Source organism: Solemya pervernicosa gill symbiont (assembly GCF_002020875.1).
GTDB lineage: Bacteria > Pseudomonadota > Gammaproteobacteria.
The window spans coordinates 1-115,343 of the sequence record NZ_MPRL01000001.1; the positions used below are offsets into that span (position 1 = coordinate 1).

Here is a 115,343-nt window from a genome sequence, read left to right on the forward strand (position 1 = left end):
AGAGATGGCCGCACCGAAATCGTTGGCTTCAAAAGCGGCCTTGGGCCATGCAGCCATGACGGCACGGGGGGCGAGCAGGCCAGCGCCTACAGCGACACCAACGGTGCCAGCGGCCAGGCTGCCCTTAAGGAAAGTTCTACGCTTGTTGTCGGTCATAATAGTTCTGCTCCGAGAATGCTGTATTTAGAGTGAGTAGATGAATTCAACAATCTGACTAATCTCCTTGTCGCTCAGGATCTTATGAGCGCCAAAGGGAGGCATCATGGTGTTGGGATTCATCTGGGTGGCATCTTCGATCTGTGCACGAAGTACCGCCTTGTCTGGGAAACGCATCTTCATCTGCATTAGCGGTGGTCCAATGGTACCCGCCGCGGCACCGCCCTCAATGGCGTGACACGCCAGGCAGTTACCTTTTTTACGGTTGAAGGAAACGCTCTTGCCGGCCTTGATGTCCGCAGCGAGTTGAGTCTCGACCGGAACCTCCTGACCACTGATGCTGGTGAATGTCTCGGCAGCCATTACGCTACTACCCAACAGGGTCAGGCAGCTGGCTGCGAGGATCTGTTTCATCGATTTACGCATGTCGATCTCCTCTACTGATCACTGTTGAAGGTATGATGGGGTGGTGATGTTGGTCTGGGTGGTAGCCTGGATATAACCGAGCTCACCCTGCAACTGTGCCTTGTGCGCCAGCTTGATAGCCTTTGCCTCGTCTCCGGCTTCAGCTGCCTTTACAGCACCCTTGATGATCTTGCCGGTATCACGCCACTCACCTTTCACTGAAGCCGCCTTTTTAGCAGCAGCCTTGGCAGCCTCGATAGCCTCAGCAGCGGTAGCACCGATTGGTGCAGCTGGTGATGGCTTCATGGCGACCGGAGCGGGTGCTGGAGCGGGTTCTACCTTGGCGACCTCTGCGGCCGGCTTGGCAGGTGATGTGGTTTGAACGGGTTCTTTTTGCTGAGTAGCAAAGATCGCAATCAGGATAATGATCGCGAGCACTGTGCCTATCAGAGCAACCTTCTGCATGGTACGTACCTCCTATGAGCCTTTTTGGTGTTTAGCATCCGTGCATTTATTTAGTTATCTGGAGCAGTGCACGGGCAATTCTGTACATTGCTCCACGATGCAGAGTTTGGTCTGGAAGGGGGGGGATTGAAATTGGGGAATGCAGCGAGAGGGGTTAGGGGTTTCCCTAACCCATAGTTAATAGGTCAATTACTCGTTCTGGGGTAGTGCTGATTAGTCTACTGAAAGACGCATGCGTACCAGTTCGGAGAGAGAGCGCGCCTCCATCTTCTCCATCACCTTGGCGCGGTGCGCCTCGACGGTCTTTTGCGTGACACCCAGCTCAATGGCGATCACCTTATTGGCGCTGCCGTGGACAACCATCTCCATCACCTCACGTTCACGTGGCGTGAGCAGTTTGAGGCGTGCTGAGATGTCAGCCTGCAGCCCCGTTTCGTGGCGCTGCTCCTCATCGAGTGCGATGGCGCGCTGCACACTATCGAGCAGTGCCTGATCCTTAAATGGCTTTTCGATGAAATCGACGGCACCCGCCTTGAGTGCGCGTACCGCAATCGGCACATCGCCATGTCCTGTTATAAAGATGACCGGTAGCCTGACCTGTTCAGCTGCGAGTTGTTCCTGCAGATCGAGACCACCCATACCGGGCATGCGGATGTCGAGTACCAGGCAGCCGGAGCGCTCGCGCTCGTAACCCTCAAGAAAGTCGTTGGCGGAGGGGAAGGTCTCTACCGCCAGCCCCACCGAACGCATCAGCCACTGCAGCGAGTCGCGTACTGCCTCATCGTCATCGACAATAAATACTGTCGCTTCATTACTCATAGTGTTTCCTCACTCTCAGCAGTGGGCAGGATAAAGGAGAAGGTGGTACCGGCCGCAACATTGGTCTCGACCCAGAGCCGACCCTCATGTGCTTCGATAATGCCACGACTGATCGAGAGACCCAGCCCCATACCGCGTGGTTTAGTGGTGAAGAACTGATCGAATAGCTGCTCCTGCGCCTCGGCGGTAATGCCAGGGCCAGTATCTGAAACCTTCACCGAGAGTGTCTTGTCATCACCGGGTGCGGTGGTGATGGTGAGCTGGCGGGTGGATGCATCACTCTCTGCCATCGCCTCAATCGCATTGCGTGCCAGATTGAGTGCCACCTGTTCGACCTGGATTGCGTGGGCATGCACGGGGGGTAACTCGGACTGTAGGTTGAGGTCGATGGTGACACGGCTTTTGTTCGCTTCTGGACCGATCAATACCGCTACTTCGCGCACCAGGTTATTGATATCGACACGGCTACGCTCCGGCGTCTCCTTGCGAATGAAGTTGCGAAGTTGGCGAATGATTTCGCCGGCACGATCGGCCTGATTGGCAGCCCGAGTCATGATCTCGGTGATCTGCTCGATATCGCCCTTGCCCGATTCGAGCATGCGAATCGAGGCGCGGGTGTAGTTGGCGATGGCTGCCAGTGGCTGGTTGATCTCGTGGGCAATACCCGAGGCCATCTCACCCATGGTGCTGACACGTGCGATATGGGCGAACTCCGCCTGGTGCTGGCGCAGCTCCTCGGCGGCCTCTTTGCGCTCGGTAATATCACGAAATACCACTACTGCGCCGACCGTGGCACCGTGCGTGTCCTTGATCGGGGTGCTGCTGTACTCGACCGGCAGGCTTTGGCCATCCTTACACCAGAAGATATCCTCGGCGACAAAACGCGGCATGTCGTCACGGAAGGTGTGGTAGACGGGGCACTCTATACCGGGGAATGCTGAGCCATCGGCGCGGGTGTGGTGTAGCAGTTCGTGCTGATTGTGGCCGATCAGATCCTCGGCGCTCCAGCCGGTAATACGCTCCATCGCACGGTTAACAAAGGTGGAGTTGCCCTCCAGATTGACCCCGTAGATGCCATCGCCGACCGAGTTGAGAATCAGGTCGTGTTTGTGCTCGAGAAAACGCTGTGCCTTTTTCAGTTCACGGTTGAGCTGCCAGACCCAGCTACTCATAAAGAGCAGTGCCAGCGCAACGATTGTGCCGACCACGACCCACTTCCAGTAGTAGCGCAGTACATCGAGCAGGGTGAAACGGCTCGTTTCATCGTAGGGTGCGAGCTTTAACTCCTTAAACAGGTCATGCACCGGCTGGTAGTCGAGTGGGATGGTCCAGCCGGAGTAGTCGCCCTTGTCGGCAGCCGGGTGATCGGCAGGCATTTTAAGCAGCGCCACGGCGACCTGTTGTGCCAGCTGGTTTGAGATGTGGCGTACTTTACTAAAGGGCCACTCCGGGTAGAGGCGGGTGCTGTGGATGAAGGGGAAGTCGGCATCCTGTTTAGGGTTGAGGACGCGAAACTCATTCAGGTTAATCGTCCCCTGACGTGCCATACGCTCCAGAATGTCGGTACGCACGGTACCGGCGTCGGCCTCACCATTGCGCACCGCCATCACCACCTTATCGTGGGTGCCAGCGAAAGAGAGATCTTCGAAGTCGATTTGGGGTTCGATGGCCTGTCCACGCAGTTCGCGCCACGCCATCTGATAGCCACCCAGCGAGGTGCGATCGACCGCCATAAATCGCTTACCGACCAGATCGGAGAGCCATTCGATATCGTCTCGTTCGCTACGGGTGAAGATGACACCGCCGAAGAGATTGTAGGGGACACCATTACGACGGTTGTTGAGGGTGGCGATACGGGTGACGCGGTGACGTACCTCGAGGTTGACGTAGATGCCGGGATTGACCAGTACAAAGTCGACCTCGCCGCTATCGACTGCCGGTTCAACCTGGTCGAAGTTGAGCGGTACGATCTCAAAGAAGTAGTCGGTCAGAGTGGCGTTGAGATAGTCAGCGGTGGGCGACCAGGTCTGCAGTGTGGCAGCATCACCGCGATGGCTGAGTACGCCGATGCGAATCCAGTCCGCTGCCGAGCTGATGGTCGGCAGGAGCGCAGTTGCGAGCAGGAGTAGCCATGTTGTTAATCTTGTTGGCATTGCGGTCTATTGTAGCGGAGTTGTGCCGATCAGTTGCTGATGCGCATCGGCACGGTGTTGATCTTGTTTTCCCACAGCTTGGCACGCACCTTGTTGAGCTCTTTACGACCGGTGTAGGGGCCAAGGTGGACGCGGTGCCAGGTTGAATTATTGTTCACCGTAACGGTCTGGATCGTCGCTTGGTAGCCAAGAAACGCCAGTTTTGCCTTCAGGCTGTCGGCCTGTTTCAGGGTGCGGAAGGAGCCGACCTGCAGCACGTAGCGGGCAGTAGGTTGGTCCGATTTGGTGCTGCTGGTCGCTGGCGCCTCACGTGGCACCTCAACCTCCATCTCCGGCAGCATGTCGTAGAAGTCGAAGCGGGGTGACTCATCAACCGGTTTCGGTGCAGCCTTCTTAACCGGCTTTTTAACTGCAGCGGGCTTGTTTGTTGAGCTGGCGACGGGTTTGTTATCGGTTGGATTCTGCTTCAGATAGACCAGACCGGCGACCAACAGTCCTATCAGCAGGCCAGCAACCAACCACAGCCAGCCAGGTGCAGAACGGCCTGCCGGTTTACCGGAGGCAGCGCTTTTTTTCGGTGCGGCGCGTTTGCGTGGCTTCGGTTTGTTTGCGCCGCTGCCGGCGTTTTTGAAGTCGCGCTGGGTACTCACATGCTCTCCGGCGCAGAGATGCCGAGCAGATTGAGACCATTGGCCAGCACCTGGCGGGTGGCGCTGATCAGATTGAGGCGCGCATCGCGTAGCTCAGGCTGATCCTCAATCAGAAACGGGTGGGCGTTGTAGTAGGTGTGGAACTCATTGGCCAGCTCACGCAGATAGTGGGCGAGTTGATGTGGCTCGTGGCTGAGTGCCGCGCCCTCGACCAACTCGGGGTAGCGTGACAGGGCGACCATCAGGCTCTCCTCGTGTGGCTCGTGCAGCAGGTGCAGATTGGATGCACCGCGTGCTTCATCGCGTTCCAGTTTTTTCTCTGTTAGCTGACGCTGCACGCTGCAGACGCGGGCGTGGGCGTACTGGATGTAGTACATCGGGTTGTCGTTGCTCTGCGACTTGGCCAGATCGAGGTCGAAGTCCATGTGCTGCTCGCATTTGCGCATCACGTAGAAGAAGCGTGCCGCATCGGAGCCGACCTCCTGGCGCAGTTCGCGCAGGGTGACGAAGGAGCCGGAGCGAGTCGACATCTGTACCTTCTCTCCGCCGCGGAAGAGGCTGGCGAACTGCACCAGCAGCACATCGAGTTTGTCGGCATCCTCCTTGTCGCCCATTGCGGTCAGTGCTGCCTTTACCCGTGGTACATAGCCGTGGTGATCGGCACCCCAGATATCGATGACGCGGTCGAAGCCGCGGTCGAGTTTGTGCCAGTGGTAGGCGATATCGGAGGCGAAGTAGGTCTTAATGCCATTGTCGCGGACCACGACACGATCCTTCTCATCACCGAACTCGGTGGAGCGGAACCAGAGTGCCCCCTTCTTTTCGTAGACATGACCCGATTTTTTCAGCTGTTCGATCGCCTCGTCGACCTTGCCCGATTCGACCAGTGAGCGTTCCGAGAACCACTCCTCATATTTAACGCCAAACCCCTTAAGGTCGGCACGAATGTCATCGAGGATGGTGCTGAGGCCGAGGTCGAACACCTCGCGGTAGCGCGCCTTGCCCAGCAGCGTTTTGGCGCGGGCGATCAAGCCGTCGATGTGGGTCTCTTTGTCGCCACCGGCGGGTTCGTCAGCAGGGACGCCATCAAACACCGTCTCGGCAGGATGGGCCAGCCTGTTATCGTGGTTGCGGTGCAAGGTGGCGGCGATATCCCAGACATACTCACCCTTGTAGCCGTTGGCGGGGAATTCGAACTCGACTCCAGCCAATGACAGGTAGCGTAGCCAGACGCTGGTGGCGAGGATGTCCATCTGTCGTCCGGCATCGTTAACGTAGTATTCGCGGTGAACCGAAAAACCGACCGCTTCGAGCAGATCGGCGACAGTGGCGCCGTAGGCGGCGCCTCGACCGTGACCGACGTGCAGCGGGCCGGTGGGGTTAGCAGAGACATATTCGACCTGTACCGATTTTCCTTCACCGATGGTGCTGCGACCGTACTGCTCGCTCTGCTGCATGATCTCACCAACCACGGTGTGGTAGGCATCGGCGGCGAGGGTGAAGTTAATAAAACCGGGACCAGCAATATCGACCCTCTTCACACCGGCGGATTCAGGCAGACGCTCGACCAGCAGCTCGGCAATCTCACGAGGTTTGCGACGCGCCGCCTTGGCCAGGGTCATTGCTACATTGCTGGCAAAGTCTCCGTGGCTGCGGTCACGGGTGCGCTCGATGTGGAGTTGGGGCTGGGTGTCGGCAGGGAGCAGGTCGTCGGCCTTCATCTGCGCCAGTGCCTGTTCTACGAGTTGTTTGATCTGCTGTTTCAAGTCGAATATCCGCTGGTTCTGAGTGGTGCGTGAAAAAGTTGCGCCATTCTACCGTGCAGGTCGAGGCTTTGAAATCGGTTTGCAGCACTCAATGCCGCTTCTAGAAGATCTCCATCGGGTCGATATCGATCGACCAGCGTACCTTGCGGGCGCTCTTCTCACTCTCCAGCTGTGGAATCAGGCCGGTGAGTAACTGCTGTAGCGGAGCGCGATCGGAGGCCTGCAGCAGCAGCTGGGCTCGATAACGTCCGGCGCGGCGTGGCATCGGAGCCGGAATCGGGCCGAGTAGCATGACCTCGTTAATACCGTAGGCACTGCCAAGCTCACGTGCGCGCTCGAGGAAGGTGAAGGGGGCCTGACTATCGGTTGCGTCGGCGCGTAGCAGCGCATAACGGCAGTTGGGAGGCAGGTCGGCGAGATTGCGTTCAGCGAGTGCTGCCTCAGCGAAACGTGCGTAGCCGTCGGTTAGCAGTGAGTTGAGCAGTGGATTCTCGGGGTGGTGGGTTTGGATCACTACCTCGCCGGGACGTTCGGCACGACCGGCACGCCCCGCGACCTGAACCACCAGCTGCGCCATCCGTTCGGTGGCACGGAAATCGGCACCGTAGAGCGCCTGGTCGATATCGAGAATCGCCACCAGGGTGACGTCGGGCAGGTGGTGTCCCTTGGCGAGCATCTGGGTGCCGATCAGGATGCGCGCCTCACCGCTATGTGCCAGCGCCAGTTTCTCCTCCATAGCCCCCTTATTGCGGGTGGTGTCGCGGTCGATACGTACATGGCCGACCTCGGGGAAGTGACTGCTGAGTGCGGTCTCGATCCGTTCGGTACCGAGCCCCAGTGGTCGCAGATCGGGGCTACCGCAGTCGGGACACTGTTCGGGTAGCGGGCGGTGGGTGTCGCAGTGGTGGCAGCGCAGCGCTACGGCGCGCTGGTGCAGGGTGTAGTGATGGTCACAACGCGGACAGTCAGCGATCCAGCCGCAGTCGTGGCAGAAGAGGGTGGGGGCGAAGCCACGGCGATTGAGAAACAGCAGTACCTGACCACCCTTGTCGAGGTGGTGGCGTATCGACTCGAGCAGCGGTGGTGAGAGGCCATCCTCCATCGGCAGGCTGCGAACATCGAGCAGACGTAGCTTGGGATGGATGGCGTTACCGACACGCTCTGGAAGATGCAGTCGTTTGTAGCGTTGCTGGTTGAGGTTATGCAGGCTCTCCAGGGATGGGGTGGCGGTGCCGAGTACGATCGGAATCTTGTGATGGCGGGCGCGCAGTACTGCCAGGTCGCGGGCGTGGTAGCGGAAACCGTCCTGCTGTTTGTAGGAGAGGTCGTGCTCCTCATCGACCACAATGAGCCCCGGCCTCGCCAGTGGTGTGAATAGCGCCGATCGCGTGCCGATCACCACCGGTGCAGTGCCGCTGCTGGCGGCCAGCCAGGCGCAGAGGCGTTCGCGGTTACTCAGACCGGAGTGGAGCACCGCAAGCGCTACACCGAGACGGCGAAAACGTTCGACCAGCTGGGGCGTAAGGCCAATCTCTGGGATCAGTACCAGAACCTGCTCACCACGATCGATAACGGCACGGATCATATGCAGGTAGACCTCAGTCTTGCCGCTACCGGTCACCCCCTCCAGGAGCCAGGCGTTAAAGCCGCTACCGGCATCGAGTACCGCATCGACCGCCTGCTGTTGCAGCGAATTAAGATCGATCAAAGCCGTGGCGGAGCTATCGGCTGCCTCAAGGCAGGGGCGCTCGTTGACCTCGACCAGCCCTTTATTGATCAGGGCACGCAGTGCACCGCGCCAGTCACCCTCCAGGTCGGAGAGCGCCTCACTGGTCACACCTTCAGGATGGGCCTTGAGGCGATTAAGCAGCGTGGCTTGCCGTGGGGCACGTTTCAGTTCCAGCGGATCCTTGTTGAGGCCGGCATCGGTTATCTGCCACTGCTGTTCACCGCGCACCTCAGCGGCATGACCCTGGCGCAGCAGCACTGGCAGGGCGGTAGCGAGTGCCTCACCAATTGGGTGGTGATAGTAGTGGGCGCTCCAGACCAGCAGTTTGAGCAGCGTGGTATCAAAGAGCGGTTCCTGGTCGAGCAGATGATAGGCGCGTCGCAACCGCTTGAGTTCGAATTCACTCTCATCGGAAACCTCGACCAGCAGGCCGACCACCTTGGTCCGACCGAAGGGGATCTGTAGCCTGAGACCGGGTTGAAGCTGCGTGGTATCGCAATCCTTGGGTGGCAGATAGTCGAAGAGACGATAGAGGGGGGTGGGGACGGCGATTCGAAGGATCACGGCGGGGTCGGACATGGGCGCTACTCTACACCATTTTTTTGCGCCGATGGGTGCGCGAATCTGTCTCCAGTTAGGGGGCAAACCTCATGTGAATTATTAACAAAGATCACCTAACTGTTTAACCCATATAGAAAACGCAGTTTAGTCCACAAAAGCTGTGGATAACTTTGTGGATGAAATGGGGCAAAGGGGGTGTAGGCAGCGCTATTGTTGCATATTTGTTAAATTGGTTATTTTTTAATCAATTCTTCATATGTTAATAATATCAATATGTTATAGCGTGTTATTAAGTCGTTGGTTGAGGCTAGGGGCGTTTGTCAGTATTTTTACAGCGTCTTCCTCCTATTTGTGCATAAAGTCATATTTCAGGCTTGTGTTTTATTGGTCACTATGGCTGGGATCGGCCCTGCGCGGGCAGGTTATCGATACTGACGGCATTCTTTTTCTGCCAATATTCACGGATGCCGCTCTCTCCCTTCTTTTCAGCCCACTCAAGCAGCTTTTTTCGCTCCCCAACCGGCTCCATCAGCGGTACGCCGAAGCCGCAGGAGGTCTTTACCATGTCGACGCTGATACGGACGATTTGGCGTACCCCCGGAAGATCTTCATCAAACAGTCCGCGAAGAGTGTCCCATTCGCCGCTATCGGGTAGTAGCACCTCACCGCGGCCGTAGAGGCGAAGTATCTTGGGATCGCCGCTAAAGGCGCAGAGCATCACGGTAATGCGCCCATTCTCGGCCAGTTGGGCCGCCGTTTCGTTACCGCTACCGGTCAAGTCGAGAAAAACCAGCTCGAGTGGGCCGGTAATGCGCAGTGTGTCGTAACCGCGCGGTGAGAGATTGATATGACCATCCTCGGTCAGGGGTGCCGAGGCGACAAAATAGAGGGATTGAGCTTCAATCCACTGTTGTAGTTCGGGTGAGATCTCATGATGCATTCCCATTGATCGATTCCTTATATTAGGTTATTGACGATTTTCAGATGCTAACACCAATAAAAGTCGATAGGTGTGTCAGCCGATCTCAATCAGCTGCGCTAAAGGGGGTGAAGTAACCAAATAAAAGGATCGTAAATATAAAACAGATTAAGCGTGTTGTGGCGGTGGTATTGGGTCTTACGGTGATCGGTCCGATGAGTGTGTCGGCAGATGATCTGACCCAGGGTCAGTGGATTGAGTTACGTGGTAAGTGAGTCGATAAGCACCTAGATCGTAAAGGGGAATGTATTGATGCCCGTCTTGACCGTCGCGCCGTACATGCAGAGGCAGTGGGGAAGATTTGACTGCTGAGGATTGGTTGGAGCTGCAGCCCGACCCGAGCACCCCGAGCCGTCACGGGAGCTGGAGCGTGAGGCAACAATACGTGAGCGTATGCAGCGTTTCCGTAACCTGACCTCAGAAGAGCTTACTGCACTTCGTTATGGCTAGAACCGCTAAACAAGGCTCCCACAGGTGCGTTGTGATGCGTTGCGTAAGGCGTTGGCAGGGAATGAGTGCCGATGAGCGTGCGGCGCTTCGTGAAAAGTGGAGTGAGCGTCGAGAGCAGCGGATGTTTCAGAAGACGGTTTGGGCGGCGGTGCTGGGCGAGGTTAACAGGAAGATTGCAGGCAATAAAAAAGGCCCCTTTCGGGGCCTTTTTTGTCGTGCGGGTAGCGCTTACTCGCCCATGCCCATCTCGATGTAGCCGGTGGGGCAGACGTCGGCACAGATGTGGCAACCGATACAGCGTGAGTAGTCGGTGTAGACGTAACGACCCAGGGTGGAGTCCTGCTTGGGGGTCTTCTTCACAGCTTCCTGTGGGCAGAAGACGACGCAGTTGTCACACTCGAAGCACATGCCGCAGCTCATGCAGCGATCGGCCTCAGCACGAACATCCTCTTCGCTCAGTGGCTGCAGACGCTCCTCGAAGTGTCCCAGAACCTCCTCAGCGTTCACATCGAGCTCATTGCGAATGTGGCGCGGTGTCTCTTCATAGTGACCAAGGAAGAGGTCATTTGAAGGGATGATCTCAAAGCGTGAGCGATCTTCGAAGTTGTGAACCGCCCAATCGTTCTCTGAGGTGCCACGTAGGCCGAGATCGATCTCCTTGGCAAAGCCCTCCTCCTTGGAGACCTCTTCGCGGCCAGCAGCCTCAAAATTAGCGGGTGTATGGTCAGTCTCTTCGAGTTTCATCATCAGATCGAAGTGGTGTACATCAACCTTGGGACGTTTAACCATCTCCTGCTTGTTCAGGTAGTGGTCGATACTATCGACGGCGACTGACGCCTGGCCGATCGCAGTGGTCAACAGGTGAGGACGGATGATGTCGCCTGCGACAAACAGCCCCTCCTTGCCCTTAACCTGGAAGTTGCTGTCGGAGTCGATCAGGCCACGACCATTATTGAAATCTTCCATGCCGGATAGATCACCGGTCTGGCCGATCGCGCCAACGATCAGGTCGGCCTCGATATCCATTTCGGAACCCTCAACGATGCTGGATTCGTTGCCGTTCCACTCAACACGTACAACGCGTAGTGCCTTGGCGCGACCATCCGCGTCGAGTACGACCTCGACGGGGTTGAGGCTGCCGGTGATGGTGACACCTTCGTTCTCAGCCGCCACAACCTCGTGCTTGGCTGCAGGCATCTTGTCGACCGGGCGACGGTAGACCAGCTGCACCTCGGCGCCCTCTTTGGTGGCGACGGTAGCAACATCGTGTGCGGTCTGACCGAGGATGACATTCTCAGGGCGGTCGTTCTCGTGGACGTTGGTGATGTTGCCGAGACGGCGGGCAACGGAGACAACGTCCATGGCGGTATCACCACCACCGACAACCACAACCTTCTTGCCGACGTGCTGCAAGCGGCCGTGGTTGAATGCGGAGAGGAAGGAGACGCCGGATACGCAGTTGGAGGCGTCACCGCCAGGGACTGGCAGGCCGCGGCCTGACTGAGCGCCGATGGTGATCAGGATGGCGTCGAACTCTTTCTCGATCTCTTCCATGGTGACGTCACGACCGATGCGAGTCTCCATACGGGTCTCAACACCCATGTCGATGATGCGTTTGATCTCGCCATCAAGCACGTTACGCGGGGTACGGTAGCCCGGGATGCCGTAGCGCATCATGCCGCCCAGCTCGACGTGGTCGTCGAAGATGGTGGCGCCGTGGCCCTTGCGGCGCAGCTGGAAGGCTGCTGCCATACCGGCAGGTCCGCCACCGATGATCGCGACCTTCTTACCAGTCTCGCTATCGGGCTTGCTGAAGGTCAGGTTGTTCTCAAGTGCGTAGTTGCCGAGGTAGTGCTCAACCGAGTTGATGCCGACAAAGTCTTCGACCTCGTTGCGGTTACAGCCATCCTGACACGGTGCTGGGCAGACTCGACCCATGATGCCGGGGAAAGGGTTGGAGTCGGTGGCACGGCGGAAGGCGTACTCCTGCCAGCTCATATCACCCGCAGGCTTCTCGATACCACGAACGATACTCAGCCAACCACGGATGTCGTGGCCCGAGGGGCAGCTACCCTGACAGGGTGGGGTTTTGTGCACATAGGTCGGGCACTTGTGGCTCCAGCTCGCCTGGAAGATCTCTTCAGACCAGGTGCGTGGTGATTGATCGCCATCTTCGTAGCGGCGGAAGTTAAGAGTCTTGTCCGTCATAGCGCTGAAAACCTGTAGTTGTGTACGTTAATGGAGGCTAAGTATCGCCCAAATGGGTCGAATACTTTATATATCTTTTGGGCTAGGCGCAAATCGTTTAGATCTGCGAAATCCTTACCATTTTAGGATTTCTTGGCGATTCGTCTATGGCTGGATGAGTGTGGGTATTCAATGCTGAGTCGCTTGTCTCGAAAAAAGCTTCGGGGTAGGGTGCGCCGATGGCAAAATCCCAAGACAAGTGGCTCTTTCTGGTCGACGCCAGCGTCTACATCTTTCGTGCCTGGCACGCCTATCCCGATGACCTCTTCGACGAACAGGGGCACTCGGCCAATGCGGTACACGGTTTTGCGACCTTTTTATGCCAGTTGCTGGAGCGGGCGCGTCCCCGACATATCGGTGTCGCCTTCGATGAGAGTCTGCTGACCTCGTTCCGTAACCAGATCTATCCCGCCTACAAGGCCAATCGTGAGCCGCCACCGCCCGAGCTGGAGCGGCAGATGAAGGCGTGCCGCAAACTAGCTGAATTAATGGGGATGACAACCTACGCCAGCGATATCTACGAAGCGGATGATCTGATCGGCACTCTGGCGATCAAGATGCGCCCGCACGGATTTCGTACCGCAATTGTCAGTCGTGATAAGGATCTGAGTCAGCTGCTCGCTGAACGCGACGTGATGTGGGACTTCGCCAACGATAAGAAGATTCGCCACAGCGAGGTGAAGGCACAGTATGGTGCCGAGGCGCACCAGATCATTGATCTGCTGGCGCTGGCGGGTGATGCGGTCGATAACATTCCCGGTGTGCCGGGGGTGGGGCGCAAGACTGCAGAGGCGTTACTGGAGCGGCTCGGCTCGCTCGATGAGATCTATGAGCGGCTTGATGAGGTGGAGTTCTTCTCCATTCGTGGTGCTAAACGGGTGAAGCAGCTACTGCAGGAGCACCGGGAGATGGCGCTGATCTCACGCCAGCTCACCGCCATCGCCACCGATGCGCCGATCGAAGGAGCGCCTGAAAATCTGGAACGCAAGGAGCTCGATCAGGAGGCGCTTGAGACCTTCTGTGAGTTCCACAACTTTGATCGTTATCTGGGTGAGCGTTGTCTTGCCTCACGTCACCTATAGGGTTCTTCGATGTCGCTGTGGCAAAAGATTGCACTTCGCATTGCTGAGGAGAGCGGGGAGCCGTTCAAGCTACAGGGTGAACACGCCATCGGTGGTGGCTGTATCAATAGCGCCAGTCGTTTAAAGGGTGAAAGCAGCAGCTGGTTTGTCAAAACCAACAGTGCCGACCGGCTACCGATGTTCGAGGCAGAGGCGGCCGGGCTGGATGAACTGGTCGCTAGTAATACGGTGCACGTGCCTAAGCCGCTCTGCACCGGTATTGAGTCGGGTTCGGCCTATATCGTGATGGAGAACATCGAGATGGGGCGTGATGGGCGTGACAGTATGGCGCGCTTTGGACGTGAGCTGGCGGCGATGCACCACACCACACAGGATAGGTTTGGCTGGTATCGCGATAACACCATCGGTGCTACCCATCAGCCCAATAGTGAGATGGAGAGTTGGATTGAGTTCTACCGTGACCGGCGGTTGGGCTATCAGATTGATCTGGCCGCAAGGAAGGGTGCGCATGCACTCTCGGAAAAGGGTGAGAGGCTAATGGCGGGTCTTGATGCCTTTTTCAACGATTACACTCCACAGCCCTCGTTGCTGCACGGCGATCTCTGGTCGGGTAACTACGCGATCGATAGCCACGGTGTGCCGGTGATCTTCGATCCGGCGGTCTACTTCGGTGATCGTGAGGCGGATCTGGCGATGAGCGAGTTATTCGGCAGCTTTGGTCCCACCTTCTACGATGCCTATCACGAGGCGTGGCCGATCGACCCCGGCTATTCGGTGCGCAAAACCCTCTACAACCTCTACCACATCATCAATCACTTCAATATGTTCGGTAGCGGCTACCTGGGGCAGGCAGAATCGATGGTCGAGCAGTTGCTGTCGGAGTTGTGATGAGACGCGTGCGGGGCGAACGCTAATCAGATGTGCAGTTGATTATACCGTAGCGCTGTTCCGACTTTGCCCTCTGCAGGCAGCTGTTGGCGCCCGCGATAAAGTCGTCGAGGTTCTGGGAGTGGGTCACCTGTTTAAGGAGTGTGGCCGCACAGGTAATCGTGACCACCTTGGCGTGGGTGGCGCGACGATGGCGAATCTTCATCGCCTCGACCTCTTCACAGAGACTGGTTGCCAGATTGACCATCATGCGTTCACTGAGCCCGAGCTTGAGTATGGCAAAAGAGGTGACCCCGGTGTGTGCGCAGATGGCATGACTGCCATGGGCAAACCGCTCTACCTGTGAACCGACCTGCCGCAGACAGAGGTCGGCCTCAAGGTGACCATACTGCTCCAGATAACTCTGAAACTGGTCGATCTCGATGGCGAGATAGGCGATCGGCTGGTGTCTGGCCATGGCCTGTTTCCAGAGCGAAGGGGCGCTTTTTTTGAACTGCTCGAGTGTGGGCAGGCCGGAGATGTTGTCGAGTTGTACATTGCTGCTCTCTGGTAGCGCCATCGAGATCGGTGCGACTGCCTTTCTAGTGGTGCGGCGTGGTGATGGCGAGGTGATGGAAGCGTGTTTCCCGGCATGGGATCTAAGCAGTGGCGCACTCATTAGATAGCTGATGCTACCCCAGAGCAGGAGGTGGAACAGGATGATGATCGCAACAGTGTTGTATATGTTGTCGAAGATCTGACGAGCGTCGATGTTGATGCTGATGCCGCCCCGGATGTCATCGACTCGATAACCCTGATGAGCGTGGCACGCCAGGCATGATGGCTCCACCTTCAGGGGTGCCATGTAGCGGAACAGCTTTTTCTCTGGAGTCTCGATTAACGAGGTGCGTTCCGTTATGCCTTGCTCGAATGCGGTGAGTGATTCTCTCTCCCAACTATCGGGTTCGTTCTCCGGACGGAGCGGTTTGAGGCTGGTGAGATGGAAGTTGAAACCGTAGTTGTCGGCGAGCTCGGAGATCTGACGTGTCATGTAGGCGGGATTGATGCGCGTGTAGCTGTTGCCGCTACTGTCTGTCATCGACCTGAGGCCGGGGTAGAGATAGGGGTTGGGTGGATTGTTTTCAGTGGTTGGTGCAAAGACGCCGCCGTGCTTAGCGTTCCATTTGCGTGTGATTTCTATGCTTTGAAACAGCACACGGCCACGCTCAGCGGCCATCTCGAAGGCGTGGGAGCGATTGAGGTTGACGTTCCAGATCAGTGAGGCGACGACCAGCAGGGTCCATACGGCAATGGGTAGAAGCCAGTAAGCGCTTCGTGATCCCAGGTTGCTGTGGCGTGCAGTCTCCATGCCGATGGCTCCATGTCTCCATCTGGCCCATCAAGTGGGTGTTCCGTGTCTCGAATGCGCCGCTGTTATCGTTATTTTTCCTCATCATAGCTTGGCGGAGCAGGAGTGGCTATTGAGCAGGTAATGTTACTAATGCAGCGGATTAACTGACTTGTAGAGTGCCGAGTAGTCCTCTGCCTCGTTGCTACTGTTGAGCGCCTGCTCAATTAATGGCCGCACACCCTCAAGAATCGAAGTGTTAAGGCCAATCTGGTTGGCTTCGTCGAGAAACAGGTCGACATCTTTGAGCAGGTGCTGCACCGGAAAGTTGGGGTTGCTGAAGTTACGGCTGAGCATCTTGTCGAGCTTCTTGTCGAAGGTGGGCGCATAGAGGGCGCTCTCGCGCACGATCTCCATAAAGCTATCGATGTTTAACCCTTCGCGCTGAACAAAACCCAGGCTGAGGGAGAAGGCAGCGGTGAGCGAGGCGATGAGCTGATTCATCGCCAGCTTGATTGCGGCGGCATGACCGACAGGCCCGATCAGGCGCGGATTGCTCCCGAGTATGGTGAGTAGAGGCTGCCACTGTTTAAACTGCTCGGGGGTGGCACCGACCATCAGGATCAGCGTGCCGGCTTCGGCCTCGGGCAGACTACCGAGAACCGGAGATTCGAGATAGCGGCCGCCTGCGGCCTCAATGGCGGCTTGCAGGTCACGGCTCTGCTGCGGCGCGATGGTGGCCATCTGGATGATGGTCTTGCCACTGAGCGCGGTGTGTGTGTCCTGATTGAGTAGCATCGACTCGATCGCCTCGGCATCAGTCAGCATGGTTATGACGACCTCAGCGCTGCTTATCGCATCGGCAGCGGTGGCAGCAACCTCAGCGCCCGCCTCCTTGAGTGGGGTGGTGCGTTCCGCTGTACGGTTATAGGCGATCAGATGGTGGCCGCTCTCAATCAGTCGTTTGGCCATTCGGTTGCCCATCAGGCCTGTTCCGATAAATGCGATATGCACTGCGACTCTCCTCAATCTAAATATCTGAATGGAAGGGATGATACCCGATTAGCCGGCTGGGTAGCTTTGAGCTAGAGGCCTCGTAGTATCGATTCGTCAGGGCTCGGAAAGAGATAGTGCTGCTGCCGGATGTAGCCGTTGGGATGTTTACGGAAGTGGTGGCGAAGTAGGGTGAGCGGCGCAGCGCGGGTTGATTGGCCCTGACGAAATGCATCAATGAGCTCAAGTAGCTCTTGTTTGTCCTCGGCATCAATCGACTTTTTCAGGTAGCCCAGGATGTGCTGCATCACGTTGCAGTGTTTGGCTGGGGTGGCACGCTTGTTCAGCGCATCCATCAATCCGGTGGCATAGGTCTGTTTCAGGGTGGAAAGTGGTTGAGTGCTAGCGCTGGATATCAGTTGTCCAAGCTGGCGGTAGGCCTGTGGACTGTGCGCCATCAGGCAGAGTTTCTGTGCGGCATGAAATTCGCTCAGTCGCTTTGGCGTGAGGCGCCGACTATTGAGTTGCTGCCAGCGCTGATAGGCGAAGACCCGTTCAATGAAGTTGTCGCGCAGCTCGGGATCATTGAGGCGTCCCTCTTCCTCAATCGGTAGCAGAGCATTGCTCTCCATCAGTTTGGCGGCGAAACGCCCCACCCCCTTTTTTACTACGGGGCCTTTGGGCGGGTAGACCGATACGCGTTCCATGCCGCAGCTAGGTGATCGTGCCTTGAGAATGTAGCCGCTGATCGACTTCATTTCTCGAGCGGTGCGTCTGCCCAGTCGTTCGAGCTTGTTGGTGACGTTGAGGTTAGGATCGAGCGTGCCGACGGCCTGTGGTGTAGCAGGTTTTCCTACCAGGCGGATGGTGGGGCGAGGCACACCCAGGCCAGCAGCCACCTCGGGACAGAAGGGGGAGAGATCAAAGTGTGCGCCGAGTGTCTCGACAATGTAGCCGTTGTACTTGTGATGGCCGTCGTAGCGCACCTTCTCACCCAGCAAGCAGGCGCTGATGCCGAGTGTGATGCGAGTGTTCACGGTGTTATCGAGGTTGCTCGAGATTGTCATCAATCCAGCCGCCGCTGTGCTGCAGCACGATGTCGGTGAGCGCGTCGATGTGTGCCGGTTCAGCATTAAGGGCGGGAATGTAGCTGAACTGTTTGCCACCTGCGCCCAGGAAGTAGTCACGATTCTCCACCGCGATCTCCTCAACGGTCTCTAGGCAGTCGGCAGCAAAACCGGGGCAGATGGCGGTAACGCTGTCGATCTCGGAGGCTCCCCAGGCCTTGAGTGTCTCGTCGGTATAGGGCTGTAACCACGGCTCGTTGCCAAAGCGCGACTGGAAGCTCATCTGCCACTGTTCGCTATTGAGAGATAGAGCCTCTGCAAGTGCTGTGGCCGTGGCCTTGCACTGCTGATCATAGGGGTCACCCGCTTCGCAGTAACGCGCAGGTAGGCCGTGGAATGAGATCAAAAGTTTGTCGGATTGACCATGCTGCTCCAGATGTTTGTTAACGCTTGCTGCAAGTGCATTGATATAGCCGGGGTGAGTCGCATAACTATCGATAAAGCGGAGTGCAGGGATGTGACGCCACTGCTGCAGTTCACCGCTCACCGCATCAAAGGTACTGGCGGTGGTGGCGGCGGAGTATTGCGGGTAGAGCGGTAGTACGACGATGCGCTCAATACCGCTGCTGTGAAACTGTTGTAACGCCGAGGCGATCGAGGGGTTGCCGTAACGCATGCCGACGATGACCTCAAAGGTGTCGGGGTGGTGGTTATCGAGTTGCTGTTGGAGTGCCTTGGCCTGCAGGTTCGTGGTGTGCAGTAGCGGTGAACCGTTGTCGGTCCAGATGTCGGCATAGGCCTTAGCGACCTTTTGAGGCCGGACACGCAGAATGATTCCGTGCAGTATTGGCCACCATTTCCAGCGGGGCAGGTCGATAACGCGATGGTCAGAGAGGAACTCGGCAAGGTAGCGTCGAAGTGCATCAGGTGTGGGTGCATCGGGTGTGCCGAGGTTAGATAAAAGGATGCCAATGCGTTGCGCGTTGCGCTTCATGAGGTCACTCGTAACAGATGTTTGTCGAACAGTATAACGTTACTGCTAATTCATTTTGGATTGGTCATCTACGTGGTTTTCAGCGGGGTAGTAACTGATAGCCATCCACTCGTTGAGCGATTTAACATCCATAGGGCGGGCGATGTAGTAGCCCTGAGCGACATCGCAGCCGTGACTGGAGAGAGAGGTGAGCAGAGCGTGGTGTTCGACTCCTTCAGCGACCACCTTAAGCCCCAGATTGTGAGCCAGGTCGATGGTGGAGCGAACGATCGCAGCGTCATTCTCATCGCTCTCCATGTCGAGCACAAAAGACTTGTCGATCTTCAGCTCATCAACGGGCAGTCGCTTTAAGTAGGCGAGTGAAGAGAAGCCGGTACCGAAGTCATCGACCGAGAGACGAATGCCCATCTTATCAAGACGGGTGAGGTTACTGATGGCACTCTCAGGGTCGGCCATCATTGCACCCTCGGTGATTTCCAGAGATAGCTTGTCAGCGGCAAGTTTGTATTTTTCCAGAAAGCCGCCGACTTGCTGGGGTAGTTCCGGATCCTGAAGGTTGAGCACGGAGAGGTTAACGGCAACCTTGAGGTCGACGCCGTGCTTAACCCAATCGGCACACTGGCAGAGTGCTGCTTCGAGTACCCAGAGCGTAAGCTGTTTAATCAGGCCGGTACGCTCGGCAATCTTGACCATCTCTTCGGGAGGAATAAAGCCCCGATCAGGGTGGTTCCAGCGCAGCAGTGCTTCAACCCCCGTGATGGTCGCTGTATGGATGTTTAATTTGGGCTGGTAGTAGAGCTCAAGTTGATCGCTCTCGATGGCATGACGTAGATCACTCACAAGCGAGAGACTCTGTACGCTGTACTCATCATTATCTGAGTTGTGAAGGCGTAACCGCTATTCGATCGTTTGGCGAGATACATGGCCACATCTGCACGTTGTAGCAGTGATTCGCTATCGTTGGCGTGATCAGGGAAGAGCGCGATACCAAGGCTTCCGCCGACATAGAGCTTGTGCTCTTTTATCTGCAGGGGCTGCTCCATCATGGTGGTGATCTTGTCGGCAATGTGGGTTGCCTGTTCTCCGTCTGCGGTAGGTAGCAGGATGGCAAACTCATCACCGCCCAGGCGTGCCACGGTATCAGAATCTCGTAGGGTTTTATTGAGACGTTTGCTGATCTGGCAGAGGACTTCATCACCTGCCTGATGTCCCAGTGTGTCGTTGATCTCCTTGAAGCGATCAAGGTCCATCATAATCAGGGCAAAACTGCCGCCGCTGCGTCGGGTTGATTTAACTGCCTGCTCAAGGCGGTCGTTAATCAGGGCGCGGTTGGGGAGGCTGGTGAGTGAATCGTGTAGTGCCTGGTGTTCAAGCTCGGTCTGTCGCGAATTGACCTGGCGGCGCATTTCGGAGAAGGCGTCCACCAGGCTCTGGGTCTCTGTTGTGCAGAGTCTGGGAATCTGAATGTTGACCTTGTTTCGGCTCTCGTCGGTGAGCGCCTGTGCAACCAGAGCGATAGGTTGCAACACGATGCGATTAAAAAACAGGTAGACCACGGCGATAAAAATCAGGCCAATCATTGTCATCGCCCAGAGTGTGTTACCGATATTATCTGCGACATTGGAGAGTGCGCCGACATCGTAAGCCGCAGATGCGTCGATCTGGCGATCAAAGTCGTGGAGCTTTTTCACGATGTTGTTAAAGAGTGGACGGAAATGATTTTCAAGCAGAGGGATGTCGCTACGCCAGTAGTTGCCCGCATGGATATGTTTGATCTCCTCGAAGCTGCGGTACCAGTTCATGGCGGACTCTTCGATGTCGTCAAGGGTACTTGAATTGATGAGGTCGATTCTGTAGGTGCGATCAAATTCGCGAATCTGATAGAGCGTTCGCGATAACTGTTGATAGAGTTCATCAACGTCGGTTGCCTGACCGACAAGTCCCGGTTCGTTAAAGCCAGAGAGACGATTGGCCAGGTAGAGATGAAAGCTTGAGGTTAGTTGGGTCCAGTTGTGATTGAGTCGTAAAAACAGCTGATAGCCATCCTTATGTATGTAGCTAGCATTCAGCTCGTCGATGGTAGTGGAAAGTGTGGTTGTGAATTTGATGTTCTCGATGCGCAGCACATCTCGAATTAATTTAAAGCTCGGGTAGAGTGCTTCGCCATTGGTGCGAAGTGCAAGTAGCTGGTTGGCATGGTTCTGCAGTGATGAGAGTTCGCTGCTGATCGTTAGTGCGATAGCCGCTGGATTGAGTTCGTGTATCGGGGGAACTGTCGCCAGTAGGTCGGTGTGTTTCTTGGCGCTGGCAAGATTGTCGGTTACCTGTTGGTGAAACTGAGGTGTTGGTTTTAGAAGATAGGCATCAACACCCGCATATGCTTCCCACAGCGTCCGTTTGATCTGACGGCTATGCTGCAACAGCGCGTCACGGGTATTGATGTTGGCCGTGCTGCTCTCACCCGCATTAAGCACATAGATCTGAGCGCCCCATACCAGAACAACCACACCCAGGCCAATCAGTGCGGCAAAGCCCAGGTAAATCTGGCGCAGGCTGTAGAGCATTTTTTTATTGGGTGTGCTCAATGGACTCCATTCGAATGAATCTGAATTAAGAGATATAACATTGAAGGGCTGATCTGATAACCTTTTGAATATCTCGTTTATATAGATGTGGAGTGTAATATCCGTATCAAAAATATACTAATTCCATTAGTGATTCGGATGTTGAGTGTAGAGAAAGAAAAGGCCACCTGATGGGTGGCCTTTTCTCGTGTTTATTGAAAACAGTCGATTATGGGGTTGTTGAATCGACAGTGATAAGTGCGGAGATGTTGGTCCCTTTTGGAGAGGTGACTTTGACCTTGATTGTAGAAATTGCTGCGGCGTCACCATCAGGATCATTCTGAACTTCAAGATCGAAGGCGGTTGCACCAAAAGCGATTCCATCCGCTATGTTTAGATTCGAGTTGCCTACTGCGTAACTGGTGTCTGATAGAATCAGGATGCTGTCGTTGGAGGATGTAATCGTGATCGTCGAGCCTTCCGGCATGGGATTACCATTTTCATCTACGACGATGATAACAGCGTTGTCAGTATCTCCGGCCGCGAAGACATCCAGCGTTCCGGCGTCTGCAGCATCGTCGCCATCGGTATCAAAGCCGATCAATGCCACAGAACCTGACATGATCAAGACAATATCGGCTCTTACAAAGGTGGTTGTTGAAACACCGTCGCATTCTGTGGGTCCGTCGCAGAGGATGCCATTGTAGAGCCCGTCAGCAGCGTCGTACACGGTGTCTCCATCGAAGTCGCGTGCCTCTTCATCATCAGCAGCACCAGTGTTGTCGAAGACACCATCCTCATCATCGTCGCGCCATGCTTCCGGTAAATCTCCGAAGTATTCGCCGTCATCAAACGTACCAGTGCCATTCGAGTCGATAAATGACTCTTCGCCGACAGCGGTTGCGAGGATGGTGATACGGCCATCAGAGGGTTTTGGAGAGCTGGATTTCCATACAACAGAGCATCCGCCGTCACTGGTTGTGCAGGTAGGTTCGATCTGACCGCCTTCTGTCGTGAAGTAGATGCTAGTGCCGTCAGGGACCGGGTTGTTGAAGTGGTCGGAGGCAAGGATATTGATCGATGAGCACTCCTCCTCGGTATCGGGATCACAGGTAGGTGAGGCGTTGTATTGGAGCGTTTCAAGGTTGAGGCGCGATGCACTGATAGAGAAACTATTCTGGTCTGGAATACCCGTTGAGATTGTCAGTGAATCGGATACTGCAGTAATCGTCGGAATGGTATCGTGAGTTGCTGTTACACGTACGGTAGTTGCTACATTGCCTGAGTTGACCCAGGTTGAAACGTAACCGTCGGCATCGGTTGTTTCAGTCGCACTGGTTAAAGCGATGCCGCCCACTGCGGTGTTTAGCGAAAAGTTGATGTCCTGTCCGGAGAGGGGGTTGCCGGTAGTGTCCAGTAGTCGGAAGGTGACCTTCGAGGCGACTACGGAGCCGTAATCTCTAAGACCGATCAGTGTAGGATCGGAAGAGATGAATACAATCGAGTTGGCGGTGCCGGGTAGTACATTTACAGTGCCAGTGGCGGTGGTTGGTGTGCCGTCCACTGTAGCACTGGCTGTAATCGTGACATCACCATTGCAGCCACCTGACGTATATGTGGTGGATACGCTGCCACCAATCGTGGTGACTGGTGAATCGATGGTGCCGTTGTTGATGCCTCCGTCAGTTGTACAAACCGCCGTAAAGGTCACATCGGTGGCTGTTTGGTAGAGGCTACCCGTGGTGCTGTCAGCCAGAGTCGCATTGACGGCGGTAGAACTTCCCGCTGAGAGCGGGCTGATGGCGATATCGAGATTCCCCTGGTCGAATCCGGCGGGAGGAGTTCCGCTACCATTGCCGAGTGCAATTGTAGCGCCTGAAGTGGCGAGAACTTCAACATCACCCATGACGGTTAACGCTGAGCCATCGACAATTGTCGCGGCAGTTATCGTGTCGGTGCCCAGGCAGCCGTCTGGTGTGTATGTGACAGTAACCGTGCCATCGGATGTTGTGATCGGTGATGAACTAACGGATGCAGTGCCTGCCTGAATGCAGGCGCTGGTGAAGTAGATATCAGCGCTTCCCTCGTAGAGGTTGCCACTGGCATCAGCCAGTGAGACCTGAATATCTGTTGTGCCGTCGGAGGCGATCGGTGTGTTAGCTATATCCATAACACCAGCCGTAAAGGCGCTTGACGGTGGCTCACCACTTCCGATCACGATCGGTGCGATGGTTACGTCTCCCGTAGCGGTAAGGGTTTCGCTATTCACAACGGCTGATGCAGTTACGGTATCGGTGCCTGTACAACCGTTAGCTGTATAGGTGGTCCTTGCCTCACCGGTAGATGTCGTGACGCTTGGTATGGATGCGGTATCAACTCGCGCACAGTCACTGGTGAAGGAGATGGTGGTGGCTGTGGTGTAGGGATTATCATCTTCATCGACAAGGGTGGCGAAAATAAATGTGCTGCCGCCTGATGTGATCGTACTCGAAGTAATCTCGAGCACTGCGTCAGTAAATGTTCCTGAGGTGACGCCGCCGCTACCTAGAGATACGTCTGCTGCTGTAGTTGTGCCACCGTCAGTGCCCCCATCGGTGCCCGTTGTTCCTGTTCCCTCTTCACATGCAGCAAGTGCCAAGCATAGGAATGCCATCCCAAAACGCGCGAATACTGACATTTAGTTATCCTCTAAGGAGCGTATTTTCCGTTACTTTTACAGGTCGTTATTATGTCCGATAAGAGCTAAAGCTATGTGCTCTTCTGGATCTTGTCAAATGATCGGCGGATACTTTCTGGATCTTGTAGGCCCGACGAACCGCCATTCCGGATCGTAGATGGCTGAAATGGCAAAAAAACGTTGAAGAACAGGATATATAGAAAGGTTTGTTAACGCAACATCACTACTATGTTACGTAACATCAAAATGCGCCCCTCAACTCTCAGAATGAGGGACGCATTTTGTATCGAATTTAACGGTGGTAGGGGGCGCTGAGTTTATGCACTGCCTCGATAAAGGCACCTGCATGTTCAGGGTTGACGTGCTGGTGGATACCGTGACCAAGGTTGAAGACATGGCCTGAGCCCTTGCCGTAGCTCTCCATAATCGCAGCGACCTCTTTTTGAATGCGTTCTGGAGAGGCGTAGAGAACCGAGGGGTCCATGTTGCCCTGCAGTGCTACCTTGTCGCCAACGCGCTTGCGAGCCTCGCCAATATCGGTGGTCCAGTCGAGGCCAAGTCCGTCGCAACCGGTGGCTGCCATATCCTCCAGCCACTGTCCGCCGCCCTTGGTGAAGAGAATCACCGGCACCTTGCGGCCGTCGGCCTCACGAGTTAGTCCAGCAACTATCTGCTGCATGTAGCGCAGCGAGAACTCCTTGTAGTCACGTGGGGTGAGCGAGCCACCCCAGGTGTCGAAGATCATCAGGGCCTGGGCGCCAGCGGCGACCTGGGCATTCAGGTAGCTGATCACTGATTGGGCAGTGGTATCGAGTAGCTTGTGCATCAGATCGGGACGATCGAACATCATCCCCTTCACCTTGGCGAAGTCCTTGGAGGTGCCGCCCTCGACCATGTAGGTGGCGAGCGTCCAGGGGCTGCCGGAGAAGCCGATCAGCGGAACACGACCATCGAGTTCGCGACGAATAGTGCGCACTGCGTCCATCACATACTTGAGGCTATCTTCCGGGTCGGGAACGGGCAGGGCATCGACATCGGCGGCAGTGCGTACGGGTTTGTCGAAGATCGGACCTTCGCCCTCGGCAAAGCGCAGCTGCAGGCCCATCGCATCGGGGATGGTGAGGATGTCGGAGAAGAGGATTGCGGCATCGAGCGGGTAGCGCTCCAGTGGCTGGATGGTCACCTCACAGGCGAGCTCCGGGTTCATGCAGAGGTTCATGAAGCTGCCCGCCTTGGCGCGGGTCGCCTTGTACTCGGGCAGATAGCGCCCGGCCTGGCGCATCATCCAGACGGGGGTGACATCGACAGGCTCTTTAAGGAGGGCGCGAAGGAAGCGGTCGTTTTTCAGCTCTGACATCTCTGGGTTCCTGATTGGATTGGGCGTATGCCGGTTAGGCAGCCCGCTATTCTACTTATTTAGATAGATAGTAAAACGCCCGGTGTGAACCGGGCGTTTTAGGTGGATCAGATCTCGAGGTAGTCGAGGATGCCTTCAGCGGCCTGTCGGCCCTCGTAGATGGCAGTGACCACCAGATCGGAGCCGCGTACCATGTCGCCACCAGCGAAGACCTTCTTATTACTGGTCTGGAACTTGAACTCGCTCTCCTCGGGTGCAACCACACGACCGCGGTCGTCGAGGTTGATGCCGAAGTCGGCAAACCAGGGGGCTGGGCTGGGGCGGAAGCCGTAGGCGATGATGACATCATCGGCAGGGATTACCTCTTCGGAGCCGGCAACCGGCTCTGGGCGACGACGGCCGCGCTCATCGGGTTCGCCGAGGGCGGTGGTGATGACCTTGATGCCCTCGACCTTACCATTGCCGACGATCTCGACTGGCTGGCGATTAAAGGCGAACTGCACGCCCTCTTCCTTGGCGTTGGCGACCTCTTTCTTCGAGCCGGGCATATTCGCTTCATCACGGCGGTAGGCACAGGTGACGGCTTTAGCGCTTTGGCGAATTGAGGTGCGTGTGCAGTCCATTGCGGTATCACCACCACCCAACACAACCACATTCCGGCCTTCCATGCTGACAAAGCCGTTCTCGTCCTGCGGATAGTCGTAGCAGTTGTTGACGTTGGAGATGAGGAAGTCGAGCGCCACATGTACGCCCTCCATATCCTCGCCAGGGATACCGCCGGTCATCGAGTCGTAGGTGCCCATGCCGAGGAAGACCGCGTCATAGCCATCGACCATTTCCTGGAACTGAATGTCTTTACCGACTTCGGTATTGAGTTTGAACTCGATACCCATGCCTTCAAGGATCTCACGGCGACGCTTGACGATGCCCTTTTCGAGCTTGAATTCCGGAATGCCGAAGGTGAGCAGGCCACCGATCTCAGGGTGACGATCGTAGACTACTGCCTTCACGCCATGACGGGCGAGAATATCGGCACAGCCGAGTCCGGCAGGACCTGCACCGATGATGGCAACGCGTTTACCGCTATCTTCAACGTTAGAGAGATTCGGCTTCCAGCCCTTGGCAAAGGCGGTATCGGAGATATAACGCTCTACAGCGCCGATGGTGACCGCACCAAAGCCGGTGTTGAGTGTGCAGGCACCCTCGCATAGACGATCCTGCGGGCAGACGCGACCACAGATCTCGGGCAGTGAGTTGGTGCGGTGCGAAAGCTCGGCGGCCTCTTCGATATTGCCTTCGGCAACCAGCTTGAGCCAGTTGGGAATGTAGTTGTGTACCGGACAGCGCCACTCACAGTAGGGATTGCCGCAGCCGAGACAACGATCGGCCTGTTCTGCCGCATTCTCGGGACCAAAATGGCCGTAGATCTCGGCGTACTCCTGAACGCGCTCGTCGGCCGACTTCTTCTCGGGGTCGGTGCGCGGAACCTGCACAAATTGAAAGTTGTTACCCATATCTATTCAGTCACTGTATTTGGTTGTAACGACAGGTGGCCTATGCGGCCGCCCGGCGCAGATCCTCAAGCAGCGTCTCAAGATCAGCCGCCTTCGGTTTGACCAGCCAGAACTTGGCCGCCATATCGGTGAAGTTGTCGAGAATGTGCTGGCCCCACTCGCTGCCAGTTGCTTCAACAAACTCTTCAATCAGTCCGCGCAGGTAGTTGCGATGTGCCTCGGTGGTCTCGGTGCAGACGCGCTGGATGTCGATCAGCTCATGGTTGTAGTTGTCGACAAAGCAGTTCTTCTCATCGAGTACATAGGAAAAACCGCCGGTCATGCCGGCACCGAAGTTGAGTCCGGTCTCACCGAGTACGGTGACCACGCCGCCGGTCATATATTCACAGCAGTGATCGCCAACACCCTCAACCACGGTGACCGCACCGGAGTTACGCACGCCGAAGCGCTCGCCTGCGGTGCCTGCAGCAAACAGCTTGCCGCCGGTCGCACCATAGAGACAGGTGTTGCCGATGATGGTGGTCTCGTTGCTCTTGAAGTTGCTGCCAGCAGGGATGCTGATGGAGACCTTGCCGCCTGCCATACCCTTACCGACGTAGTCGTTGGCGTCACCTTCGAGTTCGAGGTTGAGACCACCAGCATTCCAGACGCCGAAGCTCTGTCCGGCGGTGCCGGTTAGCTTGATGGTGATTGGCGCATCATCCATGCCGAGGTTGCCGTGACGCTTGGCAATCTCACCGGAGAGGCGTGCACCGATCGAGCGGTGAATGTTCTGTACCTCGTAGCTGAACTCGCCGCCACTCTTGTTCTCTATCGCCAGCAGGGTGTCGTTGACCATCTGCTCAGCCAGTTCGCCCTTGTCGAATGGCTCGTTCTTCGGTGAGGTGCAGTACTGTGGCTTGTCTGCCGCAACGCCACCATCGGAGAGGATCGGGCTCAAGTCGAGTCGTGCCTGCTTGTCGGTAATTGCACCCGCTATCTCAAGCAGATCGGTGCGACCGATCAGCTCATTAATATTGCGCACACCGAGCTGTGCCATGATCTCGCGAGCCTCGTTGGCGATGAAACGGAAGTAGTTCATCACCATCTCTACCTTGCCGATGAAATGGTCGCGACGCAGCACGTTGTCTTGAGTGGCGATACCGGTAGCACAATTGTTGAGGTGGCAGATACGCAGGTATTTACAGCCCATCGCAACCATCGGGCCGGTACCGAAGCCGAAGCTCTCAGCGCCGAGGATGGCGGCCTTGATCACATCGAGGCCGGTCTTGAGACCACCATCGGTCTGTACGCGCACTTTGTCGCGGAGATCGTTGGCACGCAGGATCTGGTGGGTCTCGGTCAGACCAAGCTCCCAGGGTGAACCTGCATATTTAACAGAAGTCATCGGTGAGGCACCGGTACCACCGTCGTAACCGGAGATGGTGATCAGGTCGGCATAGGCCTTGGCTACGCCTGCGGCGATGGTGCCAACGCCAGCTTCGGCAACCAGTTTCACTGAAACCAGTGCGTCAGGATTGACCTGCTTCAGATCGTAGATCAGCTGTGCCAGATCCTCGATCGAGTAGATATCGTGGTGTGGCGGTGGTGAGATCAGACCAACGCCCGGCTTGCAGTAACGCAAGGTGGCGATCAGGTCGTTGACCTTATGACCTGGAAGCTGTCCACCCTCGCCGGGCTTGGCGCCCTGTGCCACCTTGATCTGCAGCACTTCGGCGCTGCTCAGGTAGTGCGGGGTTACACCAAAGCGTCCGGAAGCAATCTGTTTGATCTTGGAGCGCTTCTCGGTGCCGTAGCGGACCGGATCTTCACCGCCTTCGCCAGAGTTCGAGCGCGCACCAAGGCGGTTCATCGCCTCAGCGAGGGTTTCATGTGCCTCAGGTGAGAGTGCGCCGAGCGACATTGCGGCCGAATCGAAGCGCTTGTAGATCGAATCTACGGATTCAACCTCATCGATAGAGATGGCGTTGGTACCGCTGCGCAGTTTGAGCAGGTCGCGCAGGGAGATCGGCTTGGCGCGATCATTGACGCAGTTGGCGTAGGCTTCCCAGTCGCTATTATCACCGCTCTGTACGGCCTTTTGCATCAGCTGCACAACATCGGGGTTGTAGGCGTGCTCTTCACCGCCATGGATGTACTTGAGCAGGCCGCCCTGAACGCTCTGCTTGCGTGGGTTCCAGGCAAGTTTGGAGAGTTTACGCAGATCGACTTCCAGATCGGCGAAGTTACTGCCCTGAATTCGGTTGGTAGTGCCCTTGAAGCAGAGATCGACAACCTCGTTGTGGAGGCCGACCGATTCGAACAGCTGTGCACCACGGTAGCTAGAGATGGTGGAGATGCCCATCTTCGAGGTGATCTTGTAGAGCCCCTTGTTGATGCCGGCACGGTAGTTCTGCATCAGCTTGGCACCGTTGGTATCGGTGATCTCGCCAGTGCGCTGCATGTCGAGCAGGCACTCGTAGGCGAGGTAGGGGTAGATGGCAGTGGCGCCGAAGCCGATCAGGGTGGCGAAGTGGTGTGGGTCACGGGCGGTGCCACTCTCGACCACGATGTTGGCATCGCAGCGTAGCCCCTCTGCGATCAAGCGGTGGTGTACCGCACCGGTCGCGAGTAGGGCGTGGATTGGTAGTTTGCCAGCGGTCACGTCACGGTCTGAGAGGACTAGGATCACCTTGCCAGCCTTGATCGCTGCAACTGCAGCATCACAGAGTGACTCGATGGCATCCTGAAGATTGCCGTCGACAGAGTAGTTGAGATCAAGACGTTCATTGGCGTAGTTGTCGCCATCGAGAGCTAGCAGCTGACGGAACTTGCTGTGAGAGAGGACCGGGGAGTTCACCAACAGACGTGCGGCGTGCTCGGGGGTCTCTTCAAACATGTTCTGTTCACGACCGAACAGCGTCTCCAGTGACATCACCACCTTTTCACGGATCGAGTCGATCGGTGGGTTGGTGACCTGGGCAAACTGCTGGCGGAAGTAGTCGTAGGGCGAGCGGAGTTGCGTGGAGAGGACCGGCAGTGGGGTGTCGTCACCCATTGAGCCGGTCGCCTCCATGCCTGCCTCGGCAAGCACGCGCAGGATTTGATCGCGCTCTTCAAAGCTCACCTGGAAGAGCTTCTCATAGACAGCGAACTGATCCTGGGTGATCGACTGTGCACCATCCTCCTCTTCGGTGAGGCTCGACTCAAGGCGCTTGGTGAACTGCTGTAGCCACGCTTTATAAGGCTGTGCACCCTTGAGACGGCTGTCGATATCTTCAGGGCGCAGTAACTCGCCGGTTTCGGTATCGGCAGCAATCATCTGTCCCGGCTTGAGGCGGCCTTTTTCAACCACATCCTCGGGGTTGTAGTCGTATACACCGATCTCTGAGGCGAGGGTGATGTGACGATCCTTGGTGATCACGTAGCGCGCAGGGCGCAGGCCATTGCGATCGAGTGAGCAGGCCGCGTAACGACCATCGGTCAGTACCACACCTGCTGGACCGTCCCACGGCTCCATGTGCATCGAGTTGTACTCATAGAAAGCACGCAGATCGGCATCCATCGTCTCAATGTTCTGCCAGGCCGGTGGAATTAGCAGGCGCATGGCGCGGAACACTTCCATGCCACCCGCGAGCAGCGCTTCGAGCATGTTGTCGAGGCTATTAGAGTCGGAACCACTCATTGAAACCAGTGGACGGACGTCCTCCATCGGCAGTAGTGGTGTTTCAAACTTGTGACCACGTGCGACCGACCAGTTGCGGTTGCCCTGTACGGTGTTGATCTCACCGTTGTGCGCCAGATAGCGGAACGGCTGAGCCAGGCGCCACTGTGGCCAGGTGTTGGTTGAGAAACGCTGGTGAAAGACGCAGGTGGCCGATTCCAGGCGCTCATCGTTGAGATCCTGGTAGAAGATCGGTAGGTTGGCCGGCATCACCAGACCTTTATAAGAGATCACGCGGGAGGAGAGCGTAGGGAGGTAGAAGACCTCATCGTTCTCCTGAATCGTCTTTTCGCTACGGCGGCGGGCGATGTAGAGGTGACGTTCGAACTGCGTCTCATCCATCGAATCGGGCGCGTTGATGAAGATCTGCTCAATCACTGGCAGGCTCTTCAGTGCCTCTTCACCACAGGCGGAGCTGTCGGTGGGAACCATACGCCAACCGGCGACACTCAGTCCCTCGGCAGTCAGCTCAGTTTCGAGTTGCTGGCGCGCCTTGGTGGCGAGTGAGGCGTCGGTGCTGAGAAAGACCATGCCAGCGGCGTAGAGAGTGCTGAGGTTGATGTCGCTCTCGGCAGCCACGGCACGCAGGAAGCTGTCGGGTTTTTTCATCAACAGGCCGCAACCATCACCGCTCTTACCGTCAGCGGCAACAGCGCCACGGTGGGTGAGGCGGGCCAGCGCGCCGATGGCGGTCGTGACCAGTTTGTGGCTCGGTTTACCGTCCATATGGGCGATAAGGCCGAAGCCGCAGTTGTCTTTTTCGAAGCTGGGGCAGTAGAGCCCGGTCGATTTCTCGTCTAATTTATTCACGGTATATCGCCGCTATCTTAATGATTCTTAAGGTTCTGCCGGATGTTGTTGCGTACCACGCACACAGTAAAAAACTGGTCTGGCTAGCGCCGCACCCGGGACAAAAGGCAGAACAGTATACTCATGAGGGGCTTGTGGTTCAATTTTGGTGGCTAGAGCTGGCGCACCGATATGGCGCATGGGCTAGGGGTGTTTTCTGATCTCGGCATGTACTGAGGCGAGACTGCGTGGCCAGGGTGTATAGCGGTTGAGTGAAACGGGAAGGCGGGTTTTGGCTGCCTGTGCCGCTTCATAAGAGGGGTAGAGTCCATACAAAAGAGCAAACCACGGTTTGCCATTCTTGATGGTGGCGAAGTAGGCGGCCTGCTGCTCAATACGATGTTCTTGAATGTAGTCGATCACCGACTGCTCATTTTCAACCCCGAGTAGCTGTAGGGCGTAGGCTGTTGGACGCTGTGCCAAGAGCCACTCCTCAGTGTGGTAAGTGAGTGTGGCAGTGGTTGGTGTGGTAGCTGGCGGTGGTTTGTTCGTTACTGCAATGGGCGCAGGCGCCGTGTCGGTGATGGACGGTGCTGAGGGGAGGGGCTTGGCCGTGCTGGACTTGATGCTAGTAGGCGCTGGTGGCTCTACAGGCTCAGGTTCAGGCGCAGTGCGTAGAATCGGTTGAGGTGCTGGTGTGATGCTCGTGCTTTCGACTGGACGGGAGATTGACTGGCTTTGGGATGTGGTCGGGTCATTAGTTTGTGCACTACTCTGCTCGACATTGAAGAGCTGATTGATCTGTTTTTGAAAGATCAGAATGGTACCGACGGCAATAACAAGCGCACCGATAAGAAGATAACGGCCTATTGGACCGCTCTTCTTGTGGCGTGGAGTGTCGATTGTTTCCGTTGCTGGTGTCGAGGTGGGCGCCATCATCTCGATCATCTGTTGCGCCAGAGTGTTTAGCTTGCCAGGCAACCCCTCAGATTGCTGATGAAGCTGTTCGATCTGTGCGGCGCTGAAGGGTAGGTCGCCACTGCGCCCAGCGGCGCGCAGGTGGGCCTGCAGATAGTCACGTAGCTGTGCCGAGTCCATTGCTGGAAGTTCCACAACCTGTGGGCCTTCAGGTAATAGAGCTGCTACTACAGGTGTTGCGAGTGTCGTTTCGAGCGATGGTTCACCGCAAAGTATGAGAGTTGCCGTTTTGTCATCGCTTTCATGATGGCTGTCGGTGATCTGTAGTAGTGCAATGACCGAATCGACTGGCAATAGGTGTGCTTCATCAACCACGATGACTGGGCGCTCACCGTCACGAGAGATGTCGGTCAGTCGCTCATTGAGCTGCTCGAATGTGTTGTTCTCTTTCAGTCCAAAACAGCGATTCAGTTCACTGACGATCCCATCGGCGCTCGTCGAGAGTGTCGCTTCAATACGACACGTCTGCCAATTATCCTCAGCGCGTTTGATAAACTGTTTGAGCAGTGTGGATTTGCCGCTGCCATGTAAGCCTTTTAAGAACAGCTGACGCTGGCTGAATTGCGTGAGGTGCAATAGCAGGTCGAGTCGTTGTGTGGTTATGGCATGGCTGTGAAACTTCGGCTGGTTGAGATCGGTAAAAGGGGCATGGTTAAGGCCGAAATAGGCGAGGTAGGTAGATTGGTCACCTGAGTCTGGATTCATTTCGGTGCTACCTGTCCCTGGAGAAAGACGACGCTGAAACCACGTTTGATCTGTGCATCACGTGATTTTAATAGCGCCTCCTCAGCCTGTTCAATGGTGTCGTAGTGTTCTCGCTTAACGCGCCCAGATGAGCCCTGGTTACCCCATTCGCGGATCACGTTCCATCCCTCGATAAGATCCTGCTGCAAGATTAGGTGATAGAAGCGTGGTGGCGTGCTCTCGGCTGCCGGGGTCTGCATGTAGATACGCATGGCTCAGTTTTACTCAGCTTTGTGTATCGATATGTATGTTGGTAGCTGTTCTCATCGAGCTGATCGACCGTCTGTAAATAACCTGCCCATGATATGTGAAATATAGCTTGATCGCGACAGATTGAATCAGGTGAGATGCGAGGGATTGAAGATGCGTTCATATTCAACAATGGCGTAACGATCGGTCATGCCGGCGATATAGTCAGCCACGGCACGAGCGCGCCCGGCATCGCCCTCAGTCTGTAGTAGCTCGGCAGCATTTTGTTGCTGTTCATCGGGCAGCAGGCGTGTATCACTGAAGAAGGCTTCGAAGAGAGAGCTAATGATGGTGTGTGCCTTAGCGCTCATACGGTGTACACGGAAGTGGCGGTAGAGACCCTGGCGTAAAAAACGCTTAAGATCACGGTTCTTTTCCACCATCTCATCGCTGAATCTGATTGTGGCCTGCTTTTGGGAGCGCACATCATCGAGAGAGGCAGGGTTGCTCTGTTCGAGACTATCTTTGCCGGTTTGGATGAGGTCGAGAACCTGGCGATTAATTAAACGCCTGACAATCTCGTGGATGGTGCGCCGTTCAGAGAGCCCCGGATGCTGCTGCTTGACCTCATCGTATTGCTCACGAAACAGCTCAATTTCGCATAGTGACTCCATCGTGATCAGGCCGGAGCGGAGTCCATCATCGACATCATGACTGTTGTAGGCGATCTCATCGGCAAGGTTGGTCAGTTGAGCTTCGAGACTTGGTTGCTGTTTATTGATAAAGCGGACGGCAACATCGCCAAGTGTGCGTGCATTTTCAAGTGAGCAGTGTTTGAGAATGCCCTCTCTTGTTTCGAAACAGAGGTTGAGACCGCGGAAATCGGCATAACGATCCTCGAGTTGGTCAACAACACGAAGTGATTGCAGATTGTGCTCAAAGCCCCCGAAGTTCTGCATGCATTCGTTGAGCGCATCCTGGCCTGCATGACCAAAGGGCGTGTGGCCTAGATCGTGTGCCAGCGCAATAGCCTCGGCCAAATCCTCGTTGAGCTGCATGACGCGGGCGATCGAGCGTGAGATCTGAGCTACTTCGATTGAGTGGGTCAACCGAGTTCGATAGTGATCGCCCTCGTGGTTAACAAAAACCTGAGTCTTATACTCGAGACGACGGAATGCGGTGGAGTGAATAATGCGGTCGCGATCACGCTGGAACTCACCCCGGCACTGTGGGGCCTCCTCATAGTGGCGTCTACCGAGTGTGTTGCTATCGTTGGTAGCGTAGGCGGCGAGTTTTTGCATCGAGTTAGGGTGTATCTCTATCGGTACGATGCTGGTAGTTGGCAACAGTGTTCTCAATGGTGTCAATGCCAAAATCAGAGGTAATAACCGCCTCTCCAATCGATCGAAGTAGCACTAGCCGGATGGCTCCATCTAAGACCTTTTTGTCGACCGACATCAATTCTATAAAACGTTTGCCATCCAATGTGTGTGGAGAGTGGACAGGTAATCGTGCAGCTATAAGCAGTGCCTCGACGCGTTCAACATCGGCATTAGTCAGCCAACCGAGTTGGGATGAGAGGTGTGCCGCCATGAGCATACCGATACCGACTGCCTCGCCATGTAACCAGGCACCGTAACCCATGCCGGTTTCAATGGCGTGTCCAAACGTGTGTCCCAGGTTGAGAATGGCCCTTACCCCACCCTCACGCTCATCTGCGGCCACGACTTCGGCTTTGATCTGACAGGAGCGTTCTATTGCGTAGCTGAGCGCGTCTGGGTCACGCCGCAATAATGCGGGCATGTTCTCTTCGAGCCAAACGTAGAATTCGGTGTCTCTGATGAGCCCGTACTTAATGACCTCGGCAATGCCTGCGCTCAGCTGGCGGTCGTCGAGAGTATTCAATGTGTTGATATCGGCGAGTACACAGGCGGGTTGGTGAAATGCACCAATCATGTTTTTCCCGAGAGGGTGGTTGACGCCTGTTTTGCCTCCTACCGATGAGTCGACCTGAGCAAGGAGCGTAGTCGGTATCTGTATAAAGGCCACGCCGCGTTGATAACAAGCCGCAGCAAAACCTGTCATGTCACCAACAACACCGCCGCCGAGCGCGATAAGTGTCACGCCGCGATCAAAGTGTTTCTCAAGGAGACGATCAAAAATGGTGTTTAGAATGTCAAGATTCTTGTGTTCTTCACCGTCAGGGAGAATCACTGATTCGACGGTGAAATTGGTGAGAGCACTTTTGACTTTATCGAGATAGATTGGAGCAACAGTTACGTTGCTGACAATCAGTACCTGCTTGCCACGGATATGCGGAATGTAATGGTTGGGATCAGAGAGTAGGTCGCTACCAATATGTATCGGGTAGCTACGATCACCAAGGTCTACAGTTAAGGTCTTCATGTGGGTCGTTTAGTTAAATGGATGTCTAAGAGTAGTTGATATTGTCTGACCACTCAAAAAAAGCTTAACGCTGAAAGGCTTCAGGTAGCTCAGAAATGATCGCTTTGACGACATTTTTCACATGTTTACCATCAGTTTCGATGATGAGGTCGGCTACTTCTCGATAGAGTGGATCGCGAGTGGCCATTAGCTCTTCAAGTTTTTTACGAGGATCTTCAGTCTGTAGTAGGGGGCGGTTTTTGTCTCTCGATGTTCTTCTTAGCTGTTGGTTGACTGAGGTCTTTAGGTATATCACAAAGCCGGTGTTACGAAGGTTCTCGCGGTTTTCAGGGGAGAGCACCGCGCCACCACCAGTCGCCATCAGTATTGGGCATTTATCCGTGAGATCTGCGATAACGGCGGACTCACGTTTCCTGAAGCCAGCTTCGCCTTCAAGTTCAAATATGAGCGGAATATCGGCTCCCGTACGTTTGATAATCTCGTTATCACTATCAAGGAACTCAACATTGAGGCTTTTAGAGAGCTGTTTACCAATGGTGGATTTTCCAGCTCCCATTGGGCCAACCAGATATGTGTTGAATGTTATGCCCATGCCAGAAAATTCCATACCATGAAAAGCACGTGGCCGCTTCATCAGCGTTGTGCATATGGATCGGTCCCGTTTGTTTTAAAGGGTGTTCTTAAAAGTCAGATGATCGTTGCTTGAGTATTTTTGGCGTTACAAAAATCAGAAGTTCACGTTTGTCGTCTGTATTTTCGTTGCTCTTAAAAAGCACGCCAACAACTGGGAGATCACCAAAAAATGGAACCTTGCTTTCGGTTTTGGTTTTATCGTGCTCGTAGACACCGCCGAGTACTACTGTTTCTCCGTTGCCAACAAGAACGTTTGTGATTATCTCTCGGGTGTCGAGTGGAGGTACGCCAAGTACACTGCGAGCGAAGTCAGGACTGTCCTTGCTAACTTTTAGATCCATCATAATTCGGTCGTCTGGTGTGATGTGAGGTGTTACGTCAAGTTGTAGTACTGCTTCTTTGAAGGTAACGGAGGTGGCTCCACTGGAGGTGGCTTCCTGATAGGGGATTTCCACACCTTGTTTGATGCTGGCCTGTGTCTGGTCAGAAGTGACAACCCTTGGGTTAGAGACGACTTCGCCTTTACCCTCCGCCTGCATTGCTTGTAACTCAAGGTCTATAAGATAGTTTGACCCAAGTAGTGCAAAGGCTATGGTCCCAACTGCACCACCAATTGGTGTGTTACTAATAGATCGATTGTCCAATGTCGGTACAGACACGGGAAGTGAGACGCCATTGCCTGGGATTTGCTGGCCTGAGCCTACCATGGAGTCAGCGCCCGCTCCTGAGCCGGTAACAGCTAGTGTGTTATTGCCGCCGATGTCATCGCTTACGACGCCTGAGTAACCAAGTTTGGTGCCGAGGGCTTTTGAGAAGTCATTGCTTGCCACAACAATTCTTGATTCGATCATTACCTGTCTTACAGGAATGTCGAGCTTGGCAATAACGCCGCGTATTTCGGCTAGCTTATCTGACGTTTCTTGCACAAGAAGGATGTTGGTTCTGTCGTCAACGCTAACACTTCCTCTTCCAGAGAGAAGGTTCTTTGATTCTGACTTGAGTAAGCTGGAAATATCAGATGCCTTGGCGTAATTGATTTGAATGAATTCAGTACGCAATGGAGCAAGCTCAGTTATCTGTTGTGCAGCTTCGAGCTCTAGTTTTTCACGTGCGGCAATTTCAGCAGCTGGCGCGACCATAACGACATTGTTTGTCTGGCGCATGTCTAGGCCTTTGCTCTTAAGTATAATGTCTAATGCTTGGTCCCATGGGACATTCTGAAGGCGTAGCGTCAGGTTTCCACGTACGGAATCGCTAACGACGATGTTCAACCCAGTAAAGTCGGCTATTAGTTGCAAGATTGCACGTACTTCAATGTTTTGGAAGTTTAGTGAAAGCCGTTCGCCCTTGAACTCCTTTTCACGTTTTGTTGCGATCTCCTCTTCACTTAGAGGGCGGAATTCAACCGTATATGTGTTATCAGTTTGGTAGCCGGAATGTTCATAGTCACCTACGGTGGTGACGGAAAGGCGGGCGTTGTCGCGAAGATTGATTGTTTCTATGAACTTCACGGGGGTGGCAAAGTCCACCACATCAAGACGTTGTTGTAATTGTTCGGGTACGTTGTTTTCAATGAAGTCAACGACCACCTTTCCACCTTCAAGATGCATGTCGATGGGCGTGGATGGATTCGAAAGTTTAATTACTATTTTCCCTTCGCCGTTATCACCCCTCCGAAAATCAACGCTCTCTATTTCGTCGCGTTCATTATTAATGGCTGGATGGGCGGGAAGCTTGTCTGGTGTTGTGTGGGTAGTTTGTGTTGTTTGGTTTGATGCGCTGCTGGTGATAGTTAAGACTACTTTGTTGTCAGTTACATTTGTTTCGTACGGGGTAAGTTCGGTAAGGTTTAGCACGACACGTGTGCGCCCCTGTGCTTCTGCGATTCTGATGCTCTGCACTGTGCCGATTGCCACATCAAGGCTGTTTTTGTTGGTTGCATTCGATACGCCTGAAAAATCAAGTGCAATTCTAGCGGGGTGGTTTGTTGTGAAGCTACGAGGTGTAGTTGCTGCTTCTGAGAGCGTTAGGGTTAGCTGTATTCTGTCACCTGACAGCGCAGAATAATCTATACCAGTAAGCGTGTTCTGCGCAGATGCAGTAACGCTAGAGCTGATAAGCAACAAAAAGGCAACAATGGCTGAGGTTATATGCCCGAGTGAGGTTCTTAAATTCTTTTTTGTCATTTGGTTCACAGTCATGGATGGGTTGTTAGTAGCTTGATTGGCTGTCATCTCTATTCCCCGAAAACTATTCGCTTAGCGCCAGTGATGCTGGGCGTTCAACCCATGCGCCGAGTCCGTCAGGCGCAATTTCTGTTAGCTCGATAGAATCATCGTTAACACCGATAATTTTGCCGTGATTACGCCCTAAGTAGTTGCCTTTGTGTACGCGATGTATTGTGCCATCACTGGCCTTGATTAATGCCCATAGCTGACTTTGCTGTTGTAGTGTTCCAACCATTCTGAGTGTGTCGAGTGAGAATGCTTCCAAGGTCTCCCTTGGTCTGTTTGGATCGGGGCTAATTCCATTGTTAATGTTGGTTGAGATTTCGGGTTCCTTTTCCACTTCTGGTTGAAATGGACTTCTCATCTCAAACGCGTTGTACGAAAATGTTTCATAGGGTTTTGGCTGTGGGAGCGGTTCGATTGCGCCGCCAGGTCTTGCCTTAATATTTTCTGCGTAGTTGCGCAACTCAGGCATGTTGTTGTTGGTACAGCCCGAGAGTAAAAAGAAAGAAAGCAGCGCCATCATCCACAATGGTTTTATGTATGGGTATCTGGTGATCATCGCGTTTCCTCAAGATACCGGTAGGTCTTGGCTCGAGCTGTCATGACAAGCATGTCTTTTGACTTGTGAGGCGAAATTCCAATGTCGTGAAGAGTGACAATTCTAGGGAGTGCGGCAATCCCGCTGGCGAATTCACCAAAATCATGGTACTGACCAACGACTTTGATGCTAATTGGGTGCTCAACGTAGAACTCTCTATTAACCTCTTTCGTTGGTTTAAAAAGCTCGAACTCAAGGCCGCTAGCCAAACCTGTCTGAGAAATATCGATTAATAGATCTGCTATCTCTGCCTTGTTTGGTAGTTGACGAAGAAGCGCTCCGAATGTCAGTTGCATCTCTGCAAGTTGTTCCTTGTAAGCGTTTAAATTGGCAGCCTTTCTTTGCTTGAACTCAAATGCCTTCTTTAGGTCGATCTCCTTTTTTTGCACTTTTTCAAACTCAATAATTTGGTGTTGTGTGTCGAACCAATAGCCAGCAAACAGCAGTGCACCGCAAATGAGCATTATAACAATAGCTTTAATAGCAAAAGGCCATGCGCCAAAGTCATTGTCTAGATTTCGAATTTCTTCAAGCGTCATTGTTTGTTACCTGCTTGATTCTTTTTCTCTATTTGAGTGGCGCTTAATTTAAAGTTGTTTATGCGTCCAGGACCTGATTCTTGGCCAGTGATGATCGATAGTTTGGGAGATCCAATCCAGTCTGATGTGTCGATGTTTCTCATGTATGCTGATACACGAGCATTGGATTCTGCTGTTCCATTCATCGCCAAGCCTTTTCCCTTTTGCGATACGTTATTCAAATAGACGCCGTCTGGAAGTGTGCGAACTAGTTCGTCGAATAGGTGAACGACCTGTGGTCGACTATTTTGTAGTTGTTGGATGATCTCCATTTTTTGGATAAGGCGACTCTTAGTTTCTTCAAGCACCTTAATCTCAGCGATTTTTTTATCGAGCAGCTTTATTTCGGACGAAAGATAGTTGTTTCGTTCCTGTTGGCCCTCAATTAGGCTTTGAGCATAGGTGTGCATATAAAAGAAGGCGGCGCCCGTGATAAGAGCTGCGATAACGCCGGAAGCTATAAATCGCTGCTGTCGCTCTTTGCGTAGTTCTTCACGCCAGGGGAGTAGATTGATATGTGCCATCAGTCAAAGCTCCTCATAGCAAGGCCGCAGGCGATCATAAGTGCGGGGGCGTCGTTACCGAGAACCTGTGGTTTGACCTTGGAGGCCAGGGACATATTTGCAAACGGGTTTGCGATACTGGTTGGAGTGCCGATGCGTTCAGCGATCAACTCATCAATGCCAGGGATGGAGGCACTACCACCAGCGAGTACGATATTATCTACGCTGTTGTATTGGCTGGAGGAGAAGAAGAACTGTAAAGAGCGGCTGACCTGTTGGGTCATCGCTTCCTTGAACGGCTCTAGGGCCTCCATTGCGTAGTTGTCAGGAAGGCCACCCTGTCTTTTGGCCATGCCCGCCTCTTCATAGGAGAGACCGTAGCGGCGCATAATCTCTTCGGTTAGCTGCTTTCCACCAAAGACCTGCTCGCGGGTATAAATAGTCCTACGATTGTGCAGCACACTCAGTGTTGTCATGGTGGCGCCTACGTCGATAACGGCGACGGTACCCTGCCCTTCGTCGGGGAGTTGATCGGCGATCAGGCCGAAGGCGTTTTCCATGGCATAGGCTTCAACATCAATAATCTTGGCGTTAAGGCTGCCGGTTTCGATGGCTTCTACTCGGACATCGATATTCTCGCTGCGTGATGCAGCTAGGAGCACATCGACCATCTCTTCATCTTTCTCGGTACGACCCAGCACCTCAAAGTCGAGGTTGACCTCTTCGAGCGGGAATGGGATGTACTGATCGGCTTCCATTTCGATTTGACCGACCAGTTCGTCATCGCTGAGGTTCCCTGGCATGGTGATTACTTTGGTAATCACTGCGGAACCTGATACAGCGGCGGCGATGTTCTTCTGGCGCGTGCCTGAGCGTTTTACGGCCTTCTTGATTGCATCACCTACAGCGGACACATCGGTGATGTTTTTCTCAACAACGGAGTTGGCAGGAAGGGGTTCGACCGCATAGCTTTCAACGCGATAGCGTTTTCCGCTTTTGCTGAGCTCAAGGAGCTTTACAGCCGTGGAACTAATGTCCAGGCCGAGCAGTGGGGTCTTCTTTTTGCTAAAGGGCAGCGCGAGACTCACGTTTTTTCCTTATATTATGTGTGTTTGCATTATTCCCTTCTGGCAATTAAATACCATAGTTGAATATAAATCAACAACTAAGTTCGAATAGTGAATGCAGTTGTTTAAGTTTATTATGCAACTGCAAAGGGTGTGTAACTTAGCTAACGTAACACCGTATAATGCAAATTTGCTGGTAAGTCTAGTTTCTACGTGTACTCTCATAAATCACTACCTGTGGCCGATAAAAGATAGATGAAAACGTTATTAAAGCTATTGCGCGGTCTATTGCTCTTCATTATTGGTGCCTCAGTGATAGGAATGGCGGCTATTTTTGCGGGCTACTCCTACCTCTCTCCTAAGCTACCTTCTACCGATAGTCTCAAGGATGTGCAGTTGCAGGTCCCGATGCGCGTCTACTCTAAATCTGGCGCCTTGATTGCTGAATTTGGCGAGAAGCGACGGACGCCAGTCACTTTTGCAGAGCTCCCTGAGCAGATGGTCAATGCATTTCTCTCGGCTGAAGATGATCGTTTCTTCGAGCATCCTGGCGTTGACTACCAGGGACTGCTTCGCGCTGGTATCTACCTGATACGTACCGGTGAGAAGGGACAGGGCGGCAGTACCATCACCATGCAGGTGGCGCGTAACTTTTTCCTCAGTAGAGAGAAGACCTATCTTCGTAAAATCAATGAGATATTGTTGGCGCTAAAGATTGAGCGTGAGTTGAGTAAGACGGACATCCTGGAGCTCTATCTCAATAAGATCTATCTCGGAAATCGTGCCTATGGTGTGGAGGCAGCTGCACAGGTCTACTACGGCAAGCACATCGGTGAGCTATCGCTGGCACAGATCGCAATGATCGCCGGCCTACCTAAGGCACCCTCTCGTTACAATCCGATTGTTAATCCCAAACGCGCTCTGCAGCGAAGAGGTTATGTATTGGGAAGAATGCGCTCGCTTGGTTTCATTACTGAAGAGGCATTTAAGGAGGCCGTTGTTGAACCTGTTTCGTCATCGCTGCATGTCGTAAAACCTGAGATTGAAGCGCCTTACGTTGCAGAGATGGTTCGTGCTGAGATGTTCAGCCAGCATGGCAAAGGTATTTACACTAGCGGATTGAATGTTTTTACTACCCTCGACGATCGTCGTCAGCGTGCTGCCAACGTAGCATTTCGCAATGCGCTCATAGCCTACGATCAGCGCCACGGTTTCCGCGGTGCCGAACGTCATGTCATGCTCAGAGGGGATGAGTCGGAGAGTGATTGGCAGCGTATGTTGTCCCAGACTCCAACTGTTGGTGGGCTTGCACCAGTGCTCGTAACAGGTGTGCAGGAACAGCAGGTTACGCTCTACTCAGTCGTTGAGGGTGAGGTTGTGATTGACTGGAAGGGGCTTTCGTGGGCGCGCCCTTATATCGATGATAATCGTGTTGGCGCAGAACCAAAGCTTGCCGAGGATATTCTGAAGGTGGGTGATGTTGTCCGGATCGCTAAGGCCGAAGATGGCAGCTGGCAGATGCGACAGATACCCGATGTCTCAGGCGCGTTGGTGGCGTTATCGCCTGAGAATGGCTCACTGCAGGCGCTGGTTGGTGGCTTTGACTTCTATCAGAGCAAGTTTAATCGCGCTGTACAGGCGAAGCGCCAACCTGGCTCCAACTTCAAACCCTTTATCTACAGCGCAGCCCTTGGAAAGGGTTACACCGCGGCGAGTCTGATCAATGACGCCCCCGTTGTCTTTGAGGATGCGGCGCTGGAGAGCGCCTGGCGACCCGAAAATTATAGTGGCAAATTCTTCGGTCCAACCCGGCTCAGATTTGCGCTGACAAAATCTCGTAATCTGGTCTCCATACGCCTGCTGCGCGCAATTGGTGTCAACTACGCGATTGACTATGTGAGCAAGTTTGGTTTTGACGGTGATCGTCTGCCGCGTAATCTGTCGCTATCACTCGGTAGTGGCACTGTAACGCCTCTCGAGTTAGTGACGGCCTACGCGATCTTTGCCAATGGTGGATATCGCGTTGAGCCCTACTTCATCTCACGCATTGAAAAGTCGAATGGCGAAGTTGTCTTTAGTGCTAAGCCTGCGACGGTCTGCCGCTGGTGCGAAGGGCAGAGTGATGGTGGGGAGATGAAAGCGATTGAGGTGAGTGAAGTTGCTCCTCAGCCAGATGCTGTGCCTGTGGAAGAGCCACTGGTGAAGCCTGAGAATATTGCAGAGAGTGTTGTCTCCCCGCAGATTGTCTACCTAATGAATACCATTATGCGTGACGTCGTTCAGCGCGGAACAGGACGACGTGCACTCACCTTGGGACGTAAGGATCTTGCTGGAAAGACGGGTACGACAAATGACCAGCGTGACGCCTGGTTTAGTGGTTTTAATCACGCCGTCGTGGCTACCGCCTGGGTCGGTTTTGATCAAGTGCGCCCACTTGGAAATCGTGAGACCGGTGGGCGTGCCGCACTGCCGATGTGGATCGATTTTATGCGGGAGGCGCTAGATGGAGTGCCAGAGCAGCCTCTGGAGCAGCCCTCAGGTCTGGTCACGGTACGTATCGATCCAAAGACCGGTATGTTGGCAACCAGTGGTCAGCCTGGCGCAATGTTTGAGACCTTCCGTAGCGAATATGTGCCCAAGGCTGAAACGATTGGCGTTTCGGTGCAAAGTGGCAGCGAGACGACAACCGAAGAGGAGCCCCTGTTCTGATTCGTGTAACAGAGGGTGTTTCGCATCACTTCCCACCACTCCAATAAAGAGCTACGCATGCGCGCACAGATTGCGCAGGATGCGGCGCGCATTATGGCGGAAGAGGGGGTCAACGACTTTCATGCTGCAAAGCGCAAAGCCGCAGCGCGACTGGGAGCATCGGATACTCGTAATATGCCGCGAAATGTCGAAATTGAAGCCGCGCTACGTGACTATCAGCGCATCTTTCAAGGTGACAGTCATGCCGCATCCCTCGAACGGCTTAGAGAGAGTGCACAGCAAGCGATGCGCTACTTCGAGCAGTTCCAGCCACGCCTGTTCGGCTCGGTGTTGAAGGGTACAGCCGGTGGCCACTCTGATATCAATCTACAGCTATTTGCTGACACCCCCGAAGAGGTATTGCTCTTTCTGATGGAGCAGGAGGTTCCGTTTGAGTCGGGTGAGCGCATGCTGCGTTTCTCAGAAGAGCAGGAACAGCTCTTTCCTAGCTATCGAATCCTGGCCAATGAGGTCTCAATTGAGCTGGTAGTTCTACCGCTCAAGGCGATACGGCAACCACCTTTAAGTCCCGTTGATGGTCGCCCGATGGAGCGTGCCTCACTGAACCGGCTGACTGCTCTGATGGTACAGGAGGAGGCCGAGCTACCAGGCTAGACTGGGCAGGCCGGGTAGTTGTCGGGATAGGCCGACTGTGCCGCGCCACTCTCAACAGCCGCCTTGGCAACCGCAGGCGGAATCCATGCCATCAATCGTGGGTCGAGCGGCGTTGGGATAATGTAGTCAGGACCAAAAGTCATCTGTTCAACCTCGTATGCCTTCAATACCTCGTCGGGGATTGGCTCGTGTGCCAGAGCGCGTAATGCATGCACAGCGGCAATCTCCATTTCACGATTGATAGTCTGGGCGTGCACATCGAGTGCACCGCGGAAGATGAAGGGGAAGCCGAGGACATTATTAACCTGGTTGGGGTAGTCACTGCGCCCGGTGGCAATGATCAGATCATCGCGCACCGTTCGTGCCAGCTCGGGTGAGATTTCCGGATCAGGGTTGGAGAGTGCAAACAGCACCGGTCTTGGTGCCATTGCCAGCAGCATCTCTTCGCTGACCAGATTCGGCCCGGAGACGCCGATCAGTACATCGGCATCGGTCATCGCATCGAGCAGGGTTCTTTTCTCGGTATCGATGGCAAAGGGCTGTTTGTATTTATTCAGGTCATTGCGATCAGTGTGGATGACGCCATTGCGATCAACCATCAGCAGGTTCTCGCGCTGTGCGCCGAGCGATAGTAGTAGCTTCATAGAAGCGATCGCTGCAGCGCCAGCACCGAGGCAGGTGATGCGTGCGCTCTCCAGTGTCTTACCCTGCAGTTCTAGTGCATTGAGCAGACCTGCGGCGATGATGATTGCTGTGCCGTGTTGATCATCGTGGAAGACGGGAATGTTGAGTCGCTCGCGCAGCTGTTGTTCGATCTCAAAACAGCGGGGAGCAGCAATATCCTCAAGGTTAATACCGCCGAAGGTTGGTGAAATGCGCACGACTGTTTCGACAAACTCATCGCACTTCTCGGCATCGACCTCAATATCAAAAACATCGATATCGGCAAAGCGCTTGAACAACACTGCTTTACCCTCCATCACCGGTTTGCTGGCGAGAGCACCAGTGTTACCCAGACCAAGTACCGCAGTGCCGTCGGTAATCACGGCAACCAGATTACCCTTGGCGGTGTATTTGTAGGCGGCAGCTGGGTCGGTGGCGATGGCGCGTACAGGCTCGGCAACGCCGGGTGTGTAGGCGAGTGCCAGATCGTGCTGACTCAGGCAGGGCTTGGTCAGCTGAATGGCGATCTTACCCGCCGTGGGAGTGGCGTGGTATTCGAGCGCCGCCTCTTTATAGTCGTGTGGCATGGATGAATTCCAGTGTATTTATAGCTTAGCGGACCAGCTTGATCAGTGTGCCGGGTTTGGGTTCGCCGTCGGGGTAGAGGGCGTTGAGTAGTCTCAGCTGCTCCTCGGCGTGCTCGGGGATTGGACTCTTAGCTGCCAGTGAAGAGAAGCGATCCTTGCTGTTGGCTGTACGAATGTGAAGTTGCTGCGGTTGAGCGAGCTGGTGTTCACGGTTACTCAGGGTGTGGAACGAGCGGGCCGTGTTGAGAAATTGCTGATCATAACGATAGGGTTTTTTGCTGCCCTTGGCCGCTCCCTTGAAGATATAGGCGTTGCGATCATGGTAGAGCACGGTGATGCGTCCCTTGCGTTTGCCGTAGGGGGTGCTCAGTTGAGTAATGGCGGTGTAACCGCGCAATCCTTTATGGTCGATCTGCTCGCCGTGTTGCAGCTTCTTTAGGCCTAGTCGTTTTGTTATGAAGGCGCGTGGTTCGATGCGACGATTGATGTCCTGCATCTTGAGTGAGAACCAGCCATCATTGGCTGCCGATTTGGCCACCAGCTCATCGCTGCGATTCTCGACCTTCCAACCCTTCGGCAGGTCCAGACCGATATCGAGGTCAGTGTGGTAGAAGCGGTTATTACGCACCACCCCCTGATCGGCGCTGGGGCCAAAGACCAGCCCCTCGAGATGCTGCTTGAAGGTATTGCTGCCATTTACGTATCCCTTGGTCTGATACTTTTTGGCGGCCTGCACTACCTTCTTGAAACGGTGATCATTCTCGGGATGGGTGGAGAAGAGGCCGTGGTAGGCGCGTGGCTCGCGTTTCTCCTCTTTCGCGCGCAGTTTCTCAAACAGCTCCTGGTTTTTTAAGACGCTGACCACCCGAATCATCGCATTAGGGTCGTAGCCGCTTCGGGCCAGGTACTCAGCGCCGAGTCGATCCGACTCCAGCTCATGTTCACGTCCGTAACCTCGGACGACAGCGGTGCCGATCACATTGGCCAGGCTTTGGGCGCCGGACACGCCGACGCGTGAGGCGACAACAGAACCGAGTAGGCCGGTGGCGGTAGCAGTACTATGACGCCGAACAGAGTGGCGGGCGGTGACGTGCCCAATCTCGTGACCAAGGACGGCGGCCAGCTCGGCCTCGGAGTTGAGGTAGGCGAGCAGGCCGCGAGTGATGTAGATGTAACCACCCGGCAGGGCGAAGGCGTTGACGTCAGTGCTGTCGACGAGCGTGAAGCGGAATACCAGATTACTGCGATGGCTCGATTTGGCTAGCTTGTCGCCAATGCGCTGAATATAGCGCTGTAGCTCAGGGGCATCGTAGGGTTTGTACTGTTTCAGCACCGACTGGTGATACTGGCGCCCGAGTGCGATCTCCTGATCTTCACTCATCAATACAAAATCCTGCGCACCCGTCACCGGATTGGTTGAGCAGGCGCCCAGCAGAATGAGAGGCAGCAGCAGTGCGGCTAACAGGTAACGCTTGATGATGAGGTGTGAGGGTGTCTGTCTCATGTTTCTATGGACTGGTTGATGGCCTGCTCTCAAGAGGTGTCATGGGTGAAAGTGTAGGAACAGAAGCTGTGTAACCGCAAGCGTGGCGGCTGCCCATTTTCATGGAGGTGGGTGGTGCTAATCAACCACTGAGAGTGGGAGGGATTTATCGCGAGAGTTTTGAGCAACAAAAAAGGGCGCCGAGGCGCCCTTTTTCACGATGATTTTGTGCTTATCGACCGTACTTGTTACGGAACTTGTCGATACGACCGCCGGTGTCGAGGATCTTCTGCTTGCCAGTGTAGAAGGGGTGGCATTGTGAGCAGACTTCGATTTGCAGATCCTTACCAACAGTTGAGCGCGTGGTGAAGCTGCTACCACAACTGCAGGTTACGTTTACATCGTTGTAAGCGGGATGGATGTCCGATTTCATTTCTGTAGCCTCTGTCTGTTTCTATCCGCTTCCAACGCTTTGGAGGCGGCCCATCGGCCTGATGCCGATCGCAAGGCGGAGGATTGTACGTCAACAGAACCCGGACGACAAGGGCAGGGCCGATTAATGCTTTTTAGGCTCGCGAGGGTGGTAGCGAATGACCTTCGCCTTCGGTAGTTGTCGGTATTGGCCATCGGGTGGAGGGTTGCTAAGACTCGACATAGTTGCCAGCAGACCGCCTTCACCCAGCACGGTATTCATCATCATATCGTTGATCTTAACGCAGGCGCCTAGAGGTGATGAGGAGAGCCGTCGAATCTGATCAATACGCCACTGTAGGCGGCGCAGTCTGGTCTGGCTGCGACTGGCGCAACGGGAGATCTGTCCCTCGAGCAGTTCGCTTCGTCGCGCCTCAAAGGCGGCGGGATCGGCATTTGCCAGGTCTGACCACTCGTCGAAGTCTATGCGTGCTGACGCTGCTAAACCCATAGTAACTCTCCCGCACTAACGGACCGTCAAAGGGGTAAAAAATCCCCCTCCTTTGAAAATAACACATCACCGTGATGTTGCCAGTTATGCATGTAACCAATTGATTAAGCTGTGTTAATGGTCGCGTTTTGTGGGGTTTGTAGGGTGGGCAGTCCAGGTTTGGAAATTAGCTAACAAAGAGGCCGAGAAGCTCGTTGAGATGGAGTCTACCTGTCGCCGTAGGTTTGATCTGGTATTCATCCACTTCGATCAGGCCGCGATCTTGCGCGATCTGTAGTGGGGATGCGATAGAAGAGAGTTCAAGCCCAGTGCGCTGTTTAAATAGATCGAGTTCAAATCCCTGGTTGAGTCGGAGTGCATTCATCATGAATTCCAGTGCACGGTCTTCTAAGCTCAGGCGCGACTCACCGCTGATTACGCTGGAGCTGGTTGCCTGTTGTAGGTAGCTGCGAGGATGGCGTTGGCGCCAGCGCCGCAAAACAGTGTTAGCAGCGGTCAGCTTGGCGTGTGCGCCAGCACCAATACCAAGGTAGTCACCAAACTGCCAGTAGTTGAGGTTGTGGATACACTGCTGTGCTTCGCGGCTGTAAGCGGAGATTTCGTACTGCTGGTAACCGTGGGTATCGAGGAGTTCGATTCCAGACCGCTGTACGCGCCAGAGTGCATCGTCATCGGGCAGGGAGGGTGGAGGGGCGTGGTGGAAGGCGGTATTGGGCTCCAGGGTTAGCTGATACCAGGAGATGTGACCGGGATCGAGATCGATCGCCGTCTGTAGATCTCGCAGTGTCTGCGCCTGTGATGCACCAGGCAGACCAAACATCAGGTCGAGGTTAATACGCTCGAAACCTGCCCGCTGGGCGGACTCTACAGCGCGAACCGCCTCGTCCCTGTCGTGGATGCGACCGATACTCTTTAGTGCGTGGTCATCAAAGCTCTGTACCCCGATCGAGAGACGGTTAACACCGGCGCTGCGGTAGCCGCCGAAATGGTGCTGCTCAAGGGTTCCGGGATTGGCCTCCAGGGTAATCTCGATTTTATCGGCAAAGCGCAGTCGGTTCTCGAGCGCCTCGATGAGTCGGTCGATCTGCTCGGGAGCAAACAGCGAAGGGGTACCGCCGCCAAAGAAGATCGAGACGATCTCGCGTCCTGCCACCAGAGGTAGGTCGTGCTCAAGATCGGCCAGCAGCGCATCGATATATTCGTGCTGTGGGATCTTCTCCCCAGGCTCGTGCGAGTTGAAGTCGCAGTAGGGGCATTTACGCACGCACCACGGAAAGTGGACGTAGAGTGAGAGTGGCGGTAGCGCCAGCATGCTCATCAGAGATAGCGGGCGAGCATCCCCATCTCGCTGCCATCGGCAGGAAGCGGAATGCGCACCCGATAGTCGGAGCCGGGCGCCTCATCCATTGCGTTGCCCTTCATATCCTGCATCGACTCGAGCTTGAAACGGATGTTGCCGCTGGGGCGAATCAGCTCCAGCTCATCACCGACACCGAACTTGTTCTTAGCCAACACCTCAGTTAGGCCGCTCGCCTCGTCATGGCCAGTTATCTCGGCAACATACTGTTGGGTGGCGCTTTCGGAGCGGTTCTGGTGATAATTCTGTGTCTCAACGTGGGCGTGGCGATTGTAGAAACCGCTGGTGTAACCGCGACTGGCCAGGGCATCTAGATTTTCGACCAGATTGGGGTTGAAGGGACGACCCTCAACCGCATCGTCAATCGCCTGGCGGTAGATCTGCGCGGCACGCGCGGTGTAGTAGACCGACTTGGTGCGCCCCTCGATCTTCAGTGAGTCGACGCCGATCTCGACCAGTCGGTCGACATACTCCACTGCACGAAGATCCTTGGAATTCATGATATAGGTGCCGTGCTCATCCTCCATCACCGGCATCAACTCGCCCGGACGCTCCTTCTCCTCGATCAGATAGAGATCATCGGCCTGTGGATGACGCTCCTCTAGAGATTCGGGGGTATAGATCTGCACCGCATCGCCACTCTGATCCTCCTCGGCGGGTTTCACCTTGTAGTCCCAGCGGCAGGCGTTGGTGCAGCTCCCCTGGTTGGCATCGCGATGGTTGAAGTATCCGGAGAGCAGGCAACGGCCGGAGTAGGCGATGCAGAGCGCGCCGTGTACAAAGACCTCAAGCTCCATATCGGGGCAGCGCTGACGAATATCCTCAATCTCATCCAGCGAGAGCTCGCGCGAGAGGATAATTCGACTGACGCCGACCGACTTCCAGAAATTGACCGCCGCGTAGTTGACGGTGTTGGCCTGCACCGAGAGGTGGATCGGTATCTCTGGCCAACGCTCACGCACCAGCATGATCAGGCCGGGGTCGGCCATGATCAGCGCATCGGGTTTGAGCGCTGCCAGCGGCTCCATATCGGCCATGAAGGTGTCGACCTTGTTGTTGTGCGGCAGCAGATTACAGGCAACAAAGAGCTGCTTGCCGAGCATCCGCGCCTCATCCATGCCGATGGCCAGATTATCAAGGTCGAAGCTGTTGTTGCGCACCCGCAGGCTGTAGCGCGGCATTCCGGCGTAGACTGCATCGGCACCGAAGGCGTAGGCGTAGCGCAGGTGTTTGAGTGTGCCAGCGGGGGCGAGAAGTTCGGGGCGTCTATTCATGGCGAGAGGTCGTGTTTAACAGCGGCGTTGGCCGTAGGGCAGCGACTAGACGATTAGTCGTCCAGGCTGGTGTTGTTGGGAAGCAGGCTGTCAGGGATCATCTTGCCCTCTGCGGTCATGGTTTTTCGCACGCAGCGGTCCTGTTTAGTGCTCTTACAGTAGTTGTTTATCCAGATGTATTTAATATCGGAGTTGAAACGATCCCAAACGGGGCACTTGTCCAGATATTCGCAGTCACTCATCTCATTGGTACCTCGTCAGCTGACCCGCATCACAGATAGAAATTTCTGCAGCGCCTGTCCACGATGACTGAGTCGGTTTTTAATCTCTGCAGGCAGTTCCGCAGAGGAGCAATCCTGCTCGGGCACGTAGAAGACCGGGTCGTAACCGAAACCGTTCTCGCCATGAGATGTGTTCAGGATGCGGCCGTTCCATGTTCCCTGGCAGATGATCGGTGTAGGGTCCTCGGCGTGGCGCATGTAGACGATTACGCACTGGAAGCGAGCGCTGCGAAGATTCTGCGGAACATCCTGTAGGTCTGTCAGTAGCTTCTGCAGGTTCTGCTCATCGCTGGCACCGACGCCGGCAAAACGGGCCGAGTAGATACCGGGTGCGCCGTGCAGGGCATCGACCTCTAATCCCGAGTCATCAGCAAGCGCAGGCAGGCCGGTGTGCTGGGCGGCGTTGCGCGCCTTAAGAATGGCGTTCTCAACAAAGGTAAGGCCGGTCTCCTCGGCCTCGACCACTTCAAAATCGGATTGTGGTACTACCTCAAGGTCGATGTCGGCCAGTAGCTGATTGAACTCGCGTACCTTGCCGGCGTTTCCCGAGGCTAGAACGATCTTTTTCATAATGTTTCATCCAGTACCGCGCGCTGATGCGCAAGTAGCTCGCCAATGCCTTTCTCTGCCAGGGCCAACATCGCCTGTAGCTCACTCATGGAGTAGGGGTGACCTTCGGCGGTGCCCTGTACCTCGATGAAGTTGCCACTGTTCTCCATTACAACATTCATATCAGTCTCGGCGTTGCAGTCCTCATCGTAGTCGAGATCGAGTACTGGTGTACCTTCAAAGATACCGACCGAGACCGATGCGATCGCCGTGCGCATTGGATCTTTACTGATCTTCTTCTCGGCGATCAGGTGGCGTATGGCATCGACCAGGGCAACATAACCACCGGTGATTGAAGCGGTGCGGGTGCCGCCATCGGCCTGAATCACATCGCAGTCGATCATGATGCTGTGCTCACCAAGTGCCTTGAGATCAACGGCGGCACGTAGTGAGCGGCCGATCAGGCGTTGGATCTCCATGGTACGTCCCCCCTGTTTACCGCGTGCCGCTTCGCGACCCATACGTGAGCCGGTGGAGCGTGGCAGCATGCCGTACTCAGCGGTAACCCAACCCTGGCCCTTACCACGCAACCAGCCCGGCAGACGCTCCTCAACCGAGGCGGTGCAGAGCACCTTGGTATCACCAGACTCAACCAACACCGAACCCTCGGCGTGTTTGGTATATCGACGGGTGAAGTGGATCGACCTCATTTCATCGGGTTGACGACCGCTGGGTCGCATAGTTGATCTCTCTAGTTGGTTGCCAAGGGCGCAGAGTATATGCCAATCGGGCTGCTACTGGGTATGTTGGCGCACTTCGGATGCACGCAGTAGTGGCCGATCCCCGAAGGGCGGCTACTTGGGGTCGCCCATCTCGGAACCGTACTTATCGAGTGCCCGTTCGATCTCATCAAGTGCCTGGTCCAGAGAGCCGCCTTGTTGGCTTGGCGTTGGTTTTACTATCGGTTTTTCGGACTCTTCGGCGCTGTTGTTGGTGAGGTAGCGGAAGGCTATCAGGCTGATGTTGTCGCTGTGGGGGTAGCTGCTTAATTCGGCCTGGTCGGCGAGTTGATCGGCAGCCTGATCAAGGTCCTCCTCTTCGAGTGCCTTGATCAGAAGTGACTCTTTGAGGCTATTCCACAGACCGTCGGAGCAGAGCAGCAGCTCATCTCCCGGCTCAAGAGAGGCGCTATCGAATGCAGGAGTCTGTGCCGATTTGCTACCGCCGACACACTGCGTGACGGTGTTGCGCATCGGGTGGTGCTCTACCTCAGAGCGTTTGATTTTGCCGCTCCTGAGCAGGTCTTCGACGTAGCTGTGGTCGCGGGTGCGTACGATAATTTCACCGTCTCGAAGATAGTAGAGCCGGCTATCGCCAAGATGCGCCCAGCAGGCGTCGCTGCCCTGAATCAGGCAGATTACGGCGGTGGTGCGAGGTTCTATCGGCGGGTTAGAGTGTCTGCCCGCCTCAGCCACCTCCTGGTGGGCAATCTTGAGAGCCTGCTGAAGGAAATTCTCCGGCTTGGATACGGGCAGCGATACATTGCGGAAAGAACGACTGACCGAATCGATCAAGGTCTGCGCTGCCAGCTCTCCCCTGGCGTGGCCACCCATGCCGTCGGCAAGCATCAGCAGCAGTGCATCGCCGCGCTCTGCGGTGGCAATACGGTCTTGGTTGATGGCCCGATTACCGAGTCGATTAGTCAGGACCACCTCGTAGTTGGCGCTGCTCACGACTTGCTCCACGGCATGCTGCCAGCGATCTTGCCGAGCATCTCACTGACCGGCGTGCTCAATACATCGCTGACGGGATTACCTGCAGTGATGGGGGGCATCGATTCCCGTTGAAGTGCATCAAGGAAGGCGTCGACGTTTTGTGGGCGAAGTAGCGGATCGATCTCCATCGCCCAGTCGATCGCCTCTAGCAGATCGAGCGAGTAACGCTTGCGGTAGAGAGCGACGGCAGGGCGCATCGTCTCCTGCTCATGACGTATCTTGGCATCGATCGGTGGCCGCCCCTCGATACAGCTACGCATGGTGGCTCCGATGGCGTAGATGTCGGTCCAGGGGCCGACATATCCGGCCGATTGGTACTGCTCAATCGGTGAATAGCCGTGCGAGATGATGCGTCCCAGCTGGTGCTGACGACTCTGCTGATAGAAGTGCACGGCGCCAAAATCGAGTAGCAGTGGGCTGCCGCCAGGGCGCAGGTGGATGTTGCCCGGCTTGATGTCGAGGTGTAGCAGGTGGTGGCTGTGTAGCAGTTTCAGCCCCTCAAGTAGAGGGGGAAAGACGGTGCGGATGAACTGCTCGCTCAGGTTGCCGCTGCGCCCCTCAATATAGGCCTGTAGATTCTTCCCCTCTTCATAGACCATCACCATGTAGACCGTTTCGTTGGCACGGAAGAAGCTAGTGACGTGCACGATGTTGTCGTGCTCCAACTTGGCTAGTGCGCTCGCCTCCTGAAAGAAGAGGCGGCGACCACGCAGATAACGGTCGGTCATCTGATCGGACTCAGGCACCACGCGCAGATATTCCTCGCGGCGAGCCAGTTTGGAGGGGATGTACTCTTTGATGACTACCTTGTGCCCGGTGCGATTGTCGTGCGCCAAATAGACGATACTAAAGCCGCCTCGACTCAGGGTGCGGTCGATGGTGTAGTGGTCGAGCACCGTTCCATCTGGCAGGCTTTGCGTGGCTCTATTCATCTCGATCAGTATGGGGGATTGTGTTGGCCAATTCTCAGGAACGCTTCAAAAGTTTAACATCTAGCCCAGATTGTCAAATTCAGGACCGATTATGATCCACAGTATGACCGCCTTTGCCCGTGTTGAACGGCGTGATGAGTGGGGCTCTCTCGCCTGGGAGCTGCGCTCGCTAAATCACCGCTATCTGGAGCTGTCGCTACGCCTGCCCGAAGAGTTGCGGCCGATGGAGGCGCTGGTCAGAGAGCGCGCTACAGTCCTCCTGGGGCGCGGCAAGGTGGAGTGTGCGCTCTTCTACCGTCCCAGCAGTCAGGTGGCTGGGGAGATGGCGGTTAATCGTGACTTCACTGAGAAGTTACTGGCTGCGGTACAGGAGGTGGAGTTGCTGCAGGGGGTTTCCGCCTCCTACAGCCCGATGGAGCTGCTGCGCTGGCCGGGGGTGTTGGAGAGTGTCGAGGCCGACATGACGCCGGTGATTGAGGCGGCAACCGGGTTGCTCGATGGGGCGCTGGAAGAGCTCAAGCAGGGGCGTGCCCGCGAGGGTGAGAAGCTGAAGGCACTGATCGAACAGCGCTGCGCCTCGATTGAGAGTGTTGTAGAACAGGTAAAATCTCGGCTGCCGCAGATCTTAGCGGCGCAGCGTGAACGTCTACGTAGTCGTCTTGCCGAGGTCAGTGGTGAACTCGATTCGGGGCGTCTCGAGCAGGAGATGGTGATCATCGCGCAGAAATCCGACGTCGATGAGGAGCTTGATCGACTGATGGCCCATGTCGCCGAGCTGCGTGAGGTTTTACAGCGCGAAGAGCCGGTGGGTCGCCGGCTCGATTTTCTGATGCAGGAGTTCAATCGTGAGGCCAATACGCTCGGATCGAAATCGTCCGATGCTGAGCTGACCCGCTCCTCGGTCGAGCTGAAGGTACTCATCGAACAGATGCGCGAACAGATCCAGAACATCGAATAATCACAACATTCAACAAACTTAAAGAGGTTTACATGAGCGGTACTCTCTATATCGTTTCTGCCCCCTCAGGTGCAGGTAAGACGAGTCTGGTTAAGGCGCTGATCGAACGCGATGCGACGATCAAGGTTTCAGTTTCACACACCACGCGCGCCTCTCGCCCGGGTGAGGTGGATGGGGTTAACTACCATTTCACTGAGATCGAGCGCTTCAAGGCGCTGGTCGAAGCGGGCGATTTTCTCGAGCATGCGCAGGTGTTTGATAACTTCTATGGCACCTCCAAGGGCGCGGTAGAACAGCAGCTGGCAGCGGGGGATGATGTGATTCTCGAGATCGACTGGCAGGGCGCGCGCCAGGTGCAGGAGATGATGCCGGAGTGCGTCACCATCTTCATTCTCCCTCCATCACGCGAGGCGCTGCGTGAACGGCTTACCGGACGCGGTACCGATTCTGATGAGATTATCGATCGTCGCATGCGTGATGCCGAGAGTGAGATGTCACATTTTGATGAGTTTGAGTTTGTGGTGATCAACGATCAGTTCGAAGCTGCACTCGATGATCTACAGGCCATCTTCAACGCCAACCGCCTGCGACGCGAGGCACAGGACGCATCGCTGCAGGCACGTATGAGTGATCTTCTGGCGTAAGTGGCGGAGTCTGGGTTAGAATCCGCCGTTCCCCTTGCTTGGTGGTGGTCTATTCTGAGACTGTATCGGCAAGGTTAATCTACATTTGGCGGGAGAGTTTGAGAGATGGCACGAGTTACGGTAGAAGATTGTCTGGAGAAGGTCGACAACCAGTTTCAGCTGGTACTGGTCGCTACCAAGCGAGCACGACAGATCTCTAATGGTGCCGATCCCATGCTCCCCGCTGAGAACGACAAGCCGACCGTTATCGCTCTGCGTGAGATCGAAGCGGGTCTGGTTGATGCCTCCATTCTTGATGCCGTTGAGGCGCATGAGCAGGCCGCCGAGTCTCTGGCCGAAGTTGAAGCCAATGTGATGGCCGAAGTGCCACCGGCCGCAGCAGCTACTATTGAAAAGCCTGCTGAGTAAGCAGAGAAAAATCGGCTTGCGGTTCATCCGATCCGGAAGATGAGCGAGGCCGATAACACCCTTCCACAAAGCCCCGATGCCGATGGCGATCGCTTTCTGATTAGCGATCTCTGCCACCAGCTAGAGGGGTATCTCAACGCCGATCAGATTCAGGAGGTCTACCACGCCTACCTGGTTGGCTCTGAGGCCCACGTCGGTCAGGTTCGTCAATCGGGCGAGCCCTACATCTATCATCCCATTGAAGTCGCCTCGATCCTGGCAGAGATGCAGATGGATCATCAGGGCATTGTTGCCGCGATCCTGCATGATGTGATCGAAGATACCGAGATCGCCAAAGATCAGATAGCGGCGCAGTTTGGCGGTGAGGTCGCAGAGCTGGTCGATGGGGTCAGCAAGCTGACCATGATCACCTTCGAGACCAAGGCGCACGCCCAGGCCGAGAACTTTCGCAAGATGATGCTGGCGATGGCGCGCGATATTCGCGTCATCCTGATCAAGCTTGCCGATCGACTGCACAACATGCGTACCCTGGGCGCACTGCGTCCGGAGAAGCGGCGTCGTATCGCCCGTGAGACGCTGGAGATCTACGTGCCGATCGCTACCCGTCTCGGCCTCAACCATGCACGTCTTGAGCTAGAGGATCTCGGCTTCGAGGCCTACTACCCGATGCGTTACCGGATTCTGAGTGAGTCGGTGAAAAAGGCGCGCGGCAATCGGCGCGAGATCCTGGATAAGATCGAGACGGCGATCCATGGCCGTCTGGAACAGGAGTCGTTCGCCTTCCAGCTTGGGAGTCGAGAGAAACACGTCTACAGCATCTACAAAAAGATGATCGAGAAGGATCTCTCCTTCAATGAGGTGATGGATCTCTACGCCTTTCGCATCATCGTCGACGATGTCGATACCTGTTATCGCGCCCTGGGCGTGATGCACAATCTCTACAAGCCGGTACCGGGCAAGTTCAAGGATTACATCGCCATCCCCAAGGCGAACGGTTACCAGTCGTTGCATACCATCCTCTTCGGTCCCTACGGCGTGCCGATCGAAGTACAGATTCGCTCCACCGATATGGATCGGGTGGCCGAATCGGGAATCGCGGCACACTGGCAGTACAAGACCGGCGAGAAACCGACCACCAACGCCCAGGCGCGTGCCCGCGAGTGGCTACAGGGGCTTCTGGAGATGCAGAAGAGCGCGGGTGATTCACTTGAGTTTCTGGAGAACGTCAAGATCGACCTCTTCCCCGACGAGGTCTACGTCTTCACCCCCAAGGGGGAGATTATGGAGATGCCGCGCGGTGCGACGGCGGTCGATTTTGCCTATGCGGTTCATTCCGATATCGGCAACAGCTGTGTGGCAGCGCGTATCGATCGTCGCCTGGTGCCGCTGCGTACGGCACTGCTCAATGGACAGACGGTCGAGGTCATTACCGCACCCGGCGCCCACCCCAATCCCGCCTGGCTCAACTTCGTCTTTACGGGTAAGGCGCGTGCCAATATCCGTAGCTATCTGAAGAATCTGCAGCTCGAGGAGGCGGTGAGCCTCGGGCGGCGTCTGCTCGGCAAGGCGCTGACGGAGCAGTCGAGCAGTCTTGAGCAGCTCGACTCTGAGACCCTCGCCGAGGCACTGCGTGAGATGGGTTTTGAGCAGCTCGACAAGCTGCTGGCCGAGATCGGTCTCGGTAACCGGATGGCACAGCTGGTGGCGCGACGCCTGGCACCACAGGATCACGATGATGAGCAGGCACCGCTTCAGGAACAGAACACACATCACCGAACCCTCTTTATCAAGGGCACCGAGGGGATGGTGGTCAACTTCGCCAAGTGTTGTCGCCCGATTCCAGGAGATCCGATCGTCGGTTTTGTCAGTACCGGACGTGGTTTTGTGATCCATGTGGCGGGGTGTAAAAACGTTGCCGACTATCGTGATCGTCCCGAGATGGCGATTGATGTGCAGTGGGAGCAGGAGGTCGAGGGTGACTTCCCGGTCGAGATGCGTGTCGAGGTGAGTAATGAACGCGGTGTACTGGCTACAGTCGCTGCGGCGATCTCTGAGATGGGTTCCAATATCGATAACGTCGCCATTGAGGAGCGTGATGGACTCACTTCCACCATTACCTTCCTGCTGGCCGTTCACGACCGTCGCCACCTGGCGCGGATTATGCGCCGTATACGCTCCATCGGTTCGGTGCTGCGCATCTATCGCACCCGCTAATTGCTGGCGGCTCAACTAGAATTATCCAAAATATAAATAGATTAGGGAGAACCCAATAGATGGCCAGAGAGATTATCTCTACTGATAAAGCACCCCAGGCGATCGGCACCTACTCGCAGGCGGTCAAGGTCGGCACTACTGTGTACATGTCCGGCCAGATCCCGTTGGTTCCAGAGACAATGGAGCTGATTGATGGGAATATGGAGACGCAGATCCGCCGTGTATTTGACAATCTGACCGCCGTGGCTGAGGCGGCTGGTGGTTCGTTGGCCGATGTGGCGAAGCTCAACGTCTTTCTTATCGATCTGGGTCACTTCCCGCTGGTTAATCAGGTGATGGCCGACTACTTCAGTCAGCCCTATCCTGCACGTGCTGCGATTGGTGTTGCGGCACTGCCCAAGGGGTCTGAGGTTGAGATGGACGCGGTACTCGAGCTCGAGGGCTAGCACCTCTCGGTCATTGCGATGAGCCTCTCACGCCAGCTGACCAATCCGCTTACTCTGATAGCCCTTGCCGTTATCGGTATGGTGGTTATCGATGCAATGTTGCTGGGGCTTTTTCAACCACTGGAGAACTTCTTCGGTGATCGTATGCTGCGAATCCATGCAGCCGAGCAGATTCCTGATCCCGACATCGTCATTGTCGATATCGATGAGCACAGCCTGGCGGAGATGGCCGCCGAGGTGGGGCGTTTCCCTTGGCCACGTTCGGTTCACGCGGAGCTGGTTGAAGGCATAGCTCGTCAACAGCCACGCGCCATCATTTTCGATATTCTCTTTAGTGATCCTGATCTGATGCGCCTCGAGGGTGATGACTATCTGGCCGAGGTGTTGTCCAGGGAGTCGCACATGTTTCTGCCGATGCTGCGTCTAACTGATGGCAATGACGCCGGTGGCCTGTCGCTGGGCGAGCATGGTCGGCGACTTGGAATTATGGCGGGTAAGGCGGCGGTTGAAGATGCTCGGGTCGCGATGGTGTTACCGCTTCCCGCGTTGATCAAGCAGGGTCATCTGGGGGCGATCAACTTTCTTGAAGACGAGGATGGTGTCGGTCGCCGCTACGCGATCGATATCGATGCCTATGGTTGGTCGATCCCTTCCCTGCCGGCCACGGTGAGTAGGGCGCTTAACTATCCGGTGCCAGATCAGGAGAATATCCAGCTAAGCTGGCGTGGTGAGCGGTTGAGCTATCGCCGTATCCCCTACGCCGATCTTTATCAGGATCTGCAGCTACAGCGATCACAGCGTCCCATCAATGAGCTGCGCGACAAGATCGTTATTATCGGCTCAACCGCAACCGGGCTGGTCGATCTGCGTGTGACCCCGATCGATAACGCCTACCCGGCAGTTGAGATCCTCGCGACTGCAATCGATAACCTTAAACGGGGCGACTACCTGCGTAGTGTGCCGAAATGGATTTCACCGTTGCTAGCGGTTCTGATGGTGCTGCTGTTCCTGTTCGGCTTCAGGCGACTGCACAGCCCATTGAAAGTGGGTTTCAGGCTGGCGCTATTTACTCCGCTACTGATGGTGGCGGCCTATGTGGCGCTCGACAGTTATCGCCTTCAGCTACCGCTGTTTGCACCGCTGGCCTACAGCTGGCTCTTTTTTGTTGCCGCCGCACTCTACTCCTATCTCAATGAGCTGCGTGCACGGCAGCGCTCGATTGCGATCTTTAACCGTTTTCTCGATCCACGCGTGGTCGGCGAGCTGGTCGATCATGGTGAGACGGTGTTCGACATGCGAGGTGAGAAACGTGAAGTCACCGTGCTTTTCTCCGATATTCGCGGCTTTACTACCCTCTCCGAGCAGAGCACACCGGAGCAGATCGTGGCGCTGCTCAACGACTACTTCAGTCGACAGGTGAAGGTGATTTTTCACCACGGTGGCACTGTTGATAAGTTTATCGGCGATGCGATTATGGCCTTCTGGGGAGCACCGGTGGATGACCCCGATCAGGCGGTGCATGCGGTAACTGCTGCGCTGGAGATGTCGGAGGCGCTGCTCGCCTTCCGTGAGTCGTTGGGAGAGTCGGGTACCGAGTTCGATATCGGTATCGGTATCCACACCGGACCGGCGGTGGTCGGTTTTATCGGTTCAGAAAACCGCCTCGACTACACGGCAATCGGCGACACGGTAAATCTTGCCAGCCGTATCGAGGGTCAGACCAAGGGACGCTGTCGCGTGCTGGTTTCTGAGGAGACCCGGCAGCGTTGTGGGGAGCTGTTTGACTTCCACGATCACGGTTCCTATAAGGTTAAGGGTAGAGCACAGGAGGTTCGGCTCTATGAGCCGAGGAGAAGTTGATGATTAGAGCCAAAATAGTCCTATTTCTGCTGCTTTCCGCCGTGGCGGGGAGCCTGCTGGCTCGCCCGGCACAGCTGATACGTGATACGAATCTACACAAAGAACCCTACCGCGATGCCCAGGTGGTTGAGAAGCTCGAGGCTAAGAGCAAGCTCGAGGTGATCAAACGCCGTGGCGGCTGGTATCGGGTCACCAGTCAATCTGGCGTCGAGGGGTGGGTGCGTATGACCACTCTGCGTTTTATCGTCGCTGAGGGTGAAAAGAGGCGTGAGAGTGCAAGCGGCCTCGATGAGGCTGCCAGCATGCTGACGACGGGACGCTCGGGCAGCAGCGGTGTGACCACCGCGACCGGTATCCGCGGCCTCAGCTCTGAAGAGCTCACAGACTCATCGCCCGATCGCGGGCAGCTTGAATCGCTCGATAAAAACGCAGTGAGTAAAAGAGATGCCAAGGGCTTTGCAAAAAAGGAGGGATTGAAGGCACAAGATCTCGACTATCTCTCCGATGAGGATATGGAAGAGTTACCTGACCCCGAGCCTGAGAGCGGTAGTAATAGCAACGACTTCTTCGACAGCCTGGGGAATGAATGATGATTAAACCGTGGTTTTCGATTCTGGGCGTCGTGGCAGGTGTCGTGTTATTGACTATTCCTGCCCAGGCGGGATTTTCGATTGGTGGTTTTTCGATTGGCGGCAGTGGTGGTGATGTTGAAGGAATTGATATCGGTCGTATCGTCAGCTCAGGTAGCAAGGTCTTCAAGGGTGTCTCCGATGAGGATGAGCTGGAGATTGGCCATGAAGCGGCGGCGGTGCTGCTAGGTGTTGCACCGCTGGTCAAAGATCGTCGGATACAGAAGTATGTAAACCGTGTCGGTCACTGGGTGGCACTGCAGACCGAGCGCCCCGACATCGCCTGGCGTTTTGGGGTGCTCGATACCGATGCGGCGAATGCCTTTGCGGCACCTGGTGGATATGTCTTTATCACCCGTGGCTTGCTGATGCGTATGCAGAGTGAGGCGGAGCTGGCGGGTGTGCTCGCCCATGAGTGCGCCCATGTGCTGGTGAAACACCACCTCAAGGCGGTAGAGACCAATGCGCAGCTTGATCTGGCCGGTGCGCTGGCCGGTGCGGCGGTCGATCGAGAAGACCGCTTCCTGCTCAATCGACTCAGCAGCGGTTTTCAGGAGATCTACGCACGTGGCCTCGATAAGGATGATGAGTATCAGGCCGATCGTATGGGTGTGGTGATCGCCGCACGTGCTGGCTACGATCCCTACGGCCTGCATGCCATGTTGCAGACCCTCGCCGCGACCGACCCAGACGATAGTGCGCTCGCCTTCATGTTCAAGACCCATCCCCATCCGGGAGATCGGCTTGAAGAGCTGGAGGGTGGCTATGATCATCTCGATCCGCATGCTGACCAGCCGAGTGTTGAGCGCCGCTTCCAGCAACAAGTTGTAACGCTTCATTGATGAACGCAATTGATCGACGCTGGCGCTGCACACAGCGCCAATTACTTCTGTGCTGTGCGCTACTGCTGCTCCTTCTTCCCTATCAAACACTCATTGCAGCCGATGAAGTTGGTACCGTAACCCTCAGTGAGGGGGCTGCGGAGCTGATTCGCGGCACCGCTGTCTACCAGCTCGAGCCGGGGGTGATGGTCGAGCAGGATGACATTATCGAGACGGCCGCAGGGGCGCGTGTTCAGCTCGAGATGGTCGATCAGACGCTGCTCGATATTGGTGAGAGCTCCACACTGCATCTGGTGCGCTACCAGATCGGCACCGACCAGCGTCTCGAAGCGGCTGATGTCTCGCTGCTGAAGGGGTGGCTGCGCTTTGTGACCGGATTGATCCAGCCTGAGCGCACGGTTAACTATTCAACTCCCTTTATTAACCTTGGTATCAAAGGTACTCAGGGCGTGATCTCGGTCGCTGACGGAGAGCAGGATGTGCTGCTGGAAGAGGGTGAGGTTGAAGTCGATCTGATCGATCAGCAGGCGCTGCATCGTCGAGCCGGTCGCCTGCGTGCCGGTGAGCACTTTGAGCTCTCGCGGGGATTTACCCGGTTCCATCAGCGGCTGCAGGTTCGTTTTGGGAGTCGTCTGCCCAAGCACTACAAACAGAAGACCGTAAGACACCTGAAGAAACTGAAAAAGCGCAAGATCAAAGCCAAGAAACTGCGCGCGGCGGGTTATAACGACATCAAGTGGCTATTGGCATCACGACCCGAGCTGCGTAAGAAGTTCATCAAACGATTTAGTGAACGGCTCAAGGATCCCACCTTCCGACGCGCGGTACGCAATAATCTGAACAAGCACCCTGAGTGGCGTGATCGCTTGATCGAGAAGCGTAACAAGCAGAAGAAGCAGAAAAAGAAAAAAAGGATAAATCGAGATAGTTGCGATGGATTGCGTCGCCGTCACTTAATCAACAGTGAGATGCCGCTGATTAAGAGAATGGCACTAATGATGCGCACAAAGGTCTGTGGCGTCAGATTGGTGTGGATATGACCGCCGATATAGAGCCCGGTTGCTATTAACGGTAGTGAGGCGGCGATCAGGTAGAGGGTGTCGAGCGTATAGAAACCTGAGAGGGTAAAGCCGACCAGCCGCGCACCGCCATCGAGCAGAAAGATCATCGCCACGGTGCCTCGGAATGCGACCTTGTTCAGTTGGCGTAGCCGCAGATAGACCACGGTGAAGGGGCCGCCAGTTCCGAACATTGTGCCGACCAGTCCCGCCAGCAGTCCCATCGGTACAGCCCAGAGTCGTGGCCCCTTCGGCTCGGGGAGTGGCAGCAGGGTGTAGATGGCGTAGCCGATGATAAAGACCGCCAGGATGTTCTTCAGTAGCGCCTGGTCGAGGCTCTTGAGCAGAAATAGTGCGGTGACGATGCCGATCAGGGTGAAGGGAAGCAGCGGCAGCAGTTCGCGCCACTGAATATGGTGCAGATTGCGGATGGAGTGAGCGAGGGAACAGAGGTTGTCGAGCAGTACCACCATCGGTACGACGATCTGCAGCGGTAGAATCAGCGCCAGCGGTGGTACCGCGACCAGTGCCGAGCCGAAGCCTGAGATACCGCGTACCAGATAGGCAGTAAATAGAATTGCGGCAGCAAAGAGTAGCTGCGCTGTGGTAAGAGTCTCGATCAGCATGGGTGGGCTCGAAAAATGGGCCGTGCACTGTGCGTGATGGCGTTCTGATTGTAAACTGGCACGCTCTTGTCATGGAATCTTGAATCGTTGAAGTCGCGCCAAACAAAATCCCAGTCCATTAAACAGCAGCCACTGGAGCGTCAACCAGTCACGGTGTTGAAGGGTGTTGGCCCCAAGGTGGCTGAGCGGCTTGAGAGGCTGGCTATCGAGCAGGTTCAGGATCTCTTTTTCCATCTGCCGCTGCGTTATGAGGACCGTACCCGCGTGGTGCCGATCGGCTCGTTACGACCTGGGATGCAGGTGGTGATCGAAGGCGAGGTTGATCTGGCCGAGGTGGTGTTCCGTCGCCGCCGTACCCTGCTGGTACGGATGAGTGATGGTACGGGAGCGATCACATTGCGCTTTTTCCACTTCTCGGCGGCGCAGAAGGCGCAGCTCGAACGTGGTGCATTGCTGCGATGCTTCGGTGAGGTGCGTCCTGGTGCGAGTAGGCTGGAGCTGATCCATCCCGAGTACAGTCGGATCGATAGTTTCGATGCCGCTACCGATGCGCATCTCACCGCTGTCTACCCGGTGACCGAAGGGGTACATCAACTCACCCTCAGAAAGTTGATCGCCCAGGCGCTGGATAAGCTTGAGCGTGGTGAGGCGCTACGTGAGTGGTTGCCCGATCCGCTGCTTGAACAGCTGCAACTACCCACCCTGGCGGAGGCGATTCTCTATGTGCACCGCCCACCCGAAGAGGCACCGCTCGATCAGCTGGTCGATGGTGAGCACCCGTCGCAGCAGCGCCTGGTATTCGAAGAGCTGCTCGCCCACCATCTCAGTCTGCGCAAACTACGTGAGGAGGCGCAGCGTCAGCCAGCGCCGACGTTGCAGGCTGCGGATCAGTTGCGAAGAAAGCTGCTCACCTCTCTGCCTTTTGAGCTGACCGCTGCGCAACGACGTGTGGTGGGTGAGATTGATCGTGATATCGAGGCCGAGGCACCGATGCTGCGGCTGGTGCAGGGCGATGTTGGTTCGGGCAAGACGGTGGTCGCAGCGTTGGCGATTCTGCGTGCGGTAGAGGCGGGTTTTCAGGCCGCGATCATGGCACCGACCGAGCTGCTGGCTGAGCAGCATCTACAGAATTTTAGTGCCTGGTTGGAGCCGCTCGGCATTGAGGTGGCGTGGCTCTCGGGGCGTAGCAAAGGGCGGGTGAGAAGCGAGGCGTTGGCGAGAATTGGCGCGGGGCATGCCCGTGTTGTGGTCGGCACCCATGCGCTGTTTCAGGACGATGTCCTCTTCGACCATCTCGGCCTGTTGGTGATCGATGAGCAGCACCGTTTTGGTGTGCATCAGCGCTTTGCGCTACGCGAGAAGGGGATAAAGGCGGGACGTCATCCCCATCAGCTGATCATGACCGCAACGCCTATCCCACGCACCTTGGCGATGTCGCTCTACGCCGATCTCGATGTCTCTATCATCGATGAGCTGCCGCCGGGACGTACCCCGGTGAAGACGGTCGTGCTCTCCGATACGCGCCGCGATGAGGTGGTGGCACGGGTTAGTGAGGCGTGCAGTAATGGCCGTCAGGCCTACTGGGTCTGTACCCTGATTGAGGAGTCGGAGCTGCTGGAGGCGCAGGCGGCGGAGGCGACTGCGAGCGAGATGGCGGAGATGTTACCTGGGTTACGGATCGGTCTGGTACATGGACGTATGAAATCGGTGGAGAAGGAGCGGGTGATGGCCGCCTTCAAGGCCGCCGAGATCGATCTGCTGGTGGCGACTACGGTGATTGAGGTCGGCGTCGATGTGCCCAACGCCAGTCTGATGATTATCGAAAATGCCGAACGTCTCGGTCTCTCCCAACTCCACCAGCTGCGGGGACGTGTCGGGCGAGGCAGTGCCGAGAGCAGTTGTGTGCTGCTCTACCATGGAACGTTGGGACAGACAGCAAAGCGACGCCTGATGGTGATGCGTGAGAGTAACGATGGCTTTGTTATCTCACGCCATGATCTGGAGATTCGTGGACCGGGCGAGGTGCTTGGTACACGCCAAACTGGTGAGATGAGTTTTCGTATCGCCGATCTGATGCGTGACCAGGTGTTGCTTCCTGAGGTTGAGCGTGCCTCCATGGCGCTGCTGGCCGACTACCCGGAACATGTGACGCCACTGATACGGCGCTGGCTGGGCGAAGGGTCGCGCTATGGTGAGGTGTAGCCGAGTCGTGGTTACGTGTCATAATCGCGCCCGCTACAAATCTTGCCGGAATAGCTAATAGTGAAACTCTCAATTGAACCGCGCTGGCTGCGGCAGCGCCAACTACTGCACAATCGGGTGCCGTCCGATGTGTGGCGTTGGTTGATCGATCCCGCCTCGCTGACCCAGCGCCTGCGCCGTGCATGTGGCGGTTCTTTTCGCGTACGGGTGGTCGAGCACGGCTATCTAGGTCCCGAACAGTGTGAGCTCGATCTGCTCTCACTGCGTCCGGGAAACCGTGCCTTGATCCGCGAGGTGCAGCTGCTATGTGATGATGAGCCGTGGGTCTTTGCGCGCAGCGTTATTCCGGTGGCGACCCTGAGTGGTCCGCAGCGACGACTCGCCCATCTCGGTAATCGCCCGTTGGGGGCGGTGCTCTTTTCAGATCGCTCGATGCAGCGCAGTGAGGTGGAGATCGCACAGATTGTGCCAGGGCATCGACTCTTTGCTCATGCTACTCATGGGCTCGAGCAGCAGCCTGAGGATATCTGGGGTCGTCGATCGTTATTTCGTGTCGGTGGCAAACCGCTGTTGGTGAGTGAGATTTTTCTGCCAGCGATCCATGCGATAGCTGCTCCATCAGGGCGCTGTGGTCGTTAGGTGATGGTCTTTTATTATCCTGCTTGGCACAATCGTGCCACGAATTTTCGAACAGTCAGGAGTTGTTAACGTTGGAGTATGAGCGTTTTGAGCAGGTGCCGTCACGCGGTGCTCAGTTAAAGGAGAGGACGCAACAATATGCACTGTTGATGCGGCTCGATCGGCCGATCGGTATTCTGCTATTGCTCTGGCCGACACTCTGGGCGCTCTGGATTGCAGCGGAAGGCATGCCACGTATTGGTGTGCTGCTGGTCTTTGTTCTGGGTGTGGTTTTAATGCGCTCGGCGGGCTGTGTCATCAATGACTATGCCGACCGTGCGATCGATCCCCATGTCTCCCGCACCCGTGAACGCCCGATCGCGTCTGGCCGTGTCGAGCCCAACGAGGCATTGAAGTTGTTTGCCGCGCTCTGCGTTGCTGCTTTCATGTTGGTGCTGTTTATGAACAGCCTGACCATCATGCTCTCTTTCGTTGGTGTAGCGCTTGCGGCGATCTATCCCTTTACTAAACGTCACACCTATCTGCCTCAGGTTTTCCTCGGTGCTGCCTTTGGCTGGGCGGTACCGATGGCCTTCGCCGCTCAGCTGGGTGAGGTGCCTCAGGCGGCGTGGTTAATCTTCATCGCCACGGTTTTGTGGGCGACCGCTTACGATACGATCTACGCAATGGTTGATCGGGATGACGACATCAAGATCGGTGTGAAGTCGACGGCGATACTCTTTGGTGAACTTGACCGGGTGATTATCGGAGTTATCCAGGCGCTACTCCTGTTGACGCTGCTGGTGGTCGGTGTACAGCTCAAGTTGGGTGGTTTCTTCTATCTGGGCTTGCTGGTTGCGACTGGGCTGGCTGTTCAGCAGCAGCGATTGATTAAAAACCGTGATCGCGATCTCTGCTTCAAGGCGTTTCTCGATAACAACTGGTTCGGAATGGCGATCTTTGTCGGATTGCTGCTTGAATACGGCATCTGAATGACTGTTCAACGCCCAGCACGCGCGGCGGCCCACACCTCTACTATTTTAATTCCTCCTCTGCGCAGGAGTCGTGCCAGCTCGTTTGCCGTGTGGCCAGTGGTTACCACATCATCAACGATCGCTACATGGTCGACTTCTTCGATGCTTACAGCAGAGAATGCATTGCGCAGATTGGCGCTTCGTTGCGCAGCGGGTAGTGATGTCTGGGTTGCCGTTGGACGGTTTCGTTGGCAGCTCTGGTAATTGAGTGTGATATCGAGATGTTCTGAGATTGCACGTGCAATCTCTAGTGACTGGTTGAATCCCCGTTCACGCAGCCTGCTGCGATGCAGCGGAACGGGAATGATGCACTGTGGTAGAGGTGTCGAGCCGTGATTGAGTCTCTGTTTGGCAATCTGCTTACCAAGTAGCTGTGCGACACCAATCTTTGCGTCAAATTTTAGAGCCTGAATAAGTCGGTCGATGGGGTGTTCATAGTGGTAGGGGATGGTGCTTGTGCTGTAGTAGGGAGGTTTTTTTATGCACCTGCCACAGCGCGCCTGCTCACGTTTTAGTGGGATCCCGCACTGCTGGCAGGCGTGTTTGATTACAGGTAGCGCAGCATGGCAGTGCTGGCAGATAGGCTGATTCTGACAGTGTCTGCTATCGCATAACAGACAGTGGTGCGGGAGTGTGGTGTCGATGATACGTTGTACAACTGTTTTCATCTCTCATCCTTGAGTTTGGTGATTTGAGTCAACGGATTGGTTTATTGTGAGGCGTGTCTGATACCAATTCGTAATATTAAGCTTATTTTTTTTCAGATTAGTCTATTATCGTTTTTTAAGTGGGAAGCTCATAAAAAAACAACGGTGTTGTTTGTGTGATGCGGGGCGACTGCGTAAATTTTAATTATTAATGAATCTTTATTAAGGAGTTGTTATGAATAAGAAGCTGATTTCCACTGCAGTTGTAGCTGCATCTATGTTTGTTGGTGCTGCACAGGCCTCAGAGAATGGGTATCTCGCTATTGGTGGTGGTATCAATGTACCCACCGATGCCGAAGTGAGCACCTTGGGTGATCAAGAGATGGATAATGGCTATCTCTTCTCTGTCGCAATCGGCCAAGAAGTTGAGGATGGTTTTCGAATCGAGGGAGAGTACGCCTATCGTGCTGCGGATGTCGATGAGGCGGGCCCAGGTGTTGATGTGAGCGTTCAAGCAGGAATGCTCAACGGTATCTTTGATATGGATACAGGCTCGGAGGTGACTCCCTACATCGGTGCTGGTATCGGTGCGGCCAATATGAACTGGGATGGTTCGGTCGACGATAATGAGACCGTCTTTGCCTACCAGGTTATGCTGGGTCTTAACGTAGAAATGAGCCCGGAGTCATCACTGCGTTTCGGCTATCGCTACTTCGATCCCGCTGAGGCAAGCATCAATCCATATGAGATTGATAGTGCATTCCACGATTTTGAGATTGGATTGCGCTTCAACTTCTAAACAAACGTTAGTTGTTGTGTATAAAAGGGTGCCACTACGGCGCCCTTTTTTTTGCTCAAAAGTGGCGGATTATTAGTCGTTTGTAAACACTTGATGTCGCTACTCGTTGACTGGTGGGCATCAGCCGCTATAGTGGCCCCATTCAGACAGTAGGGGCGGTAAGCGATGAGTGTTTCACAGTTGGGAGCGGTGCGTAATGACTGGTCGCTGAGCGAGATTGAAGCGCTCTTTGCGCACCCCTTCAATGATCTTCTTTTTGAAGCGCAGCAGATTCATCGCCAGCACTTTGATCCCAATGCGGTCCAGGTAAGTACCCTGCTTAGTATCAAAACGGGTGCCTGCCCAGAGGATTGTGCCTATTGCCCACAGAGTGCGCATCATAACGCCGATCTCGAACGCGAGAGGCTGATGGAGCTGGAGCAGGTGTTGGAAGCGGCACAGACGGCAAAGCAGAAGGGGGCGACACGCTTCTGCATGGGCGCGGCCTGGCGTTCGCCACATGAACGCGACTTTGTGCATGTGCTTGATATGATATCGGGTGTAAAAGAGCTCGGTATGGAGACCTGTGTAACGCTCGGTATGTTGAGTGAGGAGCAGACGACACGGCTCAAAACAGCGGGACTCGACTACTACAACCACAATCTCGATACCTCCCCTGAGTTTTATGGTGAGATTATCTCAACGCGCACCTACGAGGATCGTCTCGAGACCTTGAGTCATGTGCGTGATGCGGGAATGAAGGTCTGTGCGGGTGGCATTATTGGAATGGGTGAGGGTGCCAAGGATCGCGCCTCACTATTGCAGCAGTTGGCAAATCTTCCACAGCATCCTGAAAGTGTGCCGATTAATCAGTTGGTACAGGTGGCGGGGACGCCACTTGATGGTGTCGATAAGCTCGATCCCTTCGATTTCGTTCGTACCATCGCGGTTGCACGCATTCTGATGCCAGCGTCGCATGTACGCCTCTCGGCGGGACGCAATGAGATGAGTGATGAACTGCAGGCGCTCTGTTTTATGGCGGGCGCCAACTCGATCTTCTACGGCGAGAAGCTGCTGACAACCGATAATCCTGAGAGCGATCACGATCATCAGCTCTTCGAGCGATTGGGCATCCGTGCTGAAGATCGTGATGTTGAGGCGCGTCCAGTCAATGCTGCAGAGAGTGATGATGCGGGTCTCTGGGGTCGCGCCTGCTCTACACGCGGCTAGCTGGCCGTGAAGGATCTTTCAGTCGCGCTGCAGCAGCGACGAGAGCAGCAGCTTTATCGACAGCGGCAGGTCGTCGAGAGCCCGCAGAGCCCGGCTATGGTGGTCGATGGTCGTAAGGTGCTCACTTTCTGTAGTAACGACTACCTTGGTCTCGCAGACCACCCCGATCTGATTGCCGCATTCAAACGAGGGGCCGATCAATATGGGGTTGGCAGCGGTTCTGCTCATCTGGTCAACGGCCACAGCCGAGCCCATCACGAACTCGAAGAGGCGCTGGCCGATTTTACTGGCCGTCCGCGCGCACTGCTCTTTTCCACCGGATATATGGCCAATCTCGGTGCCGTGACGGCACTGATGGGGAGAGGGGATGCGATCTTTGAAGATCGTCTCAACCACGCCTCTCTACTCGATGCTGGATTGCTCTCCGGTGCTCGCTTTAAACGCTACCCACATGGTGATTGTGCTGCGTTAGCGAAGATGCTGGGGGATAGTGGCCAGGCAGAGCGCATGGTGGTCAGCGATGGTGTTTTCAGTATGGATGGTGCGATCGCCCCGGTAACGGAGTTGGCCACTACGGCTAAGCTCCACGATGCCAGCTTGATGATCGACGATGCACACGGTTTTGGTGTGCTCGGAGAGCATGGCGGTGGTGTGGCTGAGCAGTACGGACTCGATATGGCACAGTTGCCGATCTTGATGGGCACCCTGGGCAAGGCGTTTGGTACGGCGGGTGCTTTTATTGCCGGTAGTGAAGCGCTGATCGAGACGTTGATCCAGTTTGCGCGTAGTTATATCTACACCACTGCGCAGCCACCAGCCATTGCAGTAGCTACACTGGCGAGCCTGCAGATTGTTGTTACGGAAAATTGGAGGCGGGAGAAACTGAAGGGGTTGATTACCCGATTTCGACAGGGTGCCCAGGAGCTAGGGCTCGACCTGATGCCATCGGAGACACCGATACAGCCGATCCTGCTCGGAAGCGCAGAGCGTGCACTCGCAGTAAGTGAATCACTGTGGCAGCAGGGCATACTGCTGACAGCCATCCGTCCCCCCACCGTTCCAGCTGAGGGTTCACGCCTGAGGGTCACGCTCTCGGCGCGTCACAGCGAGGCCGATGTAGACCAGTTACTCTCAGTGCTGGAGAGGAGCGTGGTCAGTGGCTGAACTCTCTATCAAGACGATGGGTGCTGGAAGGGCGTTGGTGATGCTGCACGGCTGGGGTATGCACGGCGGTATCTGGGGCTCGATTACCACACGATTGGCGCAGCAGTTCCAGCTCCATATCGTCGATCTTCCGGGGCATGGTCGAAGTAGCCTTGAAGGTGAGTTCACCCTGGATCGAGTTGTTGAGCGTCTTGCTGCGAGCCTGCCTGAGGAGGCGATCTGGCTCGGCTGGTCTCTAGGCGGTCGCATAGCGATGGCTGCGGCTGTTGCAGGTGTCCCGATCTCCAGGCTGATACTGGTGGGTGCCAATCCCTGTTTCACCAAACGAGAAGGGTGGTCGCACGGCATGGATGATGAGCTGCTGGGGCAATTTGCTGAGCAGTTGCGGGATGATTGCCGGGCTACCCTGCTCCGTTTTCTGGTGCTGCAGTCACGTGGCTCCGAGCAGGGGCGTGAGGAGATGCGTACGTTGCGCGGTGAACTCTTCAGTCGTGGTGAGCCGACCCCTGCGGCATTGGCGGGAGGATTGGAGGTCCTACGTCACGCCGATTTGAGAGCAGATCTCTCCAGGATCAACCAGCCGACTCTAGTGATTCAGGGGGAAAACGATACACTGGCCCCGCTCGGAGCGGGTGAATACACATGCTCTGAGATTCCCACTGCACAGCTATCGGTCATTGCGGGTGCCGGGCATGCGCCCTTTCTTTCTCATCCTGATGCATTTATAGCGGCAATTAAGGAGTTCTTGAGTGACTAAGTTGCTGGATGATAAGCAGATCGATAAACAGCAGCTCCGCTCCGCCTTTAACCGCTCTGCAGAGCGATATGATGAGGTGGCAGTTCTACAACGTGAGGTCGCCTCGCGCATGCTTGAGCGCCTTGAGCTGGTAAAGATCGAACCCAAGACGATTCTCGATCTGGGTACGGGAACGGGTCAGTGTGTGCAGTGGTTGATGAAGCGCTATCGCAAGGCGAAGGTGATCGGCCTCGATCTGGCTGAGGCGATGTTGCCGCGAGTTCGTGCGCATGGCTCACTGTTGAGAAAGCCGGGGCTTGTCTGTGGTGATATCGAGAGGCTGCCACTGGCCGATAAAAGCGTCGACCTGATTGTCTCCAGTCTGGCGCTGCAGTGGATGAACAGTATCGATGAGGCCTTTGCTGAGATTGCTCGAGTGCTCAGGCCTGGGGGGCTGTTGATGTTTACCACCTTGGGTCCCGACACGCTCAAGGAGCTGCGCCTCAGCTGGGAGGCGGTTGATAACGGCAGCAGTCATGTGAACCGGTTTCTCGATATGCACGATGTCGGTGATGCGCTGATGCAGGCCGGTTTTGACGGGCCGGTGGTCGATATCGAACACATGGTTGTTACCTACGATAAGGTGAGTGGCCTGATGTCTGATCTAAAGACGCTCGGCGCTCACAACGTCACCTCGGGGCGCTCCAGAGGCATGACCGGCAAAGAGCGTCTGAAGATGATGTGTGAGGCCTATGAGCAATTTCGCGATAGCAGTGGCAAGCTCCCAGCGACATACGAGGTGGTCTATGGCCACGCCTGGGCGGCTGAGGCTGTTCCAGAGGGTGGGAGCGTGGTGCAGATCCCAATAGATCAGATAAAGCGTTAACCGATGGTTGGTTGTTCTGGTTTTGCACCTCCTATCCGATAATTGATTACGCCATATAGATGTTTCTGCTGAGGTGAGCTTATGTCCGGCTATTTCGTGACGGGTACCGATACCGAGGTTGGCAAGAGTTTAGTTGCGACCGCACTGGTACACGCCTTTGCCGAAAATGGCGGCTTGATTGGTGTGATGAAACCCGTCGCTGCGGGTGCGATTGAGACAGCTGAGGGGCTACGCAATGGTGATGCCATCGCCCTGCAGAACGCCGCCAGCATCTCGCTCCCTTATGAGCTGATCAATCCCTACCTCTATAACGACTCCATCGCCCCCCATATTGCCGCTAACCAGAGTGGTCGGACGATCGAGTTGGCACAGCTGGTCGATGCCTATCTGCAGGTTAGTGATCGTGCAGACCGGGTGGTGGTTGAGGGGGCCGGTGGCTGGCTGCTACCAATCGATGATGAGCTGACCCTGGCCGATTTTGTGGTGGCGTTGCAGCTGCCTGTCGTGGTGGTGGTGGGTCTACGGCTGGGGTGTCTCAATCACGCACTGCTGACGATCGAAAGCATTCAACAGCGTGGTTTGACGGTGGCTGGCTGGGTTGCCAACAGTCTAATGCCACAGATGGAGGTTGAGCAGCAGAATATCGATACCCTCGTTCAGCGTATCTCGGCACCGCTGTTGGGAAGGGTGCCGTTTAACCCCGACCATACGTTAGAGTCAGTGGCAGCTTGCCTCGATCTATCTCTTCTGCCGGTATAGCGATGTATCGGAGCCAATAAAAAAGGCCCCGTTCGGGGCCTTTTTTATTGGCGTTGGATAAGATCAGGTCAGCGCATTACGCAGCTTTTTGATCGCATTGTTCTCCAGCTGTCGAATCCGCTCCGCTGAGATGCCGTACTGATCGGCTAGCTGGTGCAGGGTCGATTTCTGCTCGCTCATCCAGCGCTGGGAGAGGATGTCACGACTGCGATCATCAAGTCCCTGCAGGGCGGCTTGTAGTCGTTCGGAGTTGTGACTCTCCCAGTCGGTCGCCTCGACCTGGCGTGCCGGATCGGTTGCGTTGTCTTGCAGGTAACTTTCGGGTGCGACATAGCGACTATCATCGTCATCATTGTCGTTCTCGAAGGTGATGTCGTGGCCGCTGAGGCGTGACTCCATCTCGAGCACGGTCTCCTTTTTCACGCCAAGATCGCTTGCAACCGCTTCAACTTCGTCGTTGCTGAACCAGCCGAGGCGCTTTTTGTTTTTGCGCAGATTAAAGAAGAGCTTACGCTGTGCCTTGGTGGTTGCTACCTTTACGATGCGCCAGTTGCGCAGCACAAATTCGTGGATCTCCGCGCGAATCCAGTGCACAGCGAAGGAGACCAGGCGCGCACCCTGATCGGGATCGTAGCGTTTGACTGCCTTCATTAGACCGATATTGCCCTCCTGTACCAGATCGCCTATTGGCAGGCCGTAACCGGAGTAGCTGCGTGCGATATGGATCACAAAACGGAGGTGGGAAAGTACCAGTCGGCGTGCGGCCTCAAGATCACCCTCATTCTTCAGGCGTTGGCCGAGCTCACGCTCCTCTTCCACGCTGAGTACAGGAATCGTCTTGGCGCTCTGGATATAGCTCTCAAGACTACCCGACGAAATGATCGGTAACGAATTGTTGGTACAGACTAAGGCCTGGCTCATGCGCCCCCCTTCAAATAACTGACTAACCTAGTGAGATATTAGCACTCTCATCCTAGGAGTGCCAATAAGCTAAGAAGTTCCGCCTCGTGCGTCAAGTGTTGGGGGAGTATTTACGGATAGGGTGATCGCCTCAATACCCTGTTGGGTATAGATACAGCACTGGTTACGACCACGACTCTTCGCCTCGTATAGGGCCTTGTCGGCGAGCGAGAGGAACTTCGATAGTGACTGATCTGGGTGATCGAGGGTGGAGCAGATGCCGATGCTGGCGGTGATCTCGATATCGACAGGTCGTAACCGCTCCACCGCAAGACGCAACGTTTCCGCCCGTGCAACGGCCTCTTCTCGGCTGCAGTTAGGGATTAAGACTGCAAACTCCTCACCACCGAAGCGTACGACCATCGAATCCTTGGGAAAGCTCTGTAGCAGTAGTGTGCCGAGCGCTTCGAGTACACGGTCGCCGGTGATGTGGCCCAGGGTGTCGTTGATCTGTTTGAAGTGGTCGATATCGAGCAGCATCGCCCAGAGTGGTTGATTGCGCTGGTTATTGAGGAAGTCCTCGCCATTATCGAGTAGGTAGCGCTTGTTGCGCACCCCGGTGAGCATGTCGGTGATGGCGAGGTGGTGGAGTTTCTCGGCCTGGCGTCTCAGTGCGCTGAACTGCTGTTTGATCAGCAGCAGTGAGCGCAGTCGAGCCATCAGGATCTCTTCAACAATCGGCTTACTGACGAAGTCGTTGGCACCGGCGTGAAACACCTCCACCTGGCGTTCGTCACTGGTACTGCCAGTAATCACCAGTACTGGCATCTCCTGTTGGGAGAGGTTGAAGCGGGTGCGGATCGCGTGCAGCAGGTCACCACCGGTCATCGAGCCCTTGAGAAAGAAGTCGGTAATGACGATATCGAACGGATCGCGGTAGCGTGGTCCACCCGGTAGGCACTCTTTTAGTAGCTCGAACGCCCCCTCAGCAGATTCGACCTGAGTGATGCGCAGCCCATGGCGTTGCATCATCTGACCATTCACGGCGGCTGCGGTGGCGCTGTCCTCAACGTATAGCGCATGACCCTCGAGCCGACTCTGGCGGTGAGTGAAGCGTTTGATGAACTGGGCAAAACCGCTATATCCGCGGCTCTTGTCATAGTAGTCGGTGACACCGGCGGCAAAACCCTCGCGTAGTAGTCGGCCGTCGGCATCACCGGAGATAACGATGAGCGGGGTGAAACGGTGTTTGTCACTGCCGCGAATCTGACGACAGAGCTCCAGTCCATCGATATCGGGAAGCATCAGTGAGGTGGTGATCAGGTCGAATTCTGCCTGCTGTAGCTGCTGGTTGGCCTCAGCGGCATTGGCGCAGACAGTTATATCAGCATCATCAAGCTGATCGTTGAGACTGCGGCTGATGATGGTACGAGAGACCTCGGAGCCATCCACAACCAGAATACGGGTGGTTTCACTCATACCTGCGCCCCTCCTGATGAGGGTGGATTGATTATTATTAATTGTTTTGATCCTGCCCAACGGAGTGTAAGCGAATCGGTGCGGCGTTGGAACGTTAACGAGGTTCGATGGCACGCAGGTGGCGACCGACCGCGATCTGCGAGCCGAACAGACCGAGCAGTGCCCCTGCGCCGAGCAGTGCGCCGGTGGTGGTGAGGTCGAGTTGGGGAGGTGCAAGTGTGCTGTGGTAGAGGCCAATGAGACGCGTGGCAGGGCCTTCAAGTAGCCATAGGGCAATGCCGACCAGCAGCACAGCGGCAAAGCCACCGCAGAGGCCGTACCAGAGGCCACCGTAGAGGAAGGGGCGGCGGATGAAGGCATCGGTGCCACCGATCAGTTTAATAATCTCGCTCTCTTCCCGACGGTTCTGTACATCGAGGCGAATGGTATTGCCGATCACCAATAGCACCGCCAGGGTGAGCAGCGCAGCAATTATGGTGACAGCGCGCTGCCCGAGCGCCATCAGCGAGTGGAGTCGCTGTACCCAGGCCATGTCGAGCTGTACCAGCTCTGCTTCCGGTTCACTGCGAAATGAGTTGACCAGCTGATCGATCATCAGCGGATCGTTCAGATGGGCGGCAGGAAGAACCACGACTACTGCAGGTAGAGGGTTTTCTGGCAGTGCATCAATCGCCTGTTCGAATCCGGAGAGATTACGGAACTCCTGCAGTGCGCTGTCACGAGAGATCGTCTCCACAGAGGCGATGTCGCTGTTCTGTTCTAATTGGTCGATCAGTGATCGAGAGTCGGCGTGCTGCAGATCGTGTTTGAGAAATATTGAGATCTGAGCTGCTCCCTCAAGGTTGCTACCAAGCGGCTGCAGGGTGGTCAGAATGGTGAAAAGCCCCGCAGGTAGTGCCAGGGCAATGCCGATTACCGCAATGGTCATCAGCGCTGAGAAGGGGGTGTTGAGCAGCGGATCGAGGCCGGTATGGAAGGCGTCACGGTGGTTGCGTAGCCAGCTGTCGATACGGCCGGCGGGGCGAGCGGTGCTGGCCCCTTCGCTGCGACGACTCTGCTCTTTTCGACTCATCTGCCTGATCTCGGTACGACGCTCTGCATCTGGCCGTGGTCGAGCACCAGGGTGCGGTGTCCGAGACGTTTGATCAGGTGCAGGTCGTGACTGGCGACAATCACCGTTACCCCGACCTGGTTGAACTGCTCGAACAGCCCCATGATCTCCTCTGAGAGCTCGGGGTCGAGGTTGCCGGTTGGCTCATCGGCCAGTAGCAGCGGTGGTTTGTTGACCACTGCTCGTGCAATTCCGACACGCTGCTGCTCGCCGCCAGAGAGGCTGATCGGTAAGGCCCGCTCCTGTCTCAGCAGTCCTACCTTATCTAGCGCCGCGCGCACGCGGCGGCCGATCTCTCGGGGACGATACCCTTCGATCACCAGCGGTAGGGCGACATTCTCAAATACGGTGCGGTCACAGAGCAGGCGGTGGTTTTGAAAGATCAGCCCCACCTTGCGCCGTACATAGGGGATCTGGCGTCGTTTGATGCGCGCCATGTTCTGTCCATCGATCACTACCTGTCCGCGTGTGGGGTGTTCGATGAGGGCAATTAGTTTCAGCAAGGTGCTCTTGCCGGCACCGGAGTGGCCGGTGAGGAATGCGAACTCGCCGCTTTCGAGGTGGAAGTTGACGTTGCGTAGCGCATCGTGACCCTCGGCGTAGCGTTTGCTGACGTTATCGAAACGGATCATCTTTGAGCCGAACAGGCCTCTCCTGCAGTTTAGTTATTATTGTTCTTCGCCCTGCGTCTGTAGCAGGGCATCGACAAACTCGCTGGCATCGAAGGGGCGTAGATCCTCGATTCCCTCACCCACACCGATGAAACGGATCGGGATGCCAAGTCGTTTGGCGATGGCGATGACGATGCCGCCCTTGGCGGTACCGTCGAGCTTGGTCAGGGTTATACCAGTCAGGCCGACCGCATTGTGGAACTGCTCCGCCTGGTTGAGCGCATTCTGCCCAGTGCCAGCGTCGACAACCAGCATCACCTCATGTGGTGCCTGTTCATTCTTTTTACCCATTACCCGTTTGATCTTCTTCAACTCCTCCATCAGGTTGCCCTGGGTATGGAGTCGACCGGCGGTGTCAGCGATCAGGATGTCTGTATTGCGTGCCGTTGCGGCCTCGACACCGTCGAAGATAACCGAGGCGGAGTCGGCACCGCTGTGCTGGGCGATGACGTTGATGTTGTTGCGCTCACCCCAGGTCTGCAACTGCTCGACGGCGGCGGCACGGAAGGTGTCGCCGGCCGCGAGTACCACCGAACGGCCCTGATCCTGAAAACGACGAGCAAGCTTGCCGATGGTGGTGGTCTTGCCAGCACCGTTGATACCGACCATCAGGATGGTGAAGGGTTTGATGTCGCTAGGCGGGTCGAGTGGTTTGGCGCAGGGCTCAAGAATGGCGATCATCTGTTCACGCAGGGCGGCGAACAGTGCCTCAGCGTCGTCGAGCTCCTGGCGTGAAACACGTTCCGTCAGCTCGGCAATAATCGACTGAGTCGCCTCAATACCAACGTCGGCCAGCAGCAGCTGGGTCTCGAGCTCTTCGAGCACCTCATCGTCGATGGTGCGCTTGGCGGCGATCAGGTCGCGCACATCGGTATTGAGCACCTCGCGGGTGCGGCTCAGCCCCTGGCGTATACGGCCGAATAGCCCCTTCTTCTCTACGGGCTTCTCTTCTGGGCTACTCTTCTCTTTTTTGAAACCAAACATGGCAATCGTGGTCGTATCGGGGAGTGCGGTATCGTAACATCCGCACGGTGCCTGGAGTAGGCCGAAGAACAATTAACAAATTCAGAGTGAGAACTATGCTGAAACGCCTCTTATCCATCTCTATTCTACTGCTGCCGGCAGTAACGCTGGCAAACGATAGTGCCCATGAGTATCGACTTGAAAATGGACTCAAGATTATTGTGCATGAGGACCACCGCGCGCCCGTGGTGGTCTCTCAGATCTGGTACAAGGTCGGCTCAAGCTATGAGCACGACGGCATTACCGGTGTCTCCCATGTGCTTGAACATATGATGTTCAAAGGGACCAAGAAACACGCGCCGGGTGAATTCTCACGCATCATCGCTGAGAACGGCGGCAGCGAGAACGCCTTTACCAGTCTCGACTATACGGCCTACTTTCAGCGCCTGGAGAAGAGTCGTCTGCCGATCGCCTTCGAGCTGGAGGCGGACCGAATGCGGGGTCTACTGTTGCCCGAGGAGGAGTTTCACAAGGAGCGCCAGGTGGTGATCGAGGAGCGACGTACCCGCACCGAGGACAAGCCGACGGCGATGACCTACGAGCAGTTCCGTGCCACCGCCTTCACCGCCAGCCCCTATCGGATGCCGGTGATTGGTTGGATGAACGATCTGGAGAGTATGGAGGTCGAAGACCTGCGCGCCTGGTACCAGCGTTGGTATGCCCCTAACAACGCTACTCTGGTGGTGGCGGGTGATGTCGTTCCCGAAGAGGTATATGCGTTGGCCAAGCAGCACTTCGGACCACTCAAGCCAAGTGATCTGAAACCGCTCAAGCCACGTATTGAACCCGAGCAGCTCGGTATTCGTCGTATCAACGTCAAGCTGCCAGCGCGCCAACCCTATCTACTGATGGGTTACAAGGCGCCGGTACTCAACACTACTGAGGCCGACTGGGAGCCCTACGCACTGGAGGTGCTGGCCGGCATTCTAGATGGTGGTGATAGTGCACGGTTGGCCAACACACTGGTACGAGGCAGTCAGATCGCCGCCAGTGCCGGTGCCGGTTATGGCCTCTACGACCGACTCTCTGATCTGTTCCTCTTCGACGGTATTCCCGCAGAGGGACAGAGTGTTGAAGCGGTAGAGCAGGGGCTGCGTGAGCAGATTGAGAAGATTAAAAACGAGCCGGTCGGAGCTGATGAGATGAAGCGGGTCAAGGCGCAGGTAGTGGCCGCTGCCGTCTATGAACGCGATTCAATCTTTTACCAGGCGATGCAGATCGGCACCCTGGAGACAATCGGACTCGGTTGGAAACACCTCGATGAGTATGTCGAGCGGGTGCGCAGTATCACCCCGGCGCAGGTGCAGCAGGTGGCGAAAAAATATCTGGTCGATGAGCGGCTGACGGTGGCGGTACTCGACCCGCAACCGATGGAGCAGGGTAAGTCGCGTCGACCTGCTACTGCAGGAGGGCGTCACGGTGGATAATCCAATTCAACGTTGTATGAAGAGTGTGGTGGCCGCCGTTGCACTGATCCCCGCGCTGCTAATGGCCTCACCCGATATCGAGCACTGGACCACCTCGAACGGTGCGCGGGTCTACTTTGTCGAGGCGCGAGGCCTGCCGATGGTCGATCTGCGTGTGGTCTTCGATGCCGGTAGTGCCCGTGATGGAGGTAAAGCGGGCCTCGCCTCGTTGACTAACGGTCTGCTCGCTGAGGGTGCAGGTGAGTGGAGTAGCGAGCAGATTGCGGCTCGTTTTGAGGGGGTGGGCGCCAACTTCGGCAACGATGCGCTGCGCGATATGGGATTGGTAACGCTGCGCACCCTCAGCGACGGCCCGATTCTCGATCAGTCGCTCGATACTCTGGCGACACTACTGGTCAAGCCGCGTTTTGATAAAGACGTTTTTGAACGTGAGCGTAGTCGCATGCAGGTCGGGTTGCGGATGAAATTGCAGTCGCCGGGTACGGTGGCGAGTCGCGCTTTTTATAAAGCACTCTATGGGGATCACCCCTACGCCTCGCCTTCAAATGGTACCGAAGAGAGCATTGCGGCACTGACGCGCAAGGATGTGGCAGCCTTCCATCAACGCTACTACGTCGCCGCCAATGCGGTGATCGCTATCGTCGGTGATCTCGATCGCAAAGGGGCTGAGCAGGTGGCGGAGCGTCTTGTGAAGAATTTGCCCAAGGGCAAACGGGCTGCTGCCCTGCCAAAGGTGCCAGCACTGACCGAGTCGAAGACGATCCGTATCAACCACAGCTCCAGCCAGACCACGGTGCTGATTGGTCAGCCCGGTATACGTCGCGGTGAAGCAGACCACTTTGCCCTCTATCTGGCCAACCATGTCTTGGGTGGTAGTGGTCTCTCATCGAAGTTAAGTGATGAGATTCGTGAGAAGCGCGGCCTCACCTACAGCGTCTATAGCTATTTTTCGCCAATGGCCGAAAGTGGGCCGTTCCAGATGGGACTGAAGACCAAGAATGAGCAGCGTGATGAGGCGATTAAGCTGCTGCGTGAGACCTTGCAGACGTATCTCGACAAGGGGGCGAGCGACAAGGAGTTCATCGCATCGCGCAAAAACATTACCGGCGGCTTCCCGCTGCGCATCGATAGCAACAAGAAGATCATCGGCTATCTGGCGATGATCGGTTTCTACGGGCTGCCACTCGACTATCTCGACACATTTAACGCCCGTATTGAGGCGCTACAGCGCGAGGGTGTGGCGCAGCGTTTTCGTGCCCGGCTCAATCCAGAGCGGATGGTGACGGTGATTGTCGGTGGTGGGGTGGAGACGGAGTAGCTGTCGCCGTTGAGGCGTTAGGCCTCGACATCGATACCGTGGGGGCGAATCTCTTCAGGCTCCTCATCGAGATGGTCACGATCTTGATGGCGACGCGCGGCGGCACGCCGCTCGTGCTCATCGCGGGTATCGAGTAGCACCTTCTGCTGCTCCCGGCGGCGTTGTGCGTGGCGCCGCTCCTCCCCCTCGCGAGGCATGCGCACCTTGCGCTCCTCGGTCGATTTGATCGGCGCGTAGGGTTCGACAATGTCGACATCGTGGACCTCGCTGCTCTTTTCATTTGACTTGACCATGGTGCGAAGCTGCAGGTCGTCATCGGGGGGGGCAATCTTCATAGTGGCATCCTGTCGGCTATCTTATTGTTTTGTATAGCGCTATCCATGGCGATGTTCAAGTGGCGTGGCTGACGGTGTGTCAGCGTTAGCATGCCGCTATCACAATATCATCACAATCAAATGTGCAATCAAAAGAACCCATAATCGTAACCCAACCCTCATTTCCTCCGCTGGAGGAGTTGCAACCCTATCTGGAACAGATATGGCAGAGCAGGCAGCTGACTAATGGGGTTGGCACTCCACGATGCGTTGGAACAGGCGCTTTGCGACTATTTGGGAGTTGAGTATCTTTCGCTTGTCTCGAGTGGCACGACTGCGCCGTTAATGGCGCTCAAGGCCCTGAGATTAAGTGGTGAGGTGATTACGACACCCTACACGTTTGCTGCGACATCACATGCGCTATTGTGGAGTAACATAAAAAATCAGTATTCGCTGATATCGAATCTGAGGGTTTTAACCTCGATCCCGAAAGGGTTGAGTCGCTCATTACCGGAACGACCTCGGCTATTTTGCCAGTGCACTGCTATGGCCTGCCATGTAATACCGAAGCATTCGAGGCACTTGCGGAGCGGTTTGGTCTCAAGCCTCTCTATGATGCGGCACAAGCTTTCGGTGTGATGCAGTCTGGTGAATCGATCATGAAGTGCGGTGATCTCTCGATACTCAGTTTTCATGCAACCAAGGTCTTCAACACCCTGGAAGGGGGGCGATTATCTGTAGAGATGAGCAGAGCAAGCGAGAAATCGACCTATTGCGTAACTTCGGTTTTGAGAGCGAGACCTCAGTCGTTATGTCAGGTATTAATGGCAAGATGAGCAAATTTCATGCAGCTGTTGGATTGCTGCAGTTAAAACATGTTGATGAGGCTATCACTCGGAGGGTGGCGGTATTCAGGTAATACCATGAGTTGCTTGTCGCTGTTAGTGATGTGGTTTTGTTTGAAAGTGAAAGTGAAAGTGAGAGGGTGAGCCATTTTAATCATGGCTATTTTCCGATCCTTGTTGCGGAGGATTTTCCGATTAGCCGAGATCAGCTTTATAAGCGCTTTATCGAGCAGCAGATCTAACGTACGCCGATACTTCTACCCGTTGTTGAGTGATATGCCAATGTATGTTGAAAATAATCCTTCGGTAGATAATGTTCTGCTCAATGCCCGGAGCAGATCTGAGCAGGTGATCTGTTTACCGATCTCTGCAGAGATGAGTGAGTTTGATGTCGAGCGGGTGGTGGATATCATCCGCAATTTAGTAACAGCTGAAGACGGGGCTGGTCGTACGTAACCAAAATGTATGGTGTCAAGATTGGTTGTAGAAATGCCTTCGGCACTTTTTGACAAAACGCTTCACCGTGTCGTTTGACTTCTGTTCCAATGTTTTTATTAACGTTAATGCTTCGCCTTGCGTCGCCCTGGCATGTTCGATCTGTTCAAATCCATAGGCAATACCCGGGCGTCGATTGCTGCTTGAAGCGTCACTATGCTTCTGATCTTCATCAGGCACGATGATGCTAGTACAGCCGCAGAGAGCTGCGTAGGTGGAGTAGAGTGTGTGTGGGTCGTACGAGATGCAGTACTCAACCGAGTTGAAGATATCTGCGATTTCCGTGTGGCTTTTGCCATCGATCAGTATCGAGTCAGACGTGTCATGGATTAACTTCCTTCTCTTTCCCTTGCGCAGGATGTGACAGCTGCCGCTGCGCTTGTCTCGATGTTGGTTTGAATAGATGTCATCCCTCAACCAGTATGTCTGTAGCTGATTGTCACTATCTGGATTGATCTCATCATCATTGAACACCTTATGAAAGTAGAAATAGAGTTCACCCTCTCGATAATCGATAGGTTTGCGGAGTGAAGAGTTGGGTGAATAGAGAAACCACCTGACAACCTTTGCGGCATTGAGCGGGTTGGACTGGATGATTTCAGGATAGATGACAATTGCATCATCAATATCTGTTGCCTCAGCAATGCGGCTGTTGAGTATTGGATTGAGTTGGAAGGGGGACTTTCTGATTCGGTTGGCGTATTTGATGCGCAAGTAGATGTTTCGTAGCGGGTTCGCGGACAGGCGCGGTTTTTTATAGGGCCAGATCGAAGCGTCGTGCCCCTCTTGAATGAGCAGGTGGCAGAGGCGATGGAGCGCAATAATGCCACCGATGTTTTCGTTGTAGCTGGGTGCCAGTATTACGAATTTCATCGCTATTTGTCAGTGCCTAGATCGTTAGGAGGTGTCTGATAAGTTTCATTAGTTATGATGGTACGGTTACGATGGATAAGCCTCAATAATAGTGACATCTGCGATAGTCGTTCCAGTGATAGAGCTGACTGAAAAATCGCACCTGTTGAGTAAGGTTTTCCACTCCGTCAGGGTGCGCATCTTGCCGCCGAGCCAGAAGAGTTGTTCAAGATCGATCAGTTTTTGCAGTCGGCTATGATTCTTGGCGCTATCAATTACACCTTCGATGAGAATGAGTCGGCCGTTTTTCGCCATGGCTTTTCGGCAACGTTTGAGGATTGCGAGACATTCGGCGTCACTCCAGTCACGTAACACATGTTTGAGGATGTAGGCATCGCCATTGGTTGGTAAATCAGAGAAAAAATCGCCACTCTGGAGGCTGCAGCGGTCGTTCAGTTTCAAAGTGTTTATGCTTGCTGTGGCAAGTTCAATAGCCTGCTGGCTATCGAAAAGCTCTCCATGAGTATTTGGATAGGTGGTTAATATCTTGGTCAGAAGAGCACCACGGCCTCCGCCAATATCAACGATTCGTCTGAATCGACTAAAGTCATAAGCGTTGATGATCTGGGTGCTTTGCCAATGGCTCCATGCATTCATACCGGATCTGAACTGTTCACCATATGATCTGTTTTTTTCCATAAAGTCATAAAAACTGATTTTGTGGGTTGTCTCGAAAGCGCTCACCCCTGTTTTTATGCATTTGGTTGAATTGGCGTAGGCGTTCCAATTTTCACTGTTTCCACTGAAAAGAACCCAGTTGCTAATAGGGTTCTCATTGCTATTAAGTAGTTGTAAAGACAATGGTGTGTTTTCGTAATATCCATCCTGGCTGAGTTTGAAGATGTCAAAGGATGTGAGTGCGCGCATTAATCTGTCGAGTGATTTGGCGTCGGTTTTGGTTTTTGTTGAAAGCTGATCAATCCTCATCGGTTTGAAATAGAGCAGGTCGGCAATCTTTAGTTCTGTACAGGTGTAGATTGCCCTGAAAAGGTAGACGGATGAGAGCGTCCAGTAAATAGGTTGTGTGGTGGGTTCTTTAAGGATTTTAAGTGTGATCCAGTCTCGAAATTTTTCGATAGTGGATCTTAGTCGGTTTGGCATGGAAAACATGATGCTCTTTCGGTTATGTCTAGAGTTGGTAGCCGAAATGGATGGCGAGCTCACGAGAATCATCGCTGAGATGTCTGGTATCTACTCTTGCTCTCCACGCATCAACTAGGGTGTGGTCAACGTTATTCCTTGTTTTTAGGTTGGGATCACCGATGCCATCAATTAAGCGATTGCCGCTATACGGGGTTAGCATCGCTTCGGAGAAATTAATGCCAATGAAGTTACATAGCTCGTGCATTTTTTGCTCGGTGTTTTGAATAAGATCTTCGTATCTAATTAAGAATTTCCGTTTGCCGGGTATGGTTTCAAGAAAAGCAATAGCGGTCCTGTTTCTCTCCAGCCACATGTTTTCCATGTCATGAAAAGTGTCCAAATTCTGAAACAGTACGTCTGCCTCTTTGAGGCGCATCATTGAGTCGGTGACTGCGCAGGGGTGCCTGACTAAGTGGATGTATTTAGGTTCCTCAAAGATCCTCTCGGCAGAGGCGATGATGTTGATATTGCGTATATAGCTGGGCGTTTTGTCGATAAGGATCGGCTTGCTGCTGGTGCTATGGATGAGTTGGTAGAGTTTGTGAATGGGGATGTCCCTATAGGTGAGATTGCTCACATATATAAATGCCTCTCCGATGCTCATGTTCAACTGTTCAGCGAGTGTTTGTGCCAAGCCGTAGAGTTTCCACATGGGGCCGGCATCAACAATTTTTCGTTCTCGCGCTTTCATTGTGTTGTAACCAAGAAGATGGAGTTCAGGCGGCGCATTAAGAAGCGGGTGACCAGTGAGTAGTGTTCTGAAAAGGGTTGTTCCCGATCTGGGTACTCCAAGTATAAAGAGTGTTGGATCCTTGATTTTGTTTTCTGGGAAGTGGTCTGAGTGTGGAGGCTGCTCGGTTTCGAGTGGTGTAGATGTTAACTGTTTTGCAAGCTGACGAATGGTTAGTCGTGCATTAAGTTCATCTGGGTAAAGGTCTGAAACGCCGATATGTTCTTTGACAAAGGGATTTATTTCGCGCCAGAGAATTAGTCGGTGTTCCCATCGTTCATCCACTTCGAAGAAGAGCGTGTCAGCTTCAATCTCTGTCGAGAGGGAGGCTGTCGTATTTTTCAGACACCACGATGAGATACGTTTGATGATCTCTTGTTCGCTGTATCTACATCTGGGGTTCATGATGAAGCTCGCTGCGTGTCGTTAATGTTTGACCGTCATGGCAGGGATGCCAAATACGGTTTCGCCCTGATGCACATCTCTGATGACAACTGATCCTGCTCCGATCGTTGCATCGTCTGCGATATTTATACCGGGCAGAATCGTCGCATGTGGGTGTATGGTGACGCGATTCCCAATCATGGCTTTGCCACCGATCACAACGTGCGAGCCGATTTGACAACAATTACCACTCTGGACGTCATGGCTGATGGTTGTGTGGCTCGATACGAAGGTGTGTGGGCCGAGTTGGACATCACATGAGATAACACAGAACGGTGAAATGATGACGCCTTGCTTGAGGTGGGTGTTGTCCGGGTTGCAGTTTGCCTTTTCAGAGACGATGGTGGCGAATTTCCCGCCTCGATCAGTAATGAGTGCTGCGTAGTGTTCTCTGATTTTTGGATCGCCTATTGCGCAGAGATAGGCGGCTGATGATTCGGGTTGGTGAGATTCTACTGGCTCCTGAATGCGTGCGCCATTGAGATGTTTGCCTTGCAATATATCTTCTCGGTCATCCAGAAATATTATTGGCTCAAAGCCGTGCTGATGATGTCTTGGAGAGAAGCCGCGCGCCAAATAGTAGAGTTCCCTGCCAAAAGAGCCAGCGCTGATAATATAGAGTTTTTGTGTCATTGCAGGGTAGCGCCGCCATCCATAATCAGTGTTTGGCCTGTTATCCAGCGGCTTGCATCAGAGAGAAAAAAGAGGATGGCATTGGCAATGTCCTGAGGTGTGCCGTATCCAAATGGGTAGCCTTGCTCATCCGTGCTGAGCTGCTCTTCTGAGTAGCCGCCGTTGAGCATGGGAGTCTTGACCATACCCGGCGCAAGGCAGTTGCAACGAATTCTGGTCGCGGCCAATTCGCTTGCCAGTGATTGTGAAACGCCAATTAGAGCCGCCTTGCTCGATCCATAGGCTACAAAACCGGGCCATCCAAATTTGGCTGAGAGTGAAGATATGAAAATCAGTGAGCCACCGGCAGCAATGGTGCCTCTCTTTACCAGTTCTCGGGTCAGTGCTACCGGGGCTTCAACATTGATGGCGTGAAGCTCGCGCATGATTTTATCGGTAGTGTATTTGATCGGAGCAACACGGGAGCCACCGGCACAGTGTACGACTCCGTGCAGGGTTGGACATTGTTTGACCAGGTGGGCAATGTCGCTCTGTTGTAAAAGATCGGCCTGGATGCCCTGATGTCCTTCCCCTTCCAGTTGTTCAAGGGTGTTTTGCAGTCGTTCAATGTTGCGTCCTGTCGCAATAACTCTGCCACCATTGGCGGCAATTGAGCTGGCAGTCTCCTGGCCGATCCCTGATGAGGCTCCAGTGATCAGGCAGCACTTACCCTCTAGTGAGAATGGCTTTGAACTCATATCTCGACCAATTCAGGAATAACCAGGCTGTCCAGCCTGCAGGCGACAGATGCCCAGGAGAGGCCCACTCCAAAGCCGCATAAAACAAGACTCATCGAGCCAGATGTGAGTGGCTCTCGGCAACGGTGTAGGAGTGTGATTGGAATGGTTGCTGAGCTGGTGTTGCCAAACTCCTCAAGTGTTGAGGGGGTTTTTTCAGGCTCGAGTTTCAAGCGTTTGCCGATGAAATTGTTAATCATCTTGTTAGCCTGATGAAAGATAAAGGCGTCGATCGAATCTTTCTCAAGCTGTGCAAAATCGAGTAATTCTTTGACGATCTTAGGGGCGGTTGCAGTTGAGAAGTTGAATACGTCTTCACCACGCATTTCAAACGGTGTGCTGCATGCCACCTCGCCACCATCGAGGGTTTCGTGGATATAATTATCGCGGGTAAAGGGTGGATTACCACACGGACGGCGCTCCATGATGACATCCCAGCCGGAACCATCGGTGCCAAATTGGAAGTACATTGGTTCGGCGTTGTTAGAAAGCTCAAGTGCGGTGGCTGAGATCGCGTCGCCAAAAAGAGGGGCAATCTCATCTCTTCTGGAGGGTACTTTGATCTTTCCCGCCGTATCACCGACGAGAAGCAGGACCTTTTTCGGACCATTTTCTCTCAAAAAACTGCCCGCAATATAGAGCCCGTAAGGGTAGCCTGCACAGCCCTGGTTTACATCGAAGGCCGCACAGCTACTAGGGAGTCCAAGGCGGTCTTGCAGAATGCATGCGGTCGCTGGAAGGGCAACATCAGGGGTTTGGGTGAGATAGATCAATGCATCGATTTCACCACGATCCCAGCCTAACTCGCTGAGCAGGCGGTCAGCGGCTGCGTGCGCAAGATCAGAGCCGAACTGGTCGCGATTACAGAGTCGCCTCTGCTTGATCCCTGTGGCTGCTGAGAACCGTTCGCGCAGCGACTCATCTCCATAGCCGCTTTCTGATACCTGTTCGATCTGTTTTGGCACGGCCACAGAGAGGCCAACAACTCTGACGCCCTCAAGGATGGCATCCATCAGGAGAGCATCTGCTGTTTTTGCACGATTTTGTTTTTTAACTCTCCCAGCGTTTTACATGAGAGCAGTTCATCACCAGAGACCTGTACGTCATACTCCGCATAGATCATCGCAACAGTTGAGACGGATGCGAGTGAATCCCACTTTTCCAGCTCCTGAAATGCAGTCTCCAATGTGAGTTCATCTACCTGATTATTAAGTGCTTCATGTATGTTCTCGAGAAATAGTGCTGAATCCACTGAACGGGCTCCTGAATGCCGGGAAAAAAGTCTCAATTTGAGATGTCGATATGGGCAGTATACCTATGCCTGAAGAGTATGTGGTAAGAGGGTACGTGTACCCATATGTGTTCGTGGTGGTTAAATAGTGTCGGGTGGTGCGTCTGATTGGACGCTTGGATATGATGTTGTGCTTTGTCGAGAGTGGATGGGTTGTGATGGGGGGGAAGATTCGCATCATTGGTGGCAGTTGGAGGGGGCGAAAATTCCCTATTCCCGATGTGGAGGGGCTACGACCGACCCCCGATCGGGTGCGCGAGACGCTGTTTAACTGGTTGATGCCGGTGCTTGGTGGGGCGCGCTGTCTTGATCTCTATGCCGGCAGTGGTGCGTTGGGGCTTGAGGCCGCCTCACGGGGTGCGGATCGGGTGGTGATGGTTGATCGAGATCATGGCGTGGTGAGACAGCTTCGGCACAATATCGATACGCTCAAAAGTGACCGGGTCTCTGTGGTGCAGGCCGATGCGCTTGCCTATCTTGAGCGTGTGGAACAGCCGTTCGATATCGTCTTTCTCGATCCACCTTTCCGTCAGGAGTTGGTGGCTGAGTGTTGCCAGCGACTCGAGTCAGGAGGGTGGCTGACAGCGAATGCCCATATCTATCTGGAGCTGGAGCGGGAGCTGGGAGAGCCGCAGTTGCCAAAGGGGTGGTCACTACTGCGTAGCAAGGTTGCTGGGCAAGTGGGGTATCATCTGGCGACCCGGCAGGCGGGCGAATAGAGTGAGCAGAGATTTATGGCTATAGCGATCTACCCTGGCACCTTCGATCCGATTACCAACGGACATATCGATCTGGTGAATCGCGCCTCGCGGCTGTTCGACAAGGTGGTGGTGGCGATTGCGGTGAATGTGCCGAAGCAGCCCGCCTTTACCATTGAGGAGCGGGTCGACTTTGCACGAACCGCGCTGGCCGAGGTCAAAAATGTCGAGGTGACCGGTTTCGAGTCGTTACTGGTCGACTTTGTGAAGGAGCGGGGCGGTGACGTGATCCTGCGTGGTCTGCGTGCGGTCTCAGACTTTGAACATGAGTTTCAGTTGGCGAGCATGAATCGCCATCTAGCCCCCGAGGTAGAGACGATGTTCCTCACCCCGGCCGAGCAGTTTACATACATCTCATCGAGCCTGGTGCGGGAGATTGCAGCACTGGGTGGGGATATCAGCCCCTTTGTCCATGAGAAGGTTGTGGCTGCACTAAAAGACAGAATGCGCTAATATAGCGCGGCTCTAATATATGGTGCCCGAGTGGCAGATTTTTCTGGAGAATTTCGATGGCTTTGCTGATCAATGAAGAGTGTATTAACTGCGACGTCTGTGAGCCGGAGTGCCCCAATGGCGCCATTACCCAGGGTGATGAGATCTATGAGATTGATCACACTCTCTGCACCGAGTGTGTTGGTCACTACGACGAGCCGCAGTGCATCGAGGTCTGCCCGGTAGACTGCATTCTGATTGATCCGGAACACACCGAGAGCAATGACCAGCTACAGGCAAAGTATGAGAAGCTGACCGCCGACTGACTTGGTGTTGAAGAATCGGTAATGTTGAGGGGCCTTCGGGCCCCTTTTCTATTTGGGAGAGATTGATGCGTTACATACTCTGTTTGCTACTACTTATCGCGCTGCCACTGCAGGCCGCACCACCCGCGGCTGCCGTAGCCACGGCGCACCCCGCTGCCACCGAGGCGGGTCATGAGATCCTGGCTGCTGGCGGTAACGCCTTCGATGCCGCTGTAGCGGTCTCGGCGGTACTGGCGGTGGTGGAACCCTACAGTTCAGGCATCGGAGGTGGTGGTTTCTGGATGCTGCACCGAGCTGAGGATGGTTATGAGGTGATGGTCGATGGGCGGGAGCGGGCGCCGCTTGAGGCGCATCGTGATCTCTATCTCGATAAGAGTGGTGCTGTAGTTGAGGGACTCTCGGTTGATGGCCCGCTGGCAGCAGGCATTCCGGGTGAGCCGGCAGCGCTGGTCCATATCACCAAATACTATGGTCAGCTGTCGCTGAAACAGGCGCTGGCACCGGCGATCCGTGCTGCCAAAGAGGGTTTCAAGGTCACCCCGCACTATCGTCGCATGGCGGGATTCAGGCTCGAAGCACTGCGCGCTTCACCGGCTGCTGCGAAGGTATTCCTCAAAGAGGGTGAGGTGCCGCCTGAGGGTTATCTGATTCGTCAGCCCGATCTGGCGCGCACCCTGGAACAGCTCGCCAAATACGGTAGAGACGGTTTCTATGCGGGCCCGATCGGCGAGATGCTGGTCAAACAGGTGCACCATGCCGGGGGCATCTGGACGCAGCGTGATCTGCGCAACTACCGGGTGGTCGAGCGTGAACCGATTCGCTCTACCTATCGTGGTCTGAAGGTCAGTTCGGCACCGCCCCCCTCATCGGGCGGTATCGCACTGGCAACGATGCTTAATATCCTCGATGGTTACGATCTGGCCGAGATGGATGAGGTGACACAGACCCACCTGATCGTCGAGGCGATGCGCCGTGCCTACCGTGATCGTACCGAGTATCTGGGGGACAGCGATTATGTCGAGGTGCCGATTGAGCGGTTGATCGACCCCAAATATGCTAGTGGGCTGCGTGCCTCAATCAATCCCAGGCGAGCGACCCCGAGCAGTGATCTACCCGGTTTTGCGGTTGAACCGGGTGGCAACGACACCACCCACTTCTCGATTCTCGACCGTGAGGGCAGCTATGTCTCTGCCACGCTGAGTATCAACTACCCCTTCGGTTCTGGTTATATGCCGCCTGGGACCGGTGTTTTGCTCAACGATGAGATGGATGACTTCTCCGCCAAGCCGGGTACACCCAACGTCTATGGTCTAGTCGGCGCGGAGGAGAACGCCATCGAACCGGGCAAGCGCATGCTCTCCAGCATGAGTCCAACCTTTGTTAGTGGCCCGGATGGGGTGGCGATTCTCGGCACACCCGGCGGCAGTCGTATTATCACCATGGTGCTGCTCGGCATCCTTGAGGTCGTTGAGGGCAAGGCCCCTGATGCATGGGTATCACGCCCACGCATTCACCATCAGTATCTGCCCGACACCATCTTCTACGAGCAGGCTGCCTTGAGTAAATCAGAAGTGGAGGGACTGGTGGCGCTTGGTCATAAGCTAAAAGCCTCGGAACGCAGCTGGGGCAACATGCAGGCAGTCTGGTGGAATCGCAAAGGTAACCGTGTTGAGGCGGCGAGCGATCCGCGCGTCGAAGGGCGAGCAGAGGTTAGATAATGTGTGTGGTAAAATTATCCTCGCGGCGGTGTGTTGCAAGTGGTGAGGTGTGACGTACTAAAGATTTGTCGATATTTTTGCCGCTTAAAAGGATTTTTATGTCATTAACAATTATTACTGTTGCCTATAACAGCCATCTTGCTATTTCTTCTAATTTAAAGTCACTGATTGACTCGAATCGATTTCCTGTCGTGATAGTTGATAACGGCAGTGAGCCTGAGTCTGTCGAAGCAGTTAAAAAAGAATTTTCCAACGTCAATCTTCTTGAGATGGGGCAGAACGCAGGTTACGGGCGTGCAGCCAATGCAGGTCTTTCCGTTTGCGATACAGAATATGTGTTATTGATTAATCCCGATATCAATATTGATGTTGAGATGGTTGTCAAACTAATGCAGCGAGCAAAAGAGCATAAGGGTGAGTCTCCTCTCGTTGCACCCGCCGTGACAACCGATGCACAGACTTTTGATGGCGCTAAAGAGCGGCGCTGGATTAGTGGCTCAATTATGTTGATCGATGTTGAGGCGGTTAGAGAAATCGGTTTATTTGATGAGAATATTTTTCTCTATTTTGAAGATAGTGATCTGTGTCAGCGTGTCATAGATTCTGGTCAGAAAATATTGCAATTTACCGATTTTCTTGTGCTGCACCAAAAAGGTCAGTCATGCATTATCAATAGTGACGCTCAAAGGATGAAGAGTTGGCACTATGGATGGTCATGGTCCTATTTCAAGGATAAGCATGAAAGGAGAGGCTTTTATATGAAGGCTCTTCGCAGGGCATTGATTTATTGGATTAAGAGCGTGACAAGGTTGGATCCAATGAAGCGTCTTGAATATGGCTGTCAGGCAAGGGGCGTTCTTGCTTACCTATTGGGCAGAAAGGCATTCGGTGAGCAAGGGCGTCCCGAGCTTCTTCCCTGACGATCACTAGACAAAGAGTGTCAGCTGCCTCAGCTTGAAGAGGAGGCTGAGTTAAGACGATATTTGATGGCGTAAAGTTCCACTCTCCTGCCAGACTTGATCCCAGCTATCGAGATCGAAGTCGATTACCAGTACGCCAGCGGGGGGGGGAGTGCCTGTCCCTGACCCGTCAGGTAGTGGCCCAGTTCGCTCAAGCCGGGGTTGTGGCCGACCAGCATGACGTGGTCGAAGCGGTTGCTGAAGTGCTGCACGATATCGAGCAGTGTCTGTAGTTCAGCGTTATAGATTTCCGCTTCGATCGCGATGTCATCGACAGGATAGTGGAGTTCACCCGCAACGATAGCTGCTGTGGTGATAGCTCGTTTGGCAGGGCTGCTGACAAGCTGCTCGGGCTTGATCTGCCGCTTACTCAGCTGTCGCCCCATCTCGGCGGCTTCCTCTTCACCTCTCGGTTCCAGAGTACGTTCAAAATCATCGGCGACCAGCTGCATCATGCTGGCCGTGGCATGGCGAAGAATGGTGAGACGTTTCATGATGTGGCCTGCTGTTGAAGGAAGTTTTTGCGTGATTCAGCTTCGATGTAGAGGCGCTTCACCTCTGGGTAGTGCTGTTTGATGGTGTTGTCGAGGGTGGCGATGGCGGACTCGACGTTGGCGGCACTGATCTCGTCAACAAAGTCGACGCTGAGGGTGGCGAGAATGAAATCGGGCCCCATGTGCATGGTCAGCACCTCGTTGATGGTGGTGATCTGTGTGTGACGTCCAGTGATCTCGCGAATGCCATCAACCACGCGCTGGTTGGCGCTCTCACCAATCAATAGACCTTTGGTCTCATAGGCGAGCCAGACGGCGGCGCCAGCGAGGATCAGGCCGATGATGACCGAGGCGGCGCCGTCAAAGTAGAGGTTGCCACTGATATCGCCCAGCCAGGTGGCGATCAGTGCGACCAGCAGGCCGATAATCGCAGCCGAGTCCTCGAACAGCACCACAAACATCGAGGGGTCCTTACCGCGCTGTACCGCCTCGATATACCCCCACTTGCCCTTGGCACGGGTGAACTCCCGCAGTGCAAAGAACCAGGCGACGCCCTCGAAGAGAATCGCCAGCCCCAGCACAATGTAGTTGATATGCACGTTTTGAATCGGTGCAGGGTGCTGCAGGCGGTGGATACCCTCGTAGATCGAAACGCCTGCGCCGACGGCGAAGATCAGGATCGCCACCACGAAGCTCCAGAAGTAGATCTCCTTGCCGTGGCCGAAGGGGAACTGCTCATCGGCGGGGCGGGCAGCGCGCTTCATGCCGTAGAGCAGTAGGACCTGATTGCCGGTATCGACCAGCGAGTGGATTCCCTCGGAGAGCATCGCTGAGCTGCCGGTGATAAAGGCGGCGATAAACTTGGTCAGAGAGATTAGTGCGTTGCCGATCAGCGCGGCATAGATCACTAGTTTCGAGGATGAGGCGGACATCGTTACACGGCTTCCCTGACAATGGTGAGTAATCGTGCCATTTTATCACCCGGGTGGGCTGAAGAAAGGTGTCAGTGCTGACAGCTGGGGCAGTAGAAGGTCGAGCGCTGCCCGAGTGTGAGTTGTTTGATTGGGGTTGCACAGAGTGGACACGGCTCACCGGTGCGGCCATAGACGTTGAGTTGCTGGGTAAAGTAGCCGGGTTTGCCGTCGCTGCCGGTAAAATCACGCAGGGTGGTACCGCCCTGGGTGATCGCCTCGCTCAGCACCTCTTTGATCGTCTCGGTCAGGGCCAGATAGCGGGTGCGGGAGATCTTGCCGGCAGCCGTGCGCGGGTGGATGCGGGCACGAAACAGCGACTCGCTGGCGTAGATGTTGCCGACACCAACCACTACCTTGCCATCCATGATGAACTGCTTCACCGCCACGCGGCGCCCACGGGAGAGCGTGTGGAGATGGTCGCCATCGAACCGTTCATCGAGCGGTTCAGGGCCAAGCGTGGCGAGCAGTTTGTGTTTGGCGGGATCGCCACGGCACCAGAGTACCGCACCGAAGCGGCGTGGATCGTTAAGGCGCAGCAGCTGATCACCAAAACGGATATCGAAGTGGTCATGTTTTCCAGCGGGGGTATCGCTGGCGGTGATGCGCAGGCTTCCCGACATACCGAGGTGCAGGATCAGGGTGCCGGGGGCGGTCTGCAGTAACAGGTATTTGGCGCGGCGGCCGACGGTAACTACCGATTCACCGGCCAGCTTCTGATCGAGTCCTCGCGGTATCGGCCAGCGCAGTTTTGCTTGGCGAACCACCACCTGATCAATGGTTGCACCCTTCAGGTGTGGCTCGATTCCACGGCGCGTTGTCTCTACCTCGGGGAGTTCTGGCATCGTTTGCTCACTTCAACTCTGTGGTCAGGTTGGGTAGAAGCGCTGCGGCCTGCTCTGCGGAGAAGTGGTAGCGAATGCCGAGCTCGGCGCGGGCCAGGATCAACTCCGGTGTGGTGGCTAGCATCTTCAGGGTGATCGTATCGCCACCACGTGGTGTGAGGGTAATGGTCGCTATGGATGGCTCATCCCGATAGGGGGTGACCTCAATCGCCTCGGCACCCTGCCAGCTCTCTACCAGTGCGGTGATGGCGTCGCCATCCATCACGATCTCTGATGGGGATAATTGCCAATGCTGATCACTGTCGAGCTGAAGCGTTCGATCGGGAAGGGCTATGTGGTTCAGTCTCTCTGCGCTGAGCAGGGTGGGTGAGACAAAGCGGCTCCAATCAGCGCTGAGGTGTAGATAGGTAAGGTCGTCGATCAGGTGGATGGTCTCGCCAACTATTACATAGCGATAGTGGTTGAGCGGTTCGCTATCACCAAAGCGGAGCGTGAGTTGATCGAGCTGTAGGGTGATCTGTGCTGGTTCAAGGCCCAATGCAGCCAGATCGGCCTCATTTACCGAGTAGCGACTGCGGCTAGGGGTAGTGGTGAGTTCGAGCAGGGCGCCTACCCGAAAGGTGTTGGCAGGGTGATCGGTCGGTCTCAGCAGTCGCCATTGGGTATCGGTCTTCTGTAGCTCGATTGTGTCGCGACCCAGACGCTGAATCTCGATGCGTTTGACCTCTGACGTAGTGAGTGAGGTCAAGGGTGTTGATACGCCTGTTCTCCCCTCATCTGTCTGATAGCGCACCAGGGTGATGAGTGCGCCAACGAGCAGCAGCAGTCCGATGTTGAGTAGGGTGGCTCTATTCACGTGCAGATAACTCTCTGTTGGAGGTGCTGATTGTAATCGATTGCACCGGCCATGCCTCTATTGCTGCTACGATGGGATAGCCTAGCGTGCTAGCCTTAGCGCTCATTTATTGCTGTTAGGAACTATGGATTCACTCGCTTACAACCTGCCACTCGAGTACCCACTGCTCTCGGCGCTGCTGATCGGATTTCTCAGTACCCTGCACTGTTTAGGCATGTGCGGCGGTATCATGGGTGTGCTCACCTTTAGCCTGCCCAAGGTGGTACGCGATCAACCGTTGCGACTGGGAGGCTATCTGCTCGCCTACAGCATCGGACGTGTTGGGAGCTATACCGTTGCCGGTGCACTGGTTGGTTCGATGGGGGGCGCTCTGCTGGAGTCTTTCGATCAGACCTACGGTTTTATCATTATTCAGGGGGCTGCCGCATTGCTGATGGCGGCGATTGGCCTCTATCTGGCGGGCTGGTTCCCGCGTTTTGCCATGATCGAGAAGATCGGCATCCCGCTGTGGAATCGCCTTGAGCCGATCGGACGCAGATTATTACCTGTCAGCTCACCACTGCAGGCACTGCTCTATGGCGTTATCTGGGGTTGGCTGCCCTGCGGTCTGGTCTATACGGCGTTGATCTGGACCATTAGCGCTGGCAGTGCGCTTAACGGCGCGTTGTTTATGCTCCTGTTTGGTGTGGGGACTTTACCGGCAGTGACCAGCGCGGGTATGCTAGCAGGCACAATAACGCGGTATGCACAGTACCCGCTTGCGAGACGTATTGCAGGCTCAATGCTGATAGTTATGGCGCTGGTCGGGCCACTGGTCACGATACTCAGCTAAACAGATTTGAAGCTAAACGCACCTGATTGAGGTTTTGCCATGAATCCATTCAACGCACTGTTGGGTGAGTCCCCAGAGTTTCAGGCGGTCATCCGCTCGTCGCAGATCGCGGCGGCGACCGATGTCACACTATTACTATTAGGTGAGAGTGGTACCGGGAAGGAGATGCTGGCTCGAGGCGTCCACCAGTCGAGCGGTCGTGCCGGGCGCGCTTTTGTGGCCATTAACTGTGCCGCACTTCCCGAGTCGCTGGCTGAGTCGGAACTGTTTGGGCACCGTAAGGGCGCCTTCACTGGTGCCGTGGCAGACAATCCCGGCTATATCCGTTCGGCCCATGGTGGCACCCTATTTCTCGATGAGGTGGGTGAGTTGCCGCTCTCGGTACAGACCAAGCTACTCCGTTTTCTCGAGTCAGGTGAGTGTCAGTCACTGGGCAGCAGTGAGACCCGCCACTCCGATGTACGCCTGATTGCAGCTACCCACCGCGACCTGCGTGCGCAGGTTGAAGCGGGGGCATTCCGCGAAGATCTCTACTATCGCATCCACGTCGTACCACTCGAGCTGCCCTCGCTACGCCATCGTACCGGCGATGTGACCAGGTTGGTTTCACACTTCATAACAGAGATGGCAGAAAAACACGGTGTCGATGCACCGAGCTTTAATCGCAGTGCAATGGCTCGATTAGCTGAGTACCGTTGGCCAGGAAATGTACGTGAGCTGCGTAATCTCTGTGAACGGATGGTGATTCTCCTCAGCGGTCAGGATATCGGTGTAGATAATCTGCCTGCTGAAATAGCTCAGCCATCGCCGCAGGGGCATATCTTTGATCTACCGGCGAGCGGCATCAGTCTGGATCAGTTGGAGCAACAGATGATTAGCCAGGCGCTGGATAGAAGCGAAGGCAATTGCAGTAAGGCGGCCAGGCTGCTAGGGCTCACGCGCGATACACTGCTCTATCGGATAAAAAAATACGCTATCTCGGCATAATAACCCGGGGCATAGAGCGAGTGATCCAACATGTTTTGCCCGCCAATCCATCTCTTTTGTACACGCCTCTGGCGCTATACCTTTTCCCAAGCTACGATCTAACTTTGTCTGTCACATCTTCCCTCCTGCTTTCATCAGCTCCGAGACAACTCATAACTTTTTTAACTAATTTGTTATTTTTACCCGTCATTTTATGAAGAATAATGTTTAATTCGTTGCCAGTAATACCGTTATGTTTTTTCAAGCCAATACCCTCTATGTGATGTACAAAGGTTTGACGATAATAGACAGCCACGTGTGACTACCATTTTTACTAGTACAGTCTTGGATAGATAAACGAGGACGGTTAGCCAACGTAAATATCACGATGGCGACAAGAATACGGAGAAGGTGAGAAAGTGGCAGTTAAGTGTAAAAATCGCTGCCAGTATCAGCATGGAAAAAGCAGAGCTGGATAGGGCGAATAAACTTGATAATTAAGTTGCTCTACTTAAACAGGAGAGTAACCTGCTAAAAAAGTGGTAACGGTTTCTTGCAGCAAAGTACGTGTTCGAGTTCCTTGGTGCATCTCGCAGCGGTTGTTACAACTGCTGCAAACGATCAGAAGCCGTAAGGACAAAGGAAGATTATCATCTGAGCAAAAATGTCAAAGAGACTCACGAACCGAATATCGGGGAGTCGCTATTTTTGCGAAAGCTTGTTTTTGGCATCCAAGCCCAAGCAAGGACAAAAATAGCAACTCCCCGGATCATTCCCTCGATTTCAATTCGGCAACCCCGTAAGCTAAATTCGTTATATTTACTAAATGACAAAGGCAAGACTAATTGCCATTATTAGCTTCATAGATTTACAGTGACAGATTTACTAATAGAATACACAGGGCTGTCGAGCTTATCCGAAACCGCATGAAGCCGCTAATTAGAAGGTACTAATGCTAAATAAATACGCAATTATTTCGGCAATATCAGTATTTTACTCTAACGCTGCTATCGCTGAGGCATTTAATTATTCAAAGATAAATATAGGGTGCGCTTCATCTCCAAGTAGAGTTCCTGATTTAAACGATGATATCGATGGGAATCATTTAACACATTTTGACACGGACAAGCATGATATTAACGCATGCTTATATGGTGCGGTCACGTCGTGACATGACATGTTGAATTGCTGTCATATGGCAGTCGCGTCATGTCTGTAAGTGTCATGACAGAGAAAAAATACAATAAAAACAGGGAGTGGAGATGTTGGCATGTCTTTTGCTTATTTGTTCTCTACTACGATAAAAAAAGTGCGATATACATAGTCGTACGCATAATGAATATTTAGGAAGTACCTGAGGATGGCAGAGAAACAAGCACGAAAAAGTGCACTAATTTATTGTCTGAACAGAAAGGTGGCTGTCGCATTGCTGCTGCTTCTAACAGGCATGTTTGCGCTGGGTGGAATTAATACCTTCTTCAACTACACCAACCGTATGGATTTCTGTATCTCCTGTCATACGATGAAGGTTAACTATGAAGAGTATAAAGAGACGCCGCATTTCAAAAATGCTTCCGGCGTGCAGGCAACCTGTGCCGACTGTCATGTGCCCAAAGAGTTTTTCCCCAAGGTGAAGGCAAAGATCCTCGCCGCCAAGGATGTCTATCATGAGATTCTGGGCACTATCGATACCCCGGAAAAGTATGAGGCGCATCGCTGGGATATGGCGAGTCGCGTCTGGGAGAAGATGCGTGCGACCGATTCGCGCGAATGCCGCAACTGTCACGATTTCGACAATATGGATCTGAGTGAGCAGAGCCGCAGCGCTCGCAAGAAACATGCGCGAGCCAACATGAATGGTGACGAGGGTAAGAAGAAGACCTGTATCGACTGCCATAGCGGAATCGCTCATGAAGAGCCGGTTGAGCCTGACGAGGACGAGGAGGCGTAGTCGGTGCAACTCGTCCGCCCAGCACTGCTTGCAGTGTCACTGCTGGCAGCACAACCGCTGCTGGCTATCGATCTCGACAAGGAGTTGATGAAGGCGGCACTGGTGGGTGATGTAGAGGCGGTAGAACAGCTGCTCGATCAGGGGGCCAAGCCGGATGCGGCGAGTCGCTTTGGTAAGTCGGCACTGATGTTTGCTGTGGAAGAGGGGAGTGAAGAGGTTGCACGGTTGCTGATTGATCGTGGTGCTGATGTGAATGGTGTCAGTATCGCAGGCTGTACGGCGCTGACCTTCTCGGCCGAAGGCGGCTACTTCAATCTGACTCGGCTACTGCTGGAAAAGGGTGCCAGGCACCGTATTAAAACCCGTGCTGGCTGGGATGCGCTGATGATTGCGGCCCGCTATGCCCATGTTGAGTCACTGGCTGCATTGATTAAACAGGGGGCTAATGTTGATACCTCTGACAAGGATGGCAATACAGCCTTGATGACGGCAGTAGAGAAGGGTTTTGAACCGGTGGTCAGACAGCTGCTCGACGCAGGTGCTGCAACCCATATCAGAAATCGTGAAGGTGCTTCGGCACTGATGATCGCAGCAGGCAAGGGTTATGTTCGTCTGATGTCGCTGCTGGTCGAAAGAGGTGACAACCTCAATGCCGTTGATGAAGAGGGTATGGGAGCGATCTTCTGGGCAGTCGATGATGACCAACCGCAAGCCGTTGAGTGGCTGCTGCAACATGGGGTCGACATCGATCATAAAAATTTGCGCGGTGAGACGCCGTTGATTATTGCGGTGCGCAATGAGAATGCTGAAATGGTTAAACTGCTACTCGATAACGGGGCGGCGCGTTTGATCAAGGATGCTAAAGGGCGTGATGCACTTGATCACGCCATATCGCGGAAAACGCGAAGCATTATTGAGCTGCTCAACTAGGGTGGTTCATCACTGTGGGTCGTAGCGGCTCACGAATAACAACGAAGGTTGTGGTTTAGGCCAAAGGAGGCAGTATGAAGTACAGAACGATAGTGCAGGCGATGCTTGCATTGAGCGGTGTGGCACTGGGGGCCGCCGCGAACGCCGCTACCCCTAGCGGTGAGATGTTGGGCAACACCTGTGCAGGTTGTCACGGTACCGATGGTATAAGTACCGGTCCTGCGATCCCTACAATTGGTGGTCTCTCTAACGATTACCTCGTCGATGCGATGATGGAGTACAAGACTGGTGAGCGCGGCTCAACCATCATGACCCGTATTGCTAAGGGTTATACCGATGATGAGATCAAGGCGATGTCGAAGTTCTTTAGCGGCAAGCCTTACGTCGGCAATAAGCAGAAGGTCAGTGCTAAGATGGCCAAGACCGGCGCCAAGCTACACAAGAAGTATTGCGAGAAGTGTCATGAAGATGGCGGCACCTCCGCAGAAGACGATGCCGGTGTCCTGGCTGGTCAGTGGAGACCTTATCTGCAGTACACCATGGAAGACTTCCATAGCGGCGCTCGTACCATGCCGAAGAAGATGAAGAAGAAGATGAAGGCGATGATGGACAAGCATGGTGCCAAGGGTGAGCAGGCTCTGCTCGACTACTACGCTGGCCAGGAATAAGGGGAGTAGAAACAGATGACACAGTTTACACGTAGAAACTTTATCAAGGCCGCAGGCGGTGCAGCAGTTGCTGCCGGTGCAGCCGGCTTCCCAATGGTCTCCTTCGGCGCATCGAAGAAGGTTGTCGTTGTCGGTGGTGGTATGGGTGGTGCAGCAGCCGCTAAATACATTCGCATGATGGACTCCTCAATAGAGGTCACCGTTATCGAAGCGAACAAGCACTACTACACCTGCTTCATGAGTAATGAGGTAATCCACGGTCGTCGTAGCATCGATTCAATCCGTTTCGGTTACACCGGTCTGGCAGGTCATGGCGTTAAGGTTGTTCACGATATCGTTACCGGTATTGATGCCAACAAGCAGACCGTTATGACCAAGGGTGGTCACCACTTCAAGTATGACCGCTGCATCGTTGCTCCTGGTGTCGATTTCAAGTGGGAGAAGATCGAGGGTTACGACGCCAAGGTTGCCGAGGATATTCCTCACGCCTGGAAGGCCGGTTCTCAGACCGTGACCCTGCGCAAGCAGATCGAGTCGATGAAGGATGGTGGTGTTGTCGCTATCTGTCCTCCGCCGAATCCTTTCCGTTGCCCACCTGGACCGTATGAGCGTACCTCGCTGATCGCGGCCTACCTGAAGAAGAACAAGCCGAAGTCGAAGATTGTTGTCCTCGATCCTAAGCCGAAATTCTCCAAGATGGGACTGTTCACCGCAGCCTGGGAGAAGTACTACGGCTACAAGAGCTCTGACTCAATGATCGACTGGCAGGGCACACCGAAGGGTTCGGACGATAACGTCCTGAAGTCTGTTGATGCCAAGACCCGTACGGTCACCACCGGCTTCAACGAGTTGAAGGCAGACGTACTCAACATCATCCCTGCACAGAAGGCGGGTAAGATCGCATTCGCGGCAGGCCTGACCAAGGGTGACTGGTGCCCCGTTCACCACAACACCTTCGAGTCGACCATTCACAAAAACATTCACGTTATCGGTGATGCGGCGATCCAGTCTCCACTGCCTAAGTCAGGCTACGCAGCCAACTCTGAAGCTAAGGTGACTGCAGCAGCTGTTGTTGCACTGCTGAATGGTAAGGATGCTCCAACTCCATCTTGGGTTAATACCTGCTACTCGTTTGTACACCCTGGTGACGGTATCTCTGTTGCAATGGTCTACAATCTGGTTGATGGCAAGGTATCCAAGGTTAAGGGCTCTGGCGGTCTGACCCCGGGTTATGCCAAGTCAACCATGGAGATGCGTGCACGTGAAGAGCAGTACGCCCTCTCATGGTTCAAGAACATTACCCACGACACCTTTGGTTAAGTTAGTAATGTAGAGAGCATGTAACAAGAAGTGAGCTTATTCGGGGACCTTTGGGTCCCCGTTTTTTTTGGCCAAGTATGGCCATATGCCGCGAAGCACATGGATGTGCGAGAGCGGCGTGCTGGAGTTATCAACCAAGGGTGGATGGACGGCAGAAAACCACCAGGTATGCCCTACCATCTACGTCCCTGTAGACGTATCGATTACTTTGGTAATGAGCTTTCGATCAACAGAAGTGGTGATCATCTATCTACGCGATCTTCAACTTGTCGATGTAGTAACACGTAGTTATGGATGATAAACGCAGAGCACCAAACCCGAAGCCGGGTTTGGTGCTTTTTTTATGCGTCTAAAGAGTGACTAATATAGAGCAGATTTATTGTGCTCCCATCCACGCCTCTAGCTTATCGGAACCGCCGATTAGTTCTCCATTGACGAAGATCTGCGGCACGCTGCTGTTATCAGTCACCGCGCGCAAGGTGCGATCACTGTAGTCACGTCCGAGTAGCAGCTCCTCAAACTCGATGTTGGCGTCGTGCAGCATCCCCTTCGCCTTGGCACAGAAGGGGCAGCCCTTGCGGGTAAAGACGGTGACATCGAGTGGTTTGCCGGCATCAGGGGCGATGTGGGCCAGCATGGTATCGGCATCGGAGACCTCGTAGGGGTCGCCGGGCTGATCGGGTTCGATGAACTGCTTCACGACGATGCCATCCTTGACCAGCATTGAGTAGCGCCAGGAGCGTTTGCCAAAGCCGATCTGATCCTTGTCGACCAGCATCCCCATGCCTTCGCTGAACTCACCGTTCCCATCTGGGATGAAGGTGATGTTGTCAGCACCCTGTTCGATTTTCCACTCATTCATGACAAAGGCGTCGTTGACCGATATGCAGACGATCTCATCGACACCGTGCTCCTTAAACAGCGGGGCCAGCTGGTTGAAGCGCGGCACATGCGAAGAGGAGCAGGTCGGGGTGAAGGCACCCGGCAGTGAAAAGACAATGACCGTCTTGCCCTTGAAGATCTCATCACTGCTGATGTCGACCCAGTTGTGGTCGTGGCGGGTATGGAAAGTGACCTGTGGGATGGCCTGCCCTTCGCGATTCTCTAACATCTCTGGTGCTCCTTATTGGGTGAGTTTGTTTCGACGAAGATCAGTATAGGGATTGAACTATGATAGATAAAACATAAAATAAATATCGTAACGATATGTAAAACAGATTGGTTGAGTTGTCGTAAGGAGAAGAGTCCTATGAATCTGCCAACAGTCAAACAGCTGCGTTACTTCATCGCCCTGACCGAACGAGAGCACTTTGGCAGGGCAGCTGAGTCGGTGTTTGTCTCCCAGTCGGCCTTTAGTGTTGCAATCAAGGATCTGGAAACACTGCTGGGTGTACAGCTGGTTGATCGAACCAACAAACAGGTCACCATAACCACGATTGGGCGTGAGATCGCTGAGAAGGCGCGTCACTGCGTCGGTGAGATCGAACTACTGGTCGATCTGGCGCAGTGCGATCAGGCACCGCTTACAGGAACTCTCAAGCTGGGAGTGATCCCCACCATCGCGCCGTTCCTGCTGCCCAAGATCCTGCCAGCCCTTCGTCAGCGGTATCCAGAGCTGAAACTCTATCTGGTCGAGGAGACAACACGCCGTGTCTATGGGCGATTAATGGATGGTGAACTCGACCTGATTCTGATTGCACTTCCCTTCGCGCTACGCAATGTCGAGCTCCATACGTTATTCCAGGACCCCTTCCTGCTCGCCTACCGTGATGGAACTCGGATACTTGATCCCGATAACTATGCAGTGGAAAACCTACCCGATGATAGTGTGCTGCTGCTTGAGGATGGTCACTGTCTGCGTGACCATGCGTTGAGTGCCTGCCATCTCAATAATCCGAATCAGATAAGTCGCTTTGCCGCCAGCTCGCTGCTGACGTTGGTTGAGATGGTCGAGGCCGATATGGCGATTACCTATCTGCCGGAGATGGCTGAGGGAACACCGCTGCTAAAAAATACAGCGGTTAAAACAGTGGCACTTAAAGAGAAGAGTTACCGTGAAATAGGCCTGGCGTGGCGTCGTGGCAGCGCTCGTGGTGATGAGTTTAAGCTGCTGGGTGAGCTGATTAAGAAATATAGTGGTAGGGCGTAGTATCACGACCCAGATCAAGGTTCGGTAATGAGTGAGAGGCTCTAATACTCAATCATTAATATTGACGAAAGCAAGAAAGTATCCGAGTGTTACGCTATGAATAAGGCCGCGATGAAATTACTCATCCTTTTTCTTCCCCTGGGCATGATTTCAACTGCTCAGGCGGTCGATCTGGAGAATGGAGAAGAGATCAACGAGCTCTGTGCCGGTTGCCACGGTGAGTATGGTGAGGGTGATAAAAATGGTGACTATCCACGCCTTTCCGGACAGCCCGAGAGCTTTATCTCCAAACAGATGCACCTGTTTCGTGATCGCAAACGTCCCAATCTGCCGATGCTTGAATATGTCGATGAGCGCCAGTTTCCCGATCAGGAAATTGCCGATGTCTCCGCCTATCTGGCGCAGGTTGAGCTACCGACCAAGCTGCCCCCTTTCGATGAAGAGAACTTTGACCCACTAAAGCGACTACTTGAGGCGAAACGTGTGGTGAATATCCCGCGTATGCCCGGTGATATCGAGGCAGGTCGTAAGCGCTACAAGCGCGAGTGTCGTAGTTGCCATGGCAGTGAGGGTTGGGGAGATCATGAAAAGGGAGTGCCGATGCTGGCAGGGCAGTACAGTGTCTACCTACAGCGTCAGGTGAAGAAGTATCTCGATAAACACCGTATCCACGATCCTGAATCACCCGATGATGAGCTGCTGGCAGCATTTACTGCTCAGGAGCTCGATGAGATCTGGGCCTACCTCTCCACCGTAGACGACTGATCAACGGTCGTTTAACGGGCTAGAATCAGCCCCACCGTTAGTAGTACCGATACGGCTGCGTGAGTTACAAGCGTGAGCGGGATTGCTGGCATCAGACGACCCTCGAGCAGAACCTTTACTGCAGCTGTCGCAGGAAAAACAGCCAGAAGAGTGATGTAGCTACTGACAGGCAGCGGAGAGAGTGGCAGCAGTGCAAATCCCAAAATAAAGAGCAGTGCCAGCCCGTAGGGTGCCTTGGCTGCACCCAGCCGTGCAGGTAGAGTCAGCTTTCCGGCGGCGCGATCGGCATCGATGTCGGGAATGGAATTGTTCCAGAGAATGGCGGCTACAAAGCAGCCGATAATGGCACCGACCCAGATCGCCTGCGGATCGATAATACTGCTCTGGATATAGAGCGTACCGACGACCGGCAGAATGCCGAAACAGATCGCGATCACCACATCACCCAGGCCGCGACAGGCGAGACAGGGTGGGGCGGAGTAGAAGATAGCCAGAATGCCACCCAGCAAGCCGATCAGCAGGATGAAGTGCCCGGCTACCAGCGCAAACCATAGACCGAGCAGCGCGCCAGAAACCATTAATAGAGAGCCGAATTGTAGCGTCTCACGACGGCTCAGCACGCCATTTTGAATAAAGCGACTACCACCCGAGAAGGGGAAGATGCGACCGCTGTTGGACCCATCGGTGCCGTTTCGGTCATCGAAGTAGTCATTAAGTACATTCGCGCCTGAATGAATCAGGACGATATTGAGTAGGGTGAGCAAACCAAGTCCGATCTCGATCGAACCGTAAATGCTCCAGCTGAGTGCTAGACCGACGATAACCGGCAGGATTGAGGCGGTTAAAAATGCCGGACGTGTTGCGGCAAAGAAGGTCGCTAGGCTGTTGCCTGCACTGCGACGGTGAAAAATCTCTGCGCTCGGTTCACTCATAGGGAATTCCTGTGTTGCCGTCGGCCACTGGGCGTGGCCGACGGTGGTGGGTTAGTGTTAGTGCTTCATGTTGTGATGCATGCCGGGCTTGTGATCCATCTTCATCATCACCTCCTGCACCGGGGCGTCGATCGATTTTTTACTGCCATCATCAAATACTAGCGTTACAGAGACGGTATTGCCGACCTTAAGAGGCTGGGTGAGACCGATCAACATGACATGCAGGCCGCCAGGTTTGAGGGTCGTCATACCCTTGCTTTTGACCTCGATCGACTCGATGCGACGCATCATCATCATGCCGTCTTTTTGTGTGTGGGTATGAAGCTCGACGGTGCGGGCGGCGGTGCTCTTGGCGTCGATCACCTTATGGTCGGCTCCACCATGGTTATGCAGCACCATGAAGGCGGCGCTATTGGGTTGACCAGGGGGCACTGCGCGCACATAGGCGTCCTTGACCATGATGGTGTCGGCAGCGGTGTGAGCCGCGCCGCCGTGTGAGTCGGCAATGGCATTGGATGCGGCAAGGCTCGCAACGGCAAGTGTCAGGTAACGAAGGGTACGAATCATTGTTTTCTCCATGTGGTTATTTTCGATCTTTGTTGTGTGATATCACGCAGTAGGGTGTCAATTAACAGTCCATAGGTAGCCTATTTAGACTGTTCCAGCAGTGCTCTTACCGTCTTGAGTATCTCTGCATGGGGTGTGCCATGCGCCAGGGTGGTGTGTAGTTTGCCCTGTTTGTCGATGACATAGGTGGCCGATGTGTGATCGACCAGATAGCCGACAGCGGAGTCGCTTTCGACCTTGCGGTACATCACGCCATAGCGCCGTGCAGCTTCATCAATCTCAGCACGACTACCACTGGTGCCGACAATGTTGGTGTGGAAGTAGTTGGCATACTCCATCAGGCGTTGCGGTTTGTCGCGCTCCGGATCGACACTGATAAAGACTCCGCTCACCTGTTCCAGCTCCTTCTCACTCATGTTGCCGAGTGCGATCTTCATCAGAGCCAGCGAGGTGGGGCAGACATCGGGACAGGTGGTATAGCCGAAATAGAGTAGTCCCACCTTGCCGCGCAGCTGCTTCAGATCGAAGGGCTCTCCACCGTTACCACTGAGGGTGAAATCCCCCCCCCTCGATTGATTGTGTTTAAGCAGGTGTGTCAGATCAGGACTGTTGGGCGACCAGAAGAGCAGTAACCAGATCAGTGCCGAGGTGAGCAGGAGTAAAAGGATGTAGGGCAGTCTCTGTTTCATCATTGTATTAAGTGGCTTGGCGTAGCAGATGCTAACGGTTGGTTAAGGTTTCGAAGTTAAAGGGGAAGGCGACCAGTCCGGCATCGGTCTGCACGATCACCTTGGCCTGCCAACGCATCAGGTTTCGCGTACAGACCGGAAGCATCCCGTCGCCACGATAACTGCCATCACTCTGTCGCAGCAGGGGAAAACGGTTCAGCCCCATGTTCATATTGAGTCCGGAAATGTCCACCATCAACGATTCGATTCCGGGAATATCACTCTGCACGCTGATCGAGAGAGGTTTGATGACTGGAATCGGATGGGGTGCAATGGTGAGTGAGACCGCACCGAAATCAGCAAGTGAGGAGCTACAGCTACCGAGATTGAGATCACACTCCTCAATCAGTTCGGCAGTGGCGATGAGTTGAGGTTCCAGAAGATGGCGGCCCTTAACAAAAGCGACGGCAGCAACTGCAATAAGTAGTGCGATGACACCACCCCAGAGCATGTTTTTATTCAGTGTCATCCGTTCTCCCGCGTCCATCAATTAAGTGAGTCCCTAGTATACGGCTTAAGGTAGGTCGCTGCGGCGGAAGTGTAGATAGCCGAGTGTCGCGCTGAGTGTGCCGAGCAGGGTCGGATAGATCAGTGCCCAGGCGAAATAACCCTGGGTGCCGAAGTGGTCGAGAATCACATAGGCGGTTGGGCCAATCAGTACCAGCTGCGAGTCGAACAGCATCATCGCTGCCGTACGAAATACCTGCAGTGGATTGGCCAGTGAGATGGCCACAGCCGTGTCGGCTGGCAGTGATTCACGGATCATGATGCCGAGCAGGATCAGATCGAGGAACAGCACCAGCGTCAGCCAGATCACAAACGCCGCGCCCTGAGCCACATCAGCGCTGCGTGCCAGGGTTGAGATCAACATGCCGATGCCGAGAAAACACCATGCAAGCACCATCAGCAGAGCAGTGTAGTAGCCGAAGATAGTCCACGGCACCTCGGCACCCTTGGTTACACCCCAGACAATTGCCACCACCATCGCCAGAAAGACCGGCAGGAAGACCACGGTAAAGCGTCCCAGCATCTTGCCCCAGAACCAGGCGGAGAGGCCGATCGGTAGTGAGAGCATGTACTCAAACACCCCCGCCTCACGATCACCCGCCACCGAGCGCACGGTGGTGATCAGCACAAAGATCGGCAGGATCGCCATGGTCAGCTGGATATAGGTGATGAGCAACCGTGACAGGCCAGTAAAGCCCATAATGCGTGATTCGGTCAGCCCAAACAGGAACAGCAACACCACAATGCCACCGAAGATGGCGCTATAGACGAAGAACCAGCGCGCGCGCAGCGATTCGATAATGTCGGCCCAGGCCGTTAACCAGAGGTGTCTCATCCTTTCCTACCTGCGCTGCTCGGCGTTCTCTTTCAGGTGCGTGCCGTGAGCATTAAAGCGCGCCTCCAGTTCAAAGATGTGTTGTTTGGCCTGTTCGAAGCCGAGACCACCCGGGGAGGGTTCAGGCTGTGCACCGAGACCATACTCCATCGGCGTGGTTTGATTGGGAATGTAGATGGCACTGCCTGCATCGATCCACTCGCCGCTGCGGTGATCGGTAACCCAGATCTCGGTGCGTGGATCGTCGCGCCAGGGTTTATCCTCCAGCCAGAGCAGGGCGCAACCGATATCGTCAAACTTGTAGACCCGGCTGCGTTTCTTCTCTACAGGAAAGACACGGATCTGCGCGGAGTGGAAGCGATCACTCAGTACCATGCGGCAGCGCTCGCAGGTGTCTCGGTCCCATTTGACCTCGACGGGACCGGTTTCGGGCTCACCGGAGCAGCCAGTCAGCAGGGCGATGAGTAATAGAGTAAAAAGAGTTAGCACTTTAGGCACAGCTCTTCTCCTCGCTCTGTTCATCAAGCTGAATCGAGGCGAGCAGCCCGGCGTAGCGTGATAGCACACCGAGGAAGCGGAGGCGGTCGGGGCCGGCAACCATACCGTGCCAGGTTAGCCCAGCACCGCCATCACTGAAGCCCCATTGTGCGATTGCCTTGGCGAAGGCAGGCTCAGCGCGGGTGAGGGTCAGACGGCAGTCGAGACGACTGCTCAGCGCCACCAGATCGGCTACACGGTCGTCGAGTACCACGTTACCCTGGTCCATCTCGATCACACGGTTTACCAGCGAGGCAACCTCATCGAGGCGGTGGCTGGAGATCAGCATCGCACTCTCCTCGCGCTTCTCCGCCAGCAGTTGGAAGAAGATGTGACGCGCCTCGGGATCGAGGTTGGCAGCGGGCTCGTCGAGAATCAGGATGTCACTCTCGCGCCCCAGGGCGATACTGATCAGTAGCTTCTGTTTCTGTCCGCCGGAGAGTTTAACGAAGGGGCGATGTTTAACCTCATCAGGATCGAGGCCAAGCCGCCTGGAGACCTCCTCCATACGTGCACGGTCTGCACCACAGACACTGGCGGAGAAACGTAGCAGCTGGCCGACCGGCATCTTCAGTGGGGGCGGTAGCTGTGGCACAAAGCCAATGCGTTTCAGCACGGCGGCACGACTATCGCGCGGGTCGAGGCCATCAACAAGCACCTCGCCGTCGCAGAGATACTCGCCGAGCAGGCAACGAATCAGCGTGGTTTTACCAGCACCATTGGAGCCGACCAGTGCGACACGGTCACCCCGGGCAATCTCTAGCTCGATGCCCTTGAGGACCTCGACGCGGCGAAATCGTTTGGCGACTTTATTGAATTTGATCATCCGTCTGGTCTTATATTTCCGTTGATGGCTACTTGAGTGTGCCCGGCATCTTGAACTCGTAGCGTAACGAGTCGGTGGGGCACATATCGATGCAGAGACCGCAGCGGGTACAGTCTGCACCGACATCGACCTGCATGTCACGCGCACGGCCCTTAATTGTTACATCGAGCACATGTGGCACCAGGCACGCCTTGCGACAGTCACCCTCGTGGGCACAATCCTCGAGATGGTAGGTGACTCGAAGCGGCGAGACGGTGCCAACAATACCGTAGGTGATACCGATCGGACAGACATAACGACACCAGGCACGACGAGAGAATAGCACCTCAAATAACAGCACGGCAGCGACCCAGATCAGTGCTATGCCAGGACCGTAGATCAGTGCCCGGCTGAGAATGCCAGTCGGCGAGATGGTTTCAAACACGGTGTAACCACTGACCAGCGCCAACAGGGCGAAGATCACGTAGAGCACCGAACGGGTGCCACGGTGGAAGGTGTGATTCTTGATGATTTTGCGATTGACCAGCCAGAGGTGGATCTCCTCGGCCCACTCGGCCACCAGATGGTAAGGACAGACCCAGGAGCAGAAAGCTCGCCCACCGAAAATAATCCACATCACCAGCACCGTGGTGGTACCGATAATCAGATTAAGCAGCACCTCCTTGAAGGCGAGCATTACCTGCAGGGCCGAGTTGAGATCGGCCATGTGGAAACCCATGAAGCGTGAGGCGGTCAGTGCACCCTCGAGCAGCTGGATATCGAGCTGGTAGGAGAGCACAAATAGCAGGTTGATGAAGAGCAGGGTGAGCCAGCGACGATTACGCCACTTGTGACTGCTGTGCTGAGCATGCAACGCCTCAAGGGCGGCCATGTCGAGTTTGTTGACCCGCTTGTCGAAATGGACCTTGACGGCGTTGGGGGATATCTCATCCTTGGCCGGTTTTTTCGGTCGGGCACCGATGATCTCGCGGAGCGATTCGATGATATAGCTCATACGTCCTCCGCCGTTTTACGAATGTCGATCACGATCGAGGCCTCTTCGGTGGGGCAGATCATCTCGCAAACGCCACAGCCGACACAGCCGTCGAGCACCGTCGGGCGCATCCCTTTACTGCCGTCGGCGTGGGTCACCTCCTCAAGGCGGATAGCGCGCAGCGGCGGACACTGGTTGGTATCGCCCGAGGGTGGCTTGCCCGCCTCGCACTGGGCGATACGGATCTCGATCGGACAGGTGCGTACGCAGAGGTCGCAGATCTCCACATCGAAGGGCTGCTCGTTGATGTTGAGCGGATTCCAGCGATCGATCTCATCGAAACGTAGTTTGCCGGGGAAGTCGGGGCCGCGTGCCACGCCAGAGAAGCCCTTGCCCTGCATCGCCAGACAGAGCTTCGGCTTGTCGAGCCGAGCAAAGCCCATGCGCGTCTCGTGTGAGTAGTTGATTTCGTGGGTCAGAGAGCCGGTGGGGCAGGCGAGTACGCACTGCAGGCCGTCACAGGAGAAGTCACACGCCTGGGCGCGTGCGTCGATGAAGGGTGTGCCGATACCGAAGCCCTCATCAAGATCGGCCAGCTCAATGGCGTTGACCGGGCAGACCTGCACGCACTGGCCGCACTTGATGCAGGAGGCGAGAAACTTCTGTTCCAGCAGTGCACCTGGTGGTCGCAGTCGCGGCACGGCGCCACTGAGTACCGGCACGAGGCCGATCAATGAGATGCCGACCATGCCTGCGCCCAGTGCGATCGAACGCAGAAACTCGCGTCGCTCCTTCTGCTGACGGGGGTTGAGGGGGCGTTTACCCTTTTTACTCGTCTCGCTCACAACGGCTCCGGTGGGGTGGTGATGGGGGCGGCGTCACGCAGCACCATCTCCGGCTCGGAGAAGGGGGCGAGGCGCTCCAGAAAATCGAGAGTCTCGAGCATTGGTGAGCCCTTGAAGAACTGTGCGGCGGGTACATCCATCCAGATGCGGTCGGCATAGGAGTAGAGCTCGTACGGGGTGTCGCCGATGCCGTTTTGGTCGAGATCAAAACCCTCGTAGTCATCCCAGTAGTTGCCATCCCAACTATTGCGATTGACGCTGGCGCCGTCCGATACCGCCACCTGGGTGATGTTGCTTTTGAACTGGTTGGCCGTGAAGGTATTGCCCGGCCAGTCGTTGAGAAAGTCCACGCCGATATTGTTGAAGGCGATCAGGTTATTGCTGATCAGGTTGGTGGTGTCGGGCTGGTAGGGTGAGACGTCGAGCGACAGCCCGACGGCATTGTAGAGTAGCTGATTGCCCTCGATCGTTACATTCGAGGTCTCCTTCATACCGAGTGCGACGCCGGTCGGCCCCACTGCGCGGGTGATGCTGTTGTTGCGCACCACGACATCGTCGCTGTACATCAGAAAGATGCCAACGGTGTTATCGGTATAGCGGTTCTCCTCGACCACATTGTGCTGTGAGTACATGAAGTGGAGCGAGTAGCGGCCGCCGCGTGCATCGTTGCGGGCGATCAGATTGTCCTTGGAGTACCAGACCACCATGTCGCGCGAGTTGCGGATGGTGTTGCTGGTGATCTTGTTGTTGAAGCTGTACCAGAGGCGTATCGCATCGCCGCGTATGCCAAGATCGAACGGTTTAGAGGAGATCTTATTGCGGCGCACGATATTCGATTCCGACTGCTGAAGATCGACACCAAACAGGCAGTTGTCGATCACATTGTCCTTGATCACATTAAAGTTGCCGCGCACCTGCACACCAGAGTCGATGTCGTTGTGCGACTCACCTGAATTGGTCAGACGCAGCCCCTTGAGGGTGCTGCCGTCGGTATCGAGGAAGATCACCGAGCCTTTACCACCGGCATCGATGGTCACTTCGCCGCGGCCATCGATGGTGATCGGTTGCTCAATAGTCACCGGCCCGGCGTAGGTACCGGCCGGTGGGCTGAGTACACCGTTTTTCTCGGTGGCGTCGATCAGCGCCTGGAACGACGGGTAGCTCTCGGCGAGTGCAATGGGACTGATTCCCAGCCCAACTACCGCGCACACTACTATATTACTGAACCTCGTCATTGCAGGAGAGCATCTCTTAGAAGTAACGGCTATTCACCCTCGCGGAACTGCTTGCGGCGGATAAGAGCGGCAATCGCCAGCGCCAGCGAGGAGAGTACCATCAGACCGAAGCCAATATAGGGATAGGAGTGAGTGGCGAACTGCGCCACCTTGCCCTGTCCGAAGACGGTCGGCATGAAGGGTTTGACCGTGAATGCACCCATCTCGTTCATGTTGTGACCAAACCACCAGAGCCAGGCGGCATAGTCGATGATGAAGAAGATCGGTAGGGCGATCGGTACCGCGACCAGTAGCCAGTAGAGCGGTTTGATATTTTTTGCAGCTCCCCAAAGCAGTAGCAGCATCGCGCCGACCAGCACAACAAAGACGCCATGCACCGCCAGTTTGAGTTTGCCCACCATCGGGGTGATCTCTTCGGGATTGTTGAAGTAGCGCCCCAGGGTCTTGGTGTAGTGCCAGCTGATGACCTGGAAGCTACTGCCATTCCACTCCTCGCCAGTACCGCGTTTAGCGATATCGGTTTCGAAGTTGGTCTTGAGTTGCCCAAACATCAGCTCCTTCTCGCTGGATTCATCTGTTTTCGATGCGGTTTCGTCGACATCGACGCCCGAGGCAGCCAACGATTGTTGCATCCGATCGATCAGTGCCTGGGCCGGTGAGACCTCGATCTCCTTACTAGTATCCTGATCGAGTGCGGTGACCAGTGCGGTGAGATAGCC

The 115,343-nt window shown here is 54.9% G+C and carries 110 protein-coding genes and 1 pseudogene (1 of these 111 running past the window's edge); 39 read left to right on the forward strand and 72 right to left on the reverse strand.

The genetic code is table 11. The annotated features are described in order from the left end of the window. From BOW52_RS00005 to BOW52_RS00045, 9 genes are all read right to left on the reverse strand, one after another. Window positions 1–156: twin-arginine translocation signal domain-containing protein (locus BOW52_RS00005; RefSeq protein ID WP_135621881.1), on the reverse strand; the 156-nt coding region annotated here is incomplete at its 3' end. 27 nt (window positions 157–183) lie between these two features. Continuing rightward, window positions 184–582 (reverse strand): sulfur oxidation c-type cytochrome SoxX, encoded by a 399-nt coding sequence (gene soxX, locus BOW52_RS00010; RefSeq protein ID WP_236725578.1) that lies wholly within the window; start codon window positions 580–582, stop codon window positions 184–186. A gap of 18 nt (window positions 583–600) precedes the next feature. Continuing rightward, window positions 601–1,026 (reverse strand): SoxXA-binding protein, encoded by a 426-nt coding sequence (locus tag BOW52_RS00015; RefSeq protein WP_236725579.1) that lies wholly within the window; start codon window positions 1,024–1,026, stop codon window positions 601–603. 213 nt (window positions 1,027–1,239) lie between these two features. Further along, a complete protein-coding gene (gene fixJ / locus BOW52_RS00020; protein ID WP_078482025.1) occupies window positions 1,240–1,845 on the reverse strand; it encodes a response regulator FixJ in 606 nt (201 codons plus the stop codon). Then, window positions 1,842–3,998, reverse strand: coding sequence for a PhnD/SsuA/transferrin family substrate-binding protein (locus BOW52_RS00025; RefSeq protein WP_236725580.1), 2,157 nt, complete (start codon window positions 3,996–3,998; stop codon window positions 1,842–1,844). The genes fixJ and BOW52_RS00025 overlap by 4 nt, the downstream gene beginning before the upstream one ends. Before the next feature lie 29 nt (window positions 3,999–4,027). Beyond that, window positions 4,028–4,648 (reverse strand): SPOR domain-containing protein, encoded by a 621-nt coding sequence (locus BOW52_RS00030; RefSeq protein ID WP_078482026.1) that lies wholly within the window; start codon window positions 4,646–4,648, stop codon window positions 4,028–4,030. Continuing rightward, window positions 4,645–6,414: an arginine--tRNA ligase gene (gene argS, locus BOW52_RS00035; RefSeq protein ID WP_078482027.1), complete on the reverse strand. Its 1,770-nt coding sequence runs from the start codon at window positions 6,412–6,414 to the stop codon at window positions 4,645–4,647. Before argS ends, BOW52_RS00030 begins: the two co-directional genes overlap by 4 nt. A gap of 100 nt (window positions 6,415–6,514) precedes the next feature. Further along, on the reverse strand, window positions 6,515–8,722 hold the full coding sequence (locus tag BOW52_RS00040) for a primosomal protein N' (protein ID WP_078482028.1): 2,208 nt from the start codon (window positions 8,720–8,722) through the stop codon (window positions 6,515–6,517). Between the two features lie 373 nt (window positions 8,723–9,095). Beyond that, entirely contained in the window at window positions 9,096–9,650 is a 555-nt protein-coding gene (locus tag BOW52_RS00045) for a pyridoxamine 5'-phosphate oxidase family protein (RefSeq protein ID WP_078482029.1), read from the reverse strand. A gap of 348 nt (window positions 9,651–9,998) precedes the next feature. Between BOW52_RS00045 and BOW52_RS17655 the strand changes: the two genes are divergently transcribed. Continuing rightward, window positions 9,999–10,133 carry a hypothetical protein gene (locus BOW52_RS17655; protein WP_269087619.1) on the forward strand — a complete coding sequence of 45 codons (135 nt, stop codon included), beginning with the start codon at window positions 9,999–10,001 and terminating at the stop codon, window positions 10,131–10,133. A 228-nt stretch (window positions 10,134–10,361) separates the two neighbouring features. Here BOW52_RS17655 and BOW52_RS00050 read toward each other — a convergent pair whose 3' ends face one another. Beyond that, window positions 10,362–12,341, reverse strand: coding sequence for an NAD(P)-binding protein (locus tag BOW52_RS00050; RefSeq protein WP_078482031.1), 1,980 nt, complete (start codon window positions 12,339–12,341; stop codon window positions 10,362–10,364). A 218-nt stretch (window positions 12,342–12,559) separates the two neighbouring features. Here BOW52_RS00050 and BOW52_RS00055 point away from each other — a divergent pair, with 218 nt between their 5' ends. Together BOW52_RS00055 and BOW52_RS00060 are read left to right on the forward strand one after the other, a co-directional pair. Further along, window positions 12,560–13,462, forward strand: a complete 903-nt coding sequence (locus BOW52_RS00055) for a 5'-3' exonuclease (RefSeq protein ID WP_078482032.1) — start codon at window positions 12,560–12,562, stop codon at window positions 13,460–13,462. A 9-nt stretch (window positions 13,463–13,471) separates the two neighbouring features. Then, window positions 13,472–14,350, forward strand: a complete 879-nt coding sequence (locus BOW52_RS00060; protein WP_078482033.1) for a fructosamine kinase family protein — start codon at window positions 13,472–13,474, stop codon at window positions 14,348–14,350. Window positions 14,351–14,372: 22 nt separating this feature from the next. Here BOW52_RS00060 and BOW52_RS00065 read toward each other — a convergent pair whose 3' ends face one another. The 20 genes from BOW52_RS00065 to BOW52_RS00160 form a co-directional block, all read right to left on the reverse strand. Next, on the reverse strand, window positions 14,373–15,698 hold the full coding sequence (locus BOW52_RS00065) for a c-type heme family protein (protein ID WP_078482034.1): 1,326 nt from the start codon (window positions 15,696–15,698) through the stop codon (window positions 14,373–14,375). A 129-nt stretch (window positions 15,699–15,827) separates the two neighbouring features. Then, a complete protein-coding gene (locus BOW52_RS00070; protein ID WP_078482035.1) occupies window positions 15,828–16,691 on the reverse strand; it encodes an NAD(P)-dependent oxidoreductase in 864 nt (287 codons plus the stop codon). A gap of 71 nt (window positions 16,692–16,762) precedes the next feature. Then, entirely contained in the window at window positions 16,763–17,737 is a 975-nt protein-coding gene (locus tag BOW52_RS00075; protein WP_078482036.1) for a YbgA family protein, read from the reverse strand. After that, window positions 17,712–18,731, reverse strand: a complete 1,020-nt coding sequence (gene hemH / locus BOW52_RS00080; protein ID WP_078482037.1) for a ferrochelatase — start codon at window positions 18,729–18,731, stop codon at window positions 17,712–17,714. The genes BOW52_RS00075 and hemH overlap by 26 nt, the downstream gene beginning before the upstream one ends. Before the next feature lie 45 nt (window positions 18,732–18,776). Continuing rightward, window positions 18,777–19,571, reverse strand: coding sequence for a putative bifunctional diguanylate cyclase/phosphodiesterase (locus BOW52_RS00085; protein WP_078482038.1), 795 nt, complete (start codon window positions 19,569–19,571; stop codon window positions 18,777–18,779). Further along, window positions 19,568–21,316 (reverse strand): GGDEF domain-containing protein, encoded by a 1,749-nt coding sequence (locus BOW52_RS00090; protein ID WP_135621883.1) that lies wholly within the window; start codon window positions 21,314–21,316, stop codon window positions 19,568–19,570. Before BOW52_RS00090 ends, BOW52_RS00085 begins: the two co-directional genes overlap by 4 nt. A 208-nt stretch (window positions 21,317–21,524) precedes the next feature. Continuing rightward, window positions 21,525–23,972, reverse strand: a complete 2,448-nt coding sequence (locus BOW52_RS00095; protein WP_172840035.1) for a beta strand repeat-containing protein — start codon at window positions 23,970–23,972, stop codon at window positions 21,525–21,527. 292 nt (window positions 23,973–24,264) lie between these two features. Further along, window positions 24,265–25,329 (reverse strand): uroporphyrinogen decarboxylase, encoded by a 1,065-nt coding sequence (gene hemE, locus BOW52_RS00100; RefSeq protein WP_078482041.1) that lies wholly within the window; start codon window positions 25,327–25,329, stop codon window positions 24,265–24,267. Window positions 25,330–25,436: 107 nt separating this feature from the next. Next, on the reverse strand, window positions 25,437–26,843 hold the full coding sequence (locus BOW52_RS00105) for an FAD-dependent oxidoreductase (RefSeq protein ID WP_078482042.1): 1,407 nt from the start codon (window positions 26,841–26,843) through the stop codon (window positions 25,437–25,439). Between the two features lie 40 nt (window positions 26,844–26,883). Beyond that, window positions 26,884–31,356 carry a glutamate synthase large subunit gene (gene gltB, locus BOW52_RS00110; protein WP_078482043.1) on the reverse strand — a complete coding sequence of 1,491 codons (4,473 nt, stop codon included), beginning with the start codon at window positions 31,354–31,356 and terminating at the stop codon, window positions 26,884–26,886. A gap of 183 nt (window positions 31,357–31,539) precedes the next feature. Continuing rightward, window positions 31,540–33,018 (reverse strand): AAA family ATPase, encoded by a 1,479-nt coding sequence (locus BOW52_RS00115; protein WP_078482044.1) that lies wholly within the window; start codon window positions 33,016–33,018, stop codon window positions 31,540–31,542. Next, a complete protein-coding gene (locus BOW52_RS00120; protein WP_078482045.1) occupies window positions 33,015–33,269 on the reverse strand; it encodes a WGR domain-containing protein in 255 nt (84 codons plus the stop codon). The genes BOW52_RS00115 and BOW52_RS00120 overlap by 4 nt, the downstream gene beginning before the upstream one ends. Window positions 33,270–33,395: 126 nt before the next feature. Further along, the gene (locus BOW52_RS00125) at window positions 33,396–34,547 is read right to left on the reverse strand and encodes a deoxyguanosinetriphosphate triphosphohydrolase (protein WP_078482046.1); all 1,152 of its coding nucleotides are present in this window, start codon (window positions 34,545–34,547) and stop codon (window positions 33,396–33,398) included. Window positions 34,548–34,551: 4 nt separating this feature from the next. Next, complete coding sequence (gene aroB, locus BOW52_RS00130) at window positions 34,552–35,652, reverse strand: 3-dehydroquinate synthase (protein WP_078482047.1); 1,101 nt, start codon at window positions 35,650–35,652, stop codon at window positions 34,552–34,554. 64 nt (window positions 35,653–35,716) lie between these two features. Beyond that, entirely contained in the window at window positions 35,717–36,286 is a 570-nt protein-coding gene (aroK, locus tag BOW52_RS00135; protein WP_330359753.1) for a shikimate kinase AroK, read from the reverse strand. Window positions 36,287–36,332: 46 nt separating this feature from the next. Continuing rightward, entirely contained in the window at window positions 36,333–38,519 is a 2,187-nt protein-coding gene (pilQ, locus tag BOW52_RS00140) for a type IV pilus secretin PilQ (protein ID WP_236725581.1), read from the reverse strand. A 16-nt stretch (window positions 38,520–38,535) separates the two neighbouring features. Then, entirely contained in the window at window positions 38,536–39,075 is a 540-nt protein-coding gene (locus tag BOW52_RS00145) for a pilus assembly protein PilP (RefSeq protein ID WP_078482048.1), read from the reverse strand. Continuing rightward, entirely contained in the window at window positions 39,072–39,653 is a 582-nt protein-coding gene (locus BOW52_RS00150; protein ID WP_078482049.1) for a type IV pilus inner membrane component PilO, read from the reverse strand. The genes BOW52_RS00145 and BOW52_RS00150 overlap by 4 nt, the downstream gene beginning before the upstream one ends. Continuing rightward, entirely contained in the window at window positions 39,650–40,216 is a 567-nt protein-coding gene (locus BOW52_RS00155; RefSeq protein ID WP_078482050.1) for a PilN domain-containing protein, read from the reverse strand. Before BOW52_RS00155 ends, BOW52_RS00150 begins: the two co-directional genes overlap by 4 nt. Then, window positions 40,216–41,283, reverse strand: a complete 1,068-nt coding sequence (locus BOW52_RS00160) for a pilus assembly protein PilM (RefSeq protein WP_201790704.1) — start codon at window positions 41,281–41,283, stop codon at window positions 40,216–40,218. The genes BOW52_RS00155 and BOW52_RS00160 overlap by 1 nt, the downstream gene beginning before the upstream one ends. Window positions 41,284–41,517: 234 nt before the next feature. On the opposite strand from BOW52_RS00160, the gene BOW52_RS00165 reads away from it, so the two are divergent. After that, complete coding sequence (locus BOW52_RS00165) at window positions 41,518–43,971, forward strand: penicillin-binding protein 1A (RefSeq protein ID WP_078482051.1); 2,454 nt, start codon at window positions 41,518–41,520, stop codon at window positions 43,969–43,971. Between the two features lie 15 nt (window positions 43,972–43,986). Beyond that, on the forward strand, window positions 43,987–44,625 hold the full coding sequence (locus BOW52_RS00170; protein ID WP_236725582.1) for a hypothetical protein: 639 nt from the start codon (window positions 43,987–43,989) through the stop codon (window positions 44,623–44,625). Here BOW52_RS00170 and BOW52_RS00175 read toward each other — a convergent pair. From BOW52_RS00175 to BOW52_RS00225, 11 genes are all read right to left on the reverse strand, one after another. After that, window positions 44,622–45,875, reverse strand: a complete 1,254-nt coding sequence (locus BOW52_RS00175) for a malic enzyme-like NAD(P)-binding protein (RefSeq protein ID WP_078482053.1) — start codon at window positions 45,873–45,875, stop codon at window positions 44,622–44,624. The genes BOW52_RS00170 and BOW52_RS00175 overlap by 4 nt on opposite strands. A gap of 25 nt (window positions 45,876–45,900) precedes the next feature. Then, on the reverse strand, window positions 45,901–47,379 hold the full coding sequence (locus BOW52_RS00180; protein ID WP_236725583.1) for a M48 family metalloprotease: 1,479 nt from the start codon (window positions 47,377–47,379) through the stop codon (window positions 45,901–45,903). A gap of 211 nt (window positions 47,380–47,590) precedes the next feature. Continuing rightward, window positions 47,591–47,791, reverse strand: a complete 201-nt coding sequence (gene rpmE / locus BOW52_RS00185) for a 50S ribosomal protein L31 (RefSeq protein WP_078482054.1) — start codon at window positions 47,789–47,791, stop codon at window positions 47,591–47,593. 123 nt (window positions 47,792–47,914) lie between these two features. Further along, window positions 47,915–48,280: a DUF3135 domain-containing protein gene (locus BOW52_RS00190; protein WP_078482055.1), complete on the reverse strand. Its 366-nt coding sequence runs from the start codon at window positions 48,278–48,280 to the stop codon at window positions 47,915–47,917. Window positions 48,281–48,446: 166 nt separating this feature from the next. Continuing rightward, window positions 48,447–49,598, reverse strand: a complete 1,152-nt coding sequence (gene hemW / locus BOW52_RS00195) for a radical SAM family heme chaperone HemW (protein WP_078482056.1) — start codon at window positions 49,596–49,598, stop codon at window positions 48,447–48,449. Further along, window positions 49,598–50,911 (reverse strand): prephenate-dependent tRNA uridine(34) hydroxylase TrhP, encoded by a 1,314-nt coding sequence (trhP, locus tag BOW52_RS00200; RefSeq protein WP_078482057.1) that lies wholly within the window; start codon window positions 50,909–50,911, stop codon window positions 49,598–49,600. Before trhP ends, hemW begins: the two co-directional genes overlap by 1 nt. A 53-nt stretch (window positions 50,912–50,964) precedes the next feature. Beyond that, complete coding sequence (locus BOW52_RS00205; RefSeq protein ID WP_078482058.1) at window positions 50,965–51,153, reverse strand: hypothetical protein; 189 nt, start codon at window positions 51,151–51,153, stop codon at window positions 50,965–50,967. Window positions 51,154–51,168: 15 nt separating this feature from the next. Then, complete coding sequence (locus BOW52_RS00210; RefSeq protein WP_078482059.1) at window positions 51,169–51,762, reverse strand: XTP/dITP diphosphatase; 594 nt, start codon at window positions 51,760–51,762, stop codon at window positions 51,169–51,171. Further along, complete coding sequence (rph, locus tag BOW52_RS00215) at window positions 51,759–52,481, reverse strand: ribonuclease PH (protein WP_078482060.1); 723 nt, start codon at window positions 52,479–52,481, stop codon at window positions 51,759–51,761. Before rph ends, BOW52_RS00210 begins: the two co-directional genes overlap by 4 nt. Window positions 52,482–52,595: 114 nt before the next feature. Further along, the gene (locus BOW52_RS00220) at window positions 52,596–53,474 is read right to left on the reverse strand and encodes a PP2C family protein-serine/threonine phosphatase (RefSeq protein WP_172840036.1); all 879 of its coding nucleotides are present in this window, start codon (window positions 53,472–53,474) and stop codon (window positions 52,596–52,598) included. Beyond that, window positions 53,471–54,448, reverse strand: a complete 978-nt coding sequence (locus tag BOW52_RS00225) for a serine/threonine protein kinase (RefSeq protein ID WP_078482062.1) — start codon at window positions 54,446–54,448, stop codon at window positions 53,471–53,473. The genes BOW52_RS00220 and BOW52_RS00225 overlap by 4 nt, the downstream gene beginning before the upstream one ends. Before the next feature lie 91 nt (window positions 54,449–54,539). On the opposite strand from BOW52_RS00225, the gene BOW52_RS00230 reads away from it, so the two are divergent. The 9 genes from BOW52_RS00230 to BOW52_RS00270 all read left to right on the forward strand — a co-directional run bounded on the left by BOW52_RS00230 (window position 54,540) and on the right by BOW52_RS00270 (window position 63,489). Further along, a complete protein-coding gene (locus tag BOW52_RS00230; RefSeq protein ID WP_078482063.1) occupies window positions 54,540–55,406 on the forward strand; it encodes a YicC/YloC family endoribonuclease in 867 nt (288 codons plus the stop codon). Window positions 55,407–55,438: 32 nt separating this feature from the next. After that, complete coding sequence (gene gmk / locus BOW52_RS00235; RefSeq protein WP_078482064.1) at window positions 55,439–56,050, forward strand: guanylate kinase; 612 nt, start codon at window positions 55,439–55,441, stop codon at window positions 56,048–56,050. Between the two features lie 105 nt (window positions 56,051–56,155). Beyond that, window positions 56,156–56,458, forward strand: coding sequence for a DNA-directed RNA polymerase subunit omega (rpoZ, locus tag BOW52_RS00240; protein WP_078482065.1), 303 nt, complete (start codon window positions 56,156–56,158; stop codon window positions 56,456–56,458). Between the two features lie 39 nt (window positions 56,459–56,497). Next, the gene (spoT, locus tag BOW52_RS00245; protein ID WP_078482066.1) at window positions 56,498–58,672 is read left to right on the forward strand and encodes a bifunctional GTP diphosphokinase/guanosine-3',5'-bis pyrophosphate 3'-pyrophosphohydrolase; all 2,175 of its coding nucleotides are present in this window, start codon (window positions 56,498–56,500) and stop codon (window positions 58,670–58,672) included. A 59-nt stretch (window positions 58,673–58,731) separates the two neighbouring features. Beyond that, window positions 58,732–59,118 carry a RidA family protein gene (locus BOW52_RS00250; protein ID WP_078482067.1) on the forward strand — a complete coding sequence of 129 codons (387 nt, stop codon included), beginning with the start codon at window positions 58,732–58,734 and terminating at the stop codon, window positions 59,116–59,118. Between the two features lie 18 nt (window positions 59,119–59,136). Then, window positions 59,137–60,978, forward strand: coding sequence for a CHASE2 domain-containing protein (locus BOW52_RS00255; protein ID WP_078482068.1), 1,842 nt, complete (start codon window positions 59,137–59,139; stop codon window positions 60,976–60,978). Beyond that, window positions 60,978–61,568: an SH3 domain-containing protein gene (locus BOW52_RS00260; RefSeq protein ID WP_078482069.1), complete on the forward strand. Its 591-nt coding sequence runs from the start codon at window positions 60,978–60,980 to the stop codon at window positions 61,566–61,568. Before BOW52_RS00255 ends, BOW52_RS00260 begins: the two co-directional genes overlap by 1 nt. After that, window positions 61,565–62,449, forward strand: a complete 885-nt coding sequence (locus BOW52_RS00265; RefSeq protein ID WP_078482070.1) for a M48 family metalloprotease — start codon at window positions 61,565–61,567, stop codon at window positions 62,447–62,449. The genes BOW52_RS00260 and BOW52_RS00265 overlap by 4 nt, the downstream gene beginning before the upstream one ends. Beyond that, window positions 62,449–63,489, forward strand: coding sequence for a FecR family protein (locus BOW52_RS00270; RefSeq protein ID WP_078482071.1), 1,041 nt, complete (start codon window positions 62,449–62,451; stop codon window positions 63,487–63,489). Before BOW52_RS00265 ends, BOW52_RS00270 begins: the two co-directional genes overlap by 1 nt. Here the strand turns inward: BOW52_RS00270 and BOW52_RS00275 are convergent. Next, window positions 63,399–64,133, reverse strand: coding sequence for a sulfite exporter TauE/SafE family protein (locus BOW52_RS00275; protein WP_078482072.1), 735 nt, complete (start codon window positions 64,131–64,133; stop codon window positions 63,399–63,401). The two genes, BOW52_RS00270 and BOW52_RS00275, sit on opposite strands and share 91 nt — an antisense overlap. 87 nt (window positions 64,134–64,220) lie before the next feature. Between BOW52_RS00275 and recG the strand changes: the two genes are divergently transcribed. From recG to ubiA, 3 genes are all read left to right on the forward strand, one after another. Beyond that, a complete protein-coding gene (gene recG / locus BOW52_RS00280) occupies window positions 64,221–66,335 on the forward strand; it encodes an ATP-dependent DNA helicase RecG (protein ID WP_078482073.1) in 2,115 nt (704 codons plus the stop codon). A 60-nt stretch (window positions 66,336–66,395) separates the two neighbouring features. After that, a complete protein-coding gene (locus BOW52_RS00285) occupies window positions 66,396–66,974 on the forward strand; it encodes a chorismate--pyruvate lyase family protein (RefSeq protein WP_172840037.1) in 579 nt (192 codons plus the stop codon). Between the two features lie 71 nt (window positions 66,975–67,045). Then, entirely contained in the window at window positions 67,046–67,945 is a 900-nt protein-coding gene (gene ubiA, locus BOW52_RS00290; protein ID WP_269087620.1) for a 4-hydroxybenzoate octaprenyltransferase, read from the forward strand. 8 nt (window positions 67,946–67,953) lie between these two features. Here ubiA and BOW52_RS00295 read toward each other — a convergent pair whose 3' ends face one another. Continuing rightward, on the reverse strand, window positions 67,954–68,655 hold the full coding sequence (locus BOW52_RS00295) for a ComF family protein (protein ID WP_078482076.1): 702 nt from the start codon (window positions 68,653–68,655) through the stop codon (window positions 67,954–67,956). A 214-nt stretch (window positions 68,656–68,869) separates the two neighbouring features. Here BOW52_RS00295 and BOW52_RS00300 point away from each other — a divergent pair, with 214 nt between their 5' ends. From BOW52_RS00300 to bioD, 6 genes are all read left to right on the forward strand, one after another. Next, window positions 68,870–69,433, forward strand: a complete 564-nt coding sequence (locus BOW52_RS00300) for an outer membrane protein (protein WP_078482077.1) — start codon at window positions 68,870–68,872, stop codon at window positions 69,431–69,433. Between the two features lie 165 nt (window positions 69,434–69,598). After that, window positions 69,599–70,642: a biotin synthase BioB gene (gene bioB / locus BOW52_RS00305; protein ID WP_078482078.1), complete on the forward strand. Its 1,044-nt coding sequence runs from the start codon at window positions 69,599–69,601 to the stop codon at window positions 70,640–70,642. Beyond that, the gene (gene bioF, locus BOW52_RS00310) at window positions 70,643–71,806 is read left to right on the forward strand and encodes an 8-amino-7-oxononanoate synthase (protein ID WP_078482079.1); all 1,164 of its coding nucleotides are present in this window, start codon (window positions 70,643–70,645) and stop codon (window positions 71,804–71,806) included. After that, window positions 71,799–72,563: a pimeloyl-ACP methyl ester esterase BioH gene (gene bioH, locus BOW52_RS00315; protein ID WP_078482080.1), complete on the forward strand. Its 765-nt coding sequence runs from the start codon at window positions 71,799–71,801 to the stop codon at window positions 72,561–72,563. The genes bioF and bioH overlap by 8 nt, the downstream gene beginning before the upstream one ends. Continuing rightward, window positions 72,556–73,428 carry a malonyl-ACP O-methyltransferase BioC gene (gene bioC / locus BOW52_RS00320; RefSeq protein ID WP_236725584.1) on the forward strand — a complete coding sequence of 291 codons (873 nt, stop codon included), beginning with the start codon at window positions 72,556–72,558 and terminating at the stop codon, window positions 73,426–73,428. Before bioH ends, bioC begins: the two co-directional genes overlap by 8 nt. 81 nt (window positions 73,429–73,509) lie before the next feature. Beyond that, entirely contained in the window at window positions 73,510–74,187 is a 678-nt protein-coding gene (gene bioD, locus BOW52_RS00325; protein ID WP_078482081.1) for a dethiobiotin synthase, read from the forward strand. 63 nt (window positions 74,188–74,250) lie between these two features. Here bioD and rpoH read toward each other — a convergent pair whose 3' ends face one another. From rpoH to ftsY, 5 genes are all read right to left on the reverse strand, one after another. After that, on the reverse strand, window positions 74,251–75,108 hold the full coding sequence (gene rpoH / locus BOW52_RS00330) for an RNA polymerase sigma factor RpoH (protein ID WP_078482082.1): 858 nt from the start codon (window positions 75,106–75,108) through the stop codon (window positions 74,251–74,253). 69 nt (window positions 75,109–75,177) lie between these two features. Then, window positions 75,178–76,566: a GGDEF domain-containing response regulator gene (locus BOW52_RS00335; protein WP_078482083.1), complete on the reverse strand. Its 1,389-nt coding sequence runs from the start codon at window positions 76,564–76,566 to the stop codon at window positions 75,178–75,180. Window positions 76,567–76,660: 94 nt separating this feature from the next. Further along, on the reverse strand, window positions 76,661–77,638 hold the full coding sequence (gene ftsX, locus BOW52_RS00340) for a permease-like cell division protein FtsX (RefSeq protein WP_078482084.1): 978 nt from the start codon (window positions 77,636–77,638) through the stop codon (window positions 76,661–76,663). Beyond that, window positions 77,635–78,309 (reverse strand): cell division ATP-binding protein FtsE, encoded by a 675-nt coding sequence (gene ftsE, locus BOW52_RS00345; RefSeq protein ID WP_078482085.1) that lies wholly within the window; start codon window positions 78,307–78,309, stop codon window positions 77,635–77,637. Before ftsE ends, ftsX begins: the two co-directional genes overlap by 4 nt. A gap of 36 nt (window positions 78,310–78,345) precedes the next feature. Continuing rightward, window positions 78,346–79,332, reverse strand: a complete 987-nt coding sequence (gene ftsY, locus BOW52_RS00350; RefSeq protein WP_078482137.1) for a signal recognition particle-docking protein FtsY — start codon at window positions 79,330–79,332, stop codon at window positions 78,346–78,348. Between the two features lie 95 nt (window positions 79,333–79,427). Here ftsY and BOW52_RS00355 point away from each other — a divergent pair, with 95 nt between their 5' ends. Further along, on the forward strand, window positions 79,428–80,798 hold the full coding sequence (locus BOW52_RS00355; RefSeq protein WP_078482086.1) for a M16 family metallopeptidase: 1,371 nt from the start codon (window positions 79,428–79,430) through the stop codon (window positions 80,796–80,798). Then, the gene (locus tag BOW52_RS00360; RefSeq protein ID WP_236725585.1) at window positions 80,791–82,116 is read left to right on the forward strand and encodes a M16 family metallopeptidase; all 1,326 of its coding nucleotides are present in this window, start codon (window positions 80,791–80,793) and stop codon (window positions 82,114–82,116) included. Before BOW52_RS00355 ends, BOW52_RS00360 begins: the two co-directional genes overlap by 8 nt. Before the next feature lie 17 nt (window positions 82,117–82,133). Here the strand turns inward: BOW52_RS00360 and BOW52_RS00365 are convergent, their stop codons facing one another. Next, the gene (locus tag BOW52_RS00365; RefSeq protein ID WP_078482088.1) at window positions 82,134–82,451 is read right to left on the reverse strand and encodes a hypothetical protein; all 318 of its coding nucleotides are present in this window, start codon (window positions 82,449–82,451) and stop codon (window positions 82,134–82,136) included. 122 nt (window positions 82,452–82,573) lie between these two features. Between BOW52_RS00365 and BOW52_RS00370 the strand changes: the two are divergent. Further along, a pseudogene (locus tag BOW52_RS00370) lies at window positions 82,574–83,731 on the forward strand (DegT/DnrJ/EryC1/StrS family aminotransferase). Window positions 83,732–83,746: 15 nt separating this feature from the next. On the opposite strand, the gene BOW52_RS00375 reads toward BOW52_RS00370, so the two are convergent. From BOW52_RS00375 to BOW52_RS00405, 7 genes are all read right to left on the reverse strand, one after another. Beyond that, a complete protein-coding gene (locus tag BOW52_RS00375; protein ID WP_078482089.1) occupies window positions 83,747–84,643 on the reverse strand; it encodes a hypothetical protein in 897 nt (298 codons plus the stop codon). 66 nt (window positions 84,644–84,709) lie between these two features. After that, window positions 84,710–85,792: a methyltransferase gene (locus tag BOW52_RS00380; protein ID WP_172840038.1), complete on the reverse strand. Its 1,083-nt coding sequence runs from the start codon at window positions 85,790–85,792 to the stop codon at window positions 84,710–84,712. A gap of 19 nt (window positions 85,793–85,811) precedes the next feature. Beyond that, window positions 85,812–86,960, reverse strand: a complete 1,149-nt coding sequence (locus tag BOW52_RS00385) for a sulfotransferase family protein (RefSeq protein ID WP_078482091.1) — start codon at window positions 86,958–86,960, stop codon at window positions 85,812–85,814. 21 nt (window positions 86,961–86,981) lie between these two features. Further along, window positions 86,982–87,632 (reverse strand): NeuD/PglB/VioB family sugar acetyltransferase, encoded by a 651-nt coding sequence (locus BOW52_RS00390; protein ID WP_078482092.1) that lies wholly within the window; start codon window positions 87,630–87,632, stop codon window positions 86,982–86,984. Further along, window positions 87,629–88,369 (reverse strand): SDR family NAD(P)-dependent oxidoreductase, encoded by a 741-nt coding sequence (locus BOW52_RS00395; protein ID WP_078482093.1) that lies wholly within the window; start codon window positions 88,367–88,369, stop codon window positions 87,629–87,631. Before BOW52_RS00395 ends, BOW52_RS00390 begins: the two co-directional genes overlap by 4 nt. Further along, window positions 88,366–89,421, reverse strand: coding sequence for a ketoacyl-ACP synthase III (locus BOW52_RS00400; protein WP_078482094.1), 1,056 nt, complete (start codon window positions 89,419–89,421; stop codon window positions 88,366–88,368). Before BOW52_RS00400 ends, BOW52_RS00395 begins: the two co-directional genes overlap by 4 nt. Then, a complete protein-coding gene (locus BOW52_RS00405; protein WP_172840039.1) occupies window positions 89,421–89,660 on the reverse strand; it encodes an acyl carrier protein in 240 nt (79 codons plus the stop codon). The genes BOW52_RS00400 and BOW52_RS00405 overlap by 1 nt, the downstream gene beginning before the upstream one ends. A gap of 197 nt (window positions 89,661–89,857) precedes the next feature. Here BOW52_RS00405 and rsmD point away from each other — a divergent pair, with 197 nt between their 5' ends. The 5 genes from rsmD (at window position 89,858) to BOW52_RS00430 (ending at window position 93,853) form a co-directional block, all read left to right on the forward strand. Further along, window positions 89,858–90,418, forward strand: a complete 561-nt coding sequence (rsmD, locus tag BOW52_RS00410; RefSeq protein WP_078482138.1) for a 16S rRNA (guanine(966)-N(2))-methyltransferase RsmD — start codon at window positions 89,858–89,860, stop codon at window positions 90,416–90,418. 15 nt (window positions 90,419–90,433) lie between these two features. Then, window positions 90,434–90,910 (forward strand): pantetheine-phosphate adenylyltransferase, encoded by a 477-nt coding sequence (gene coaD / locus BOW52_RS00415; protein ID WP_078482096.1) that lies wholly within the window; start codon window positions 90,434–90,436, stop codon window positions 90,908–90,910. 56 nt (window positions 90,911–90,966) lie between these two features. Then, window positions 90,967–91,215 carry a YfhL family 4Fe-4S dicluster ferredoxin gene (locus BOW52_RS00420; protein ID WP_078482097.1) on the forward strand — a complete coding sequence of 83 codons (249 nt, stop codon included), beginning with the start codon at window positions 90,967–90,969 and terminating at the stop codon, window positions 91,213–91,215. Between the two features lie 65 nt (window positions 91,216–91,280). After that, window positions 91,281–92,933 carry a gamma-glutamyltransferase gene (ggt, locus tag BOW52_RS00425; protein WP_078482098.1) on the forward strand — a complete coding sequence of 551 codons (1,653 nt, stop codon included), beginning with the start codon at window positions 91,281–91,283 and terminating at the stop codon, window positions 92,931–92,933. A 98-nt stretch (window positions 92,934–93,031) separates the two neighbouring features. Then, window positions 93,032–93,853: a glycosyltransferase family 2 protein gene (locus BOW52_RS00430; protein WP_078482099.1), complete on the forward strand. Its 822-nt coding sequence runs from the start codon at window positions 93,032–93,034 to the stop codon at window positions 93,851–93,853. Window positions 93,854–93,978: 125 nt separating this feature from the next. Here the strand turns inward: BOW52_RS00430 and BOW52_RS00435 are convergent, their stop codons facing one another. The 4 genes from BOW52_RS00435 to BOW52_RS00450 all read right to left on the reverse strand — a co-directional run bounded on the left by BOW52_RS00435 (window position 93,979) and on the right by BOW52_RS00450 (window position 97,058). Further along, window positions 93,979–94,386 (reverse strand): SixA phosphatase family protein, encoded by a 408-nt coding sequence (locus tag BOW52_RS00435; protein WP_078482100.1) that lies wholly within the window; start codon window positions 94,384–94,386, stop codon window positions 93,979–93,981. Further along, window positions 94,383–95,318 (reverse strand): cation diffusion facilitator family transporter, encoded by a 936-nt coding sequence (locus BOW52_RS00440; protein ID WP_078482101.1) that lies wholly within the window; start codon window positions 95,316–95,318, stop codon window positions 94,383–94,385. The genes BOW52_RS00435 and BOW52_RS00440 overlap by 4 nt, the downstream gene beginning before the upstream one ends. Before the next feature lie 71 nt (window positions 95,319–95,389). After that, window positions 95,390–96,202, reverse strand: a complete 813-nt coding sequence (mutM, locus tag BOW52_RS00445) for a bifunctional DNA-formamidopyrimidine glycosylase/DNA-(apurinic or apyrimidinic site) lyase (protein ID WP_078482102.1) — start codon at window positions 96,200–96,202, stop codon at window positions 95,390–95,392. Between the two features lie 7 nt (window positions 96,203–96,209). Beyond that, a complete protein-coding gene (locus BOW52_RS00450; protein ID WP_172840040.1) occupies window positions 96,210–97,058 on the reverse strand; it encodes a DUF4340 domain-containing protein in 849 nt (282 codons plus the stop codon). A gap of 124 nt (window positions 97,059–97,182) precedes the next feature. On the opposite strand from BOW52_RS00450, the gene BOW52_RS00455 reads away from it, so the two are divergent. From BOW52_RS00455 to BOW52_RS00480, 6 genes are all read left to right on the forward strand, one after another. Beyond that, window positions 97,183–97,890, forward strand: coding sequence for a sulfite exporter TauE/SafE family protein (locus tag BOW52_RS00455; protein ID WP_078482104.1), 708 nt, complete (start codon window positions 97,183–97,185; stop codon window positions 97,888–97,890). Between the two features lie 39 nt (window positions 97,891–97,929). Next, entirely contained in the window at window positions 97,930–98,877 is a 948-nt protein-coding gene (locus BOW52_RS00460) for a sigma-54 interaction domain-containing protein (RefSeq protein ID WP_078482105.1), read from the forward strand. 1,393 nt (window positions 98,878–100,270) lie between these two features. Beyond that, window positions 100,271–100,807 carry a NapC/NirT family cytochrome c gene (locus BOW52_RS00465; RefSeq protein ID WP_408021557.1) on the forward strand — a complete coding sequence of 179 codons (537 nt, stop codon included), beginning with the start codon at window positions 100,271–100,273 and terminating at the stop codon, window positions 100,805–100,807. A 3-nt stretch (window positions 100,808–100,810) separates the two neighbouring features. Further along, the gene (locus BOW52_RS00470) at window positions 100,811–101,737 is read left to right on the forward strand and encodes an ankyrin repeat domain-containing protein (RefSeq protein ID WP_078482107.1); all 927 of its coding nucleotides are present in this window, start codon (window positions 100,811–100,813) and stop codon (window positions 101,735–101,737) included. Between the two features lie 74 nt (window positions 101,738–101,811). Continuing rightward, on the forward strand, window positions 101,812–102,405 hold the full coding sequence (locus tag BOW52_RS00475; protein WP_135621887.1) for a c-type cytochrome: 594 nt from the start codon (window positions 101,812–101,814) through the stop codon (window positions 102,403–102,405). Between the two features lie 15 nt (window positions 102,406–102,420). Next, window positions 102,421–103,725 carry an NAD(P)/FAD-dependent oxidoreductase gene (locus tag BOW52_RS00480; protein WP_078482108.1) on the forward strand — a complete coding sequence of 435 codons (1,305 nt, stop codon included), beginning with the start codon at window positions 102,421–102,423 and terminating at the stop codon, window positions 103,723–103,725. A gap of 376 nt (window positions 103,726–104,101) precedes the next feature. On the opposite strand, the gene BOW52_RS00485 is transcribed toward BOW52_RS00480, so the two are convergent. After that, complete coding sequence (locus BOW52_RS00485) at window positions 104,102–104,836, reverse strand: glutathione peroxidase (protein ID WP_078482109.1); 735 nt, start codon at window positions 104,834–104,836, stop codon at window positions 104,102–104,104. A gap of 138 nt (window positions 104,837–104,974) precedes the next feature. Between BOW52_RS00485 and BOW52_RS00490 the strand changes: the two genes are divergently transcribed. Both BOW52_RS00490 and BOW52_RS00495 read left to right on the forward strand, forming a co-directional pair. Continuing rightward, the gene (locus BOW52_RS00490; RefSeq protein ID WP_078482110.1) at window positions 104,975–105,874 is read left to right on the forward strand and encodes a hydrogen peroxide-inducible genes activator; all 900 of its coding nucleotides are present in this window, start codon (window positions 104,975–104,977) and stop codon (window positions 105,872–105,874) included. Window positions 105,875–105,985: 111 nt separating this feature from the next. After that, window positions 105,986–106,639: a c-type cytochrome gene (locus BOW52_RS00495; protein ID WP_236725586.1), complete on the forward strand. Its 654-nt coding sequence runs from the start codon at window positions 105,986–105,988 to the stop codon at window positions 106,637–106,639. Between the two features lie 11 nt (window positions 106,640–106,650). On the opposite strand, the gene BOW52_RS00500 is transcribed toward BOW52_RS00495, so the two are convergent. The 11 genes from BOW52_RS00500 to BOW52_RS00550 form a co-directional block, all read right to left on the reverse strand. Beyond that, window positions 106,651–107,571 carry a prenyltransferase gene (locus BOW52_RS00500; RefSeq protein WP_078482111.1) on the reverse strand — a complete coding sequence of 307 codons (921 nt, stop codon included), beginning with the start codon at window positions 107,569–107,571 and terminating at the stop codon, window positions 106,651–106,653. A 57-nt stretch (window positions 107,572–107,628) separates the two neighbouring features. Further along, on the reverse strand, window positions 107,629–108,138 hold the full coding sequence (locus BOW52_RS00505; RefSeq protein WP_078482140.1) for a copper chaperone PCu(A)C: 510 nt from the start codon (window positions 108,136–108,138) through the stop codon (window positions 107,629–107,631). 80 nt (window positions 108,139–108,218) lie between these two features. Next, the gene (locus BOW52_RS00510) at window positions 108,219–108,830 is read right to left on the reverse strand and encodes an SCO family protein (protein WP_078482112.1); all 612 of its coding nucleotides are present in this window, start codon (window positions 108,828–108,830) and stop codon (window positions 108,219–108,221) included. Window positions 108,831–108,858: 28 nt separating this feature from the next. Next, entirely contained in the window at window positions 108,859–109,335 is a 477-nt protein-coding gene (locus tag BOW52_RS00515; RefSeq protein WP_078482113.1) for a hypothetical protein, read from the reverse strand. 45 nt (window positions 109,336–109,380) lie between these two features. Next, window positions 109,381–110,208 carry an ABC transporter permease gene (locus BOW52_RS00520; RefSeq protein WP_078482114.1) on the reverse strand — a complete coding sequence of 276 codons (828 nt, stop codon included), beginning with the start codon at window positions 110,206–110,208 and terminating at the stop codon, window positions 109,381–109,383. Window positions 110,209–110,214: 6 nt separating this feature from the next. After that, entirely contained in the window at window positions 110,215–110,706 is a 492-nt protein-coding gene (locus BOW52_RS00525) for a nitrous oxide reductase accessory protein NosL (RefSeq protein WP_236725587.1), read from the reverse strand. Continuing rightward, complete coding sequence (locus BOW52_RS00530) at window positions 110,699–111,571, reverse strand: ABC transporter ATP-binding protein (protein ID WP_078482115.1); 873 nt, start codon at window positions 111,569–111,571, stop codon at window positions 110,699–110,701. Before BOW52_RS00530 ends, BOW52_RS00525 begins: the two co-directional genes overlap by 8 nt. 28 nt (window positions 111,572–111,599) lie before the next feature. After that, window positions 111,600–112,565 carry a NapH/MauN family ferredoxin-type protein gene (locus BOW52_RS00535; RefSeq protein WP_078482116.1) on the reverse strand — a complete coding sequence of 322 codons (966 nt, stop codon included), beginning with the start codon at window positions 112,563–112,565 and terminating at the stop codon, window positions 111,600–111,602. Next, complete coding sequence (locus BOW52_RS00540; RefSeq protein WP_236725588.1) at window positions 112,562–113,389, reverse strand: 4Fe-4S binding protein; 828 nt, start codon at window positions 113,387–113,389, stop codon at window positions 112,562–112,564. The genes BOW52_RS00535 and BOW52_RS00540 overlap by 4 nt, the downstream gene beginning before the upstream one ends. After that, on the reverse strand, window positions 113,386–114,600 hold the full coding sequence (nosD, locus tag BOW52_RS00545) for a nitrous oxide reductase family maturation protein NosD (RefSeq protein ID WP_236725589.1): 1,215 nt from the start codon (window positions 114,598–114,600) through the stop codon (window positions 113,386–113,388). Before nosD ends, BOW52_RS00540 begins: the two co-directional genes overlap by 4 nt. Before the next feature lie 53 nt (window positions 114,601–114,653). Continuing rightward, window positions 114,654–115,343, reverse strand: partial view of a hypothetical protein gene (locus tag BOW52_RS00550; RefSeq protein ID WP_236725590.1) — the 3' portion only. The gene runs 477 nt beyond the window's last position; only the last 690 of its 1,167 coding nucleotides appear in the window; its start codon lies off the right edge, out of view — the gene reads right to left on this strand; it ends in the stop codon at window positions 114,654–114,656.

Coding starts and splice junctions, on each gene's coding strand:
- soxX (WP_236725578.1), bottom strand. CDS start 582: ATGCGTAAATCGATGAAACAGATCCTCGCAGCCAGCTGCCTGACCCTG.
- BOW52_RS00015 (WP_236725579.1), bottom strand. CDS start 1,026: ATGCAGAAGGTTGCTCTGATAGGCACAGTGCTCGCGATCATTATCCTG.
- fixJ (WP_078482025.1), bottom strand. CDS start 1,845: ATGAGTAATGAAGCGACAGTATTTATTGTCGATGACGATGAGGCAGTA.
- BOW52_RS00025 (WP_236725580.1), bottom strand. CDS start 3,998: ATGCCAACAAGATTAACAACATGGCTACTCCTGCTCGCAACTGCGCTC.
- BOW52_RS00040 (WP_078482028.1), bottom strand. CDS start 8,722: ATGTCCGACCCCGCCGTGATCCTTCGAATCGCCGTCCCCACCCCCCTC.
- BOW52_RS00045 (WP_078482029.1), bottom strand. CDS start 9,650: ATGGGAATGCATCATGAGATCTCACCCGAACTACAACAGTGGATTGAA.
- BOW52_RS00050 (WP_078482031.1), bottom strand. CDS start 12,341: ATGACGGACAAGACTCTTAACTTCCGCCGCTACGAAGATGGCGATCAA.
- BOW52_RS00055 (WP_078482032.1), top strand. CDS start 12,560: ATGGCAAAATCCCAAGACAAGTGGCTCTTTCTGGTCGACGCCAGCGTC.
- BOW52_RS00060 (WP_078482033.1), top strand. CDS start 13,472: ATGTCGCTGTGGCAAAAGATTGCACTTCGCATTGCTGAGGAGAGCGGG.
- BOW52_RS00065 (WP_078482034.1), bottom strand. CDS start 15,698: ATGGAGACTGCACGCCACAGCAACCTGGGATCACGAAGCGCTTACTGG.
- BOW52_RS00075 (WP_078482036.1), bottom strand. CDS start 17,737: ATGACAATCTCGAGCAACCTCGATAACACCGTGAACACTCGCATCACA.
- hemH (WP_078482037.1), bottom strand. CDS start 18,731: ATGAAGCGCAACGCGCAACGCATTGGCATCCTTTTATCTAACCTCGGC.
- BOW52_RS00095 (WP_172840035.1), bottom strand. CDS start 23,972: ATGTCAGTATTCGCGCGTTTTGGGATGGCATTCCTATGCTTGGCACTT.
- hemE (WP_078482041.1), bottom strand. CDS start 25,329: ATGTCAGAGCTGAAAAACGACCGCTTCCTTCGCGCCCTCCTTAAAGAG.
- BOW52_RS00105 (WP_078482042.1), bottom strand. CDS start 26,843: ATGGGTAACAACTTTCAATTTGTGCAGGTTCCGCGCACCGACCCCGAG.
- BOW52_RS00115 (WP_078482044.1), bottom strand. CDS start 33,018: ATGAATCCAGACTCAGGTGACCAATCTACCTACCTCGCCTATTTCGGC.
- BOW52_RS00120 (WP_078482045.1), bottom strand. CDS start 33,269: ATGCGTATCTACATGCAGACCCCGGCAGCCGAGAGCACGCCACCACGC.
- BOW52_RS00125 (WP_078482046.1), bottom strand. CDS start 34,547: ATGCAAAAACTCGCCGCCTACGCTACCAACGATAGCAACACACTCGGT.
- aroB (WP_078482047.1), bottom strand. CDS start 35,652: ATGAAGACCTTAACTGTAGACCTTGGTGATCGTAGCTACCCGATACAT.
- aroK (WP_330359753.1), bottom strand. CDS start 36,286: ATGAAGCGGCCACGTGCTTTTCATGGTATGGAATTTTCTGGCATGGGC.
- pilQ (WP_236725581.1), bottom strand. CDS start 38,519: ATGACAGCCAATCAAGCTACTAACAACCCATCCATGACTGTGAACCAA.
- BOW52_RS00145 (WP_078482048.1), bottom strand. CDS start 39,075: ATGATCACCAGATACCCATACATAAAACCATTGTGGATGATGGCGCTG.
- BOW52_RS00150 (WP_078482049.1), bottom strand. CDS start 39,653: ATGACGCTTGAAGAAATTCGAAATCTAGACAATGACTTTGGCGCATGG.
- BOW52_RS00155 (WP_078482050.1), bottom strand. CDS start 40,216: ATGGCACATATCAATCTACTCCCCTGGCGTGAAGAACTACGCAAAGAG.
- BOW52_RS00165 (WP_078482051.1), top strand. CDS start 41,518: ATGAAAACGTTATTAAAGCTATTGCGCGGTCTATTGCTCTTCATTATT.
- BOW52_RS00175 (WP_078482053.1), bottom strand. CDS start 45,875: ATGCCACACGACTATAAAGAGGCGGCGCTCGAATACCACGCCACTCCC.
- BOW52_RS00180 (WP_236725583.1), bottom strand. CDS start 47,379: ATGAGACAGACACCCTCACACCTCATCATCAAGCGTTACCTGTTAGCC.
- rpmE (WP_078482054.1), bottom strand. CDS start 47,791: ATGAAATCGGACATCCATCCCGCTTACAACGATGTAAACGTAACCTGC.
- BOW52_RS00190 (WP_078482055.1), bottom strand. CDS start 48,280: ATGGGTTTAGCAGCGTCAGCACGCATAGACTTCGACGAGTGGTCAGAC.
- hemW (WP_078482056.1), bottom strand. CDS start 49,598: ATGAGCATGCTGGCGCTACCGCCACTCTCACTCTACGTCCACTTTCCG.
- trhP (WP_078482057.1), bottom strand. CDS start 50,911: ATGAATAGACGCCCCGAACTTCTCGCCCCCGCTGGCACACTCAAACAC.
- BOW52_RS00205 (WP_078482058.1), bottom strand. CDS start 51,153: ATGAGTGACTGCGAATATCTGGACAAGTGCCCCGTTTGGGATCGTTTC.
- BOW52_RS00210 (WP_078482059.1), bottom strand. CDS start 51,762: ATGAAAAAGATCGTTCTAGCCTCGGGAAACGCCGGCAAGGTACGCGAG.
- rph (WP_078482060.1), bottom strand. CDS start 52,481: ATGCGACCCAGCGGTCGTCAACCCGATGAAATGAGGTCGATCCACTTC.
- BOW52_RS00225 (WP_078482062.1), bottom strand. CDS start 54,448: ATGAATAGAGCCACGCAAAGCCTGCCAGATGGAACGGTGCTCGACCAC.
- BOW52_RS00230 (WP_078482063.1), top strand. CDS start 54,540: ATGATCCACAGTATGACCGCCTTTGCCCGTGTTGAACGGCGTGATGAG.
- gmk (WP_078482064.1), top strand. CDS start 55,439: ATGAGCGGTACTCTCTATATCGTTTCTGCCCCCTCAGGTGCAGGTAAG.
- rpoZ (WP_078482065.1), top strand. CDS start 56,156: ATGGCACGAGTTACGGTAGAAGATTGTCTGGAGAAGGTCGACAACCAG.
- spoT (WP_078482066.1), top strand. CDS start 56,498: ATGAGCGAGGCCGATAACACCCTTCCACAAAGCCCCGATGCCGATGGC.
- BOW52_RS00250 (WP_078482067.1), top strand. CDS start 58,732: ATGGCCAGAGAGATTATCTCTACTGATAAAGCACCCCAGGCGATCGGC.
- BOW52_RS00255 (WP_078482068.1), top strand. CDS start 59,137: ATGAGCCTCTCACGCCAGCTGACCAATCCGCTTACTCTGATAGCCCTT.
- BOW52_RS00260 (WP_078482069.1), top strand. CDS start 60,978: ATGATTAGAGCCAAAATAGTCCTATTTCTGCTGCTTTCCGCCGTGGCG.
- BOW52_RS00265 (WP_078482070.1), top strand. CDS start 61,565: ATGATGATTAAACCGTGGTTTTCGATTCTGGGCGTCGTGGCAGGTGTC.
- BOW52_RS00270 (WP_078482071.1), top strand. CDS start 62,449: ATGAACGCAATTGATCGACGCTGGCGCTGCACACAGCGCCAATTACTT.
- BOW52_RS00275 (WP_078482072.1), bottom strand. CDS start 64,133: ATGCTGATCGAGACTCTTACCACAGCGCAGCTACTCTTTGCTGCCGCA.
- BOW52_RS00295 (WP_078482076.1), bottom strand. CDS start 68,655: ATGAAAACAGTTGTACAACGTATCATCGACACCACACTCCCGCACCAC.
- BOW52_RS00300 (WP_078482077.1), top strand. CDS start 68,870: ATGAATAAGAAGCTGATTTCCACTGCAGTTGTAGCTGCATCTATGTTT.
- bioB (WP_078482078.1), top strand. CDS start 69,599: ATGAGTGTTTCACAGTTGGGAGCGGTGCGTAATGACTGGTCGCTGAGC.
- bioD (WP_078482081.1), top strand. CDS start 73,510: ATGTCCGGCTATTTCGTGACGGGTACCGATACCGAGGTTGGCAAGAGT.
- rpoH (WP_078482082.1), bottom strand. CDS start 75,108: ATGAGCCAGGCCTTAGTCTGTACCAACAATTCGTTACCGATCATTTCG.
- BOW52_RS00335 (WP_078482083.1), bottom strand. CDS start 76,566: ATGAGTGAAACCACCCGTATTCTGGTTGTGGATGGCTCCGAGGTCTCT.
- ftsX (WP_078482084.1), bottom strand. CDS start 77,638: ATGAGTCGAAAAGAGCAGAGTCGTCGCAGCGAAGGGGCCAGCACCGCT.
- ftsE (WP_078482085.1), bottom strand. CDS start 78,309: ATGATCCGTTTCGATAACGTCAGCAAACGCTACGCCGAGGGTCACGAT.
- ftsY (WP_078482137.1), bottom strand. CDS start 79,332: ATGTTTGGTTTCAAAAAAGAGAAGAGTAGCCCAGAAGAGAAGCCCGTA.
- BOW52_RS00355 (WP_078482086.1), top strand. CDS start 79,428: ATGCTGAAACGCCTCTTATCCATCTCTATTCTACTGCTGCCGGCAGTA.
- BOW52_RS00365 (WP_078482088.1), bottom strand. CDS start 82,451: ATGAAGATTGCCCCCCCCGATGACGACCTGCAGCTTCGCACCATGGTC.
- BOW52_RS00375 (WP_078482089.1), bottom strand. CDS start 84,643: ATGAAATTCGTAATACTGGCACCCAGCTACAACGAAAACATCGGTGGC.
- BOW52_RS00380 (WP_172840038.1), bottom strand. CDS start 85,792: ATGTTTTCCATGCCAAACCGACTAAGATCCACTATCGAAAAATTTCGA.
- BOW52_RS00385 (WP_078482091.1), bottom strand. CDS start 86,960: ATGAACCCCAGATGTAGATACAGCGAACAAGAGATCATCAAACGTATC.
- BOW52_RS00390 (WP_078482092.1), bottom strand. CDS start 87,632: ATGACACAAAAACTCTATATTATCAGCGCTGGCTCTTTTGGCAGGGAA.
- BOW52_RS00395 (WP_078482093.1), bottom strand. CDS start 88,369: ATGAGTTCAAAGCCATTCTCACTAGAGGGTAAGTGCTGCCTGATCACT.
- BOW52_RS00400 (WP_078482094.1), bottom strand. CDS start 89,421: ATGGATGCCATCCTTGAGGGCGTCAGAGTTGTTGGCCTCTCTGTGGCC.
- rsmD (WP_078482138.1), top strand. CDS start 89,858: ATGGGGGGGAAGATTCGCATCATTGGTGGCAGTTGGAGGGGGCGAAAA.
- coaD (WP_078482096.1), top strand. CDS start 90,434: ATGGCTATAGCGATCTACCCTGGCACCTTCGATCCGATTACCAACGGA.
- BOW52_RS00420 (WP_078482097.1), top strand. CDS start 90,967: ATGGCTTTGCTGATCAATGAAGAGTGTATTAACTGCGACGTCTGTGAG.
- ggt (WP_078482098.1), top strand. CDS start 91,281: ATGCGTTACATACTCTGTTTGCTACTACTTATCGCGCTGCCACTGCAG.
- BOW52_RS00430 (WP_078482099.1), top strand. CDS start 93,032: ATGTCATTAACAATTATTACTGTTGCCTATAACAGCCATCTTGCTATT.
- BOW52_RS00435 (WP_078482100.1), bottom strand. CDS start 94,386: ATGAAACGTCTCACCATTCTTCGCCATGCCACGGCCAGCATGATGCAG.
- BOW52_RS00440 (WP_078482101.1), bottom strand. CDS start 95,318: ATGTCCGCCTCATCCTCGAAACTAGTGATCTATGCCGCGCTGATCGGC.
- mutM (WP_078482102.1), bottom strand. CDS start 96,202: ATGCCAGAACTCCCCGAGGTAGAGACAACGCGCCGTGGAATCGAGCCA.
- BOW52_RS00455 (WP_078482104.1), top strand. CDS start 97,183: ATGGATTCACTCGCTTACAACCTGCCACTCGAGTACCCACTGCTCTCG.
- BOW52_RS00460 (WP_078482105.1), top strand. CDS start 97,930: ATGAATCCATTCAACGCACTGTTGGGTGAGTCCCCAGAGTTTCAGGCG.
- BOW52_RS00475 (WP_135621887.1), top strand. CDS start 101,812: ATGAAGTACAGAACGATAGTGCAGGCGATGCTTGCATTGAGCGGTGTG.
- BOW52_RS00480 (WP_078482108.1), top strand. CDS start 102,421: ATGACACAGTTTACACGTAGAAACTTTATCAAGGCCGCAGGCGGTGCA.
- BOW52_RS00485 (WP_078482109.1), bottom strand. CDS start 104,836: ATGTTAGAGAATCGCGAAGGGCAGGCCATCCCACAGGTCACTTTCCAT.
- BOW52_RS00490 (WP_078482110.1), top strand. CDS start 104,975: ATGAATCTGCCAACAGTCAAACAGCTGCGTTACTTCATCGCCCTGACC.
- BOW52_RS00495 (WP_236725586.1), top strand. CDS start 105,986: ATGAAATTACTCATCCTTTTTCTTCCCCTGGGCATGATTTCAACTGCT.
- BOW52_RS00500 (WP_078482111.1), bottom strand. CDS start 107,571: ATGAGTGAACCGAGCGCAGAGATTTTTCACCGTCGCAGTGCAGGCAAC.
- BOW52_RS00505 (WP_078482140.1), bottom strand. CDS start 108,138: ATGATTCGTACCCTTCGTTACCTGACACTTGCCGTTGCGAGCCTTGCC.
- BOW52_RS00510 (WP_078482112.1), bottom strand. CDS start 108,830: ATGATGAAACAGAGACTGCCCTACATCCTTTTACTCCTGCTCACCTCG.
- BOW52_RS00515 (WP_078482113.1), bottom strand. CDS start 109,335: ATGACACTGAATAAAAACATGCTCTGGGGTGGTGTCATCGCACTACTT.
- BOW52_RS00520 (WP_078482114.1), bottom strand. CDS start 110,208: ATGAGACACCTCTGGTTAACGGCCTGGGCCGACATTATCGAATCGCTG.
- BOW52_RS00530 (WP_078482115.1), bottom strand. CDS start 111,571: ATGATCAAATTCAATAAAGTCGCCAAACGATTTCGCCGCGTCGAGGTC.
- BOW52_RS00535 (WP_078482116.1), bottom strand. CDS start 112,565: ATGAGCTATATCATCGAATCGCTCCGCGAGATCATCGGTGCCCGACCG.